This is a genomic window from Kribbella sancticallisti (assembly GCF_039530625.1).
Taxonomy (GTDB): domain Bacteria; phylum Actinomycetota; class Actinomycetes; order Propionibacteriales; family Kribbellaceae; genus Kribbella; species Kribbella sancticallisti.
The window spans coordinates 69126-182448 of the sequence record NZ_BAAAOS010000019.1 but is presented as its reverse complement, the minus strand read 5'-3'; the positions used below and the strand labels follow the sequence as shown (position 1 = coordinate 182448).

The following is a 113323-nucleotide window of genomic DNA, read 5'->3' as shown; positions in this document are numbered from 1 at the left end:
CGGCGGGTCGGCGACGACCAGGTCGAACGGCCCGGCCGAATTGTCGCCTGAGGCAACCTTCTCGGCCGGCCTGACCAGCAGCGTCGCTCCAGGCAGCCCCACGGCCTTGATGTTCGCGGCGATCACGTCGGCGGCCTTGCGGTCGGCCTCGACGAGCACGACCCGCTTGGCGCCCCGGGACAACGCCTCCAGCCCGATCGCGCCCGACCCGGAGTACAGGTCGAGCACGGACAGGCCGTCGAAGCCGCCGAACTCCGCCTCCAGCGACGAGAACATCGCCTCCCGGACCCGATCGGCGGTCGGCCTGGTCCCACTCCCTGCCGGTACGACGATCCGCCGCCCGCCCGCCACTCCCCCGATGATCCTGGTCACGGGGCCTCCCGCGCCGCAGGCGCGGCATCGAACACAGTCACGGGGCCTCCCGTTCTGGACTGAGGAGCGCAGCGACGAGGGAAGAACGGGAGCTACAGCCCCGTGACCCCCGCGCCGGAGGCGCGGCATCGAACACAGTCATGTCTTCTCCAGGTAGTCGGTCGCCTCGGACTCCAGCGCGCTGCGGACGAAGGAGCGGAGTACGGGGTAGTCCGTCAGTTCCGGGTCCACCGAGATCAGCGAGTTCGCCACGTGCCGGGCGGTCAGGATGATCTCCTCGTCGCGGAGCACGCTGAGCAGCTTCAGGCTGGTCCGGCGGCCCGACTGCGCGACGCCCAGGACGTCGCCCTCGCGGCGGTTCTCCAGGTCGATCCGGGACAGCTCGAAGCCGTCCGTGGTGGACGCCACGGCATCCAGCCTGCCGCGGGAGGCGGAGGCCGGCCAACTGTCGGTGACGAGCAGGCAGAGGCCGGGCACCTTGCCCCGGCCGACCCGGCCCCGCAACTGGTGCAACTGGGAGATGCCGAACCGGTCGGCGTCCATCACCACCATCGTCGAGGCGTTCGGCACGTCCACGCCGACCTCGATCACCGTGGTCGCGATCAGTACGTCGATCTCGCCGGCCGCGAACCGGGACATCACCGAGTCCTTCTCGTCGGCCGGCAGCCGCCCGTGCAGGATCTCCACCCGCAGGTCGCCCAGCACCTGCTCGAGCACCTCCGCGACCTGGATCACCGAGATCGCCGGGCGCGGCTTGCCCTTGGCCCCGGCCTCGTCCTCGGCACCCGCGGCGAATTCGCCCTCCTCGTCGGCGGCGTTCTTCACCTCGTCACCGATCCGCGGGCACACGACGTACGCCTGGTGGCCCTTCTGCACCTCCTCGCGGACCCGCTCCCAGGCCCGCTCCAGCCAGGCGGGGCGTTCCTTGGCCGGGACCACCGAACTCTTGATCGGCGAGCGTCCGGCCGGCAGTTCGGTCAGCGTGGACACGGCGAGATCGCCGAAGACGGTCATCGCGACGGTCCGCGGGATCGGTGTCGCCGTCATCACCAGCACGTGCGGGGTCGCGTCTCCCGACTTCTGGCTGAGCGCGGCCCGCTGCTCGACGCCGAACCGGTGCTGCTCGTCAACGACCACCAGGCTGAGATCGGCGAACTGCACCTTGTCCTCGAGCAACGCGTGAGTGCCGACCACGATGCCCGCCGAGCCACTCGCCGCGTCCAACATCGCCGTACGCCGGGACGCCGCGTTCAGGGATCCCGTCAGCAGGCCCACCCGGGTGGCGCGTTCGGCGCCGCCGAGCATGCCCTGCTCCGCGAGCTCGCCGAGCATTTTCGTCAGGGTCTTGTGGTGCTGCGTGGCGAGCACCTCGGTCGGGGCGAGCAGAACCGCCTGGCCGCCCGCGTCGACCACCGACAGCATCGCCCTCAGCGCGACCACGGTCTTGCCCGAGCCGACCTCGCCCTGCAGTAGGCGGTGCATCGGATGCGGCCGGGCCAGGTCCGCGAAGATCTCCTCGCCGACTTCGGCCTGCCCCTCGGTCAGCTTGAACGGCAGCCTGGCGTCGAAGTCGTCCAGCAGACCACCTTCGGCCCGCGGTCGCGGTACGGCCTTGAGCGCGTCCGTGACGGCCCGGCGCTGGGCCAGAATCGTCTGCATCACCAGAGCTTCCTCGAACCGGAACCGCTTCTGCGCGACCTCCCAGTCCTTCTCGGTCTCCGGCAGATGCACCTTCTGCAAGGCCTCGCGCAGCCCGATCAGCTTCTCCTTCTTCCGGATCAGCTCGGGGATCGGGTCGTCCAGCTCGTCGAGGTTGTCCAGGACGATCTTGATGCTGCGCTCGATCGTCGCGGTCGGCAGCTTCGCGCTGGCCGGGTAGAGCGGCCGGAACGGCTTGGCCCGGCGCTCGATCTCCTCCTCGCTCAGGTCCTCCTCGTCCAGGATCTCGGTGCCGGGGCCCTTGAGCTGCATGATGTCGCGGAACATCGTCACCTCGCCCCAGAACAGCGCCGCCGTCCCGGCGGTCAGCTTGTTCGCCAGCCAGGGTTGGTTGAAGAAGGCGAGCTCGAGGTCGTTGCGGCCGTCGGTGACGACCACCTTGGTGATCGTCTTGTGCCGGCGGTACTTGTTCACCTCGTCCGGCCGGATCTCCTGCTTGGAGTCCAGCGAGCGCACAGTGACCTTCTTGACCCGCCCGCTGACCGTCGCCTGGTCGCCGACCTCCAACTCGTCGAAGGGAGTCAGCTCGCCCTTCTTCAGGTAGCGCCGCGGATAGTGCCGCAGCAGCTCGCCGACGGTCTCGATGCCGAGCACGTCGGAGAAGGTCTTGGCCGTCTTCGCGCCGACGAAGTCGCGAAGCTTGCGGTCCATGTCTGTCTTCATTCCACCCCGATCAGCAACGGGTACCTGCCTTGTCCTCCGTCGTACACCACGACGTCGACATCCCGGCGGTTCCGCCGCACGTGCCGCACCAGCGCGTCGACCAGACCGGGGTCCGCGTCCCGGCCCGTCACCACCGTCATCAGCTCGCCGCCACCGCCCAGCAGGCGGTCCACGACGCCGGTCGCGGCGGTCTCCAGGTCGTCGGTGATGAGGACGAAATCACCATCCACCACGCCGAGCGCGTCGCCGATCCGGCAGGTGCCGGCCATCGTCCAGGCGTCCTTCACCGCGATCGTCACGGCACCGTGCCGGGTCTGCCCGGCCGCCGCGGACAGCTGCACCACGGCGTCGTCGAAGCTGCGGTCCGGGTCGTGCACCGCGATCGCCGCGAGACCTTGGACCTGGGCCCTGGTCGGAATCACCGCCACCCGTACGCCGCTCTGCCGGGCCGCGGTGGCGGCCGCCTCGGCCACGGCGATCGAATCCTTGTCGTTCGGCAGCAGCACGATCTCGGGTGCACCCGATCGCTCGATCGCCTTCAGGAGCTCGCCGGTCGAGCACCGCCTGCCGGGTCCGCCTCTGACCACCACGGCACCGGCTTCAGTGAACAGCTGGGCCAGTCCGTCGCCGGCCGCGACCGCGATCACGGCCCGGCTCACCACCGGCTCGTGGTGCGCCAGGTCGGCGAAGTGCGTCACCCGGATCCGGTGCGGGCGGCCGATCCCGATTCCCAGCTCGACCGCGGCGCCCACGTCGTCGGTGTGCACGTGGACGTTCCACAACTCGTCCCCGCCGACCACCACCACCGAGTCGCCGAGCCCCGCGAGCTGCTGCCGGAACTCGCCGATCTTCTCGTCCGGCGCGTCCAGCAGATACATCACCTCGTACGCCGGTCCGTCCGGGTCCAGGTCGTTGCCCCGGTCCGCCACGTCGAGCCCCGGGCGCGGCACGACCGGCATCCGCGGGGGCACGCCGGTGGTCGCGGCCGGACCTCGCCCGGACAGCACCGACTCCATCGCTCCGAGGATCACCACCAGGCCCGCGCCTCCCGCGTCGACGACTCCCGCTCGGCGGAGCTGCTCCAACTGCTGGGTCGTCTTGGTCAGGGCCACTCGCGCTGCACCTACGGCCGCCAGACAGACCTCAGGCAGGCTCTTCCCTGCGTTGGCCGCCTCCATCGCCGCGTTGGCGGCTTCCCGGGCGACGGTCAGCATCGTCCCCTCAACCGGCTGCGCCACAGCCCCATAGGCCGCATCGGCCGCGAACACCAACGCATCGGCGAACGCCGCCGCCTCACTCATCCGAGGATCAGCCAGGATGGGCCGCCCAGCATCCGCCCCGGGCTGCAGGGTACGCCGTGCGTCACCTACAGCAGGGGCCCCTGCGACACCTGCAACATCCGCTGTTCTTCGTCTTCCGGCCGCAGCGGATGCAGCGTCTCCGGCCGCATGGCCGCCCCGGCCCGCCCCCTCAGGAAGGTTCTCGGCCAGGCGCAGGCCGCAGGCTCGGACTAGTTGGGAGGTGATGACGCCGGAGTTGCCGCGGGCGCCGAGCAGGGCACCTCGGCCGAACGCCTGAACCGCCTCGGCGAAGGTCAGCTCCCCCTCGGGCAGCGCGTCACACGCCGCCTCCCAGGTCAGGTAGAGGTTGGTGCCGGTATCACCGTCGGGGACCGGGTACACGTTGAGCTCGTCGATCTCCACCCGAGCCCGGCCGAGCTCCGACAGCGCAGTACGGGCCCAGCTCCGTAGTACGGCTGTCGTCAGCACCTCTCCACGCACGTCCACGCCCGGAAGGCTAACCGCTCCCCACCCGATCCGAGTCGAGTGAGGCAGAGACCAGGCCGATCACCGCGCCGAGCGCGAGGACCACACCGAGGGCGACGTAGCCGTATCCAAGGCTCGCCAGGGTGGCGACACCCGCGACCAGCAGCGGCCCACCGGCGTCCCCGAGCTCCCGCCCCACCTCGGCGGCTCCCATGGTCTGACCAAGCCGCGCCTGCGGGGTGGACGCGGCCAGGGCCGCGAAACCGAGCGGAGTGATCAGCCCTGTCCCGACCCCGATCAGCACCGCCGCTGCCAGCACTCCCACCAGACCTGACAGCGCTGCGCAAGCCAGACCCATCGCGGCCAGTGCCAGGCCGACGGAGAGTCCGGTCTTCGTCGTGAGCCGACCAGCGTCCAGTGCCCGGCCCGCCCGGGGCTGGACCAAAGCAGCAGTCGCGGCCAGCACGGACACAGCTGCACCGGTAGCTATAGGCCCCAGGCCCGCCGCAGCGCCCGTCACCGGCAGGAAGCCCACCCCCACTGACAGAGCCGCAGTAGCGCTTGCCAACGCCGCCGTCGGCCGCAGGAAGACAGGGTCCGCAAGCCGTCGCCCCAGATCCAACAGCGTCTGCCGAGCCCGCGGCAACGGCGGCACAGCCGGTACTGCGAACAGCGCCCAGCCGGCCACCACCAGCCCCATCACAGTCATCACCACGAACAACAGCCTCAGCCCACCCGCCCACACCAGTGCGCCGCCTAGTAGCGGCCCCAGCGTGTAGCCGATGCTCTTGTAGAACCCGTAGCTCCCGAAAGCGCGACCGTGTCTCGCGGCCGGGTTGAGCCTTGCTACCAGCGCTGAGGCGGCAGGTGAGAACGCAGACGCAGCCGCGCCTTGTCCGAGTCGAGCCGCCCACAACCACCCTGAGCTGTCCGCTACCGCGTAGAGCCCGGACGCCACGGCGAATCCGACCAGTCCGAACAGCAGCACCGGCCGGGCTCCGACCCGATCCGCGAGGGCGCCGAACACCGGCTTGAGAATCACCTCGGCACCGTCGTAGAGGGCTAGTAGGAGGCCGAGGGTCAGCAGCGAACGCACCGCGTCCTCGGAGAACCCACCGAGATTGGCCGCCACCGAGTGCGCCCCGAACGCGGTCGTGAATCCGGCCGCGTACAGCGGACCCATCTGCCTGCTCACCCACACATCCTCTCGCCAGGTCGCCCGGCACTTACTATGGGTCGTGCTTCCTTTGCTCTTCTCTGTGGCGACCGACAGCTACGACGCGGCGCTCCGGGAGATCCGGGAGGAGTTCGGGCCGAAGGTCCGGCTCGAGCGGGTCAGCGGGGATCTCGGGCGGATCGTCGAGAACGGGCCGTCCATCGAGGAGTTGGCCGACGCCTGCGATCGCGGGCGGATCATGTTCGTCCGGCATCTGACCGTCGAGATCGCGAGCTTCCCGGTCGACGAGGTGCCGCCCGCGCATGAGTTGGCCAAGTTGGTACTGGCCGAGCTGCCGCGGCATCCGAAGGTCCTCGCGGTGCAGACCTGGACGGACGGAGCCGGCACCGGCGGCTCGTACTACCACTTGCTGGAAGAAGCGCTCGGCGCCCGCGGGATCGAGCTCGCCCGGGCCGGCCAGGATCTCGTGGTCTCCTGCTTCGTGTCGAGGAAGGCCGTCGTCCTGGGCGTGAACCGGCTCGAGCACAGTCTGTCCGACTGGCCGGGTGGGCGGATGCGGCTGGCGCGCTCCGACGACCGGGTCTCGCGGTCGGAGTTCAAGCTCGAAGAGGCGATCCAGACGTTCGGCCTGCGGCTGCCCGAGGGTGGCAAGGCGCTCGACCTCGGCGCCAGCCCAGGCGGTTGGACGCGGATCCTGCGGCAGTACGGCCAGGAGGTCTGGTCGGTGGATCCCGGCGAGCTGGACCGGCGAGTGACCGCGGATCGCCGGGTCCACCACGTCGGTACGACGGCCGGCGAGTTCTTCCGGCGCAACCAGATCCGCTTCGACGTGGTCGTGAACGACATGCGGATGGACCAGGTCCTCAGCGCCCGGGTGATGCTCGACGCGGTTCCACACCTGCGCCGTGGCGCCCTCGCGATCGTCACTCTGAAGGGCGGCGGCCGCAATCCCCTGGACTCGGCCCGCCGTGGGATGGACGTCCTGCGCAAGGAGTACGACGTACTCCACGCCCGTCAACTCCACCACAACCGCAAAGAACTGACGGTCATCGCCAAGGCCCGCTGACCGCAGCAACCGCCCACGGCTGACCGCGGCGGCGGTCGCGGCTGACAGCGGCGGCGGTCGCGCCGACCACGACCGCGAGCCCGGAGCCGACACGCCTACCCGCCTACCCCGCCGCGCCGAATCGGTTGCCCCCGCCGGAGTTCAGCTCACGGCTGCCCGGCGGTGAGGAGTTCGGTCAGCAGTCGTCGAAGCTCGGCATGCCCGTCGGCACCGAGGATCCGGTCGATCCGCTCCTCGATCCCCTCGATGGTCGCGATGCCTGCGGCGATGCACTCGTGGCCGCGGGGCGTCAGCATGATCAGCTTCGCCCGCCGGTCACTCGGATCCGGTTGCCGCTCGACGTACCCCAGTTCTTCCAACTCGTCGACGAGCTCCCCCATCGCCTGCGGTGACATGTTCGCGCCGCGGGCCAGCACGCTGAGGCGGCTCCCCTGAGGACTGATCTGGGCGAACACCGCGGAGTGGGAAGGCTTCTGCGGGTAGCCCGCGCCGACTACCCCGTCGACGATCTGGAACCCGAGCAGGCTGTACGCACGCCCGAGCATCGCGATCGTGTTGGCCGCTTGGTCGGGCGGCTCTTGCGCTGTCACCATTTCATCAAGTATACCTGATTATCAGGGTCACCTGAGCAACTCCGAGCGCCAATCGACAGGAGGCGCGCCATGAAGAGCAGCAGCACCGGAGGTCCGAGGACCGCGCCGCCGGACTCGTCTCCGCCCCGCACCGAGGAGATGGCGGTGATCCACCGTATCTTCCGCCGCGGCTTCCCGATGGTCGCCGACCTGGTACGGCGAACCCCGCCGGGCGACACCGCGCGTGCCGACGTGATCGCCGCGCATCTCGACTTCCTCCTGAACGGCCTTCACCACCATCACAGCGGGGAGGACGAGCACATCTGGCCCCGGCTCCTCGAGCGCGCCGCGCCGCAGGCTGAACTGATCGGCCGGATGGAGAAGCAGCACGAGGTACTGGCCGAGCGGTCGGCGAGGGTACGCACTGCCCTGGCTGCCTGGCGAGAGACACCGGCGGGCGGCGAGGGGTTGGCGACGGCGCTGGACGAGTTCACCGACGCCCTCCTCGAGCACCTCGACGACGAGGAGGCCAACGTCGTCCCCCTGATCCGCGCACACATCACTGCCGACGAGTGGCGGCGGCTCGGTCAGGAGACGTTCGAGAAGTTCACCAATCCCGAGAAACTGATCGCCACCGGCACGCTCGAGGATGTCGCGACCCCCGAGGAGGCGGAGTGGTTCACCGGCGACCTGCCACTCCCGATCAGGGTGATGTGGCGGCTGCACGGCCGGCGTCACTACGCCCGCTACGTCGCCCGTCTTCGCGGAACTGCGGGACGCCCCTAGCACTACGGCAGCGCTCGACCTGGGAACACCAGTAGGCGCCCGGGATAACCCGGGCGCCTGAGTGGCCCTACACGGAGGTCGGCCTACGGGAGGCCGGAAGTTCTAGCCGACGACGCGCTGAACCTTGCCCGCCTTGATGCAGGACGTGCAGACCTTCAGCTTCGTGGGCGTGCCCTTGATGATCGCGCGGATCGGCTGAATGTTGGGGTTGAACCGCCGCGGCGTACGAGCCTTGACCCGGCGGATCATCGCGCCCTTGCCGAGCCGGGCGACGCTGTTGCCGAACATCGGCTTCTTGTCACAAATATCGCACTTCTTAGACATGATTCTCCGTGTATAGGGTCGAGACACCGACAGACCATGTTACACAGCGGTCTGAGCGTCTACCAATTCGGTCCCAGCCTGGGGTTCAGCCGAGATCAGCCGCTGTTAGCCACGCCACATCCTCGGCCGACAACGACACCGCGAGCCCCGGCAAAGAGGTCCGGGTCTCGCTGATCTGCCGCGGCCCGATCAGGGGGAAGACCGGGTACGACTGGTGCAGCAACCACGCGAGCGCGATCGCCGTCGGCTCCACACCATACTTGCTCGCCAACTCCCGGGCCCGGCCCAACCGCTCGAAGTTGCCGTCGGAGTAGAAGCAGCGCACCAACTCGTCGTCCGACCGGTCCTCCGGCTGCGCCCGCCCGGTGAAGAACCCGCGTGCCTGGCTCGACCACGGGAACAGCGCGACCTGCCGGTCCCGCAGCCACGCCTGCGACTCGTCGTCGCTGACATGGCGGCAGCCGGCCCACGGTACGTCGTACGCGCGCGCCAGGCTGAGGTGGTTGCTCAGCAACGTGAACGGCTGCTTCCCGTTCGCCGCGGCGTAGGCGTTCGCCTCGTCGAAACGCGCGGTGGACCAGTTGGACCCGCCGTACGCCTTGATCCGGCCGGCCCGGAAGTGCTCGTCCAGGACGTCGACGAACTCCCCGACCGGGATCTCCTCGTTGTCCCGGTGCATCAGGTAGAGGTCGACGTGGTCGGTCTGCAACCGCCGCAGCGACTCCCCCAACTGCCGGGTGATCGACTCCGGGTCGCAGTGCGGCGTGTGCGCACCCTTGCCGATGACAACCACCTCGTCCCGGTTGCCGCGGGACCTGATCCACTGGCCGAGCAACTTCTCGCCGCGGCCGCCGCCGTAGATGTACGCCGTGTCGAACGTCGTCCCGCCGCGCTCGACGAAGTCGTCGAACATCGTGGCGGCGTGGGTCAGCGTCTCCTGGTTGTCCACGCCCATCACGAGCCGCGACACCTGCTTGTCGAGTCCGGCCACCTCCCCGTACGTCATCGGGGCGTCGTCGCGGCGGATCAGCGGTCGCCCGGTCGCCGTCGGAATGACGGCGTCCTCGCGCTCGCTCGCGTACTGCTGGCCGATCAGCTTGCGCCACTCGTCCTGGACCGCCAGGTTGCCCATGGTGTCGGCCCACGACATCTCCGGAGCCTGCCGCTGCTCGATCGCCGCCGCGACGGCGTCCGCCTCGGCCGCGTAGATGAAGGCAGGTTCCGCGGAGATGTCCCGCGGCTCCTCCCCCACCTTGTGCACGGTGACGTGGGTCGGCTTGCCGTCGCCGCCGAACCACGGGTCCTCGACGACCAGGTAGCCCTCGCTGCCGAGGACGCGGACCCGGTTCTCGTCGCCGAGCCGGACTCCCGTGCTGACCTGCGCGGTCATCCCGGAGTCGAAGAAGAGCGTCGCCACGGACCACTCGTCCGCACCGGTCTCCCCCACCTGACCGACCGCGGTCACCGCCGCCGGATCGGCGTACGGCGCTCCGATGGCCGCGCCGGCGATCAGCCGCGCCATCGAGACCGGGTAGCCGCCGACGTCGAGGATGCCGCCGCCGGCCAGTTCGTCGGCGAAGATCCGGCTCTCGGCGCGGAAGGCGGCCTGGAAGGCGAAGGACGCCTGGATCTGGTGCACCGTGCCGATCGCGCCGTCCTGGATCAACTGGGCGATCAGCTTGGTCTGCGGCAGGCAGCGGTACATGTACGCCTCCATCAGGAAGACGTCGTTGCGTACCGCGGCCTCGATCATCGCCGCGGCCCAGGCCCGGTTGATCGCGAGCGGCTTCTCGCACAGCACGTGCTTGCCGGCCTCGGCGGTCTTGATCGCCCACTCGGGATGCAGCGGGTGGGGGGTGGCGATGTAGACCGCGTCGACCGTGTCGTCGTCCAGGAGTTCCTGGTACGACCCGTGCCGGTTCGGGATGCTGTAACGGTCGGCGAACTCTCCCGCCGAGTCCGTACTGCGACTGCCGACCGCGGCCAGTTCGCCGGTGGTCGACGACGGGAGCTGGCCGGCGAACCGGGAGGCGATGTTGCCGGTCCCCAGGATTCCCCAGCGGAGCTTGGTGTTGGGCACAGAGGTTCCCCTCGGAAGTGTGTGGGCAGGGTCAGAACTTCATCGCGCCGGCGGCGATGTCGGCGATGAAGTGGCGGCCACCGATGATGAAGACACCGATCAAGGGGATCACGCTCATCAGTGCTCCCGCCATCACCATGCTGTAGTCGGTGCCGTAGCCACCGTTCAGCTGCTGCAGGGCGACCTGCAGGGTGAGCTTGTTCGGATCCGTCATCACGATCAACGGCCACAGGTGGTCGTTCCAGACGTTGATGAAGGTGAAGCTGGGCCCGGCTCCTTGGTGGTCACCGCGGTCGTCCTGCGAATCGTCGCGCTGACGGCCATCTCGGATCGCCCCCACCCGGGTGAGTTCGCGGTCGACCTGGCGCTGCGCGTCCCGCCAGGCCTGCTCGGAGGTCTTGCCATGAACCGCCTCACCTACACCTTCGCGTCGCCACTGGGAGGGGCACTTTCGATGTTCGTTTGCGCGAGAACTTGTCGGGAAATGTTCAGGCCCGTCAAGGGAAGCGCATACCAACTGAACCGGTCAAGGGGTTAAGCCGCGGCTGCCCCGGCCAGTCTCGAACAGTGGACGGCTGACAGGATGGCGGGCATGCCGCTGACGATCGAGGCCGTCCTGTTCGATGCCGATGGAGTGATCCAGCGGCCGACCGTGGACTGGCGCGCCGCCTTGTCCAGCTTCGTCCCCGCCGGGTCGGCGGACGAGTTCGTGCTCGACCTGATGAAGTCGGAGCGGCCCTCGCTGGTCGGCAAGGGCGACTTCGAGGAGGCCGTGGTCGAGGTCCTGGCGCGGTGGGGATCTTCGGCGCAGGCCGCATCGGTGCTCGACCTGTGGCGCCGGTTCGAGGCGGTGCCGACCGTGGTCGAGTGGATCCAGGAGTTGCGGGCTCGCGGCGTCGGGTGTCACCTGGCGACCAACCAGCAGGCCTACCGGCGCGCGATCATGCACGACGAGCGGCACTACGGCGACTGGTTCGACCAGACCTTCTACTCCTGCGACCTCGGCCTGGCCAAACCCGATCCGGCGTACTTCCGGGCCATCCTCACCGCGATCGACCGGCCGGCCTCGTCGGTGCTGTTCATCGACGACAACGCGGCCAATGTCGACAGTGCCCGGAGCGTCGGCCTGCACGCCGAGATCTACGACCTGGTCGACGGGACCGACGCTCTCCGTGCTCTGCTCGAGCGCTACGGCCTGGCTGTCTCAGCCTGATCTGAATCTGAGCCGGGGCGACGGACGAGCAACAGGACGAGGAGAAGCGGAAGGGGAATCAGGAAGGCGGTCCGCAACTCCACCACGCCGGCCAGCGCGGCCAGAGCGGCCGGTGCGAGCAAGATCGCCACTCCTGACGCACAGGCGCTGAGCGATGCGAGATGCGCTGGGCTGACGCCGGGGATGGAGATCAGGTCGGCGAGCACGATCGGATAGAACGTCGCCACGCCCAGCCCTGCGAGTGCCAGCCCGACGGTGACCACAGCCGGCCCGTCGAACAATGTCACGCACACCGTCCCCAGCCCGGCCAGCACCGCACCAGGCATCAACGGCGAGACTCCGCGCACCCGCACCGGCCCGATCATCCGCCCGACAGCCATGCCGATCGGGAAGGCACTCGCCAGCAACGCGGCGGTCCCTGTCGGCAGTCCAGTGGCCACCATCCGCGCCACTGCCCAGATCACGAAACAAAACTCCACCGCCATGGCGAGCACCACCCGCGACCACCCACCGAAGACACCCACCCACACCCCGCCACGAGGCTGAGGATGATGTGGCTCGCGCCTTGAGGCGGGGCGCCGGCCAGCGCTCGACACTGCCGAAGCCGGCGCCGCATCAGCCGATCCACCCATCCTCGCCGCGTCCAGCGGTCTCTGCGCTTCCTGCGCTTGCAGCTCCCGCGAAGAGCGGAGGAGCGGGATGAGGAGGACGAGGGGAACCGCGGCGAGGAGCATGGCCAGGCGGCCGGTCGGGCCGAGCGAGTCGAGAGTGCCGATGATCAGTGGGGCGAAAATCCCGACGGTGCTGGAGACAGCGTTGACCCGGGCGATCCGGAGAGCGGCTCGCGGACCGGACAGCAGGAGCGGGACGACCAGGATCATCAACGCACCACCCAGACCGACGAACAGACCACCCGCCAGCGCGACAACGAGGTTCTGCGCGACGGCGAGGAGCACCGCACCAGCCGCGCAGACGATCGCGCCGGCGCGGAGTACGGGGGTTTTCGCGTCGGTGCGCAGGAGCAGCGGACCGATCCCGGCGACGATCAGCAGCCCCACCGCGAACGCCGACGGCAGCACGGCAAGCTGATCCGTCGACTCGCCCAGATCCCTGGCCAGCAACGCGACACAGGCACCCAGCCCCGCGATCGCGAAGCCCAAACCCGCCAACGACAAGGCGCCCAGCAAGTCGGCCGATACCCCGCGCCGCGGCTGCGTCAGTACGTCGACCGCGCCATCGGCTTCACTCATCCCGGCGGCCGAGGCGCAAAGTCCAGCAGCGCCGACAACTCATGGAGGTCCCGCAGACGGATGTCCCCATCCAAGCCCTTCAAAGCGGCAGTCAACGCACCGGCGGCCCGACCCGCCTCGAGCCCGACCTCGGCATCCTCCACCACCAGGCAGTACTGCGGGTCGACAGCGAGCAACTCGGCAGCGCGAAGGTAGCCCTCGGGGTCGGGCTTGCCGCGGCTGATGTCCTCGATCGTCACCAGCAGCGGCGGGTCGATCGCCGCGGCACCCAGCCGCACCTTCGCCAGCCGCTGGTCGGCGCTCGTGACGACCGCCCACGGAAGCCCGCGGCGCGAGATCGTGGCGAGCACCTCAGCAGCTCCCGGCGCAGCCAGTACGCCGTCCAGGTCGTCGTACTGGAGCTCCAACTGGCGAGCTGCGGCCGCCAGGCGAGCCGACTCCTCCAGTCCGGGCATCATCCGGTCGACGGTCGATTCCGCGGGCGCGCCGTGGGCCTGCGAGAGCACCTCGGCGGCGTCCACGCCGTACTCGCCGGCCCAGGTCGTCCAAGCACGCTCGACCGACTCGTCCGACGTGACCAGCGTGCCGTCCATGTCGAACAACACGGCCCGGAGATGCTGTAGATCCATCGATCCTCCATTAAACTCGTTCTCCGAGCATAAACCCGAGAGGTGCTATGACGGCAAGAGGCGACGTGAGACCGACGGCGCGACGCGGCCAGTGGCAGACGGCTGCGGACGTACTGGGACAGGTGGCCCGGCAGCCCGGCGTCACCCGTGCCGCGGTGGCTCGCGAACTGCGGTTGAGCACCAGTTCGGCTACCGAGGTCACTGCGCGGCTGAGGGACCTGCACCTTCTCACCGAGACACCTGCGCCGAGCCGGGGACGCGGGAGACCGACCACTGTGCTCCAGCCGCATCCACGCGGCCCGGTAGTGCTGGCGATGGACCTGCGGCAGGGGAACTGGCGGAGCGCGGTGGTGACGCTGGACGGCGTACTGCATGAGCAGCAGTCCGTCCGCCACCGCAGCCGCCGGCCCGAGTCGGTGCTGGCGAACCTGCATGCTGCCGTCGAGACCACCCGCAACCAGTACGGCGACCGCCTGCGCGCCGTGACTCTGGCAGTGGCCGGGACAGTGCGGGACGACCACCTGATGCAGGCGCCGACGCTCGGGTGGGGTCAGGTCGACCTGACCGCAGTGACGGCGGGTACCGGCCTCCCCCTCCTCGCCGGGAACGACGCCACGCTCAGCGGCGTCGCCGAGGCGCGTACTGGAGCAGCCGCCGGGGCAGGCACCGCGCTGCATCTCATCGTCGAGGTAGGAGTCGGCGGGACCCTCATCCTCGACGGCATCCCGGCCAGTGGAGCCACTGGGGCCGGAGGAGAGTACGGGCATATGCCCTTCGGCGACCGCAGCCGCTCCTGCCCGTGCGGCGCCAGCGGCTGCTGGGACCTCGAGATCGACGGCCGAGCCCTCGCCCAACACCTCCGCGAGCCTGAACCGGACGACCCGTACGCCTATGCCGAGTCAGTGCTCCAACGCCTCAACGAGAAGCGAGTCGCGCGAGCGGTCAGCCGGGTGACAGCAGCACTCGCCTCAGGCATCGCCGGCCTCGTCAACGCCCACGACCCCGACGTCGTCACTCTCGGCGGCCTGGCCGTCCCCCTCCGAGCCGCCGCACCGGTCACCTTCACCGACGCCTACACCGCCGGCTTGATGACGTTCCACCGCGCTTCCCCACCGCCGGTCCTGGACGCCACTCACCAAGAAGACGGCGCCCTCCGCGGCGCCGCAGCCCTCGGCCTCGACCACATCACCACGGACACCGCTCTCGCGGCCTGGTCAGAAACCCACCCCTGAGCCAGCCTCAGACCAGGGCAGGAGTGGTTTCGGGGGTGGAGCCTCGGAGGCGGGCGGCGTCTTGGCTTGGGGAGGCGCCGAACTGGCGGCGGTACTCGCGGCTGAACTGGGATGGACTGTCGTAACCCACGCGACTGCCGACTCCGGTGATGTCCTTGGGGTGAGTGGCGAGCAGGAGCCGGGCCTCCTGCAGGCGGATCTGCTTCTGGAACTGGACCGGGCTCATCGCCGTGACCGCCTGGAAGTTGCGGTAGAAGGCGGACGCGCTCATGCCCGCCTGCTGCGCCACCTCCTCGACGCGAAAGGACTGCGCGTAGTGGTCGCGGATCCAGCGGACCGCGCCGGCGACGTGGGTCAGGCTGCTGTCGGGTAGACCGAGGTGGCGGACGACGGCGCCCTGCTCGCCGGTGATCAGCCGCCAGAGGATCTCCCGCTTGATCAGCGGGGCGAGGACCGCCCGATCGCGGGGCTGGTCGAGCAGACGCAGCAGCCTGATCACCGCGTCGAGAAGGTCGTCCGACGCCTCACTGACCGCCATGCCGGACGGCGTGCCCGTGGTAGGCGCTAGGTCTCCGGGCGAGGCCTGGAGGAGTACCTCGGCGACGGCGGCCGGTTGGAGGGTCAGGCCGAAGCCGAGTGCCGGCTGCTCGGGGCCGGCCTCGGTGTAGTGGCCGGTGATCGGCAGGTCGACCGAGGCGATCAGGTATTGACCGGCGCGGTACTCGTACACGCGGTCGCCGAGCGCGATGCGCTTCGCGCCCTGGGCGATGAGCGCCATCACGGTGCCCGACATGGACGACGACGGCGGCAACGGGTGCTCGACCTTCGAGATCAGCACGTCGTCGATGGCCGTTGTCAGGTCGGGCCGTGCGTGCTTGGCGAGCAGCGTCCGGAGTTCGTCAATCCGCATGAGGTGACTGAACCATAGATCGATCCTCCAATCATCGAGAGGATCGGGCAAGAAGTTCGGACCATGATCATCCACCACGGTTTTCAAGCCGCCATGACCGCTCAGCGGGGCGAACTCGGCCGATCAGCGTTCGGTGTCGACGGGCGAGTCGGCTGAGGGCTCGGGATCGGTCGAGGTGGAGTCGGTGGTCTCCTCGACCGGGTCCGGCTTGGGGGCGGGGATGATCGGGGGCTCCAGCACCGCGAGAATCTTGATGATGTCGTGGCGGTGGTGCTGGATCTCGTGGGCGGTGTGGCGGATCAGCCAGCCGAGGCTGCGCGGGGCTCGTACGGGGTAGTTGTAGAGGCCGAGCTTGCCCAGCTCGTGCGGTTGCAGCACGCGGGCCGCGGCGCCGAACTCGCGGGCGAAGCGCATCAGCGCGGCCGCGACCTCCATCGGGTCCTGATCCTCGTACTTCGCTTCCTTCACCCGCCCGGTCCGGTCCATCGGGGCATAGACGGGACGGTCCTCGGCCAGGCACTGCGCGATCCGGAACCGCTGCACCTCGAGCACGTCGCGGACGTGGCAGGCGTACTCGATCGCCGACCACACCTCCGGCTCGGGCCGGATCCGCACCACGTCCGAGTCCGGACCGGCGGCCGCCTTCGTCAGCGCCATGCTGCACTCGGCCGACTGCCGGACGAGCGTCGTCACCGTTCCCTGCAGATCACCTGTGTCGTAGTCGAAGCCGCACTCGTCACACTGTCCGTCCACCGGTGGGCGGCTCTTGTTCACCTGTTACTCCTGTTTCGAACGACCGGGGTGGCCGGGGTGGGAGATGTCTCGAAACTGCCACGCGTGGTCCACCGGTCCGATCCCCCCGCCGAGCGCGAACCCGGCGGCCACCGCCCCGCTGATGTAGTCCTTGGCGGCACCGACCGCAGCCGGTACGTCGTACCCGCGCGCCAGGTACGACGCGATCGCGCTGGCGAGCGTGCACCCGGTGCCGTGCGTGTGCCGGTTGTCCACCCGGGGAGAGCTGAACTCCTCCCGCACACCCGGACCGTGCAGTACGTCCACGGACAGCGGACCCTCGTCGTGCCCGCCCTTCACCAGTACCCACGAAGCACCGGCGTCGAGCAGGATCTTCGCCGCCAGTTCGCGATCGTCGACGCCGCGCAACTCGACGCCGGCGACCGGTCCGAGCTCGGTCAGGTTCGGGGTCAGCACAGTCGCCAGCGGCACGATCTCGGACCGGACGGCGTCCATCGCGTCCGCGCCCAGCAGCTTGTCGCCGTGCTTCGACACCGCGACCGGATCGATCACCACCGGCACGTCGGCCGGCAGCGTCCGCAGCAGCGACGCCACCACCCGGACCATCGACGCGGAGGCCAGCATGCCGGTCTTCACCGCGTCGACCCCGATGTCGTCCACGACACTGCGGAACTGCGCGACGACCTGCTCCTCGGGCAGCTCCCAGGCGCCTTGCACGCCGAGGCTGTTCTGGGCGGTGATCGCGGTCAGCACGCTCATCCCATGCACACCGTTGGCCAGCATCGACTTCAGGTCGGCCTGGATCCCGGCCCCACCGCCCGAGTCGGACCCGGCGACGGTGAGAACCCTGGGCGGCGCGGCGTTCATGACAGCTCCTGGAGGCGGTTCGTCGACATGTCAGCTCTTGAAGTGGGCGTGGCCGGTGCTGCCGGTGTAGAGGTGACCGTCCACCGTGACGGTACCCGGCGGGCGTTCTTCGTTGCCCTCAGCAACCGTGCCGATGACGGTCCACCCCTCCGGTACGTCGGCCGGCTCGAACGTGCCGACCAGGGCATGGTCCTCGCCACCGCCCAGCACGAAGCCCAGCGCGTCCGCGCCGGTCGCCGCCGCAACCGCCTGCAGCGGCTCCGCGACCGTCAACGCGGCCGACCGGATGTCGATCAGCACCTTGCTCGCGACCGCGATGTGGGTGAGGTCCGCGACCAGGCCGTCGCTGACGTCGCACATCGACGAGGCACCGGCGAGCGCCGCGCGCGGCCCTTCGGCGTACGGCGGTGCCGGGCGGCGGTGGGCTTCCACGACCGAGCGGGGCGAGCGGAAACCCCGGTTGAGCACGGTGAACCCGGCCTCGGCCCAGCCCAGCCGGCCGACCACGGCCACCTCGTCGCCGGGGCGCGCCCCGGAGCGCAGTACGGGAGGGCGGCCGTCGAGGGAGCCGAAGGCGGTCACCGAGACGACGATCTTGTCCGACTGGACGGTGTCGCCGCCGACGATGCTGACGCCGAGCAGTTCGCACTCGTCGGCGAGCCCCTGGTGCAACTCCACCGCCCACGCGCTCGGCAGTTCGGGCGGCGCGCCGAACCCGACGACCAGCGAGGTCGGCCGGGCGCCCATCGCGACGATGTCGGCCAGGTTCTGCGCGGCGGCCTTGCGGCCCACGTCGTAGGCCGAGGACCAGTCCTGGCGGAAGTGGCGGCCCTCCACCAGCAGGTCGGTCGTGATCACCATCCGGCCGTCCGGCACCGCCACCACGGCCGCATCGTCGCCCGGTCCGACCAGGACGTCCTCACCTTGGGGAAGGCTCTTGGTGACGGCTTGGATCAAGCCGAACTCACCGGTGCTTCCCAACGTCTCTGTCACGTCAGCTGACCTCCCATATCGCTCCGGCGAGTCTAGGCGGTACGGTGACCGGGCAACGAAGAGTACGCCGGGCCGCTTCGCAGTACCGTGGCCGATGCCAGCTGAGGACGACTGAGTGGAGAACGACGTGGTGGTCCAGGCCTACATCCTGATCCAGACCGAGGTCGGCAAGGCAGCCGACGTCGCCCAGCAGATCGCCGAGGTCCAGGGCGTCACCCTGGCCGAAGACGTGACCGGTCCGTACGACGTGATCGTGCGCGCCGAGGCTCGCAACGTCGACGAGCTCGGCAAGCTGGTCGTGGCGAAGGTGCAGAACGTGCCCGGCATCACCCGCACGCTGACGTGCCCCGTCGTCCACATCTGAGTCCGGTCATCGCCCGCAGGCGCCGGCGCGCCCGTCGACGGGCCGCCCTGGCCGTCGCTCTGTCCACCGTCGGCGCGATCGCGCCGGCCGGCTGCAGTCCGGGGCCGGCGCCGGTCGCAGTACCGTCGCCTGCTGCCGAGGTCGCCGACGCTTGCGCACCGATGGTGAAGGCGTTGCCGAAGAAGGTGCTGGACGCCGAACGTCGCGAGACCGAGCCGCCGAGCCCGCTGACCGCGGCGTACGGCGATCCGCCGGTCGAGGTGACCTGCGGGGTCGCGCCGCCCGCGGGGATGGCCGAGGCCCAGTCGCAGTGCTTCGAGGTGAACGGCGTCGGCTGGTTCGCCAAGGAGGTCGGCAACGGCGTCATCTTCACCACGATCGGCCGCAAGGTCTACCTGGAGATCGCCGTCCCGGTGAAGTACAAGCCGGAGGCGAACGCCCTCACCGACGTCTCCGACGCCGTCAAGGCCCACAACACCCTGATCACCCCCTGTACCTGAAGAGTGCGTGTCCGGTTCCTGTTGGGTGCATCGACGTAGCTGGTGAGAAGCACCAGAGTGGTGCCACGGACGACGGGAGATTTCGATGAAGTACATGATTTTGACGTATGCCTCGCAGCAGGACTACGACGGCATGGGCGGCAAGGACACGGGCAAGCCGGCCTGGACCGAGGAGGACTTCGCCGCGATGGGCGCGTTCATGGAGAAGTTCAACAACGACCTGATCGAGTCGGGCGAAATGGTCGAGACGCGGGCACTCGCCGCGCCGGTGCTGACCCGCCGGCTCGGGTCGAAGGACGGCTCGTCGGTGGTCACCGACGGCCCGTACGCCGAGACGCAGGAAGTGCTCGCCGGGTACTGGATCGTCGAGTGCGAGAGCTTCGACCGCGCCACCGAGATCGCCGCCCGGCTGGGCGACACTCCCGCCCCGGAGTTCGTCCGAGCCACGGCGTACGCCGACATCCGGCCGATCGTGGAGACCCGGGACGACCTGGTCGACTGATGCCCAGGCCGCACCTGAGCCAACCGGCACCTGAGCCAACTGACACCAGAGGCGAACTGATGTCCGGTTTCCTGTCCGAGGCGAACTGATGTCCGGGCCCGCGCTCGAGGAGATGCTGCGTGAACTGGCGCCGCAGGTTCTCGGTGCGCTGGTCCGGCGGTACGGGCACTTCGACACCGCGGAGGATGCCGTCCAGGAGGCTCTGCTGGCGGCATCGCAGCAGTGGCCGACTGGCGGACGTCCGGACAATCCGCGTGCCTGGCTGATCAAGATCGCGTCCCGCCGGCTGACCGACCTGCTGCGCAACGAGCAGGCCCGGCAGCGCCGCGAGGACACGGTCGCCCAGTGGGTGCTGCCCGAGGACTGGCTAGCAACCCCAGCAGACAAGGTCGAGCCCGCCGCGGACGACACCTTGATCCTGCTGTTCCTCTGCTGCCACCCCTCGCTCTCGGCCGCGTCGCAGATCGCGCTCACCCTGCGAGCGGTCGGCGGCCTGACCACCGCCGAGATCGCCCGCGCCTTCCTCGTGCCCGAGGCAACGATGACCCGGCGGATCACCCGGGCGAAGCAGAGCGTGAAGGATGCCGGCGCCAGGTTCTCGATGCCACCGGACGCGGACGAGCGGCTGGACGCAGTACTGAAGGTCATTTACCTGATCTTCAACGAGGGCTACGCCAGTACGACGGGTCCGAACCTGCAGCGGGTCGAGTTGGCGGCCGAGGGGATCCGGCTGGCCCGGATGGTGCACAGGTTGCTCCCCGACGACAGCGAGGTCGCCGGGTTGCTCGCGCTGATGTTGCTCACGGACGCGCGTCGCCCGGCGCGAACCGGGCCGAACGGCGAACTGGTCCCGATGGCCGAACAGGATCGGTCGTTGTGGATCCGCGCGCTGATCGACGAAGGCGTCGAGTTGATCACCGAGGCGTTACCCGCGGACCGGTCGGGCCGTATCAACTGCAGGCGGCGATCGCCGCGGTGCACGACGAGGCGGGATCTGCCGAAGAGACGGACTGGCCGCAGATCGTGGCGCTGTACGAAGTACTGCTGCAACTGACGGACAACCCGATGGTCGCGTTGAACCACGTCGTCGCCGTGGCGATGGCTCGGGGTGCGGCCGAGGGATTGGCGCTGCTGGGGAAGATCGAGGGCGACGATCGGATCGCCAAGGACCACCGGTTGTCGGCGGTGCGGGCGCACCTGCTGGAGATGTCGGGCGATCTGGCCGGCGCGCGGTCGGCGTACGAGCAGGCGGCGAGCCGGACCACGAGCCTGCCGCAGCAGCGCTACCTCAACAGCAAGGCGGCAAAGCTCAACCCCGGATCGACGATCCGGGGTTGAGGCACGAGAACTGGTGAGCGCCGGCCGTGCCGTGGTTGAGGCACGAGAACTGGTGAGCCGGCCGGGGTTGCCAACTGCGGGAACGGTTCAGCGGAGGCCGGTGTTGCGGGTCATGGCGAGGGTCAGGAGTCGGTCGACCAGGGCCGGGTAGTCGACGCCCGAGGCTGCCCACAGGCGGGGGAACATGCTCGTCGGGGTGAAGCCGGGCATGGTGTTGATCTCGTTGATGATGACGTTGTGGTCCTCGTCGAGGAAGAAGTCGACCCGCGCCAGCCCTTCGCCCTCGATCGCGTCGAAGGCGGTCAGCGCCTTCGCCCGGACCTCAGCCACGACGTCGTCCGGCAGATCGGCCGGCACCGACAGCGCGGTGTACTCCTCGCCCTCCGGCAGGTACTTCGTCTCGAAGTCGTAGAAGTCGTGCCCGCCGCCGGAGATCGCGATCTCGCCGCAGACACTGACCTCGGCCGGACCACCGTTGAGACCGCCGAGCACGCCGACCTCGATCTCGCGCGGGTTCTTCGCCGACGCCTCGACGATCACCTTCGGGTCGTGCGCGCGGGCCTCGGCGACCGCGTCGTCCAGTTCGTCGAGGCTGTTCACCTTACTGATGCCGAGGCTGGAACCACCCCGGGCGGGCTTCACGAACACCGGGTAGCCGAGCCGGTCGACCGCCTCACGGCAGGCCTGCGGGTCGCGAGTCCAGTCGCGGTCGCGGATCACGACGTACGGAGTGACCTCGAGTCCGGCCGCCGCGAAGACGACCTTCATGTAGTGCTTGTCCATGCCGACGGCGCTGGCCAGGACGCCGGAGCCGACGTACCGGATGTCCGACATCTCCAGCAGGCCCTGCAGCGTGCCGTCCTCACCCCACGGGCCGTGCAGCAGCGGGAAGACCACGTCCACCTCGCCCAGCGTGGCCGGCACCTCACCCGGTTCGGTGACGACGAGTTCACGGTCCGCGCCGAACAGCACCGGCAGCGCCGTCACGTCCACCTCCGGCAACTTGCCGTCGGTGATCGACAACCGCTCCGGGTCCCCGCTCTCCAGCACCCAGTGGCCGCTGGTGGTGATGCCGACGGGCACGACCTCGTACTTGTCCCGATCGATCACCTGCAGCACGTTGGCCGCGGTGACGCAGGAGATGGCGTGCTCGCTCGACCGGCCGCCGAAAACCACGGCGACGCGGGGCTTGCTTTTTTCTTCCCTCGAGTACTCACTCACCGGCTCGACGATAGCGGTCCGGTGATCCGGTTGTGACCAGGGTTTAGTTAAGAGCTCTTCAGATCTCTGTCAGTGACGCCCGCTCCCGGCGCGTCTCCCGCGGCATGTTCCAGCCCAGCACGGCCGTCACCCGACCCCCGGACCGGTACTGCGCGACGAACCGCCGCGCCGCCGGGCTCCCCTGCGTGATCACCAGCCGCGCGTCGGGTGGAATCACGCCGTAGACCTGGATCTTCGCGTCGTACTGGTCCGTCCAGAAGTACGGGATCGAATCGAACGGTTCCTTGCTCGCCGCGAGCAGGTCGCGCGCTGTCCAGACCGCCTGCTCGGTCGCGTTGGTCCGGTGTTCCAGCCTGAGTGACAAGCCGAATCGCCTGCTGGTCCACCGTGCGACATCACCCACCGCGCGGACCTCTTCCGGCGCTTCGTCACACAGGACGCCGTCGCCCAACGGCAATCCAGACCCCTCCAGCCAGGCAGTAGCCGGCTTGGAGCCAACGGCAACAAGCACTACGTCTGCCTTGAGCTGCGACCCGTCTGCCAGCTCTACAGCCCCCGCATGCACCGCTCTGACGGCGGTACCACCCACCATCCGTACTCCGTTGGCTGCGTGCAGGTCGGCGACCATCCACCCGACCTCCGCACCCAACTGCCTGGCCATAGGCGCCTGAGCCACATCCACGAGGGTCACGTCACACCCGAGTTGCCGTGCGGCAGCAGCAGTCTCCGACCCAAGGAACCCAGCTCCGATTACGACAACCGCCGATGCCTGCAGCAACGACTCCCGAAGAGCCACAGCATCGTCGAGAGTCCTCAGGACGTGTACACGCTCCTGCTGGAACGGCTGGATCGGCTGCACCCCAGTAGCGATCACAAGCCGGTCGTAGCCGACCTCCTCCCCCGTGGCCAGGTAGACCTGCCGCGCGTCAAGATCCAGCCGATCCGCGCGGGCGTCGAGCTTGAGGTCGATGCCCTGCTCCGCGTACGCAGTACTGGCTCCGAAACGGGTGCGGTCCGGCGGCCAGGTGCCCAGCAGGCCTTGCTTCGACAGCGGCGGCCGGTCGTACGGAAGGTGCGGCTCGTCGCCGATCACCGTGAGGGCGCCGGCAAAGCCCTCACGGCGCAGCGTCTGCGCAATCGTCGACCCGGCGGCCGAAGCCCCGACGATGACAATGTGCTCTTCCCGCCCCACCGCCTTCCGTCCTTTCCTTGGCATTTGGTTGGTCATTCGCTCAGGTGGATGGCCCGGGCTGGGCAGAGCAGCGCCGCCTCGCGGGTGGCGTCGTACTGGTCGGCCGGCGGAGGCTGCAGCAGTATGGCGACGCCGTCCTCGTCCCGCTGGTCGAAGACGTCCGGCGCCGCGAGCACGCACTGTCCGGCGGCCACACAGCCTTCCTGGTCGATCGTCACGTCCATCGTCGACTCCCTTCGCTCAGCGATCCCAGGTGACGGGCAGCGCCGTCACGCCGTACACGAGGGTGTTGTCCTTGAACTTGATCTCCTCGAACGGCACCGCCAGCCGGAGCGTCGGTATCCGCCGGTAGAGCCGGGTGTAGACCTCCTGCAGCTCGACCCGGGCCAGTTGTTGCCCGAGGCATTGATGCGGGCCGAAGCCGAAGGCGAGGTGGGCCGAGGCCTTCCGGGACAGGTCGACCTGGTCGGCATTCGGGAATACGGACTCGTCCCGGTTGCCGGACGACAGCGCGGCGATCAGGTACTCGCCGGCCTTGATCGTCTCGTCGCCGAGCGGGAGATCGTCCAGCACGTGGCGGAACAGGCCGAACTGCACGACGGACAGGTAGCGCAGCAGTTCCTCGGCGGCGGCCGGGGCCAGCGCGGGGTCGTTGCGAAGGGCGTTCAGTTGATCGGGGTTGCGGAGCAGGACGAGGGTGCTGAGGGCGATCATGTTCGCGGTGGTCTCGTGGCCGGCGATCAGCAGCGTGATACCGATCGACACCAACTCCGGGACGGTCAGCGGGTTGCCCTGGTCCTCGGCCCGGGTGATCAGCCGGGAGAGCAGGTCGTCCTCCCGCTGCTCGAGCTTGGCCAGCACCAGCCCGGCCATGTACTGCTGCAACTCCTCGCTGACCCGCGTCACCTCGTCCTCGGGCCGGTCGACCGAGACCAGGATCGCGCTGCGGCGCTGGAACTGGTCGCGGTCGGCGTACGGGACGCCGAGAAGTTCGCAGATCACCAGGGACGGGATCGGCAGTGCGAACGCCTGGACCAGGTCGACCGGTCCCTCGCTGGCGAGCATCGCGTCGAGATGATCCTCGACCAGTTGCTGGATTCGCGGGCGCAGCGCCTGAACCCGCTTGACGGTGAACTCGCTCGTCAGCAGCCTGCGCAGGTGGGCGTGCCGTTCGCCGTCGTTCTGCAGGATCGAGCCGGACTCGACCTCGCGCTCCAGATCCGCCTCCGGTACGACGTGCGCCGACGGCGCGGACCGCGAGCTCAGGCGGGTGTCGGCCAGCACCGAGCGGACGTCGTCGTACCGGCTGAGGACCCACGCGTCGACTCCGGCCGGAGTGGACACCTTGATCGGCCCGGAAGTCTCGCGGAGAGCGGTGTAGCCGGCTGCCGGCTCGAACGGGCAACCGCTCGGCCGGCCGGCGGGAAACTCAGTCATCGGCAAGATCCTCGCTTCGATGGTTTGAGCAGGGGAAGAATTTGGTAGTAACTACCATATGACTGCTGGCGCCAGTTGAGTTCGACTCTCGGCGCGTCGAGCGGCGTGTACGCTGCCCGGACGCAGGACCAGTCGGGGTAGTGGCATTGGGGTAATGGCATGGGGCTTCGCGAGCTGAAGCGGGAACGGACCCGCCGGCTGATCTCGGACAAGGCGTTCGAACTGTTCACCGACCACGGCTTCGGCCGGACCACGGTCGAGCAGATCGCCGCGGCCGCCGAGGTCGGGCCGAGCACGCTCTACCGGTACTTCCCGACCAAGGAGACGCTGGTTCTGGAGTTCGTCGAGGACAGTCTGTTCGGCGCTCTCGACTGGTTCCGGGCGCAGCCGGCCGACGCCGATCTGCCGGATGCTTTGCAGGCGCTGATCGAGCGCGTGCTCGACGAGATGGACAGCAACCCGGACCGGGTCCGGACTGTCTACGACCTGGCCGGGCAGACGCCGTCACTGAGCGCGCACCTGGCCGACGTGATCTGGCGCTGGCGCAACGAACTGACCATCGAACTGACCGCCCGCCTGGCCGGCGACTCGGTCGAGTTCACCGCCGCGCTGGCGGCCGGGACGACGATGAACATCATCGAGATCGTGGTCCAGACCTGGGTCGACAACCCCGACGGCACCCAGGTCAAGCAACTGGCCCAAGAAGCCATGGGCCTCCTCCGCGGCGGCGGGATCCCCCTCCCCACCTCCCAATAGTTCGAGCGTTGGGAGAATGCAGGCATGACCCCTGACCTGGATCCCTCCACCGTCGTCGTGCATGCCGGTCGGCCTGAGCGTGTGCCAGACGCGCCGCTGGGTGAGTCGCCTGTCTTCAGCTCGACCTACATCGCCGGCGGAGACCGGGGCTACGGGCGCTTCGACAACGACGCCTGGGCCGCGCTGGAGACGACCCTCGGCGCCCTCGAAGGCGGACGTGGTCTGACCTTCGCCTCCGGAATGGCCGCCGCAGCCGCGGTATGCGATCTCATCCCGGTCGGTGGCCGAGTGGTCGCGCCACAGCACGCGTACAGCGGAGTACTGGCTCTTCTCGATCAGCAGGCCGCCACCGGCCGGCTGACCGTCGACCGAGTCGACATCGCCGACACTGCGACAGTTTCAGTAGCGGTCGCCGGCGCGGACATGCTCTGGATCGAGTCCCCCACCAACCCCGCCATGGAGGTCGCCGACCTCCCTGCCCTCGCCGCAGCTGGTCGCGCAGCCGGCGCCTTGGTGATCGTCGACAACACCTTCGCGACACCGTTGCTGCAACAACCTCTGAAACTGGGCGCGGACATCGTCATGCACTCCGCGACGAAGTTCATCGCCGGCCACTCCGACGTCGTGCTCGGTGCGATCATCACCGCCTCCGACGAACTGTGGAGAACCCTGGAGCAGCGCCGCCGCAGCCTCGGCGCGATCCCCGGCCCGATGGAGGCCTGGCTCGCCCTCCGAGGCCTGCGAACCCTCGCCCTGCGGTTGGAGCGAGCCCAGTCCAACGCCGCCTTCCTGGCCCAGCGCCTGCTCGAGCACCCGCGGGTGAGCCTCGTCCGCTACCCCGGCCTGCCGGACGACCCAGGCCACGCGCGGGCGGCCGCGCAGATGTCCGGCTTCGGCGCGATCCTCGCCTTCGAGCTCGGCGGCGACGGCCCCGGCGCTCAACGCGTCTGCGAGAGCACCTCGCTCTGGGTCCACGCGACCAGCCTCGGGGGCGTCGAGTCGATGCTCGAACGCCGCCGCCGCTGGCCCATCGAAGTACCGACGATCCCCGAGGATCTGATTCGCCTCTCGGTCGGCATCGAGCACCCCGACGACCTCTGGGCCGACCTCGAGCAGGCCCTCAAAGCCTGATCGACTAGTCCTTGGCCGCGGCGAGCGGGCGGAGTACAGGCGCTGCGATGACCGTCAGGACGCAGAGGACAACTGGCAGGGCGAAGGCGACGTTGAGGGGCATCCAGTGGGTTAGGCCGCCGATCAAGGCCGGGCCTGCGAGGAGGCCGACGTAGCCGAGGCCGACGACCTTGGCCATCAGAGCGCCGGAAGCGCGGGTGTCGAGGTTGCCGGCCGCGGTGAAAAGTTGTGGGACTCCACCGGACAGACCCAGCCCGAACAGAGCCCAGCCGATCAAGGCCACTGGCACCCACGGCACGGCGATGACCGTGGTCAGGCCGATGGCGGCGAGCGCGGCGCCGTACCGGACAATCGCCATCGGACCGATCAGCGCGGCGACCCGGTCGGTGGCGAACCGCCCGATGGTCATGGCGACGGCGAACGCGCCGTACGCGTAGGCCGCAGTACTGGCTGAGGTGCCGAGGACGTCCCGGAACTGGAGTGCGGCCCAGTCGTTGGCGACACCTTCGGCGAGCATCAGGCCGAAGGCCAGACCGCCGAGTTGCCAGACGAGTTTGCGCGGCGGCGCGATGCGTTCCGGCTGGTCCGCAGCGGGTTCCGGCTGGGGCGGCGGCTCGATCAGGTAGCGGCCCGCTGCCAGCGAGACAACGATGCAGACCACCCCGGACGTGCTCAGCGAGACAGCTGTCGGTACGTCGGCCTTCAGCGCGGCCGCACCGATCAGAGCCGCGAAAGCGCCGCCGATCGACCACATCGCGTGGAAGGCGGCCATGATCGGTCGCGGGTAGGCGCGTTCGACGACCACCGCCTGCGAGTTCATCGCCACGTCGATCGCGCCGTTGCCGAAGCCGACGGCGAGCAGCGCCAGCCCGAGCGTCCACCAACTGCCGGCCAGCCCCGGGCCGAACAGGGACAGGCCGAGCAGTACGCCGGCGGCGGGCACCAGCCGGCGCTGGCCGACCCGATCGGCGAGCGGGCCGGCCACCTGCATGCCGATGAAGGCCGCGCCGCCGAGCACCAGGAGCAGGAGGCCGAGCGTGCTGTGCGTGATGCCGGTCGCGCGTTCGACGTTCGGGATGTGGACGACCCACATGCCGACGGCGAAGCCGTTCAGGCCGAAGTAGGTCCAGGTGGCCACCCGGGCCGCGCGGGGCGGCGCAGCGGTGACGGTGTCGATGCTCAAGAGAGCCCTTCCACGGTTTGGTCTGCGACATGCGCCAGTACTCCGCGCTGCGCGAGCACGGCGCGGGCCTCTTCCGGTGCGGTGGAGTCGGTGATGATCAGGTCGGGTCGATCGGCCGGGCAGATGTAGGCCAGCGCGGCGCGATCCCACTTGGCGCCGTCGGCCAGCACCATCGAGCGGGCGGCGACCGCCATCGCCTGCTGCTTCACCTCGGCATCGCCCAGGTCGAACGCGGTCAGGCCGGACTCGATGCTGAAGGCGCACGGGCTGAGCACGGCCACGTCGAACCGCAGCGCCCTGAGCGAGGCCAGCGTGAGCGGTCCGACCATCGCCAACTCCCCCGGCCTCGGCTCACCACCCGGCATCAGCAGCCGGACGCGTGGCGCGTCGATGAGTTCCTGGGCGACGTGCAGCGACAACGGCATCACCGTGACGGCGCGATCGCGAAGCAGTTTGGCGACCTCCAGGGCCGTCGTGCCGCTGTCCAGCACGATCGTCTCGCCGTCGCGGAGTTGCTCGACGGCCGCCTTCGCGATGGCCTGTTTCGGCCCCAGATCGGCGATGACCCGGGCCGCGAAGGGCGGCTCGATTCCGGTCCGCATCGCCGGTACCGCGCCGCCGTGGACGCGCTTGAGCACGCCCTGCGCCGCCAGGTAGTCGAGGTCTCGGCGCACGGTCATGTCCGAGGCGCCGGTCGCCGCCACCAGTTCCGCCACTCCGACCCGCGTCGAGCCCTTGAGCCGCTCGACGATCACCCGCTGCCGTTCCGTACTCTTCACTGAGAAAAGTTAACAGCTGGATGATCGTTCAAACAAAACTGATGTTCGAATGGTGGACTTCCGCTGTGCGGTTCCGGAGAGGGTGGGACGTGGTCGACGAAGTCCGGCGGGCTCGGTACGCCGTGGGCGCGGTCTTCTGTGTGCACGGCGCGGTGACCGGATCGTTCGCTACCCGGGTGCCGTGGATCCAGGACCACGCGTCGGTGAGCCCGGGGCAACTCGGGCTGGCACTGGCGTTCCCCGCCCTCGGCGCCTCACTGGCGATGCCGTTGGCGGCCAGGATCAGCCACCAGTTCGGCAGTCGCGCCACGCTCCGCGGCCTGATCGCGCTGTGGACGCTGGCGCTGATCCTGCCGTCGTTCGCGCCGAACCTGGTGGCGCTGTGCGCCGCGCTGTTCGTTTACGGCGCCACCGCTGGGATGGCCGACGTGGCCATGAACGCGATCGGCGTCGAGGTCGAGCGGCGGCTGAAGAAGTCGATCATGTCCGGGCTGCACGGCATGTGGAGTGTCGGCACGCTGATCGGGTCCGGCCTCGGCACGGTCGCCGCGCACCTCGAGATCAGTGCGCAGGCGCACCACCTCACCGTCGCGGTCGTGCTCACCGTGATCGGGATCTCGGTCTGTCACTACGTGCTCAACCTCCGGCCGACCGAGGATGAGGAGGCGCCGCCACGCTTCGCCCTGCCGCCGAAGTCCGCCTGGCTGATCGGCGCGGTCGGCTTCTGCGCGGTCTTCGCGGAGGGCGCGAGCCTGGACTGGTCCGCCGTCTACCTGGAGGACGTCCTGACCACCTCGGCCGGAGTCGCCGCGGCCGCGACGACCGGCTTCGCGCTGACGATGGCCGTCGCCCGGATCGCCGGTGACGCGGTGGTCGACCGCTGGGGAGCCGTTCGTACGGTGCGGGTCAGCGGGATCATCGCCACCTTCGGCGGCCTCCTCGTCGTACTGGCGCAGCATCCGCTGGTCGCCATGGCCGGCTTCGGGTTGCTGGGCCTGGGCATCGCGGTCGTCGTCCCCTTGGCTTTCGCCGCCGCCGGCCACACCGGGCCCAACCCCAGCCAGGCCATCGCCGGCGTCGCCACCGTCACCTACACCTCGGGCCTGGTCGCTCCGTCGGTGATCGGTGGCATCGCCCAGGCCTCGAGCCTCACCCTCTCGTTCATCGTCGTCACCGTGCTGGCCTCCGGCCTGGCCGTCTTCGCCGGCGTACTCCGTCCGCAGGTGCGCGCGACTCCTGAACGCTGAGCAGCCCTGCGATCTGGGTAGCAGCCGGGGTGCCGCTGGTCGGCACCCCCGGCTACGGCTTGCCGGCGTGCGGGCTGGGGCCTCGGGCGGTCAGCACCTGGCCGGTGCGGTCCTCGGTGGAGAAGTTCTCGAAGCCATGCCACTCGGCGGCGAGGATGAACAGCGTGTCGCCCTCGGGACCACCCAGCATGCAGGCGAAGCCGCCGCGATCGAGGTCGACCGTCTGCAGTACCTCGCCGCCTTCCCGCACCCGGACGCAGCGCTGAGCCGGCACATCGGCGTACCAGACGGCTCCTTCGGCATCGAGGCAGATGCCGTCGGGATGTCCGTCGCCGAGATCGGCCCAGACCCGGCGGTTCGCCAGGCTGCCGTCGGGTTCGAGGTCGAACGCGGTCAGCCGGCAGCCGAAGGACTCCGCGACGATCAGCGTGGTCCCGTCCGCGGTCACCGCCATCCCGTTCCCGAACTCGATGCCGTCGGCAACTTGCCGGGGCGGGCCGTCCGGTGGGACGACCAGGACCACTCCTGGTTCGCTGAAGTCGGAGGAGCCGCCGTTGACGTACACGTAGCCCCGTCCGTCCACCACGATCTCGTTGGCGATCTCGGCCAGGTCGGCGGTCGCCACCAGTTCTCCGTCGGCCGCCTGCCGCCACAACTTCCCGCCGGCGACCACCAGCAGCGTCCCGTCGGGCAACCAGTCGATCGAGAACGGCAGTGTCTGCGCCGGCACTCTCGCCATCACCTCGCGCTCGCCGTCGAGCCCGACCGCGAGCACCTCGCCGGTCCCCCAGTTCGCCAGCCACAACCTGCCGTCGTGCCACCGCGGCGACTCCGCGATGGCCAGACCATCCACCAGCACCTTCGACATCGTCGTACTCCCTCAGCCAGGCGACTCTTTACCCGTAGTACGAAGTCAGCCCGCGGGTTTCGACATCAGCCGCGGCGGGCGGTCACCACGACGTAGTCGTTGGAGAACCTGAAGCCGTCCCGGTCTTCGTTCAGCTCCATGGTCGCCGCGAGCAGCCGGGCGTCCAGTTCGGCCTCCAGGTCGGCGCCGTTCGGAAGTGACGCCAGGGCCTTCGCCGCGCTCACCGCCATCGGGTGCTCCGACGAGGTCGCCAGGTAGTCAGCCGGCGACTTCCCGGTGAACGTGAGCTCCCGCCGCTCGACCTCGACATCGAACCCGTACGGCGCGAACGCGGCCCGCAGCTGATCCCGGTCATGCCAGCCGAGCGCCTTCCGCTCCGGCTGCTCGCCGGCGGGCTGTCCCATCGCCTCGGCCATGAACTGCCCGGCGATCTTGTTGATCACCACCAGCGGTCCCTCCGGGGGCCACGCGGTGAACCTGATCGCCCCGTCCGGCGCCGTCACCCGCACCATCTCGGCGATGGCCGCCTCGGCATCCGGCGCGAAGATCGTCGCGAACACGGAGAAGACCACGTCCGCTGAGTGGTCCGGCAGCGGGATGCTCGCCGCGTTGCCCACCACGAAGTCGACGTCGAGCCCTGCCTTCGCCGCCCGGCCTCGCGCGACCTCCAGCAGCCGGGCTGCCGGGTCGACGCCCGTCACCACCGCGCCCCGACTCGCCGCGAGCAACGCGGCATTCCCGGTCCCACAGCCGACATCGACGACCGTCTTCCTAGCCAGCGGCTCGGCCATCCCCACGACGATCTCCGACACCGGCAACAACATCTCCCCGGTCGCCTCGTACCGGCCCACACCCCAGTCGATCTCCACGCCCACTCCTCCCACTGAACCCCGGTCGACGCCAAGTGAACCACCCTCCGGCGCCTGCCTTCCTGCAGCGGAACGCTTGCGGTTGACACTGTGTGAAGCCGGAGGGTGAAAGCGACATGGTGAACATCGGAGAATTTCCCCGGCCCTGCGGCGTTTCGACCAACTCGGCGGCGTTTCGACCAGGATGCTGCGGCACTACGACACGCTCGGCCTCCTCACGCCCGAGCCTGAGCTGGAGTCCTACTCCCTCTCGGCCACCGAAGTAGCGTCGATCGTCCACCACGGCCCGATGAACACCATCTCCACCGCCTACCAAGCACTAGCCCACTGGGCAGAGTCCACCGGGTGCTCCCCGGAGTCCCCACGCTGGCGTGAGCACTACCTGGAAGCGGCCGGCGACGACGAGTCCAACTGGATCGTCGAACTGCAACTAGTGTCCTGAGTCGGAAGGTCGTGCTTCGACGCCTGGGCGCCGGAGATATGCACGAACGACCGACTCAGGAAACTAAAACTCGGCTGACGTCACCGGACTACTTGTCGGTGGCGAACGCCGCGTCGAAGGCTGCTTCGGGCTTGTCGAAGGCGAGTTTGCGGATGACGTCCACCGCCTCGGCGGCGCCGACCTTGCGCTCCATACCGGCGTCTTCCCACTCGACCGAGATCGGCCCGTCGTAGCCGATCGAGTTCAGCACCCGGAAGCAGTCCTCCCAGTTCACGTCTCCGTGGCCGGTCGAGTAGAAGTCCCAGCCGCGGCGCGGATCACCCCAGGGCAGGTGCGAGCCGAGCCGGCCGTTGCGGCCGCCGCCGGTCCGCATCCGGGTGTCCTTGCAGTCGACGTGGTAGATCCGGTCCTTGAAGTCCCAGAGGAACGCGGCCGGGTCGATGTCCTGCCAGACCATGTGGCTCGGGTCCCAGTTCAACCCGAACGCCTCCCGGTGCCCGATCGCCTCGAGGGTGAGCACGGTGGTCCAGTAGTCGTACGCGATCTCCGACGGGTGCACCTCGTGCGCGAACCGCACGCCGACCTCGTCGAACACGTCGAGGATCGGGTTCCAACGGTCCGCGAAGTCCTTGTACCCTGCCTCGATCCGCTCGGCCGGCACCGGCGGGAACATCGCGACGTACTGCCAGATCGACGACCCGGTGAAGCCGATGACGGTGTTCACACCGAGCTTGGCCGCGGCCCGCGCGGTGTTCTTCATGTCCTCGGCGGCCCGCTGCCGGACGCCCTCGGGATCGCCGTCGCCCCACACCCGGGACGGCAGGATCGCCTCGTGCCGGAAGTCGATCGGGTCGTCGCAGATCGCCTGCCCGACCAGGTGGTTGGAGATCGCGAAGACCTTCAGGCCGTGCCGTTCGAGGATCTCGTGCCGGCCCGCGATGTAGTTCTCGTCGTCGATGGCCTGCTGGACGTCGAAGTGATCACCCGAGCAGGCGATCTCGACGCCGTCGTAGCCCCAGGACGAGGCGAGGCTGCAGACCTCCTCGAACGGCAGGTCGGCCCACTGGCCGGTGAACAGGGTGATCGGGCGTGGCATGTGCTGGCTCCTCGGGGGTTTCAGTTCTCGACAGTGGTCCAGGCGCCGTCCGCGGCAGCAGACCGCAGTACGGCGTCAACGAGACGGGCGGAACGGGCACCGGCGGCGAAGTCGGGCAGACCGTCCGGGTGGTCGCCGTCCAGCACGGCCGCGTAGGTATCGGCGACGAACGAGTCGAAGGCGTCCTGGTAGCCCTGGGCGTGGCCGGCGGGCAACCGGTTCACCCGGGCGGCCGGTGGGCTCAAGGTGTCCGGATCGCGGGTGAGCAACTGGCTCGCCGCGCGCCGCCCGACCCACAACCGGTCCGGGTCCTCCTGGTCGAACCCGAAGCTCGACTCGGTCCCGGAGACCTCCAGGTACAGGCGGTTCTTGCGGCCGGCGGCGACCTGGCTCACGACCACCGTGCCGACGACGCCGCTCGCAGTACGGAACTGGGCGGTCGCAAGATCTTCAGTCCGTACTGCGACCCCGCCGCGGGTGGCGCGGATGGTGCGGGTCTGGGCACTCACGTCGGCGATCTGGTCGCCGGTGACGAACTCGGTCAGGTCGCACCAGTGCGAGCCGATGTCGGCGAACGTCCGCGACGGGCCGCCGGACTCGTCGTCGACGCGCCAGTTCTGGTCGTTCTCCCCCGCGAGCCAGTCCTGCAGGTAACTGCCGTGCAGGCTGGTGATCTGCCCGGCCTCGCCCTCGGCGATCCGGGTCCGCAACTCGCGCACCATCGGGTGGTAGCGGTAGACGAACGGAACGGTAGCGACCAGTCCCGCCTCCGTCGCCGCCGCGAGCAACCCGGTCGCGTCCTTCGCGGACGTCGCGAGCGGCTTCTCGCAGATGACGTGCTTGCCGGCTTCGAGGGCCCGCAGCGTCACCGGCAGGTGCGTGTTGTTCGGAGTACAGACGTGGATGACGTCGAGGTCCGCGGCGAGCAGGTCGTCGAGGGTCGCGAAGCCCTGCTCGGCGCCGGTCGCCTCGGCCGCGGCGGCCGCGCGCTCGGGGCTGGAACCGATCGCGCCCACCACCTGCGCCCCCGCGACCAGGGCGGACCTGCCGTGCACGCGGCCCATGAAGCCGCCGCCGACGATGCCGATCCTGAGCTTTCGCGTTCTGGTGGACATGACCGCGACGCTATGTGAGACTTTTGATTCCTGTCAAGCAAAAGACCGGCGACGAACGGCGGAAGTCCTGATGGCAGAAGATCTCGGTACCACGGCCGCCGGCGCGGCCCCCGTACTGCGGCTGCTCCTGGACGGGCAACCGCGCACCCGCAACGAACTGATGGACCTCACCGGCCTGGCCCGGTCCACCGTCACCGGCCGGCTGGAAACCCTGCTGGCGCTGGAGTTCGTGGTCCCGCACGGCGAGGCGGCCTCCACCGGCGGACGGCCGCCCGCACGCTTCCGCTTCAACCCCGCCGCCCGACTGGTGCTGGCGGCCGACGTCGGCGCGACCCACCTGACCGTCGCGCTCGCTGACCTCACCGGCGAGATCGTCGACTCCGTCACCGTCCCGCAGAACATTGCCGACGGCCCCGAAGTCGTGCTGACCGCCCTCGCCGAGCACGCCCGGGCGCTGCTCCGCCGGACCGGCAGCACGATGGACAGACTGGCCGGCACCGGTATCGGCCTGCCCGGCCCGGTCGAGCACCTCACCGGCCGGCCGAACCACCCACCGATCATGCCCGGCTGGGACTCGTACGACGTCGTCAGCCGGATCGCCGCCGAGTTCCCCGGACCGGTGCTGGTCGACAACGACGTCAACATCATGGCGCTCGGCGAGCACGCCACGCAGTACGCCGATGTCGAGCACCTGCTCTTCGTCAAGGTCGCCACCGGCATCGGCGCCGGCGTGATCAGCGGCGGCCGGCTCCATCGTGGCGCGCAGGGCGCGGCCGGCGACATCGGCCACATCCAGGCCCCCGGCCACACCGAACTCTGCCGCTGCGGCAACACCGGCTGCCTCGAGGCGGTCGCCTCGGCTTCGGCGATCGCCGCCCACCTTCGGCAAGCCGGCCTCGAACCGAAGAGCAGTCTCGACGTGGTCGAGTTGGTGCGGGCCGGCAACACGGCGGCGACTCAGGCCGTCCGCCAGGCAGGCCGCGAGATCGGCACCGTGCTCGCGGCCTGCGTCAGCTTGCTGAACCCGTCGGTGATCGTGATCGGCGGATCACTCTCGCAGGCAGGCGACAGTCTGCTGGCCGGGATCCGCGAAGCGATCTATGCCAGATCCTTGCCCTTGGCCACCACCGAGCTACGGGTGGTGCCGTCCCAGACAGGCCAGCAGGCCGCCATCCGGGGCGCGGCAGCGATGGTGCTGCAGCACGCCCTGGGTTTGTGAGTCACCCCAGGAACGCGGCGGCGGTAGCCACGAAGCGAGTGGGGTCGTCGATCCAGGGATAGTGTCCCGCGCCCGGCTGGACCACGAACGTGGCATCGGGGAACAGCGCCGCGAAGTCGGCCACCGACCGAGGAGGACTGTTCAGGTCGAACTCCCCCACCAGCAGCAGGACCGGAGCCTTGCAGTCCGCAAGCGCCGTCCGCGTGGCCTCCGGGGTGAAGGCGCCCTCGGACCCAAAGAGAGCGACAGCTTCCGGATTGCTCGGCCGACTGGCCGCCTGGTGCTTCTGCGCCGCCTCGTCCCACCGACCCCAGAAGAAGGGATCGATGGCGTTCCAATCGGTGCCCGTGCCCTCGGTGATCGCCTCCAGAGCAGCGAACGCCGCCGGGAACCACGGCTCGTTCCGCCGAAGGTGCGCGAGTTCTCGTCGCATCTCCCCGGTGATCTCGATACCGACAGCCCGACTCCCCGGGCCGATCAAGGCGAGCTTGCCGACGTACTCCGGAAACCGGGCCACGTACTGCGTCGCGAGGTTCGCGCCGCCGGAGTGAGCCAGCAGGTCCATCCGGGCCAGCCCGAGGTGTTCGCGGAACGCCTCGACATCGTCGACCAGGCGATCGCAGCGATAGGAAGCGGTGTCCTCGGGAACCGCGGAACCGCCCGTACCGCGTAGATCCAAGGCGATCAGCCGGCGATGGGCCGAGAGCCCGCCGAGACCGCCGAGGTACCGAGAGTCGGCAGGACCTCCGGCGATGCAGATCAGCGGGTCGCCGCTCCCTTCGACGCGATAGGCGAGTTGGGTTCCGTCGGGCGCGGAGAAGATAGGCATGCAGGGATCCTGACATTTATAACCGGGTTATACAACCTGGTTATATCCGTCCCTCCCGTGTATAACCGAGCCTGTGGCGACTCTGACCGAAGAGCAGGCCGAGCGGATGCTCGCCGAGATGAACGAGGTCATCCGCGCCGGTGAGGAGATGCGGAAGCTCCGGGCCGAACTGATCACGGTGTTCGCGGGCTTCGGCTGGGGCCAGGACAGGATCGCCCGGATCACCGACGTCAGCCAGCCCGCCGTGTCCAAGCAACTGGCGAAGCGGCGGACGGACGACCCGCCGGCCCCGATGGATCTCGAACTCGATCAGCGAGACACCCCGTGGCTCGAGGGTCGCCTGTGGGGTCTTGCGGAGGAGATCTCGGAGCGCTTCCTCGAGAGCGCTCGCTGCACCCCCTTCGTCACAGCGATCGCGAGGGGCAAGAAGCGATTCACCCCCCGGACCGTCGACGAGTTGCGTCGACTGGTCGAAGAGGACCTGCGGCTGCACCGGACCCAGTTGCCCGGCACCTGCCGGGCAGCGTACGACCAGATCAGCCGCGGTCTCGACCTTGCGACGAAAGCCGGCAAAGCCACCAAGCCGGTCGGCTCGGCCTCCGTACGCCGCGCCCTTGCCCGCCAACTCCAGCGCGATCAACTCCAGCGCGATCAGCTCAAGGGCGATCAGCTCAAGGGCGACAGCTGACCGGCTAGCCCCAGCGCTCGGACTTGGCTGAGCGGGAGACGAGGCTGAAGAGCATGTCCTTCGGGGTCATCTCTCCGGCGACCACCTTCGTGACGTGCTCCGCGATCGGCATCTCGACGTCGTGGTGGTGGGCGAGTTCCGAGATCGACGCGCAGGACTTCACGCCTTCGGCGACCTGACGGGTGGCTCCGGCGATCTCCGCCACCGTCATTCCCTGGCCGAGCTTCTCCCCGAACGTCCGGTTGCGGGACAGCGGCGACGAGCAGGTCGCGACCAGGTCGCCGAGTCCGGCCAGGCCCGAGAACGTGTGCTCGTCGGCGCCCAGCGCAGTACCGAGGCGGGCGGTCTCGACCAGGCCGCGGGTGATGACGGAGGCCCGCGCGTTGTCGCCGAAGCCCAGGCCCACGGCCATGCCGACGGCGAGAGCGATCACGTTCTTGGTGGCGCCGCCGAGCTCGCAGCCGATCACGTCGGTGTTCGTGTACGGACGGAAGGTCGGCGAGTGGCAGAGCTTCTGCAGCCGGGCGGCGGTGCCCTCGTCGGCGCAGGCGACGACGGCCGCGGCGGGCTGGCCCTCGGCGATCTCGCGCGCCAGGTTCGGACCCGAGACGACCGCGATCCGCTCCGGCCCGGCGCCGGTGATCTCGGCGATCACCTCGCTCATCCGCTTTGTCGTGCCGACCTCGACACCCTTCATCAAGCTCACCAGCGGTACTGCGGACGGCAGCGCCTCGGCCCAGTCCTTCAGGTTGTCCCGCAGCGACTGACTCGGCACGGCCAGCACGATCGCCTCGGCACCCTCGGCCGCGGCGTACGGGTCATGGGTTGCGGTGATAGCGTCCGGGAGGCGCAGGCCGGGCAGGTAGTCCGGGTTCTCGTGCCGCGTGTTGATCGCTTCGCACAGCGATTCACGGCGGCCCCAGACGGACACCTGGTTGCCGGCCTGGGCCAGGACAGTGGCGAACGCGGTCCCCCAGGAACCGGCGCCGAACACCGCAACTTTGGTCATCGAGTCTCCTCATCCTCACGGTTGTTCTCCACAGCCCGCTCCTTGCGCAGGTCGAACAACTCCTTCGGCGGAGTCTCCCCACGCAGTACGCCGAGCTCGTCGGCGACCCGGTGCATGATCACCTCGGTTGCCTCGTGCAACAGCTCGTTGGTGATCGGCCGGCCCTCGAACGCGCTCAGGTCGACCGGTTCGCCGGCGATCACCCGCATCGTCTTGCGCGGCAGCAACCGGATCTTCAGGCCGCCGTACGACGCGAAAACCTCCTGCGCGCCCCAGTTCGCGATCGGGATCACCGGGCAGCCGGTCATCAACGCGATCCGGGCGGCTCCGGTCTTGCCCGTCATCGGCCAGCCGTCCGGGTCACGGGTGATGGTGCCCTCGGGATAGACGCCGACGCACTCGCCCTGCTCCACCGCGGCGACGGCGGCGCGGAACGCGTCCGCGGCCTCGGCCGAGTCGCGGTACACCGGGATCTGTCCGGCGCTGGTGATGATCCGGCCGGCGATCGGGAGCTTGAACAGCGACGCCTTGCCGAGCAGCCGCGGGATCCGGCGGCACTCCCAGACGTACAGGCCGAGCACGAACGGGTCGAAGTGCGAGATGTGGTTCGTGACGAACACCATCCCGCCGGTCCGCGGCACGTTCTGCTGGCCGCAGAAGTCCTGCTTGGTCCAGATCAGCAGGAACGGTTTGACGATGGCGACCACCAGGCCGAACCAGAAACCCCGCCGTGGCCGGGGCCCCCGGGTGGTGCTTCGGCCGCTCACTGCTGCCTCCTGGTCGTCGTCACTGCCATCGGTCATGGAAGAATCTTGCCTGATGGCAGACCTACAGGTCGCTCCCTGGACCCTGGTGATCCCGGTGAAGCGCACGGCGATCGCGAAGAGCCGGCTCGCTGCCGCCTACCCGCAGCACCGTCCCGAGCTCGCGCGTGCCTTCGCAGTCGACACTACTGCGGCGGCACTGGAGTCTCCCCTGGTTCGGGCTGTCTTGGTAGTCACCGACGATCCGGTGGTCTCCGCGGACGTCGCGGCCCTCGGCGCCCGGGTGATTCCAGACCTGCTGGAGGCGGGGCTCAACGGCGCGCTCGAGCACGGTGCGGCCATCGCGGCGAGGGAGTTCCCCGAGGCAGGCATTGTTGCTCTCTCGGCCGACCTGCCGGCGTTGCGTCCTGCCGAGCTCACTGCGGCGCTGGCCGTCTGCACAGCCGCCCGCAGCTTCGTGATCGACCAGCCAGGGACCGGTACGACGATGCTCGCCGCCGCGGCCGGTGTTGCCCTGGATCCGCGGTTCGGGGTCGGTTCCGCACTAGCCCACCAGGCATCCGGCGCTGTGCCGATCGAGCTGATGGCGATCGAGTCGCTGCGGCGCGACGTCGACACCGCGGCGGACCTGGCGCACGCAGTACAGCTTGGTGTGGGTCCGCGGACGGCTGACGTGATGTCGTTGGTGCTCGGCGCCGCAACGGGTTCCGAAGGCCTGGCCTGCTGACGATCGGCTAACGTGACGCCATGCAAGCCACGGTGAGCCGCTACGACGAAGAAACCCGTTCCGGCGCGGTGCTGACGGACCGCGGCGTCGAACTGCCCTTCACCGCCGAAGCCCTGACCCGTACTCCGGTGCGCCTGCTCCGCCTCGGTCAGCGGGTCCGTCTCGACACCACCGGCTCCGGCGCCACGCTCGCGATCACCGGCATCCACTTCATCACCCTGCCCTGACGCCGCCCTCACCCCGCGCTGTCCTCACCCCGCGCTGCGCTGGCAGCGCGAAGGCCTGGCAGCGCGAAGGCCGGGCAGCGCGAAGACCCGGCAGCGCGAAGGCCGGGCACGGCGAAGGCCGGTCGCCCCTGGAGTGGGGTGACCGGCCTTCGCTGGTGTTACTGGTGCCGCAATGCCGAAGGTCAGCGAGCTGCGCGCTTCGCCGGAGCCTTCTTGGCGGGGGCCTTCTTGGCCGGCGCCTTCTTGGCAACGGTCTTGGCCGGAGCCTTCTTGGCAACGGTCTTCTTCGCCGCCGCCTTGGCCGGGGCCTTCTTGGCCGGAGCCTTCTTGGCAACGGTCTTCGTCGCCGCTGCCTTGGCCGGAGCCTTCTTGGCGGTGGTCTTGGTCGCGGCGGCCTTGGCCGGCGCGGCCTTCTTGGCCGGAGCGGCTGCCTTGGTGGCGGCGGCCGGCTTCGGAGCAACCAGCTTCGGCAGCTTCTTCGCACCGGAGACAACGGCCTTCAGCTCCGCACCGGCACGGAACTTCGGAACCACGGTCTTCTTGGCGCGCTTGGTCTCGCCGGTCCGCGGGTTGCGGACCATGCGGGCACCGCGCTCGATGGCCTCGAAGGCACCGAACCCGGTGATGGCGACCTTGCCGCCCTTCTTGGTCAGCTCGCGCTGGACGGTGTCGATCACCGACTCCAGGGCGTGCTGGGCCGAACGGCGATTTCCGTCGAAGTGCACTGCGAGCGCTTCGACCAACTGGCTCTTGTTCACTGTCTTCCCTCCGTGAACGATGGCGTCGAGCACAGCGCTCGATCTTCCGTGAACGTTATGGACTGTTCGGCGTGTTCACAAACACCAACGCGGCAATTCGGCCTTGTTTCAGGCAATTTGGGCCTCCAAGGGCCGAGAATCGCCCCCGAACCGGTCCCCGAATCCCTTCAGAGCAACGAACCGGCGACCAACGGTGACCCCGGCCACAGTCGGTCGAGGGCCTCGTCAGTGCCCTTTGCCACGCAGCGATCGGACTCCGGACCGGGCCGTGTCGAGCCCCCGGGTCACCGCGCTGTCGCCCTTACGTGCCTTCAGGGACTGGCTCACCTTGCCCAGCAGCCACTCCAGCAGGGGCACCGCGATCGCCAGCGCCGCCCACATGATCAGCCGCCGCCGCAGGAACAACCACATGCTGTTCGCCTCCTTGATCGATTGGCCTCGAAGACCAGTGCCCGTGGGGCAAACCCGGCTCAGAGCCAGCCGCGGCGTTTGAAGACCAGGTGCAGACCGACGCAGACCATCGCCATCATCCCGATCGCGAACGGGTAGCCGTACTTCCAGTGCTGTTCGGGCATCACGTCGAAGTTCATCCCGTAGACGGTGCCGATCAGCGTCGGGGCGAACAGGATCGCCGCCCACGCGGAGATCCGCTTCACCTCTTCGTTCTGGTCGTTGCTGGCGACGGTGAGGCTCTTCATCTCCTCGTTCTGCTGCTGGGCGACCAGCGTCGCGTTCACCGTCAGGATGTCCCGGAGCAGTTCGCGGAAGGCGTCCACCCGCTCGACGACCTGGGTGACGTGGTCGGCCACGTCGCGCAGGGAACGCTGCAGTTCCTCGTCAACGCCGTACTTGTCGAAGCCCGCGCGGAGCGCGTCGAGCATGCCGACCAGCGGCCGGGTCGCGCGCTGGAACTCGATCACCTCGCGGGACAGTTCGTAGATGCGCCGCGACACCTTCGGGTCGCCACGGAACACCTCGGTCTCGATCTCGTCGATGTCGTTCTCGAGGCCGGCGACCACCGGCGCGTACCCGTCGACGACCTTGTCCATGATCGCGTAGAGAACCGCCTCGGTCCCCCGGCGCAACAACTCGGGATCGCGTTCGACCCGGCGCCGTACGGCGGCCAGGTTCGGCGCCTCGGCATGCCGGACCGTCACCACGAAGTCCGGGCCGACGAACACGTGCACCTCGCCGAACTCGACCTCCTCGGTCGCGTCCCGGTAGCGCGCCGCCTTCAGGACGACGAACAGGGTGTCGCCGTAGCGCTCCAGCTTCGGCCGCTGGTGGGCCTGGATCGCGTCCTCGATCGCCAGTTCGTGCAGGTCGAACTCCTGCGCCAGCGAGGTCAGTTCACGCCGGTCCGGCCGGTACAGGCCGATCCAGGCAAGGCTTTTCGGGGACTCGTGCAGCACCTGGTAGGTCTCGGCCAGCGACTCCGGTGAGGCGACCCGGGCGCCGTCGCAGTAGATCGCGCTGTCGACGACGCTGTGGCCGTTGGGCTTCGGGCCGACCGGTGTGGCCGGCTTCTGCTCGATCGGGGCAGGGGCGGCCGGACCACCGGCGTACCGGCGGGCGGCGGCGCGAAGCGAAGGGGTGCGGCTGAAGGCACGGAGCGTGCGGATGCGCAGGTCGGACATGAGTCCTCCAGGTGCGAGGTGTGGGGAGAAAGCGGGCAGCATCTGCCCGGCCCCCGCGACTCAGACGTCGCGCCCTGCGCCGCAGACCACCCCACGCGACCGCGTCGGGATGACCTGACCTGGAAGAGGATTCAGCGCCTCAAGGCCGAGCGAGATCGGTATGTCTGGAGGGTTCGCTGCTCATGGCGCCCCACCTCCAAGATCTCGTAAGCCTTGTGCTGACAACTTCAGAAGGATAACACCAGAGTTATCGCCCTGATGTGCGAAGTGTTACCCGCGGAAAAACAGCTGTGGCCGGAAGGGACGCTTCCGGCCACAGCTGCTGGAGTTGGAGCCGCTACGCCTTGGCCGGCAAGGTGGCGGGCTTGAAGGACGGCCGGGTCGCTTCGTAGGCAGCGATGTCGTCGGCGTGCGACAAGGTGATGCCGACGTCGTCGAGGCCGTTCAGCAACCGGTAGCGGGTGTAGTCGTCGATCTCGAACGGCGCGGAGACGTCGCCGGCCGAGATCGTCTTGTTCTCCAGGTCGACCGTCACCTTGGTGCCGGGGTCGTTCTCGACCGTGGTCCAGAGTTGCTCGACCACGTCCTGCTCGACCAGCGCGGCCAGCAGGCCGGCCTTGCCGGAGTTGCCGCGGAAGATGTCGCCGAACCGGGAGCACACGACCACCCGGAACCCGTAGTCCAGCAGGGCCCAGACCGCGTGCTCACGCGACGAGCCGGTACCGAAGTCCGGTCCGGCCACGAGCACCGAGACACCGTCGTACTCGGGCTGGTTCAGCACGAAGGCGGGGTCGTTGCGCCAGGCGGCGAACAGGCCGTCCTCGAAGCCGGTGCGGGTGACCCGCTTCAGGTAGACCGCCGGGATGATCTGGTCGGTGTCGACGTTGCTGCGCCGCAGCGGGGCCGCGGTGCCGATGTGCTGGGTGAAGGCTTCCATGATTCCTTTGTCCTCAGGCGTTCGCAGGTACGGCGACCGGCGGCAGATCGGCCGGTGCGGCGAGGGTTCCGGTGACGGCGGTGGCGGCGGCGACCAGCGGCGAGACCAGGTGCGTCCGGCCACCCTTGCCCTGGCGTCCTTCGAAGTTCCGGTTGGAGGTCGAGGCGCTCCGCTCACCCGGAGCCAACTGGTCCGGGTTCATGCCCAGGCACATCGAGCAGCCCGCTCCACGCCACTCGGCGCCGGCGTCCTTGAAGATCACGTCCAGGCCCTCGGCCTCGGCCTGCAGCAGCACCCGGCCGGAGCCCGGCACGACGAGCATCCGGGTGCCATCGGCAACCTTCCGCCCGGCCAGTACGCCGGCGGCCGCGCGCAGGTCCTCGATCCGGCCGTTGGTGCAGGAGCCGAGGAACACCGTGTCGACCCGGACCTCGCGCATCGGCGTACCGGCGGTGAGGCCCATGTAGGTCAGCGCCCGCTCGGCGGCGACCTTGTCGTTCTCGTTGTCGAAGTCGTCCGGCGACGGCACGGTGGCCGACAGCGGCACGCCCTGGCCCGGGTTCGTTCCCCAGGTGACGAACGGGGCGACGTCCTCGGCCCGCAGTACGACCTCGCGGTCGAAGGTGGCGTCCTCGTCGGTCGCCAGGCTCTTCCAGTACTCGACCGCCGCTTCCCAGTCGACGCCCTGCGGCGCGTGCGGCTTGTCCTTCAGGTAGGCGAAGGTGGTCTCGTCCGGCGCGATCAGGCCGGCCTTCGCGCCCCACTCGATCGACATGTTGCAGATCGTCATCCGGGCTTCCATCGACAGTGCGCGGATCGCCTCGCCGCGGTACTCCACGATGTAGCCCTGGCCGCCGCCGGTACCGACCTGCGCGATCAGCGAGAGCACCAGGTCCTTGGCCGAGACGCCGTCCGGCAGTACGCCGTCGACGGTGACCGCCATCGTCTTCGGGCGGGCCTGCATCAGGGTCTGGGTGGCGAGCACGTGCTCGACCTCGCTGGTCCCGATGCCGAACGCGATCGCGCCGAAGGCACCGTGGGTGGAGGTGTGGCTGTCACCGCAGACCACGGTCATGCCCGGCTGGGTCAGCCCCAACTGCGGGCCGATCACGTGCACGACACCCTGGTCCGGGTCACCCAGGGTGTGGATCCGGATGCCGAACTCCTCGGCGTTCTTGCGCAGCGTGTCCACCTGCGTGCGCGACACCAGGTCGGCGATCGGCTTGCCCACGTCCAGGGTCGGGACGTTGTGGTCCTCGGTGGCGATGGTCAGGTCCGGACGGCGCACCTGCCGGCCGGCCAGCCGGAGGCCGTCGAAGGCCTGCGGACTGGTGACTTCGTGCACCAGGTGGAGGTCGATGTAGAGGAGGTCGGGCTCTCCGTCGGCATGGCGCACGACGTGCGCATCCCAGACCTTTTCCGACAACGTCCTACCCATCAGACTTCTCCTCCTTGAGACTCAACCCGCTCCACCACCCCAGTCAGGGCCTGTGGTGTGCTTCACCTTTGCCAACAGTGCGCCGGATTCGGCTCGATCTGCGACTTGCGTTCCACGATTCGAGACGGCAATATCGTCTCATGGACAACTCTAGCGGAGTCGGCGTTCTCGACAAAGCAGCTCTCGTTCTGTCCGCACTCGAGTCCGGGCCGGCGACCCTGGCCGGGCTGGTGGCGGCGACGGGACTGGCCCGCCCGACGGCGCACCGGCTGGCCGTCGCGCTCGAGCACCATCGGCTGGTGGGTCGGGACATGCAAGGACGGTTCGTGCTCGGACCGCGACTCAGCGAGTTGGCCTCGGCGGCCGGCGAGGACCGGCTGCTGGCGACCGCTGGACCGGTGCTGGCGCGGCTGCGTGACATCACGGGTGAGTCCGCTCAGCTGTTCCGGCGCCAGGGCGAGTACCGCGTCTGCGTCGCGGCCGCCGAGCGTCCGTCGGGTCTGCGGGACACGGTTCCGGTCGGCAGCCAGCTGACCATGGCTGCCGGGTCGGCCGCTCAAATACTGCTTGCCTGGGAGGACCCGGAGCGGATGCACCGCGGCCTCCACAACGCCACCTTCAACGCGGCTGCCCTGGCCGGCGTACGCCGCCGCGGCTGGGCGCACTCCGTCGGCGAACGTGAGCAGGGTGTCGCCTCGGTGTCGGCGCCGGTCCGCTCCCCCTCCGGCAAGGTGATCGCCGCGGTGTCCGTCTCGGGCCCGATCGAACGCCTCTCCCGTCAGCCCGGCCGCATGCACGCCCCCGCCGTCATGGCCGCCGCCGAACGCCTCTCCGAAGCCCTCCGCCGAGCCTCCGAGTAGCCGCCAGTTGTCCCACAAGCCCGAGCTGTCCTGAAGCCCGCCGCACCCCGCGGCGGGCTTCTTCTTTTCCTGCGAGCTTGCTCGCGTGCTCATCCGGGCAGGCGGGTCGGCGATGCGCAGACCTTCACCGGAGAACCAAAAAGTCTGGAAACCAGAAGCGCCTCTCACCTGGTGGTGAGAGGCGCTTTCTCTGGTAGCCCCGACGGGATTCGAACCCGCGCTACCGCCTTGAGAGGGCGGCGTGCTAGGCCGCTACACAACGGGGCCAGAGGTTGTTGCTCGATCCTTGCGGGCCGGGCAACGAGGATGAACTGTACCGACTTTCATCGGTGCGGTCCAATCGCTCGCTGGGGTACTAGGACTCGAACCTAGACTAACTGAACCAGAATCAGACGGGCTGCCAATTACCCCATACCCCAAGGCATTTCTCTGCGATTGTGAGTTCGTTTCCTCCCTCACAACCTGGCCCGCTGAGCCTACCCGAGCACCCCCTCAGATTCCAAAACGAGGGTCCTCGGCGGCGTTGTCACTCCCGTCACACCAGCCTCTTGCCTGGCATCGGAGCGGCGACCAGAGGAAGGTCGCAGGTGGTCGCCAGTCGCTGCTTGCGAGCCATCAGTACGGCGATCGCTCCGAAGGCCACGAACTTCACCACATCGACCGCCACGAGCGACCAGGGCGCGTCCGTGGCACCGAGGCTGTCGCCCACGCTGTCGGTCAGCGCGGCATAGACGAACGTGATCACGTTGTTGGCCGCGTGCGCCGCGATGGAGGCCTCCAGACCGCCTGTCAGGACGACGAGCATCCCCGCCACCATGCCGAACGCGAACCGGTCCAGGAAGAGCGCCGGGCTCTCCCACGGCCAGACCCCGTGCGCCATCGTGAAGAGCACGGTGGTGACGAGCACCGCCACCAGCGAACTGCGCACCAACGCACCGACGGCCTGCAACAGGTACCCGCGGAAGAAGTACTCCTCCCCCGCGGCCTGGAACGTCGATGTCAGCAACGTGATGGCGATCACCGCCGCCGCGTCGTTGGCGATCCCGCCGCCGTCACCCAGGAGGTCGACCCCGGCGACCTTGATGACGCCCAGCATCACCAACTCGAGCAGCACCGCGGCGCCGGCGAACAACGCGAGCGGACGCCAGCGCAGCTTGCCGATCACCGATGAAAGCAACCCAGGCGCCTGCCTGTTCAGCTTCCTGGCGACCAGGATGCTGAGCGGGATCAGCACCACCAGCGACAGGTTCGTGGCCAGCAGCCCGAGCCACGAGACCGTGCCCTCCGGATCCGCCCGGATCGCCTGCTGGGTGCCCAGGATCAGCAGGCTGGCCATGAACCAGCCGGCCAGGATGGTGAACGCGCCGAGCACCGGCGTCCACCTGGCCGTCACCGGGTTCCGCAGCAACCGGTGGTACGGCTGCGGACCGGTGTCGCGCGGGTCGATCGCAGTACCGGACGACATCGGGGTCAGTCCGTCGGCAGCGTGGCGCGGGCCTGCTCCAGCCGGTGCAGCGAGCGCTCCCGGCCGAGCAGTTCCAGCGACTCGAACAGCGGCGGCGAGATCCGGCGGCCGGAGATCGCCACCCGGACCGGGCCGAACGCGTTCTTCGGCTTCAGCCCGAGGCCTTCGATCAGCGAGGTCCGCAGTGCCTGCTCGATCGCCTCGGTGGTCCAGTCACCCAGCCCCGACAGCGCCTTCGAGGTCGCCTCCAGTACTGCGCCGGCATCGCCGGTCAGCACCTTCGCGGCCGCGTCCGGGTCGATCGTGAACGCCTCGTCCGGCACGAACAGGAAGCCGAGCATGTCGGGCGCCTCGGACAGCGTGTTCATCCGCTCCTGGACCAGCGGCACCGCGGCGGCCAGTACGGCGCGCTGCTCGTCCGACGGCTCGGCCGGCAGCACGCCGGTCTTCGCCAGGTACGGCACCACCCGGTTCGCGAAATCCGCGGGGTCGAGCAGCCGCATGTGCGACGCGTTGATCGCCTCGCACTTCTTCGGGTCGAAACGGGCCGCGTTCGCGTTCACCTTGCGGATGTCGAACGCCTTGATCATCTCGTCCATGGTGAACACGTCGCGGTCGTCCGCGATCGACCAGCCGAGCAGCGCCAGGTAGTTCAGCAGGCCCTCGGGCAGGAAGCCGCGCTCCATGTACTCGCCGAGGCCGGAGCCCGGATCGCGCTTGGACAGCTTCTTGTTGCCCTCGCCCATCACGAACGGCAGGTGCCCGAACATCGGCGTCCGGCCGGGGCCCACACCGATTTCGGCCAGCGCCTCGTACAGGGCGATCTGGCGAGGCGTCGACGACAGCAGGTCCTCACCGCGGAGTACGTGGGTGATCTGCATCAGCGCGTCGTCGACGGGGTTCACCAGCGGGTAGAGCGGGTGGCCGTTGGCGCGGACGAGCACGTAGTCGCCGAGGTTCTCCGGCAGGAAGGTGATCTCGCCGCGGACCAGGTCGTCGAAGGTGATCGGCCGGTCGGGCATCCGCAGCCGGACGACCGGGCGCCGGCCTTCGTCGATGTACGCCTGCACCTGCTCGGGGGTGAGCGAACGGCAGTGGCCGTCGTACCCGCTGTGCTGCCCGGCGCTCCGAGCGGCCTCACGGCGCTGCTCGAGTTCCTCCTGGGAGCAGTAGCAGTGGTACGCCTTGCCGGCGGCGAGCAGCTTCGCCACGACGTCGGCGTAGATGTCCATCCGCTCGGACTGCAGGTACGGCCCGTACTCGCCGCCTACCTCCGGGCCCTCGTCCCAGGTCAGGCCGAGCCAGCGCAGCGAGTCCAGCGTGTACTGCAGTGCCTCGGGGGTGTTGCGGGCGGTGTCGGTGTCCTCGATCCGCAGTACCAGCTTGCCGCCGTAGTGCCGGGCGAAGGCCCAGTTGAACAACGCGCTGCGGATGTTGCCGACCGTCAGCAGCCCGGTCGGCGACGGGGGGAAGCGGACCCGTACCTGGTTCGGTTCCAGGCCCCCGAGAACACTGCCGTCGTCGGCGGAGGAAGCAGCGGCAGCCCTGTCAGTCACGCACGATCACCTTGTTCGTCAGAGTTCCGAGTCCTTCGATGCTGATCGCGACCTCGTCACCGGGCAGCATCGGGCCGACACCCGCGGGGGTACCGGTGAGCACCACGTCGCCGGGCAGCAACGTGGTGAAGGAGGTGATGTAGGCCAGCACCTCCGGGATGTCGAAGATGAACTGCGAGGTCCGCCCGTCCTGCTTCGGCTCGCCGTTCAACGTGGTGGTGACCCGGACGTCGGACACGTCCAGCTCGGTGCTGATCCACGGGCCGAGCGGACAGAACGTGTCGTAGCCCTTGGCCCGGGCCCACTGCCCGTCGCTCTTCTGCAGGTCGCGGGCCGTCACGTCGTTGGCCACGGTGTAACCGAAGATGACCTCGTTCACCCGCTCCTTGGGCAGGTCGCGGCAGATCCGGCCGATCACGATCGCCAGCTCGCCCTCGAACTGCAGGTCGTTGGTCTGCTCGGGGTAGACGATGCCGTCCCGCGGGCCGATCACCGAGGTGTTCGGCTTCAGGAAGATCATCGGCTCCTTCGGCACCTCGTTGCCCAGCTCCGCGGCGTGCGCGGCGTAGTTGCGCCCGACGCAGACCACCTTGCTGCGCGGGATCACCGGGGCCAGCAGCCGGACGTCAGCCAGTTGCAGCTGCTCCCCGGTGAACTGGACCGGGCGGTAGAGCGGGTCCGAGTCGAGCACGGCGACGGTCCCGACGAGCCCCTCGGGGTCGTCGGTCTCGACGACGCCGTACTTGGGTTCGTCGTCCACGGAGAATCTGGCGATACGCACTTGCGGCCTTTGCTCAAGTCAGGGGATGAACGGCCCCGAGCCTACCGCCGTGCCGGGGTGAGACAGTTACATGGTGACGACTGACATCCGCCTGGCCCGGCCCGCGGAGTACGACCAGGTGGGCGAGCTGACCGCCGAGGCCTATGACAACGACGGCTTCATCCCCGCGGGTTCCGACTACGGACTCACGCTGCGCAACGCCGCCGACCGGGCCGCCAAGGCCGAGCTCTGGGTCGCCGCCGACGCTACCGGGCTGCTCGGCACCGTCACGTTCTGTGTCCCCGGCTCGGTCTACGGCGAACTCGGCCGCGACGGCGAAGGCGAGTTCCGGATGCTCGGCGTCGCCGCCAGGGCCCGTGGGCTGGGCATCGGTACTGCGCTGTCGCGGCACTGCGTCGACCGCAGCCGCGAACTGGGTTTCCACCGGGTGGTCCTGTCGAGCGCGACCTACATGGCCCCCGCCCACCGCATCTACGAACGCCTCGGCTTCACCCGCCTCCCCGAACGCGACTGGTCCCCCCGCCCCGGCGTAGACCTGTACGCCTTCGCCCTGGACCTGTGAACGTCACTCTCGAGCCTGCCGAGTGGGAGCCGCTCCAGACCGCCCACGTTGAGCGGGTCGACAACTTGCTGGCGGATCATCTGGAGCGCCGGCGGCGCCGGGAGAAGCATCCGGTGGAGGACTTCCTCTTCACCTACTACCCGACCCGCCCGAAGCAGCTGCGCGTCTGGCATCCCGGCCCCGGAATCCGCCTGCTCGGCGGGGCGCAGTACGAGGGGAAGCGCGGTTACCTGTACTCCGACGGCGCCGCGCAGCTGGACCCGGCCGAGATCTCGCGCCGCTCCGACTCCATCACCTGGATCAGGCAGTTGCTAGCGGCAACCACAACCCGCCAGCCCCAGTTCGGCTGTTTCGGCCTGCACGAGTGGGCGATGGTCTACCAGACCGACGACATCCGCCACGACTGGCCCCTTCGCCTGGGCTCCACCGGCACCGACCAGGTCGTCGAGTCCCACAAGATCGCCTGCTCCCACTTCGACGCCTTCCGCTTCTTCACCACCCCCGCGCGCCCACTCAACGTCCTGCAGCCCACCCGAGAGTCCCAACCCGCGCTGGAACAAGGCGGCTGCCTCCACGCCAACATGGACCTCTACAAATGGGCCTCCAAGCTGATGCCCTTCACCCCCAGCACCCTGGTCCTGGACTGCTTCGAACTGGCCCGCGACATCCGCACCCTCGACATGCGCGCCTCCCCGTACGACTTCCAATCCCTCGGCTACGACCCGATCCCCATCGAAACCCCCGCCGGCAAAGCGCAGTACGCCGCCACCCAACGCACCTTCGCCGACCGAGCCCGCCCGCTCCGCCTCCAACTCATCGAACTCTGCGACCAACTCTTGTTCAAGGTTGCTGGATAAGCTTGAATAAGTAGATGGCGCGGGTCGAGTTACACCGGTGGCCGGGACAGCCTGACGGGTTCACCCGGGCTGAGCGGCTGGGCGGGTCGTACGAGTTGTACTTCCCGGATCCCTTGGCGGGCCGGGAGTTCGACCTGAGCGATGAGGTGCTGGCCGCGTTGGAGGATGCGGCCGGGGACCTTGCGCGACTGGATGCTACGGCCGCGGTGCTGACCAACAGCGAGGCGCTGGCTCGGTTGTTGCTGCGGGCCGAGGCCGTAGGGTCGTCCCAGATCGAGGGCCTGGTCGTCGGGGCTCGGCGGTTGCTGAAGGCTGAGGCGTTGCGGGACAGCGCGCGGAATCACGACGTGACGGCCGAGGAGGTTCTCGGGGCCGTCGACGCGCTGGTGTGGGTGACCGAGTCCGTGCGGATCGGGGACAAACTCGAGGTCGAGCATCTGCTGGAAGCGCATCGGCGGTTGATGGCGCACTCGCCGAATCCGGAGTTCAGCGGCGAGGTGCGGTACCTGCAGAACTGGATCGGTGGCCGCTCCCCCGCCGAGGCGTACTACGTGCCGCCGCCGGCGCAACTGGTCCCCGAACTGCTCGAGGACCTGATGACCTTCGTCCGGGAATCACCCCTGCCGGTACTGGCGAAGACCGGGATCGCGCACGCCCAGTTCGAGACGATCCACCCGTTTGCCGACGGCAACGGCCGGACCGGTCGGGCGCTGATCCACCTGATCCTGCGGGCCGAGGGACTCGTCGAGCGCAGCGTCCCGCCGGTGTCGCTGTCACTCGCCACGCACGCTACGCAGTACGTCGAAGCGCTGACCGCGTTCCGGCACACCGGCAAGGCGACCAACCAGCGGGCGCGGGTGGCCGCCAACGAGTGGCTGCTGATGTTCGCGACGGCGTGCAGCCATGCCACCGCCGAGGCGGCTCGCTTCGAGCGGACCGCGGCGGGACTCAAGACCGCGTGGCGGGAGCGGGCCAAACCCGTCCGGACCGGCTCCGCCGTCGACCTGCTGATCGAGACCCTCCCGGCAGCGCCCGTACTGACGCTCGCCGCCGCGGCCGGGCTGATCGGCAGGTCGCAGCAGGCCGCCAACCAGGCACTCGCCCGACTGACCGCCGCGGGCGTGCTTCGCGAGGTCACGGACGGCCGCCGCAACCGCGTCTACGAGGCGCCGGAACTGATCGACGCCTTCACCCTGCTGGAACGCCGCTTCGCCAGCCCGGCGGCGGACACCCGGATCGAACCACCTAGCAGACCAGTCCCTTCGACGCCATCACCGACACACCAGCGCAGTTGACTTCCTCCTCCCTCGCGTTGAACAATTCGAACATATGTTCGAGGCGCGATCAAACGGGGAGTGTGAGGAACTGTGATGCCGGAGCCGTTCGACTGGGACATCCTGCAGCGGCCGTCAGCGATGGCGATGGTGCGAGGACAGCTCGGCTTCAGCTGGATGGTGCTGTCCGGGCGATTGGCGGCGCTGACCGACGAGGAGTACTTCTGGCGCCCGAGCAGTGAGGCGCTGACGGTGGTCCGGCGGCAGTACGCGGGGCGGTTCAGGTCATTGGGGTCGGGTGAGTGGGTCGCGCAGTGGCCGGATGAGCCGGATCATCGCGGGCCGCGGACGATCGCGTGGCTGATCGCGCATCTGACCGAGACCTTCTTCGAGCGTTGGGAGTGGACCTTCGGTGAAAGCCGGCAGGGGCGGGCTGACATCACCCTGCACGGCAACGCCCGGGATGCGGTCGCGTGGCTGGCGCACTGGGTCGAGGCCTGGCAGCAGTCGATCGCCGGGCTCGACGAGCAAGAGGTGATGACGGTCGGCCTGAGCCAGGCGACCGAACTCGACGCGGCCGAGCCGTTCGGTCATGTCATCCTGCGCCTCAACCGCGAACTCATCCACCACGGCTCCGAGATCATGACGCTGCAGGACCTGCACGCCTTGGCCGCCTGAGCAGGCGACCTCTTCCAGCCGACTCGCACCACCCGATCACCGACCACCCGCACCACCGATCACCGACCACCCGTGGCCGGCTCGGACCCCGATCGCCTGGCCGCCGGGGCGCGCGCTCCATCCACCGCTCAGGAGAGCGCCCCGGTGGTCAGGTCTGCCCGTAGACACAAGATGTGCGACACGCGGCGCGTCTTGCCACAAGATGTGGTGGTCGGCGGCTTAGGCTCGTCCTACTGGTGGTCAGGGGAATCCGGTGGAAATCCGGGGCTGCCCCGCAGCGGTCAGCGGGGAAACGTGCTCCGTGAGCCCGAATACCTGCCATCAGTGCGTGTGCCGCCGGCGCACGCTGTCCGAGGCCTCGAGGGCGGGCCGCAGGGCGAGACAGGAGCACATCAGCAAGACCGCGGGCGCCGGCCCAGGTCAGGCCGGAAGCGCGCAGGTCTCTGGTTCGTGCTGCCGTCTTGTCGTGCGCCGCTCATGGTCCCGGTCGTCAAGAGACTCGCGTGGAGAGAGCGCTTGTGACCATCGTTTCGCCCACCCAACCGACAACAGCCCACCCGACATCACCCCTACCGACATCCGCCCAGCCGAGGAAGGCAGCCGAGACGAAGGCTCCCCACCCGGTCCAGCTCACCGTCCGCGCCGCCGACGGCGGCAGCGTGCCGTTGGACCTGGAGCGCTTGCGCGTGATCGTCGGCGAGGCGGCCGCCGGGCTCGAGTCGGTCGACTCCGAGCTGATCCTGACCGAGGCCCTCGGCTCCTGCTACGACGGCATCACCCAGCCCGAGGTCGAGCTCGCGCTGGTGATGGCCGCCCGCGCGAACGTCGAGACCGAACCGGAGTACAGCTTCGCCGCCAGCAGGTTGCTGCTGGACCAGATCCGCCGCGAGACCCTCGGCCGCGTACACGGCGAGCCCCGTCAGGCGATCCAGGCCGACATGACCACGGCGTACGTCGACTACTTCCCGCGCTACCTCGAGGTCGGCATCGAGGCCGGACTGCTCGACCCGGAGTTGGCCACCTTCGACCTGGCCAAGCTGGCCCGAGCGATCAAGCCCGAACGGGACCTGAACTTCAACTTCCTCGGCCTGCAAACCCTGTACGACCGCTATCTGCTGCACATCGACAAGGTCCGCTTCGAGCTCCCCCAGGCGTTCTTCCTCCGCGTCGCGATGGGAATCGCACTCAAGGAGGACAACCGCGAGGACCGGGCAATCGAGTTCTACGAGCTGCTCAGCTCGTTCCGCTTCATGTCGTCGACGCCGACGCTGTTCAACGCCGGCACGACCAGGCCCCAGCTGTCGTCCTGCTTCCTGACCACCGTCGAGGACGACCTCGCCGGCATCTTCACCGGCATCCGCAACAACGCGCTGCTGGCGAAGTACTCCGGGGGCCTGGGCAACGACTGGACCCCGGTCCGCGGCATCGGCGCCAAGATCCGTGGCACCAACGGCGAGTCCCAGGGCGTCGTCCCGTTCCTCAAGATCGCCAACGACACCGCCGTGGCGGTCAATCAGTGTTTTGCTCCGGAGACTCTCGTGTACACCGCGACCGGCGCGACGGCGATCCGCGGGATCACCGTGGGCGACCTGGTGCTCGGTGCGAGTGGTCGCTACCGCGAGGTCACGAAGACGTTCACGTACGACCAGCACGACCCGATGGTGGAGGTCGACGTCAAGCATTCGATCGAGCCGCTCACGGTCACCGCCGGTCATCCGCTCTACGCGATTCAAGGCGTACCGATGGAGCAGAGCAACGAGCGCACCCTCGAGTGGCTCGCGAAGAAGAAGGTCCAGGCGGCTTGGGTCGAGGCCGGGATGCTCAGCAAGGGTGACTACATCGGGCAGGTTGTCCCGAAAGAGGTCGTTCCGGTTCACGGTCTCACGGAGGAGGATGCCCGCCTCTACGGCATCCTTCTTGGTGACGGTCACCTGTCGAAGAACGGCAGCCAGTGGGGGGTGTCGGGCAACCCACAGCGCGACACTCACCTGTCGTTCGTGCGCGACTACCTCGCCGCTCGTGAGATTCACTTCTGGGAGACCAGTCGCGGTGATACCTACGCTCAGGTCCACTGGGCGGCTGGACGGGGCGCCAGAAGGGACCCGCGAACAGGACGTATCGTCGGTCCCGGCGAGGCGACCCTTCCGTTTGCCGGCGATGAGCTCTACGACGAACAACACCTGAAGCACATCGCCCGCCGGTTCGCTCATCTCCCTCCCGCCCAGACACGAGAGCTCATCCGCGGTCTCCTGGAAACCGATGGTGGGGTGTCACGTGGCAAGGAGATCTACTTCACGACCACCTCACGAAGACTCGCCGCCGGCTTGTGTTACCAGCTGCTCCGGCTCGGAATTCCCACCGCGGGGCAATACCGCGTCCGGGAAGGTCACCACGTCGGTCTGCGCTCCGACGGATCTCAAATCACCTTCTCGAAGCCCGTGCACGTGTTCGATCTCCGCATTCCCGCCGTGCCGGGAATCGCCGACCTCGTGGGCGCCGCCCCCATTCGGAAGTTCAACTGGATCGCACACGAAGGCATGGTCTTTTCGCGCGTGCGTCAGGTCCGCGTTACCCCGACGGCGCCAGTCGTGCACGACCTCGAAGTCGAGGTCGACGAGTCGTACATGACCAGCGCCGGCTTGGCTCACAACGGTGGAAAACGGAAGGGCGCGGTCTGCGCGTACCTGGAGACCTGGCACATCGATCTCGAGGAGTTCCTCGATCTGCGGAAGAACACCGGGGACGAGCGCCGCCGCACGCACGACATGAACACCGCGAACTGGGTACCGGACCTGTTCCTGCAGCGGGTCGAGGCCGACGGCGACTGGACGCTGTTCTCCCCCGACGAGGTCCCCGACCTCCACGATCTGTACGGCGCCGCGTTCGCCACGGCGTACGAGAACTACGAACGGGCCGCCGACCGCGGTGAGATCCGGGTGTTCCGCCGGGTCAAGGCGGTCGATCTCTGGCGCCGGATGCTGACCGTGCTCTTCGAGACCGGGCACCCCTGGATCACCTTCAAGGACGCGTGCAACCTGCGGTCGCCGCAGCAGCACGACGGCGTCGTCCACTCGTCCAACCTGTGCACCGAGATCACCCTGAACACCACCGTCGACGAGACCGCGGTCTGCAACCTCGGTTCGGTCAACCTGGTGGCCCACCTCACCGACACCGGCCTCGACGCGGACCTCCTCGAAAGCACCGTAATGACGGCCGTCCGGATGCTCGACAACGTGATCGACGTGAACTTCTACACCACGCCGGAATCGGAGCGCGCGAACCAGCGGCACCGCCCGGTTGGCCTCGGCCTGATGGGCTTTGCCGACGCGCTCCTCGCACTGCGGATCCCGTACGGCTCCGACGCCGCCGTCGATTTCGCCGACAGCTCGATGGAGCAGATCAGCTACCACGCGATCGCGGCGTCGAGCGACCTGGCGGCCGAGCGCGGCCGCTACCGGACGTACGACGGATCGCTGTGGAGCCAGGGAATCCTCCCGATCGACTCGGTCGAGCTGCTCCGCCAAGCGCGCGACGGCGACCTCACCGTTGACACCGGCAGCCGGCTCGACTGGGACGCGCTCCGCGCCAAGGTACGACGCGACGGGATGCGGAACTCCAACGTGCTCGCGATCGCGCCGACCGCGACGATCTCCAACATCTGCGGCGTGAGCCAGTCGATCGAGCCGATCTACCGCAACCTGTTCGTGAAGTCGAACATGTCCGGCGAGTTCACCGTCGCCAACCCGTACCTCGTCGCCGACCTCAAGGCCCGCGGACTCTGGGACCAGGCGATGGTGTCGGACCTGAAGTACCACGACGGGATCCTGTCCCAGCTCGAGCGGATTCCGGCCGACCTGCGGGACCTGTATGCGACCGCCTTCGAGCTGGACCCCAGCTGGCTGGTCAAGGCGGCGTCACGCCGGCAGAAGTGGCTCGACCAGTCGCAGTCGCTCAACCTCTACATGTCCGCGCCGTCCGGCAAGGCGCTCGACGAGCTCTACCGGTCGGCGTGGCGTCATGGCCTCAAGACGACTTATTACCTGCGTTCCCAGTCAGCCACTCACGTCGAGAAGTCCACTCTGCAGGGCACGGACGGCCGCCTGAACGCGGTACCGGTGGCACTACCCGAACCCACCGGCGCTGCCTGCTCGATCGAAGACCCGGATTGCGAGGCCTGTCAGTGACGACCACCGGACTGGGCGAGATCGCCCTCGGCGCCGGCCGCGTCGAGGTCGCCGACAAGGCGATGATCAACGCCCGCGCGGACGTGAACCAACTACTGCCGCTGAAGTACCAGTGGGCCTGGGACAAATACCTTGCCGGCTGCAACAACCACTGGATGCCCACCGAGGTCTCCATGCAGGCGGACATCGCGCTCTGGAAGAGCAAGGACGGCCTGACCGACGACGAGCGGCTGATGCTGAAGCGCAACCTCGGCTTCTTCGCCACCGCGGAGTCCCTGGTCGCGAACAACATCGTCCTCGCGGTCTACCGCCAACTCACCAACCCCGAGTGCCGGCAGTACCTGCTGCGCCAGGCGTTCGAGGAGGCCGTGCACACGCACACCTTCCAGTACATCTGTACTTCGCTCGGCCTCGACGAGGGCGAACTGTTCAACATGTACCGCGAGGTGCCGTCGATCTCCGACAAGGACGCCTGGGCCCTGAAGTACACCCAGCACCTGGAGGACCCGGACTTCCGCACCGGTACGCCAGAGGCCGACACCGACTTCCTCCGCGACCTGATCGCGTTCTACGTGGTCTTCGAGGGGATGTGGTTCTACACCGGCTTCGCGCAGATCCTGTCGCTCGGGCGGCGGAACAAGATGGTCGGGATCGCCGAGCAGTACCAGTACATCCTGCGCGACGAGTCGATCCACCTGAACTTCGGCATCGACTGCATCAACCAGATCAAGCTGGAGAATCCGCACCTGTGGACAGCCGCGTTCCAGGCCGAGGTGCGGCAGATGCTCACCGAGGCGTGTGAGCTCGAGGTCGCCTACGGCCGCGCGACGATGCCGAACGGCATGCTCGGCCTGACCGCTGACCTGTGCGAGCAGTACATGCACTTCGTCACCGACCGCCGCGCCGAGCAGATCGGGATCCAGCCGATCTTCGGCGAGACCCGCAACCCGTTCGGCTGGATGTCGGAGGTGATGGACCTGAAGAAGGAGAAGAACTTCTTCGAGACCCGGGTGATCGAGTACCAGACCGGCGGCGGCCTGAGCTGGGACTGACCTCCGGCCGGAAACTTGTTGGCGCGGCCAATGATTCTTGTTATCGTTGGCCGCACCAACAAATCTGCCCGCATGAGGAGCCTCCCCGTGATCGAGCCGTTCACCATCGACATCCCGCAGACCGACCTGGACGACCTCGCCGCGCGCCTCGAACGCACCCGGTGGCCCGACGAACTACCCGGCGTCGGCTGGGACTACGGCATTCCGCTCGCCCGGGTGAAAGAACTCGTGGAGCACTGGCGTACGGCGTACGACTGGCGCAAGCACGAAGCCCGGCTGAACGAACTACCGCAGTACTCGACCGAGATCGACGGGCAGAACATCCACTTCGTCCACGTCCGCTCGGCCAAGCCCGACGCGCTGCCGCTGATCCTCACGCATGGATGGCCCGGGGCGTTCCTGGAGTTCGTCGAGGTGATCAAGCCGCTGTCGGAGAATTTCCACCTGGTGATTCCATCGATCCCGGGCTTCGGATTCTCCGGACCGACCACCGAACGAGGGTGGGACGTGCATCGGGTCGGCCGCGCGTGGGCTGTGCTGATGGAGCGGCTCGGCTACCACCGGTACGGCGCCCACGGCGGCGATTTCGGTTCGGGAATCTCGCGTGCGCTGGCGATCGCCGCGCCGGAGCAGGTGGTCGGCGTCCACCTCACCTACCTGCCGGGTCCGCCGCCGCCAGGTGTCACGTTCGACCTTGACGAGGAGGACACCCGGAGGCTGAACCGGATCAAGGTGCTGATCGCCAACCGGCCGGCGTACCAGGCTCTGCAGGCGAGCCGACCGCAGACGATCTCGTACGCGCTGACCGACTCACCCGTCGGGCAACTGGCCTGGATCGCGGAGAAGTACACCGAGTGGACCGACCCGGACTCGACGATCGGGATCGACGAACTGCTGACCAACGTCTCGCTCTACTGGCTCACCGGTACGGCGGGCTCATCGGCGCGGCTGACCAAGGAAACCGCCGGCATCGCTCCCCCGCTGTGCGCGGCACCGATCGGCGTCGCCGTCCTCCCGCACGACATCACCTTGGCCGTCCGTGCCCACGTCGAGCACCTCTTCGACGTCGTGCGCTGGACCGAGTTCGACCGCGGCGGTCACTTCGCCGCGCTCGAGGTGCCCGACCTGCTTGCCGCCGACATCGCCGGCTTCTTCGCGGAGCTTCAGAGCCGGGCGTCCACCGCGGCCGGCGAGTAGACCTCGTCGACCACCAGGCGGCCGACGCCTTGGAGGGCGGCGCGATCCGCGAGGCGGCCCATCACCACGTCGAGGTGGCGGGTCGCCCGCGGCAGCGTCGTCTGGTAGAGCACCTCGTGCACGCCGGTGACGAAGTGGTTGTCCGCCAGGTCGCCGGCGATCATCAGCACGCCCGGATTCAGCACGCTGACCACGGTCGCCAGCACCTCACCCACGCGGCGCCCGGCCTCCCGCGCCAACCGCAACGCATCGGGCTGACCCGCCGCGATCAGCTCACGCACGTCGGCACCCGATCGAGCCGTCACCCCGAGCTCCGACAGAGCGCCCGCGACAGCGCCCCCGGAAGCGACCGCGGCCAGGCAACCGAGCGAGCCGCACTGACACTTCGCGTCGCCCGCGTCGCGAATCCGGATGTGGCCGATGTCCCCGGCTCCGCCATCGATCCCGCGGAACACCGATCCGTCGATCACCACACCGGCGCCGATCCCGGTGGAGACCTTGACCAGCACGAAGGCCGGGCAGTCCGGATAGCCCGCGGCCTGCTCCCCCAGCGCCATCGCGTTCGCATCGTTGTCGACCAGCACCGGTACGTCGAAGCGCCGGGCGAGGTGATCCCTGATCGGATACTCGTCCCACCCCGGCATGATCGGCGGGCGGATCACCAGCCCGGTGTCGAACTCGACCGGTCCCGGCACCGAGAGCCCGATCCCAGCCAGTTGGTCCATCGACCGCCCTGTCGAGGACAGCAAGGCGGTGAACCACTCCGCGATCGTGTCGAGCACGACGGCCGGACCGTCCGCGATCACCAACTCGCCGGACTTCTCCGCGAGCACCTCGCCGGCCAGGTCGAGCACGGCCGCGCGGGCGTGCCGGGTGTCCAGGTCGGCCGACAACACCACCGCGTGGCGCGCGTCGAACCGCAGTACGGTCGGGGGCCGGCCGCCGGTCGAGGCGGTGGAGCCTGCCTCGACCAGCCAGCCGTTCCGCAACAAGGGCTCCAGGCGTAGGCCGAGAGTCGAGCGGGACAGGCCGGTCAACTGCTGCAACTCGCCCCGGGTGCCGGCACGGCCGGTCCGGACGAGGTGCAGCAGTTGCCCTGCCGACGTCGTCCCGTCAGCCCTTGTCTGCCCCACTCGTCAACCCTTCCGTCAACATCCGTTCGGCCGCGTAGAACATCAGTACCACCGGCAGCGTCAGAACCACGGATCCTGCCATCAGTACGGTCTTCGGCACCTCGACCCCGTTCGCCAACTGCTGCAACCCGAGCGACACCGTCCAGTGCGACGGCTCCGCGGCCAGGAACAGCAGCGCGAACAGGAACTCGTTCCACGCGATCATGAAAACGTACAACCCGGTCGCCATCACCGACGGAGCAGCCAGCGGCAGCACGATCCGCCGGACGATCTGCAGCCTCGACAGGCCGTCCAGTGCGGCGGCCTCCTCGACGCTGACCGGCACGGTGGTGAAGTAGCTGCGCAGCATGTAGATCGCGACCGGCACCGTCTGCGCGATGTAGACGATGACGAGCCCGATCAGACTGCCCTGCAGCCCGGCCTTGGCGAACATCACGAACAGCGGTACAGCGAGCAGCGTCGCCGGGAACAGGTAGACCCCGAGGAAGAGCGCGCTGACCTTGCGCTGCCCGGTGAACCGCAACCGGCTGACCGCGTACGCGCCCGGGATCGCCACCAGCAAGGTGAGGAGGACGGCACCGATCGACACCAGCGCCGAGTTCCGCAACATCAGCACGAACCCCTGGCCGCCGTCCTCCACCGACGTCAGCACCGATCGGTAGGAGTTTACCGTGAACTCGCTCGCCGAGACCCAGATCCGACCGGGATCCAGCAGCAGGTTGTCGATCGGCTTCACCGACAGCAACACCATGTAGTAGAAGGGGAAGAGCGTCGCCACCACCAGCGCGGCGATCACCACCCAGCGCATGATGCCGAAGAACCTGATCTGGAACGCGTCCCTACTCATGACTGCTCCTCCTGCACCCGACGGCCGAAGAACTTGAAGTAGAGGCCGAGCAGCACGATCAGCACGACCGCCAGTACCACGGCCTGCGCGGAGGCGAGCCCGACGTCGAACCGCGCCGTCAGGAACCGATAGACCCGTACTGCGACCACGTCGGTCCCGGCGCCTCCACCCGTCAGCAGGTAGACGTCGTCGAACTTGTTGAACGTCATGATGAAGCGCAACACCGACAGCAGCGCGATCACCGGCAGCAACTGCGGCATCAGAATGAACCGGAACCGCTGCCAGGGCGTCGTCCCGTCGACCACCGCGGCCTCTTCCAGCACGGCCGGAACCGCCTGCATCCTGGCCAGCAGGAACAGGAACGCGAACGGGAAGTACCGCCACGTCTCGAACACGATCACGGTGAACAGCGCCATCGGCACCGGCACGCCCCACACGTCGTACGACCGCTGGGTCAGGAAGGCGATCGGCCGGTCCCAGCCGAACACGTTCATTCCCCAGTGGTTCACCACCCCGAGGTCGGGGCTGAGCAGGACCTGCCAGACGAACGCGACGGCCACCACCGGAGCGACGTACGGGAGCAGCATCGCGCCGCGGACCAGGAAGCGGCCGGGGAAGGGCTTGCGCAGCGCGAGCGCTGCGACCAAGCCGACCAGGATCGAGCCGAGGGTCGACCCGATCGTGTAGACCACGGTGGTCCACAGCGAGGACCAGAAGCCCGGTGAGCTGAAGACCCGTTCGAGGTTGTCCAGCGTCCAGTTGCCGAACAGGCCCTGGCTCTGGATGTCGACCAGCCGGACGTTCTGGAAGGCGAGCACGATCGTCCAGAGGATCGGCAGCACCACCACGACCAGCACGATCACCAGGGTCGGCGAGACCAGCACCAGGCCGGCCCGGTTCTCCTGGCCGCGCAGGGTGCTCTTCCGCGGCGCCGGGCGCGCGGGTTCCGGCTCGGTCGCCGGAGGTCGTTGCGTCACAGTTGTCATGTCCGCCTCACCCGAGGGAATCCTGGATCGAGGTGACGTCGGCGTCGGCCTGGTCGGCGGCCTCGTCTGCGTCCACCTGTCCACTGGCCAGTGCACTGATTGCCTTCGGCACCGGGAGCTCGCCGAGCGTGGCGCCCACCAGCGCGCCCTGCCCTTCGGTGATGCCCCAGCGCTGCATCTTCCCGAGCCCGTCGCGCAGTTCGTCGATCACCGGCGCGGAGTAGATGGACGCGAGCGGCTTGCGGGTGTCGACGCCGATGTCGGCCTTGTCCCAGGCCAGATCGAACTTGTCCGGATCCGCCGCGGTGCCCGGCCGGACCGGGAACTTGCCCTCGGCGGCCATCCCGAACCACTCCTCGTAGCCCTGGTCCATCAGGTACTCGACGAACTGCCGGGACGGGGCGGTCTTCGCGGTCTTCGTCACCGCCCAGCTGCCCACCTCGCCGAACTGCGCCGGTGCCTTGCCGTCCGGGCCCTGCACCGCCGTGACCACGCCGGTGTTGCGAGCCAGCCAGCCCTTGTCCTTCGCGCACTGCTCACAGCTCGGCAGCGCGTCCTCGCGCAGGCCGGCCAGTTCGTCGAGCAGGAACGAGGACCAGACGACCATCGCGGACTTGCCCGCGAAGTACGTCGCCCGGGTGGAGTCGACGGTCTGCGTGCCGGCCGCGGAGTACTTCGTGGCGAGGTCGCCGTAGAACCTGAAGGTGTCCTTGCAGGCCGGGCTGTCGAGCGCGACCTTGCCGTCCGGACCGACCAGCGCACAGCCGTTCGCGAGCGCCAGGTGCTCGAAGCTCTGCTGGGTGAACGGATCCGCCGGATCCGTCGCCAGCGAGATGCCCTCGACGCCACCGGTGTTGAGGGTCTGCGCCGCCTTCTCGATCGCCTCGTACGTCGTCGGCGCGGGCAACCCGGCCGCGGCGAACAGGTCCTTGCGGTAGAAGAGCAGCTGCGTCCAGCCGTCCGACGGTACTGCGAGCTGCTGGTCGCCGTTGCGGGTCAGCTCGAGGGCGCGGGGGTTGAACGTCTTCTCCCCGAGCGCGTCGACCACCTGCTTGGCCGCTTCGGGGTTGAGCAGGCCGTTGCTCGACATCTGCTGGACAGCGGCGAGCGGCATCGCGCCGATCACGTCGGGCAGTTTGCCGGCGGCGGCCGCGGCCATCACCAGCTGCGGCAGCTGGGGTTCGTCGACGCCGACCAGCTTCACCTCGATGCCGGTGTCGGCGGTGAACTTCTTCAGGATCGCTCGGGTGGTCTCCAACCGGCCGGAGACGTTCTCGAGCGACCAGACGGTGATGCTGCGTTGGTTACCGGCTTCGGATTCGTTGCCGCAGGACACCAGCAGTCCGGCGGTCAGCAGGAGCGCGCTCACGAGGGAGAGCACCCTGACCAAACGTGACATGCATCCTCCTCAGGGGACTGACATCACGCATAACATCAGGACTATTGTATTTTGACAAGACCTAAGTCTCAGCTCTGGAGGTTTCCGTGGCACGCGTCGTCCAGTTCACCGCCCCGCGTCAGGCGGAGGTGGTGGAGTTCAAGCCCGAGGCGCTGCCGCCGGGGCACGTCCGCGTGCGGACCGCCTACTCGGGCATCTCGGCCGGCACCGAATTGACCGCGTACCGCGGTACGAACCCGTACCTCACCCGAACCTGGGACCCGGACGCGCGCATCTTCCGCGACGCCGAGGCGGGGGTGGCCTTTCCCGTCGTCGGCTGGGGCTACTCCGAGACCGGTTCGGTGATCGAGGTCGGCGAGGGCGTTTCCGGGCTCGCGGTCAGCGACGAGGTCTGGGGTATCTGGGGTCATCGGAGCGAGGCCGTCGTACCGGCCGAGAAGCTGATCGGCCACCAACTGCCGGAGGGCGTCTCGCTGTCGTCCGCCGCGTTCGCCCGGGTCGGCGCCATCGCCTTCAACGCGATCCTGTCCGCCCGGATCAACCTCGGCGAACTCGTCGCCGTCTTCGGCCAGGGCGTGATCGGCCTCCTCGCCACTCGCCTCGCCACCCTCAGTGGCGCCCGGGTCGTCACCGTCGACGCCGTCGAGTCCCGCCGCACCGAGTCCCTCCGCTTCGGTGCCATCGAATCCTTCGCCCCCGGTACCGCCGCCGAGGCGATCCGTGGTCTGGGTGGCGCCGACACGGCCATCGAGTTGTCCGGCGTGTACGCCGCCCTCCACGAAGCGATTCGGTCGGTGGGAGTGGGCGGCCGGGTGGTTGCCTCGGGCTTCTATCAGGGTGAGGGCAACGGGCTTCGGCTCGGCGAGGAGTTCCACCACAACCGGATCGAGTTGATCTCCTCGCAGATCGGCGGTGTGCCGCTGGAACTGGCCGGCCGCTGGTCCGTCGACCGGCTCCAGAAGACTTTCCTCGACCTCGTCGGCAAGGGCGCCGTCGACGTCGAACCCCTGATCAGTCACCGCGTCCCGATCGAGGACGCGGCCGACGCCTACACCCTGCTCGACACGCGTCCCGGCGACGCCCTGCAAGTACTGCTGGAGTTCTGATGCCCGCTGAGGTTTCGATGAAGGTCGCCTGCCAGGAGCAACTGTTGCCCGGGGCCACATTGCAGGAGAAGTGGGAGTTCGCCGTCGCGGCCGGCTACCAGGCGATCGAGTTGCGCGGCAGGGGCGACCTGTCCTTCCGCGACCGGCTGCCCGAGCTGCGCAAGGCCCAGGCGGACGGGGTGGTGATGCCGACCGTGTGCGTGGACATGCTGCACTTCTTCGGGGCGTTCGACCCGGACCTGCGGGCGGACGCGCTGACGCAGCTGAAGTCCCAGCTGTCGGTGATCGCCGAGCTCGGCGGACTCGGCGCGCAGACGCCGGCGTCGTACGGGATGTTCTCCCGGCGGCTGCCTCCGTTCGAGCCGCCGCGCGACGAGGCGGGTGACCGCGAAGTACTGCTGGACGGGCTGCGGCAGCTCGGTGAGCACGCGGCGACCGAGGGGGTCGAGCTGTTCCTGGAACCGCTGAACCGGTACGAGGACCACATGGTCAACCGGCTGGAGCAGGCGGTCGAGCTGATCCAGGAGGTCGGGCTGGACTCGGTCCGGATCGGCATCGACAGCTACCACATGAACATCGAGGAAGCCGATCCGTCCGCCGCGATCGTTGCCGCGGCGCCCTATATCGGGCACGTCCAGCTGAGCGACTCGAACCGGCTGCAGCCGGGCGCGGGGCATCTCGACTGGGCCGCCTTCCTCGGCGCGCTGGATGCCGTCGGCTACGACCGGTACCTCGCCGTCGAGTGCCGGCTGAGCGGAGATCCGGCCGAGGCCGTTCGCTCGATCCCCGCTGTGGTTCGGCGGTACGTGTGATCGGGCCGCAAGCTTCCAAGGTGCTGCTGGGCAACTGGACAGGGCACTCGACCGTCCCGTCGCACTCGCTGTATCCGCATCAGTGGAGCTGGGACTCCGCGTTCATCGCGATCGGGTTGCGGCATCTGTCCGCGCGGCGGGCGCAGGTGGAACTGGAGTCGCTGCTCGGCTCGCAATGGGCCGATGGGCGGATCCCGCACATCAGCTTCTCTCCGTCCGTCGCCCGGGACGCGTACTTCCCCGGCCCGGACTTCTGGCAGGCCACCACCCGCGGCGGCGTCGAGACCTCGGGCATCGTGCAGCCCCCGGTGCACGCGCTCGCCGTCTGGCTCACCCATCAGGCCGACGAGCAAGAGTCCGTACGCCGGAACTTCCTCGCCCGGGTCTACCCGAAGCTGGTCGCCTGGCACGCCTATCTCCGCAACCACCGGGACCTCGGCGGTCACGGCCTGGTCGCGATCGTGCACCCGTGGGAGTCGGGCATGGACAACAGCCCCGCCTGGGACGACGCCCTCGCCCGGGTCGAGCCGGCTCCGCTCGACTCGTTCACGCGGCGCGACACCGACCACGCCAGCGACGACGACCGCCCCACCGACCTGGACTACGGCCGCTACGTCCAACTGGCCGCCACCTACCGCGACCACCGCTACGACGACGCCACTACCCCGTTCGCCTTCGCCCTGGAGGACCCCTGTTTCAACGCTCTCCTGATCGCCTCAGAGCACGCACTCGCCTCCATCGCGTCAGCACTGTCCCTCGACCCGAGCCCTCACCTGTCGGCAGCTGAAGCCCTGTCGAAGTCTCTCAGCACCCTGTTCACCGACGGTATCTTCCGCGCCCGCGACTTGAAGACCAGCGAACTGGTGGCGGCCGACACCATCTCTGGGTTGGTGCCGTTGCTGGTTCCGGGGTTGGCGGAGGCGGCTGAGTTGCTGGAGACGGCGCGAGGGCCGCGGTTCCGGCTCGGCGAGGTCCGGATGGTGCCCAGCTATGACCTCACCGGGCCTGCCTTCGAACCTGGCAGGTACTGGCGCGGGCCGAGTTGGTTCAACACCGCCTGGTTGATCCACCGCGGCCTCTCCGCGCTGAATCAGGACGCACTGGCGGGCGGTCTCCGCTCGGACGTTCTGGAACTCGCGGCCGGCACCGACTTCGCGGAGTACGTGGATCCGTTCACCGGCGAGGCGCGAGGGGCACGGGACTTCAGCTGGACGGCTGCGCTGGCACTGGACCTCGAACGAACCTGAGGCGGTTTGGCAGGCGGCTATCGGGTACCGCACATCGGTAAGCCGCTTTGAGGAGGCACCCATGGCCACCAACACCGTGGACGAGGATGTCGTCGACCTGCTGCTCCGGCAGCACGGCGAGATCCGATCCCTGTTCGTCACGCTCGAGGTCGCTACCGGGAACTTACGGCGTGACACGTTCCGCGACCTCGTCCGGCTGCTCGCGATCCACGAGACCGCCGAGGAAGAGGTGGTGCATCCGGCGGCCCGGAGCGCCGCGGGCGGTCACGAGGTGGTGGAGGCTCGGCTCGCCGAGGAGCGCTCAGCCAAGGAGATCCTGGCCGAGCTCGACAAGCTCGGCCCCGACGACGAGGGTTTCACGGCCCGGCTGAGCCAGCTCCGCGACGAGGTGGAGGCGCACGCCAGGCACGAGGAGCAGGAGGAGTTCCCGCGGCTGCGCGAGCAGTACGACGACCGCAAGCTGCGCACGATGGCCAAGGCGGTCCGGGCGGCCGAAGCGATCGCTCCGACCCACCCGCATCCGGGCGTCGAGGGCACCGCGGAGAACCTGCTGCTAGGACCACCGACCGCGATCATGGACCGCGCCCGCGACCTGATCCGCGACGTGCTGAAGAAGTGACTCAGCTGTAGCTGACGTCCAGGACGCCGACGATCTTGTCGAGGCGGGCGGCGACGCGGCCGGCGTCGAAGCCGGCGCCCTCGACGACGACCCGCAGCGTGCACGTCTCGAGGCACAGCGCCAACTCGCGTACGTCGTACGGGTTCAGCTGTACTGCGATCCGCGCGAGCAGGCCTCGGGTCTCGACCACCTCCGCGGTGAAGGTGGTGAGCACCCGCTCCGGTACGGCGTACGCGGGCTCGGCGTCCTCTGTCCGGGTGGCGACGATCGTCATCGCACGACCTCCTTGTGGCGAAGCAGGCCGTAGGTGACGCCGTCGACCAGCGCCTCCCAGGAAGCCTCGACGATGTTGTGACCGACGCCGACCGTCACCCAGGAACCCTCACCGTCGGCCGTCTCGATCAGGACTCTGATCACCGCGTCCGTGCCGTGGCCCTGGTCGAGGATCCGGACCTTGTAGTCGCGCAGGTCGAACTTCTGCACGACCGGATACGCCCGCTCGATCGCGGTCCGCAGCGCGTGGTCGAGCGCGTTCACCGGACCGTTCCCCTCGCCCGTGACGATCTCGCGATCCCCGCCCGCGACCAGTTTCACCGTCGCCTCGGAGACGGCTTCACCGTCGGCCCGGGACTCGGTGATCACCCGCCACGACTCGACGTCGAAGAAGCTCGCCCGGGCACCGCCGGCCTCCTCGGTCAGCAGCAGTTCGAACGACGCGTCCGCGGCCTCGAACGTGTAGCCGCGCGCCTCCATCTCCTTCACCCGGTCCGTCACCCGGCTGACCAGTTCCCGGTCGTTGCCGAGGTCGAAGCCGAGTTCGCGGCCCTTCAACTCGATGCTCGCCCGGCCGGCCATCTCGGAGACCAGCATCCGCATGTCGTTGCCCACCAGCGCCGGATCCGTGTGCTGGTAGAGATCGGGGTCCACCTTGATGGCACTGGCGTGCAGACCCGCCTTGTGCGCGAAGGCCGATACCCCGACGTACGGCTGGCGGGGCGAGGGCGGCACGTTCGTCACTTCGGCGATCGCATGCGCGATCCGGTAGGACTCAGCCAGCCGGCCGGGCGGAAGCAGGTCCATCCCGCGCTTGAGTTCGAGGTTCGCCACCACCGCGAGGAGATCCGCGTTGCCGGTGCGTTCGCCGTACCCGTTGATGGTGCCCTGGACGTGCGTGCAGCCGGCCTCGACGGCGGCGATCGAGTTGGCGACCGCGCACCCGCCGTCGTTGTGGGCGTGGATGCCGAGCCGGGCGCCGGTGTTCTCCAGGACGTCGCGGACGATGTCCTGCAACTCGCGGGGCAGCGTGCCGCCGTTCGTGTCGCAGAGCGCGACCACGTCAGCGCCGGCCTCGGCGGCCACCCGTACCACCTCCAGCGCGTACGCCCGGTTGGCGCGGTAGCCGTCGAAGAAGTGCTCGGTGTCGAGGAAGACCCGCTGCCCGTGCTCGCGCAGGTGCCGGACAGTGTCGGCGACCATCCTCAGGTTCTCGTCGAGCGTCGTCCGCAGCGCCCGCTCGACGTGCGCGTCGTGGCTCTTGGCAACCAAGGTGACGACGGCGGCACCGGACTCGCGCAGCGCCGCGACCTGCTGGTCGGCGGCGGCCGCGGTGTCGGGCTTGCAGGTCGCGCCGAAGGCCGCGAAGGTCGCGTGCCGCAAGTGCAACTCGGTCCGGGCCCGCTCGAAGAACTCCGTGTCCTTGGGCACCGCACCCGGCCAGCCGCCCTCGATGAAGCCGACCCCCAGGTCGTCCAGGTGCTGCGCGATGGCGATCTTGTCGGCCACCGACAGCGCCAGCCCCTCCTGCTGCGCGCCGTCGCGCAGGGTCGTGTCGTAGACATGGAACTCGTCGGATGTGCTCACGGGTTCGCCTTCCGGTGGGGGCAGGGCTGTGCTGGTCTGGGGCAAACAAAAAACCTCCCGCAAGGTGCGAGAGGTCTGCGCGCTCAGGTGGTGCTTGCTGAGCGCGCCTAGCTAATGATGCCCTGGTAGTTCTTCATGACAATTGGCAGTTTGCCACACGAGTTCCACGGAGTGGCGGATTGTCTCGAAACGCGAACATCCAGTACGCCGACCAGTACTGCGGCGCCCGCGCGAGTCCAGATATCGAAGGGTTCAGGCGGTGAGCGACCAGCCCGGGTCGTCCCACGCGGTGTAGAAGTCCTCCCGGCTCAGCGGCCGCAGACCCCACTCGTCCCGGTCCAGCGCCTGGTCCGTGAGGCTGCCCTCGTCGTCCTCCACCCGCTGCCACCAGTACCGCGCGATGCTGCCGTCCTCGGCGACCTGCAGCTGCCGGACGACGACCCACTCACGCTCGTGCCAGACCGCCTCGAACAGCCAGTCGGTGCCGTTCTCGTCCGCGCGGGCCCCGTAGGTCCGGGCCGCGGTGCCGCGGTCGAGGTCCCTGATCAGCTCCACCGTCAGCCGGACGGCCTGCCGCGTCTCGGCCGGCCAGTCGCGCCGGTCCGCGAGTTCCGCGTAGTAGGCCTCGACATCGTCCGGAAAGCTGCTCATTGCCTGCCCTCGGGTTGGAAACGGGTGACTCGACCCTATCCAACCCGAGGACTGAGCAGCGTTACCGACAGCTGAGAAGATGCTGTGAACCAGCGGTGTCAGCAGACCTTCGTCATCCAGTTGTGCGGGTCCTTGGTGCGGCCGTACTGGACGTCCAGCAGGGCTGAGCGGACCGCGCCGGTGACCGGGCCACCGTTGCCGTCGGCCACCTGGACCTCGCCGCCGTTCCACTTCAGCGAGGCGACCGGGGTGATCACCGCGGCCGTGCCGCAGGCGAAGACCTCGCGGATCCGCCCCGACGCGGCACCCTCGCGCCACTCGTCGATCGAGATCTTCCGCTCGGTGACGGTGTAGCCGAGGTCGGTGACGAGCTTGAGGATCGAGTCGCGGGTGATGCCCTCGAGGATCGTGCCGGACAGTTCGGGCGTGGCGACGGAGTTGTCGTCGAGGACGAAGTACAGGTTCATCCCGCCGAGTTCCTCGATCCACTTCTTCTCGACCGCGTCGAGGAAGGCGACCTGGTCACAGCCCTGCTCGATGGCCTCGGCCTGGGCGAGCAGCGACGAGGCGTAGTTGCCACCCGTCTTGGCCGCGCCGGTGCCACCGGGGGCCGCCCGGGTGTACTCCTCGCTCAGCCAGATCCGGACCGGCTTGACGCCGTTGGCGAAGTACGAGCCGGCCGGCGACGCGATCGCGCAGTACGTCACCTGCGCGGACGGGCGGACGCCGAGGAACGGGTCGGAGCCGAACATGAAGGGCCGCAGGTACAGCGAGGTCTCGCCACCGGCGGGGACCCAGGCCCTGTCGACCTCGACCAGTTTGCGCAGCGAGTCCAGGAAGGCCGCCTCCGGCAGTTCCGGCAGGGCGAGCCGGTGGGCGGACTTGGCGAACCGGGCCGCGTTGGCCTCCGGCCGGAACAGGTGGATCGAGTCGTCGGGGTGGCGGTAGGCCTTCATCCCCTCGAAGATGGTCTGGGCGTAGTGGAACACCGAGGTCGCGGGAGAAAGCTCCAGCGGACCGAAGGCGGTGATCCTCGCGTCGTGCCAGCCGTTCTCGCGGGTCCACGTGGCGATCGCCATGTGGTCGGAGAAGTTCTGCCCGAATCCCGGGTTCGCCAGGGTCTGGGCGCGCTGGTCGTCGCTGGCCGGTTGGGTGTTTGGCTCAACGGTGAACTCTAGATCGGCGCTCATAGCGGCACCGTACCTCTAGCCGAAGTGGTCATGCGAGCCTCTCCCAGCTCATTCCACACCGTCAGCCTGCAGCGCGCTTGGCGATCGCGTCACCGATCTCCGCCGTGGTCCGGGCGGCGCCGGTGCGCTCCTCGATGTCGGCCGTCACGGCGGCCTCGATCGCGGCCGCCGCCTCGGTCAGGCCGAGGTGGTCGCACAGCAGCGCGGTGGACAGGATCGCTGCCGTCGGGTCCGCCTTCTGCTGGCCGGCGATGTCCGGCGCGGAGCCGTGCACCGGCTCGAACATGCTCGGCGCGGTCTTGTCCGGGTTGATGTTGCCGCTCGCGGCCAGGCCGATGCCGCCGCTGATCGCGGCGGCCAGGTCGGTGATGATGTCGCCGAACAGGTTGTCGGTGACGATCACGTCGAACCGGGCCGGGTCGGTGACCAGGAAGATCGTCGCCGCGTCCACGTGCAGGTAGTCCACGGTGATCTCGGGGAACTCGGTCGCGACGGCGTCGACGGTCCGCTTCCACAGGTGACCGGCGTGCACCAGCACGTTGTTCTTGTGGACCAGCGTCAGCTTCTTGCGCGGCCGTGCCTGCGCCCGGGCGAACGCGTCGCGGACGACCCGCTCGACGCCGTACGCGGTGTTGACCGAGACCTCGGTGGCGATCTCGGCCGGCGTACCGACCCGGAGCGCGCCGCCGTTGCCGACGTACGGGCCCTCGGTGCCCTCGCGGACGACGACGAAGTCGACCTCGCCCGGGTTCGCCAGCGGCGAGCCGACCGACGGGTAGATCTTCGACGGCCGCAGGTTCACGTAGTGGTCGAGGGCGAACCGGAGCTTCAGCAGCAGGCCGCGCTCGAGCACGCCGGACGGCACGGTCGGGTCGCCGACGGCGCCGAGCAGGATCGCGTCGTGCCGGCGGATCTCCTCGAGTTCGGCGTCCGGCAGCGTCTCGCCGGTCGCGTGCCAGCGCTTGGCGCCGAGGTCGTACTCGGTCCGCTGGAAGGTGACGCCGTAGTTCGCGCTGACCGCGTCGAGGACCTTGAGGGCCTCCACGGTGACCTCGGGTCCGATCCCGTCGCCACCGACGACGGCCAGCGTGAAGGTCTGTTGCGTGCTCACTTCTTGGGTTCTCCCCCGTTGTCGCGGCGGTTCATGGCCTCTTGCACTGGCTGGGTCTCGGCCTGGCGTGGGGCGGGGCGGCGACGGCGGGCGGCCTTGCGCTCGCGTCCGTCGACGACCTTCCAGTTGGCCGGATACATCTCGTACATGCTGCTCTCCCGTTCGGACTCGCTGTCAAAACGGCCGACGATGGCGCTACCGGGCGGGAGGTACGCCGGAACCCGCGCCGGGGGGTCGGCCTTAGCGAACCCCGGCGCGGCAGCGAATAAGGCGTACCGCGAACTGCATGATGGGGACGAAGATACTCTGACGTCCGACTAATTCGCCACAATGCGGGCAGCCTGTCCCGCAATATGAGATCCCAGTGACAAGGCTGGCCCGATGCTGTGCAAGTCTCAACCGGTGAGCGCTCCCCCAGAACTTCCGCCGCTGGTTTCAGCGGCCCTCAGCCTGTCCGGCCGGCGTGGATTCGTCAGTGCGACCCGCAACGAGACCGGTCGGCTGCTCGCCACCTTGGCGGCCTCACGCACCGGGACGCTCGGCGAGGTCGGCACCGGCTGCGGGGTCGGTTCGGCCTGGCTGCGGCACGGCGCGACCGAGGGCACCAAGATCGTCACCGCCGAGAGTGACCCGCAGTTGGCCCAGGTGGTCGCGGAACTGTTCGCCGACGACGGCCGGATCGAGGTGCTGGCGGCGGACTGGACCGCGCTGATCGAGCGGGGCCCGTTCTCGCTGCTGTTCGTGGACGCCCGCGAGGCCAAGCTCTCCGCCCGCGACGTGGTCGCCGAGGCCGTCGAGCCAGGCGGCTTCGTCGTCCTGGACGACTTCACCCCGTCGATGGGCTGGCCCCCGATGTACGAAGGCCGCGTCGACACGCTGCGCCAGGACTGGCTCCAGGACAAGCGCTTCACCACCGTCGAGGTGATGGTCGCCCCCGACGCCGCAGTACTCCTCGCTACCAGGCGCTGAGTACTCCAACGCCGTGAACAAAGGTGGGCCCAGGCTCTCCCGGTGGGAGAACCTGGGCCCTGGCCGGCCGCCATGCGCCTGCGGGCGGCAGGCCGGTCCTTGGCGACCAGTCTGCCCTTACCCCCGGGTCACTTGCGGGCCCGGGGGTGTCGTCGGTCAGACCTCGAGGTCGACGGTGCGGGCGGTGTCGGCCTGCACCGCGGTGGCGATGTCGTCGAGGATCGCGGGGGTGATGGTGGAGTCCACGCTCAGCGCGACCAGCGCCTTGCCGCCCTTGCGGTCGCGGCTGACCTGCATGCCGGCGATGTTGATGTCGGACTCGCCCAGGATCCGGCCGACCTGGCCGACGATGCCCGGCCGGTCCTCGTAGCTCAGGAACGCCAGGTGCTCGGACAGCTCGACCTCCAGGTCGAAGCCGTCGATCTCGACCAGCCGCTCGGACTGCTTCACGCCGACCAGCGTGCCGGACACCGACACCTGGCCGCCGTCGGCGAGGGTGCCGCGCAGGGTGATCAGGTTGCGGTGCTCCGGGCTGTCGTGGTCGGTGATGAGCCGGACCTCGAGGCCACGCTCGGCCGCCAGCAGCGGAGCGTTCACGTAGGACACGTTGTCCTCGACGACGTCCGCGAAGACACCCTTCAGCGCGGCCAGCTCGAGCACCTTCACGTCGTACTGCGTGATCTCGCCGCGGACCTCGACGTCGAGCTGCTGGGCGACGCCACCGGCCAGGGCGGTGAAGATCCGGCCGAGCTTCTCGGTCAGCGCGATGCCGGGCCGGACGTCCTCGGCGATCACGCCGCCCTGGACGTTGACCGCGTCGGGGACGAGCTCACCGGACAGCGCGAGCCGGACGGACTTGGCGACCGCGATCCCGGCCTTCTCCTGCGCTTCCTCGGTGGAGGCGCCCAGGTGCGGGGTGGCGACGACGTTCTCGAACTCGAACAGCGGGGAGTCGGTGCACGGCTCCGTGGCGAACACGTCCAGGCCGGCGCCGGCGACGCGGCCCTCCTTCAGCGCGGAGTACAGCGCTGCCTCGTCGACGATGCCGCCGCGGGCCGCGTTCACGATGATGACCTCGGGCTTCACCTTGTGCAGCTGCTCGTCGCCGATCAGGCCGATCGTCTCCGGCGTCTTCGGCAGGTGCACGGAGATGAAGTCGCTGGCCGCGAGCAGCTCGTCCAGGGAGGCGAGCCGGACCCCCATCTGGGCGGCGCGGCCGGCCTGCACGTACGGGTCGTAGGCGATCACGTTCATGCCGAAGGCGGCCAGCCGCTGCGCGACCAGGACGCCGATCTTGCCCAGCCCGACGATGCCGACGGTCTTCTCGTACAGCTCGACGCCGGAGAACTTGCTGCGCTTCCACTCGCCGTTCTTCAGCGAGAGGTCGGCGGCCGGGACCCGGCGGGACGCGGCCAGCAGCAGCGCGACGGCGAGCTCGGCGGCGCTGACGATGTTGGAGGTCGGCGCGTTGACGACCATCACGCCGGCCTGGGTAGCGGCCTTCACGTCGACGTTGTCCAGGCCGACACCGGCGCGGGCGACGACCTTCAGCCTCTTGGCGGCTGCCAGCGCCTCGGCGTCCACCTTTGTGGCCGACCGGATCAGGATGGCGTCGACGTCGGCGATGGCCGGGATCAGCTCGGCGCGGTCGGCGCCGTTGGCGTGCCGGATCTCGAAGTCGGGGCCGAGCGCCTCGACGGTGGCCGGGGAGAGTTCTTCGGCGATCAGGACGACAGGTCGGGCTGCGACAGTCATGGAGACATCTCCTGCAGAAGCGGTAGGGGCTCGAAGATTCAGAGCACCGCGCTGTGCCCGCTGGATACGATGCTACCTGGTCGGGGTTCGCCGTGTCCGTCGGGTCAGCATCCGGTACGGCTCAGTCGGTGTCGCAGCTCTGCGCCTGGGTGACCGAGGTGGCTTGGTCGAGCAGCAGCTTGCCGTTCACCCGGAGCAGCCGGTAGCGGTTGTCCAGCCGGTTGCAGCTCTTCCCCAGCGCGCCGTTGCTGTTCGGCGAGAACAGCACGGTGAAGGTCATCCTGGCGTTGACGTAGTTGCCGGACTGGCTGACCTCGACGATCCTGGCGCCGAACCCGAAGAACGTCTGGTGACTCGCCCGGTCCCTGGCCTCGCTGAGGTGCTTGGCGAGCCGGGGGGTGTAGAACTCGCGGACCGCACCGAAGTCGTGCTTGTTCATCGTGGTCAGGTAGTTCCCGAGCACGCTCTGCGCCTCACCGGCCAGCGGCGTGTTCGCGACCAGCAACTCCGGCGTGATCGGGACCTGCGGGCCACGCGAGCGCTCACAGGTCCCGCCCGGTTCCGCAGTGACCGCGGGCGCGTCCGGTACGACGTACTGGCGCAGCCGGCTGAGCGGGACCACCTTCGCGGTGGGGACGGTGTCGCCGGTGATGAGCCCGAGCACGCGGCCCGACTTGTCCAGCACGGGTGATCCCAGCTTGGTCTGGTTGAGCACCGACGGCAGCGGTTTCGGTTCCTTCGCCGTACCGAGCGGCTGGATGGTCTGCGAGCCGTTCTGGATGAAGCCGAGGACGGCCCGCTCGGCGCGCTCGGCCGGTTCGTCGAGAGCCAGTTCGGCGCCGGACCCGTCCAGCCGGCCGACCATCCGGAGCAGGGCCACTCCGTCGGAGCTGCTGCCGAGCGAGTTGGCCCGGCGTACCCGGCCGTCGGCGGTGACGAAGGCGATCGACATCGGCTGCTTGATCGCCGCGGCGTTGGTCAGGATGAGGCCACCCTCGAGCAGTACTCCGGTCGCCAGGCCGGTGCCCTCGCAGGTGGTCGCCAGCACCCGGACGACGCTTGGGCCGGACTTCGCCAGTACATCCTCGGTGTCCAGGCGCAGGCTGTCCTCCCGGACCAGCCAGCCGGCCCCGGCGCCGAGCACCAGGACGAACACCATCAGCGGTACGAGGAACCGCAGGCGGAACCGCGGCGGCATCGGCTGACCACCCGACTGGTACCCCGGCCCGCCGCTCCACCCCCCGCCCGACCCATACCCCTGGCCGCCATACCCCGGGTCGCCGCCCTGCCCGTACCCCCGGTCGCTGCCTGCGGCGCCGCCGCGGGGGTCGCCGCCGTACGGCGGGGCAGATCCTGCCTCCGGCCGGCCGAGCGGACGACCCGGCGGCGGCTCGATTGACGTCGGCGGCTGAGCGCCCGCCGGCGGGACGCGGCGAGGCGGCCGCGGCAGCTCACGCCTGCCGTCCTCCGCCATCCCCGACCTCCCTGATCACCCGCCCAGATCCCGCGCGTCACTGATTGTGTCAAAGATCCGGCCGACACCTGGGCAAATAGCGGACGTCCGGGCCGCCGACGGCGACCCGGACGTCCGGAGTACTGCTCGGATACCGCTCGTCAGCGAGCCGCGCTGCCCTCGACGTAGTCGTCGTCGTGCGACTTGACCCAGGCCATCAGACCGCGGAGTTCCTTGCCGACCGCCTCGATCGGGTGCTCCTCGCTCTGCTTGCGGAACTCGGCGAACTCCGGCGCGCCGGCGTCCTGGTCGGCGATGAAGCGAGCCGCGAAGGTGCCGTCGGTGATGTCGTTCAGGACGTCCTTCATCCGCGCCTTCACCGACGCGTCGATGATCCGCGGGCCGGACACGTAGTCGCCGTACTCGGCGGTGTCGGAGACCGACCAGCGCTGCTTGGCGATGCCGCCTTCGTAGATCAGGTCGACGATCAGCTTGAGCTCGTGCAGGCACTCGAAGTACGCGACCTCGGGCTGGTAGCCGGCCTCGGTCAGCGTCTCGAAGCCGGCCTGGATCAGCGCGGAGACACCACCGCAGAGGACGGCCTGCTCACCGAACAGGTCGGTCTCGGTCTCCTCGGTGAAGGTGGTCTTGATGCCGCCGGCGCGGAGGCCGCCGATACCCTTGGCGTAGGACAGCGCGAGGTCCCAGGCCTTGCCGGTCGGGTCCTGCTCGACGGCGACGAGCACCGGCACGCCGCGGCCTTCGCTGAACTCACGACGGACCAGGTGTCCCGGGCCCTTCGGCGCGACCATGAACACGTCGACGCCGGCCGGGGGCTTGATGTAACCGAACCGGATGTTGAAGCCGTGGCCGAAGACGAGCGCGTCGCCGTCCACCAGGTTCGGCTCGATGGCCTCCTTGTACAGCGACCGCTGGGCCGGGTCCGGTGCGAGCACGACGATCACGTCGGCCTCCTCGCACGCCTCGAACGGGGTCAGCACCCGCAGGCCCTGGGCCTCGGCCTTGGCGCGGCTCTTCGAGCCCTCCGGCAGGCCGACCCGGACGTCGACACCGGAGTCGCGCAGCGACAGCGCGTGGGCGTGGCCCTGGCTGCCGAAGCCGAGCACGGCCACGTTGCGGCCCTGGATCACCGACAGGTCGGCGTTGTCGTCGTAGAACATTTCAGCTGCCACTTGGAGCTCGTCTCCTTGATTTCTTGAGAGGGGGTCGACTGACGGTCTGTACGTCGGTGCCGGCCGCGGGAATTCCGCCCCCGGCCCGTGGTGGGCCGGGGTGGTTGCCTCAGCCCTGGCGGGCCGGGGCGGGGCGGTGACCCGGCGGCGGCGCCGGCACCGGGTGGGACGGTGGGGTGGACCCGTTCGCGGCGGCCTGGTTCGCCGGGCTCGGCTGACCCGCCGGGCTCGGCTGACCCGCCGGGCTGGACTGACCCGCCGGACTGGGCTGACCGGCCGGGCGGGCCTGCAGGGCCGGCGCCCCGGACGCCACGTGCGGCGGCGGGACCGGGACCGGGCGCAGGGTGCGGTCGGAGATGGAGCGGCTGCCCCGGCCGATCGCGACCATGCCGGACTGGACCAACTCACGGACGCCGAAGGGTTCCAGCACCCGGAGCATGGCTTCGAGCTTCTCGGGGTTACCGGTGGCCTCGATGGTGATCGCGTCCGGAGTGACGTCCACCACCTTCGCGCGGAACAGCTGGACGGTCTCCAGCACCTGTCCCCTGCTCAGGGTGTCCGCCTTGACCTTCACCAGCAGCAGTTCGCGCTGCACGGTCGCGGTCGGCTCGAGCTCGACGATCTTGATCACGTTCACCAGCTTGTTCAGCTGCTTGGTGATCTGCTCCAGCGGCTGCTCGTCCACGCTGACCGCGATGGTCATCCGGGACACCTCGGGGTGCTCGGTCGGCCCGACCGCCAGCGAGTCGATGTTGAACCCGCGCCGCGAGATCAGCGCCGCCACCCGGGCCAGTACCCCGTGCTTGTTCTCCACCAGGATCGAAAGCGTGTGCTTGCTCATCTCTACAGCTCCTCCGAGTCCCAGTTCGGGGCCATGTCGCGGGCGATCTGGATGTCGTCGTTGCTGGTGCCGGCCGCGACCATCGGCCAGACCATCGCGTCGCGGTGCACGACGAAGTCGACCACCACCGGCGCGTCGGTGACCGCCATCGCCTTCTCGATCGTGGCGTCGACGGACTCCTTGTCCGAGCAGCGCAGACCGACCCCGCCCATCGCCTCGGCCAGCTTGGCGAAGTCCGGGATCCGCGCGGAGTGCAGGTCGGTGTTGGAGTAGCGCTTGTCGTAGAACAGCGTCTGCCACTGCCGGACCATGCCCAGCGACTGGTTGTTGATCACCGCGACCTTGATCGGGATGCCCTCCAGCGCACAGGTGACGAGCTCCTGGTTGGTCATCTGGAAGCAGCCGTCGCCGTCGATCGCCCACACCGTCTTGTCCGGCCGGGCCACCTTGGCGCCCATCGCGGCGGGCACGGAGTACCCCATCGTGCCGAGGCCGCCGGAGTTCAGCCAGTGCAGCGGCTTCTCGAACGGCAGGTAGTGCGCGGCCCACATCTGGTGCTGGCCGACGCCGCTGGTGTAGATCGCGTCCGGGCCGGCGATCTGCCCGATCCGCTGGATCACGTACTGCGGGGACAGGCTGCCGTCCTCCGGCTCGTCGTACCCGACCGGGTACTTCGCCCGCACCGACTCCAGCAGGCCCCGCCAGGCGGAGTAGTCCGGGGTCCGGCCGCTGCTCGCGATCTCGCTGTTCAGCGCCGCGATCAGGTCGACGATGACCTCCTTGCAGTCACCCACGATCGGCACGTCGGCGGCGCGGTTCTTGCCGATCTCGGCCGGGTCGATGTCCGCGTGGATCACCTTCGCCTCGGGGGCGAACGAGTCGAGCTTGCCGGTCACCCGGTCGTCGAACCGCGCACCCAGACAGATCAGGAGATCAGACCTTTGCAGCGCGCCGACGGCCGACACCGAGCCGTGCATGCCGGGCATGCCGAAGTGCAGCTCGTGGGTGTCGGGCAACGCGCCCCGCGCCATCAGGGTGGTGACCACCGGGATGCCGAGCTGCTCGGCGAGCTGCTTGAGCTCGACGTTCGCCTTGGCCCGGATGACGCCGCCGCCGACGTACAGGACGGGCTTGTCGGACGCGGCGATCAGCCGGGCCGCCTCGCGCACCTGCTTGGGGTGCGGGCGGGTCACCGGGCGGTAGCCGGGCAGCGAGAGCTCGGTCGGCCAGCGGAAGTCGACCTTCGCCTGCATCGCGTCCTTGGTGACATCGACCAGCACCGGGCCGGGCCGGCCGGTGCTCGCGATGTGGAAGGCCTCCGCGATCGTGCCGGCGATCTCGTTCGGGTCGTTGACCAGGAAGTTGTGCTTGGTGATCGGCATCGTGATGCCGCGGATGTCGGCCTCCTGGAAGGCGTCCGTGCCGATCGCGGCGCTCGCGACCTGCCCGGTGATCGCCACCAGCGGCACCGAGTCCATGTACGCGTCGGCGATCGGCGTCACCAGGTTGGTCGCGCCCGGCCCGGAGGTCGCCATGCAGACGCCGGTCTTGCCGGTCGCCGAGGCGTAACCCTGGGCCGCGTGCCCGGCGCCCTGCTCGTGACGTACCAGGATGTGGCGGATCTGGGTCGAGTCGAGCATCGGGTCGTACGCCGGGAGGATCGCCCCGCCCGGGATGCCGAAGACGGTGTCCACTCCGGCATGTTCCAGTGCGCGGATCAGAGCCTGTGCCCCGGTCAGCTGCTCACTCATGAGTGCCTTCCCTTGTCAGTCACGGTGGTTCTTTTCTTGGCCGTTCGGCGATCGATCGTCCTCGGCCCTGGGGCCCGAGGGCCGGCTCCCGGATCACGGAAACCTGCCCTGACAACAGAAAACCCCCTCCGCCGGGTGGGCTGAAGGGGGCGCGCTCGACTCAGGGTCGCGTCAGTCGGCGCGCCGCACAAGTACGAGGAGAATCGATCGCATGCAGTCACCATTGCCGACTCTCCTCGATCCGGTCAAGCCTGGCGGACTTCCGTCCCACCAGCTGAGATGCTCGTCTTACTTTTGAACAGTCTAAGTCGTCAGATGCACACCGCGCCCTCGGAGGCGGAACCGACGAGACGGCGGTACTTCCCGAGCACGCCCTTGGTGATCGCCGGGGTTCTGGGGGTCCAGCCCTCGCGGCGCCGTTCGAGTTCCTCCGGCTCCACGTGCAGTTCGAGGGTCCGGTTCTTCACGTCCAGGGTGATGCGATCCCCGTCGCGGACGAACGCGATCGGGCCGCCGTCCACCGCTTCCGGGGCGACATGGCCGACGCACAGTCCCGTAGTACCGCCGGAGAAGCGGCCGTCGGTCAGCAGCAGGACGTCCTTGCCCAGGCCGGCGCCCTTGATCGCGCCGGTGACAGCGAGCATCTCGCGCATCCCCGGCCCGCCCTTCGGGCCCTCGTAGCGGATCACGACCACGTCGCCGGCCTTCATCGAGCCGTCCTCGACCGCGTCCATCGCGCCGCGCTCGCCGTCGAACACCCGGGCGGTCCCCTCGAACACGTCCGAGTCGAAGCCCGCGCTCTTCACGACCGCACCTTCCGGCGCCAGCGTGCCCTTGAGGATGGTGATGCCGCCGGTGCCGTGGATCGGCCGGTCCAGCGCGCGGATGATCGTGCCGTCCACGTCGGGCGGGGCGATGTCGGCGAGGTTCTCGGCCAGCGTCTTGCCCGTCACGGTCAGGCAGTCGCCGTGCAGCAGTCCGGCGTCGAGCAGGGCCCGCATCACCACCGGGATGCCGCCGACCCGGTCGACGTCCGTCATCACGTAGCGCCCGAACGGCTTGAGATCGCCCAGGTGCGGGACCTTGTCGCCGATCCGGTTGAAGTCGTCGAGGGCGAGGTCGACCTCCGCCTCCCGCGCGATCGCGAGCAGGTGCAGTACCGCGTTCGTCGAGCCGCCGAGCGCCATCACCACGGCGATCGCGTTCTCGAACGCCTCCTTGGTCAGGATCTGGCGGGCCGTGATCCCCTTGGCCAGCAGGTTCACCACCGCTTCGCCGGACTTGCGGGCGAACCCGTCCCGGCGGCGATCCACGGCCGGCGGTGCCGCCGAGCCCGGGAGCGACATACCGAGCGCTTCGGCGGCTGAGGCCATCGTGTTCGCGGTGTACATGCCGCCGCAGGCGCCTTCGCCCGGGCAGATCGCGCGCTCGACCGCGTCGACCTCCTCGCGGCTGATCAGCCCGCGGGCGCAGGCGCCGACGGCCTCGAACGCGTCGATGATCGTGACGTCTTTGTCGCCGAGGCGGCCCGGCATGATCGACCCGGCGTACAGGAAGACCGAGGCGAGGTCGAGGCGGGCGGCGGCCATCAGCATGCCCGGCAGCGACTTGTCACAGCCGGCCAGCAGCACCGAGCCGTCCAGCCGCTCGGCCTCCATCACGGTCTCGACCGAGTCGGCGATGATCTCGCGGCTCACCAGCGAGTAGTGCATGCCGACGTGACCCATCGAGATCCCGTCGGACACGCTGATCGTGCCGAACTCGAGCGGATAACCACTGGCCGCGTGCACGCCGTCCTTGACCGCCTTCGCGAGCCGGTCCAGGGACAGGTTGCACGGGGTGATCTCGTTCCAGCTGGACGCTACGCCGATCTGCGGCTTGGCCCAGTCGTCGTCGCCCATCCCGACCGCCCGCAGCATGCCCCGCGAGGCGGTCGCCTCCAGCCCATCGGTGACGGTCCGGCTCCGCGGCTTGATATCCGGCTCAGCATCCATAGAACTCACTGTAGGAGCGCGAAGCCGACAAGACTGCCGACCCCCTACCGAGTACTGTTCCGCGACTCTCCCCGAAGGCCGGGCAATGGCTCAGTCGAGGACGATCATCGACGCCGACGGTCCGGTGAGCCGGTACTGGCCCGAGGCGACTGCCTGTCTGACCGCGGCGGCTGACTGGTCGGCATCCAGTTGGCTGCTGTCGATCGTGTGCTTCTCGAAGTCTCCGAGGTCGGCGAACGCGCCGTGGAGGCCGGTGATGGCGGTGACGTCCTTCAGTTCGTCACCCACCCGCTGCTTGGCTCGGTCGAGGGTCGTCGCCAGATCGGGACGCAGTACGACGTACGACAGGGTCAGCTGGTCCCGCTCCGCGGCGGCCCGGAAGGGCGGCAGGAACCAGGGGCCGATGATCCCGTCGACCACCACGTCGTAGCCGCCGCGCGCGAAGGCGACGACGGCCGAGACGATCGCCTCGATGACGACCTCGTTCTGGCGTTGGGATTCCGGCAGGTAGGGCAGCACGAAGCCGGTGCGGATCGCGCGGTAGAACTGGTCGGTCGTCACGTGCACCGTCGGCCTCGCCGCGTCGCCCGCGACCAGTTCGGCCACGGTCGTCTTGCCCGCTCCAGGTGGTCCGGTCAGGAGAACTACTTCGCCGCTCATGCCGACCGACGCTAGCCACGGAACTCCACCAGAAACAGTCTTTTGTTTTCGGGCTCCGTCAGCCGCCCGCGACGCTGGGCAGGATCAGGAGTTCGTCGCCGTCGGTCAGTTTGGTGTCGAGGCCGTCGAGATCGCGGACGTTGTCGCTGGCCAGGAACACGTTGACGTGACGCCGGAGAGCACCCTGGTCATCGGTCAGGCGGCGCCGCAGCGCCGGATGCGCCGCCTCCAAAGCGGCGAACACGGCGCCCACCGTCGCTTCGCCCGGCTCCACCTCCAACCGCTCGGCGCCGCCCGCGAACGGGCGCAGTACGGTCGGCAGTTTCACTCCTACCAACATCTCCGCATCACCTCAGACGACCGCGGCGCGGACAGTCAGTACGTCGGGCAGGTGGCGGGCCACCTCGGTCCAGGTGTCGCCGGAATCCGCGCTCGCGTAGACGCAACCGTCGCGCGTGCCGACGTACACGCCGGCTGGCTCGCTCTGATCCACGCACAGCGCGTCCCGGAGTACAGGCGCGTACGACGGGACGTCGGGCAGGCCGTTCGACAGCGGTTCCCAGGTGGATCCGGCGTCTCGCGACCGGTAGACGCGGCACTTCGCGTCGGTGGGGATCCGGTTCCCGTCGGCGATCAGCGGGAAGACGTAGACCGTCTCGGGCTCGTGCGGGTGCACGACGATCGGGAACCCGAAGTCCGACGGCAGCCCGTCCGCGATCGACTTCCAGATCGTGCCGCCGTCGTCGGAGCGGTAGACGCCGTGGTGGTTCTGCGCGAACATCCGCTCCGGCACGTCCGGGTGGGCGGCGAGCTTGTGCACGCACTGGCCGAACTCGGGCCAGGGGTCGGGCATGAAGTACGCCTTGATGCCCTGGTTCGCCGGCTCCCAGGACTTGCCGCCGTCCGCGGTCCGGTAGACCCCGCCGGTGGACATGGCGACGCTGATCTTCTGCGGATCGGTGGGGTGCGGCAGGACGGTGTGGATCGCCTGGCCGCCGAAGCCCTCGCCCCACTCCTTGCGGTGCGGGTGGTCCCACAGCCCGCGGACCAGCTCGAACCTGACTCCTCCGTCGGTCGACTTCCACAACGACGAGGGCTGCGCACCGGCGTACACGACGCCCGGCTCGCCGGCCGCCGCGGGCTGGATCTGCCAGACCCGCTCGAGCGACGTCTCGGTGTCCTTGGGGAACCCGATCGATCCCTCCGGTGGCTCGTCCCAGGTCTCGCCGAGGTCGTCGGAGTGGAAGACCGCCGGGCCCCAGTGCTCGCTGGTCCCGCCCGCGAACAGCCGCGGCCGGTCGCCGCGGGTGTCGACGCCGACGGAGTAGACGCCCTGCATCTCGAACTTCGGCCCGTCGAGCGTCCACTTCTGGCGCTCGGCGTCGCTCCGGCCGATCCAGAGCCCCTTCTTGGTCCCGATCAGCAGTACGGCCTCGGACATCGTCGTCCCCTCCTTGTGGTTATCGCGGCGGCCCCGCCACCACGTTGATCAGCGGTTCACCCTTGGCATAGCGCTCCAGTTGGGCCCGCACCAGCCGGGCCACCCGCGGCGCGAACGCCGTCGAGGCACCGCCGCGATGCGGGTTGATCAGTACGTTCGGAGCGGACCACAGCGGATGGCCGGCGGGCAACGGCTCGGGGTCCGTCACGTCCAGCGCGGCACTGATCCGCTCGGTGCTCAGCTCGGCGAGCAACGCGTCCGTGTCCACGACGACACCGCGCGCGACGTTCACCAGCAGCGCGCCGTCCTTCAGTTGCGCGAGGAACTTCGCGTCGACCATCCCCCGGGTCTCGTCAGTCGCCGGAGTCAGCAGCACGACGACGTCGGCGCGCGGCAGCAGGTCCGGCAGCGCCGAGATCGGGTGGACGCCTTCCCGCGCCCGCCTCGCGACTCGGATGATGTCGCACTCGAACCCGTCCAGCCGCCGCTCGAGCGCCTCCCCGATCGAGCCGTAGCCGAGGATCAGTACGGTCCGGTCGGCGAGCGAGTCGTCCAGCTCGGCGTACGACGTGGGCCACTCGCCGCGCTCCTGGTTGGTCACGGCGCGCGGCAGCCGCCGGTACGTCGACAGGATCAGGCCGACCGCGAGCTCCGCGGTGGACGCATCGTGGACGCCCCGGGCATTGCACAACGTGACTCCGTCGCGCAGATGCGGCAGCAGGTTCTCGAACCCGGCCGTCTGGGTCTGCACGACCTTGAGTGCCGGCATCCGCGCGATGACCTCGACCACCTCGGACGAGCCCATGTAACTGGGCACGTAGAACTCGACCTCGTCCAGGGACGCCGGCAGGTCACCGCCCGCGTAGTACTCCGCGTCGACGCGCGCCGGGAGTCCGCCGAGGAAGCTGTCCGGGTCCTCCCACGGCAGCACCGCCTTCACCACATCAGCCATGACCCGCAACTTACTCGCACCTCCTGACAGTTTTCGAGCCGCTCACCGGGTACGTCGGAGCCGTGGCCGGCGCCTCGACATCGCTATGGAGAATGTTTTCGGGCGCTGTAGCACCACTGGACCGGGTGGTCCTAAAGCCCGCTCGAGGTCGGGCGAAAATCCGTGCCGCCGGGCGTTTCTCGGAGTATTTTGGATCGGTGCCCTCGACATCGGTTCTGGCCTCGACTCTCGAGCACGATCAAGCGGTAGGTCGGTTGCGAGAGTCCTATCAGCGCATTCCATCGGGGGCCCCGGTTCGGCTCGCGAAACGCAGTTCCAATCTCTTCCGGCCGCGGACCGCGGTGGAGACCCCCGGGCTGGACGTCTCCGGGTTGACCGGGGTGATCAGCGTCGACCCCGCCGGGCGGACGGCCGACGTCCAGGGCATGTGTACCTACGAGGACCTGGTCGCCGCGACTCTCCCCCACGGGGTGGTGCCGATGGTCGTGCCGCAACTACGCACGATCACCCTCGGCGGCGCGGTCACCGGCCTGGGCATCGAGTCGTCCTCGTTCCGGGCCGGGCTGCCGCACGAGTCGGTGCTCGAGATGGACATCCTCACCGGCGCCGGTGAGATCGTCACCGCCCGGCCCACCGGCGAGCACGCGGACTTGTTCCGGACCTTCCCGAACTCCTACGGCTCACTCGGCTACGCCACCCGGCTGCGGATCGAGCTGGACAAGATCTCCCCGTACGTCGCGCTGCGGCACGTGCGGCTGGAGCTCGACGAGTTCGGTCCCGCGATCGAGTCGATCGTTGCTGACGGCACCTACGGGGACGAGCCGGTGCACTTCGTCGACGGGGTCGCGTTCAGCCCGGACGAGGCGTATCTGACGTTGGGGCGGAACAGCGACGCCGCAGTACCGACGAGTGATTACACCGGCCGGCAGATCTTCTACAAGTCGATCCAGCAGCGGTCCACGGACTTCCTCACCGCCGAGGCGTATCTGTGGCGCTGGGACACCGACTGGTTCTGGTGCTCGGCCGCCTTCGGCGCGCAGAACCCTTATGTACGGCGGATCTGGCCGCGGCGATTCCGGCGCAGCGACGTCTACCACAAGCTGATCGGCCTGGAGAACCGCCATCAAGTTGCCGCCCGCATCAATCGCCGGCGCGGCAATCCCGACCGCGAGCGGGTGGTCCAGGATGTGGAGATCCCGGCTGCGCGGCTCGCCGGCTTCCTTCGCTGGTTCGACGCCGAAGTGGGGATGCGGCCGGTCTGGCTCTGCCCGCTGCGGTTGCGTGGCTCGTCGTCCTGGCCGCTGTATCCGCTGAAGCCGGGCGAGACCTACGTCAACGTCGGCTTCTGGGGAACCGTCCCGATCGCCCCCGGCACCGCCGACGGTGACATGAACCGCCGGATCGAGGCCGCCGTCGCCGACTTCGACGGCCACAAATCGCTGTACTCCGACGCTTACTACGACCGAGACACCTTCGACCGGCTCTACAACGTCCCGGCCCTGACAGAGGTGAAAGAACGCTACGACCCCGACGCCCGGCTCACCGGGCTCTACGAGAAAGCGGTGACGCGGCGATGACGGCAACCCTCTCGACGCAGGTTTCGATCGCGGAGGCGCTCACTGCGGTGGCGCCCGAGGGACTTCCCTTCCGGTTCACCGCGTACGACGGCAGCGCGGCCGGTCCCGAGGACTCCCCCATCCACATGCACCTCGCGACCGAGCGCGGGCTGTCCTACGTGCTGACGGCTCCGGGCGACCTGGGAATGGTCCGGGCGTACGTGCAGGGGGATCTGGAGATCAAGGGCATCCACCCGGGCGACCCGTACGGCCTGATGAAGATGATGCTCAACCACCTTCACTTCCAGCGCCCGACGCCGTCCGAGGCCCTGCGCATCGTCCGCGGCCTCGGCTGGAGCCACCTGAAGCCGCCGCCTCCCCCGCCCCAGGAGCACCTGCCTCGGTGGCGTCGTACTTTTGAAGGCCCGCGGCATTCCCGGGGCCGCGACCGGGCCGCGATCCACCACCACTACGACGTGTCGAACACCTTCTACGAGTACATCCTCGGCCCGTCGATGACGTACACGTGCGCGGTCTATCCCTCCGTGAATGCGACGCTGGAAGAAGCTCAAGCCGAGAAGTACGACCTCGTCGCCCGCAAGCTGGATCTGAAGCCCGGCCAGCGCCTGCTGGATGTCGGCTGCGGCTGGGGCGGCATGGTCCGCCACGCGGCCCGCGAGTACGGCGTGAAGGCTCTCGGCGTCACCCTGTCGGCCGCGCAAGCCGAGTGGGCCCAGGCCGCCATCAAACGCGATGGCCTGGAGGATCTGGCCGAGGTCCGGTTCTCCGACTACCGCGACGTCTCCGAACGCGACTTCGACGCCATCAGTTCCATCGGCTTGACCGAACACATCGGCGTCCGCAACTACCCGTCGTACTTCGGCTTCCTGCTCGACCACCTACGCCCCGGCGGCCGCCTGCTCAACCACACCATCACCCGCCCCGACAACCGCTACCGCAGTACGGGCGCTTTCATCGACCGCTACATCTTCCCCGACGGCGAACTCATCGGCTCCGGCCGCATCATCGCCGAAGCCCAGGACGCCGGCTTCGAGGTCCGCCACGAAGAAAACCTCCGCGAACACTACGCCCTGACCCTCGCCGCCTGGTCCGAAAACCTGGTAACCCACTGGGACAAGGCCGTAGCCGAAGTCGGCTACGCCACCGCCAAGGTCTGGGGCCTCTACCTGGCCGCGTGCCGAGTAGGTTTCGAACGCAACAACACCCAACTCCACCAAGTCCTCGCCGTAAAGCTAGACGCCACCGCCAACGCCCACTTCCCCCTCCGCCCCACCTGGGGCAGCTAATCGAGCTCGAAGCGCAAGGCTTCGGCGGCTCGGGTGGGGACGGGGTCGTTCCAGAGGTCTGTGTAGGTCTGGGTGGTGGAGAGGGAGCGGGGTTCCAACTTGTCTACGTAGACGGTCCCGCTCAGGTGGTCGGTTTCGTGTTGGAAGATTCTGGATGGCCAGCCGGTGAGGGGGCGGTGGTGGGGGTGGCCGGTGGGGTCGGTGTAGGTGGCGGTGATGGCTAAGGGGCGGTTCACGACGGCGGTGTAGCCGGGCATGCTGAGGCAGCCCTCGTAGAAGCCGCGAAGCTGGTGGCCGGCGGGCTGGCGGATGCCATCAGCGGTAAGGCCGTAGTGCCAGCCAGCAGCGTGCGCCTGGTGATGCCCACAAGTCCTCCCGCGGCCGATCCTCTCGTGCAGGCATTGTCCACTTCGCGAACCGGAGAGGGTTCGGCGGTGTACGGAGGGTGGCTGCATAACGCTTGGGTGGGGTACAGCGTTGGATGGGGCGATAGCTTGGGGTCAGGCGGTTGGGCTAGGGAGACGGAGTGTTCATGGCTGAGGCACGTGGGCTGAGGAGCGTTCGGTTGCGGCAGGCCCGTACTTCGGCCGCCGTCGTCGTGGTGCTCGCGTTGGCGGCCGGGTGCTCGGACGGGGGTGGGGATGCCGAGCCGTCGGTGTCCAGTTCCTCGCCCAGTCAGCAGCCGTCGACGCCGGCGCCGAGCACGTCGGGTACTCCGAGCACTCCGGCGACGAGCGCGACGCCGTCGGGGCCGGTGAAGCTGACTGTTGCCGGGACCGTGGCCACGGGGATCGAGGTGCCGTGGGGGTTGGCGTTCCTGCCGGACAAGTCGGCGCTGGTGGCCGAGCGGGACTCCGGGGACATCAAGCGGGTCCAAGGCAACCAAGTCAGCGACGTTGGCACCGTGCCGGGAGTGGATCCGTCATCCGAAGGTGGGCTCTTGGGACTCGCCGTGGATCCGCAGTACCCGCGGCGGCCGTACGTGTACGCCTACTACTCCAGCAGCGACGACAACCGGATCGCCAGGCTGACCTTCAGCGGCAATCGGATCAGCAACCCCAGCGTCATTCTGGACGGAATCCCACAGGCCGCGATCCACAATGGCGGGCGGTTGAGATTCGGTCCGGACGGCTTCCTGTACGCCGGTACGGGTGACGGCGGCGATCGGCCGACCTCCCAGGACGACGACTCGCTCGGCGGCAAGATTCTGCGGATCACCACCGACGGCAAGGCGGCACCGGGGAACCCGGGCAACAAACCGTGGTTCTCCAAGGGCCACCGCAACGTACAGGGTCTCGCCTTCGACGGGACCCAGTTGTACTCCGCCGAGTTCGGGCAGAACACGTGGGACGAGTTGAACTCGATCACCGCTGGGGCGAACTACGGCTGGCCCGGCGCGGAGGGGATCAGCAGGCTCGACGGGATGGTGGATCCGCTCGCGCAGTGGCGCACGAACGAGGCGTCGCCGTCCGGCATAGCGTTTGCCCAGGGCCACATCTTCATGGCGAGCCTGCGGGGTGAGCGGCTGTGGGCGATCCCGGTTGCCGGGGGCAAGCGGACGGGTGAACCGGTCGCCTTCTTCACCGGGCAGTACGGCCGGCTGCGGACGGTCGAGGTGGCTCCGGACGGCTCGCTGTGGCTGACCACGTCGAACACCGACGGCCGCGGCGACGCGCAGAACGACGACGACCGCATCCTCCGCGTCACCATCACCCGCTGAGACAGCCGGCATCACCACAACCAGGAACGAAACCGCTGGGCCCGGCACCAGCAGACGAGGCGGCCGGGCCCAGCGGCGTACTAGATTCCCAGCTTCTTGTTCACCAGTTCGCGGACCTTGGCGGCGTCGGCCTGGCCGCGCATGTCCTTCATCACGGCGCCGATGAGGGCACCGGCCGCGGCGGGCTTGCCGGACTGGACCTTCTCGACCACGTCCGGGTTCGCCGCGATCGCGCGGTCGACCGCCTCGCCCAGCGCGGAGTCGTCAGAGACGAGCGCCAGCCCACGCGCCGCGATGATCTCGGCAGCAGTGCCCTCGCCCTTGACCAGACCGTCGAACACCTGACGCGCCAGCTTGTCGTTCAGCGCACCGGAGTCGACCAGCTTCTGCACCTCGGCGATCTCGGCCGGGCCGACCCCAAGGCCATCCAGATCCTTGCCAGCCTCGTTCGCAGCGCGAGCCAGCTCACCCAGCCACCACTTCTTGGCAGCGGCAGGAGCCACCCCGAGCGCGACGGTCTGCTCGATCAGCGTCTGCGCGCCACCGTTCACGACGTCGCGCATCTCGAGATCGGTGAAACCCCACTCGGTCTGCAACCGCGCCCGGCGAATCGGCGGTGCCTCGGGCAGGGTCTTGCGCAGTTCCTCGACCCACTCGCGGGCCGGCGCCACCGGGACCAGGTCCGGCTCCGGGAAGTACCGGTAGTCGTCGGCGTCGGACTTCTCCCGGCCGGCCGTGGTGATGCCCGTGTCCTCGTGCCAGTGCCGGGTCTCCTGCAGGATCTTGCCGCCGGCAACCAGGATGGCCGCCTGCCGGGTGATTTCGTAGGTGATCGCACGCTCGACCGAACGGAACGAGTTCACGTTCTTCGTCTCGGTCCGCGTCCCCAGAGCGGCAGTCCCGTGCGGCTTCAGCGACACGTTGGCGTCGCAGCGCAGCGACCCCTGATCCATCCGCACGTCCGAAACGTCCAGCGCCAGCAGCAGATCCCGCAGCATGCTCACGTACGCGCGTGCCACCGCGGCCGCCTTCGCCGGCGGCACCTCGATCGTCTTGGTGACGATCTCGATCAGCGGGATGCCGGCCCGGTTGTAGTCGACCAGCGAGTGCGAGGCGCCGTGGATCCGCCCGGTCGCGCCACCCACGTGGGTGGACTTGCCGGTGTCCTCCTCCATGTGGGCGCGCTCGATCTCGATCCGGTAGGTCTCGCCGTCGACGACGACCTCGGTCCACCCGTTGAAGGCGATCGGCTCGTCGTACTGCGAAGTCTGGAAGTTCTTCGGCATGTCCGGGTAGAAGTAGTTCTTCCGGGCGAACCGGCACCACTCGGCGATCTCGCAGTTCAGCGCGAGGCCGATCTTGATCGCGGACTCGACCGCGCGGGCGTTCACCACCGGCAGCGCGCCGGGCAGGCCGAGGCAGACCGGGCAGGTCTGGGTGTTCGGCGGCGCGCCGAACTCGGTCGGGCAGCCGCAGAACATCTTCGACCGGGTGTTCAGCTCGACGTGGACCTCCAGGCCCATCACCGGGTCGAACTTCTCCAGCGCCTCGTCGATGGACAGCACATCGGCAACAACAGTCATCGGGTGACCTCCAACTCCGGAGCCTGCGACATCAGCACGCCACCCCACTGTTCGGCGTAGGCCGACTCGAGCGCGGCACCGACCAGGTAGCACAGGTCGTCGCGCATCACCGGGGCCATCACATGGAAGCCGACCGGCATTCCGTCCTCGTCGGCCAGACCGATCGGGAACGACCCGGCGGCGTTGCCCGCCAGGTTCGAGGGGATCGTGCACAGGTCGTTCTTGTACATCGCGATCGGGTCGTCGATCCGGTCGCCGATCGCGAACGCGGTCGTCGGCGTCGCGGGCGAGACCAGGACGTCGACCTGCTCGTAGGCGCGCTCGAAGTCGCGGGCGATCAGCGTCCGGACCTTCTGCGCCTGCCCGTAGTAGGCGTCGTAGTACCCGCTGGACAACGCGTGCGTGCCGAGCATGATCCGGCGCTTGACCTCGTCGCCGAAACCGGCCGCGCGGGTCAGGCTCATCACCTTCTCCGCGTCGTTGAGGTCGTCGTCGCCGACCCGCAGACCGAACCGCATCGCGTCGAACTTGGCCAGGTTGGACGAGGCCTCGCTCGGCAGGATCAGGTAGTACGCCGGCAACGCGTACTTGAAGTGCGGGCAGGACACCTCGACCACCTCGGCGCCGAGCTTGGTGAGCAGCTCGACCGCCTCGTGGAAGCGCGCCTCGACGCCCGGCTGGTAACCCTCGCCGCCGAGTTCCTTGACGACGCCGATCCGCAGGCCGGTCACGTCACCGCGACGAGCCGCCTCGACGACGGCGGGAACCGGCTGGTTGATGGAGGTGGAGTCCATCGGGTCGTACCCGGCGATCGCCTCGTGCAGCAGCGCCGCGTCGAGCGTGGTCCGCGCGCACGGGCCGGGGGTGTCCAGGCTGGAGGCCAGGGCGATCAACCCGTACCGCGACGTGCCGCCGTACGTGGGCTTGACGCCGACCGTGCCGGTGAAGGCGGCCGGCTGGCGGATCGAGCCGCCGGTGTCGGTACCGATCGCCAGCGGCGCCTGGTACGCCGAGACCGCGGCCGAGGAACCGCCACCGGAACCACCGGGGATCCGGTTCAGGTCCCACGGGTTGTGGGTGGTCCCGTACGCCGAGTTCTCGGTCGACGAGCCCATCGCGAACTCGTCCATGTTCGTCTTGCCGAGGATCACGATGCCGGCCGCCTTCAGCCGCTTCACCACGGTCGAGTCGTACGGCGGCTTCCAGCCCTCGAGGATCTTCGAGCCGGCGGTGGTCGGGATGCCGTCCTGGGTCAGCACGTCCTTCAGCGCCAGCGGTACGCCGGCCAGCGGGCCGAGCTCCTCGCCCTGGGCGCGGCGTGCGTCCACGTCGGCCGCCTGCGCCAGCGCGCCCTCGGTGTCGACATGCAGGAACGCGTGTACCGCGTCGTCCACCGCGCCGATCCGGTCCAGGTGAGCCTGGGTGATCTCAACAGAGCTGGTCTCGCCCGAGCTCATCAGCTCGGACAACTCGACAGCGGTCTTACGAGTCAGATCATTCATCACGCCTCCTCGCTCAGAATCCGCGGCACCCGGAAACGCTGCTCCTCCGCGGCCGGCGCACCGGACAGCGCCTGCTCCGGCGTGAGGCACGGCACGTTCTCGTCCTCGCGCATCACGTTGGTGAGCGGGAGAGCGTGCGACGTCGGCGGGATGTCCTCGGCGGCCACTTCACTGACCTGCGCGACCAGGCCGATGATCTGGTCGAGCTGCGGAGCGAGGTGGTCGAGCTCGGCTTCGGTGAGCTCGATCCGCGCCAGTCGCGCCAGATGCGCGACTTCTTCGCGGGTAATCGATGGCATGAAGGATTCCAATGGTCTACAGCGAGTTGCTGGCTGGGTGCGGCTGGGAGGCCTCGCACCTACGGACCACGCCATCCTAGTGGTCCGCCGTGACGCCTGTGTTTCCTGTCGCCGGTGCAGCGCGAGCCAGGAAAATGTTCGCCAGGTGAGAGCCCCGGGCGTGTCACTTTGTTCCGCTCTGTAACATTGGCCGCGACAGGGCGTAACTTGCGTGGTATTCGGCTGGGAGATGATCGTTCGGTGTTCCTGCTGCGATTGATCATCCCGGACCGACCCGGTTCGCTGGGCACCGTGGCGACGGCCCTCGGTGAGGTGAGCGCCGACATCCACGCGATCGAGATCGTGGAGCACCGACGCGAGAACGGCACCGCCGTCGACGACATCGTGGTCGACCTGCCGCCGGGTGTGCTGCCCGACCGGCTCGTCTCGGCCTGCAACGGCGTACCGGACGTCGAAGTGATCTGGTTCTCCCGGTACGGCGCCGGCGGTGGGCTGCACATGGACCTCGAAGCCGTCGAGCAGATGACGTCGGCACCCGCCGAAGCGGTCGACATCCTGGTCGAGCAGGCGCCCTCGGTGCTGCACGCCGACTGGGCGGCCTTGCTGGACGGCACCGGCAGCGAGATCAAGGTGGCGCTGGAGACGAGCGCGACGCCGGAGTTCGGTCAACTGGTCGAGCAGTGGCTGCCGCTGGAGAAGGCCACCACTCTGGCCGCGCCGGACCACAAGGGCCTGGCCGAGTCCGTACTGGTCGCCGCTCCGCTGGAGTCGGACCGCCGGGTGCTGGTGATCGGCCGCCGCGGTGGACCCGAGTTCCTCGGCTCCGAGGTGGCCCGGCTGAGCTATCTGGCCAACCTCGCAGTCACCATCCGCGCCACCGCCTGACCCCAGGCCAACGCGCGGCCGAGGCCGCGAACACCAGAACGCAGCAGCGGGCCCTCCCCGATTCGGGGAGGGCCCGCTGTCGTTCAAGGGCTCAGTTCAGTTCGATGTAGGCGAGCACCCACATGCCGACGATCACCAGCAGGACGACCACGCCGACCAGCGCCACGATCACGATCGCCTGCGCGTTGCTGCCGCTGCGCTCCGGGAGGTCGAACTGGGTCGGCCCCCACGGGCCGCCCCCGTCCACCCGGTGGGCGGACTCCGGCGGTGGCTTGACCACCGCCCGGGTCTCCCGCTTCTCCGGATCGAACTTCATCTCAGCCTCAGAACCCGGCCGACGGCCGACTCACACGTAGAACGACTCGTAGCGCACCGAGATCGTCTGCGACGAGTAGTCGTCGTCATTGTTCGTGGTGATCTCGACCCGCCACCCGGACACATAAGAAGCGTACGACTTGCCGTCGTTGTGCGAGTCGACGTACGCCTTCACAGCCGCCACGTCCGGGCCCTTCAGGGCGCCGAACCCGTCGCCGACCGCGACCGGCAGGGCTGCCTTGACGTCGTCGGTGTCACCCGAGACGCGGATGTCGAAGACCCGGAGGCCGCCGCCCGAGCTGCCGTAGCCGTAGATGGTCTGCGAGCCGTACTTGCCGACCGTCTTGCGGCAGGAGGTGCTGCAGTTGTACTGCTTCGGCTTCAGCGCCGCCTGCAACTGGGCCTCGGTGGTCTCGAACTGCTTGCGCGGCAGCTCGTACGAGTCCGAACCGGACTTGCCGCCCCGCAACTGCAGGTTGTCACCGTTGTTGCTGAGCTGGAACTCGCCCCAGCTGCTGCCGACCTTCTGGGATTTCTGGCCGGTCTTCACCGCGGCCTGGACCTTGGCCACCTCGCTACCGCCGAAGGTGTCGTTGCCGATCGCCTGCAGCGCCGCGTCGAAGGTGACGCCGGCGTTGTTGACGTTGTCGCGGTCCTGGGACTTCATCAGTACGCCGGTGATGGTGCCGTCGGGCTGGAACTGGTAGATGACCTCGGCCGAGGTGGCGCCGTCGTACTTGAAGCAACCGCGGTGGGCGCCCTGGGCGCCGTTGAACAGGTCGCTGCACTGGTACCCGGCGCTCTGCAGCTTGTCGGTCGCACCCTTCGCCTGGCCGGTCGCGTTGCCGAGGGAACCCGCGGGCGGGTTGTTCGTCGGCTCACCCGAGGGCTCGCCGGACGGCTGACCCGTCGGCTCGGTCCCGGGAGTCGACGGCTGGCCGCTCGGCTCCGAGGTGGTCGGGTTGGCGGTCGGCTCGTCGTCGCCGCCGAGCGCACGCACGCCGAGGAAGACCAGCAGGCCGATCAGCACCAGGCCGATCACGCCGCCGCCGATCACCATCGGGAGCTTGTCCTTGGGGATGCCGCCCTTGTTCGGGCCGCCCGGACCGCCGGGCTGCCAAGGCTGCTGGCCGCCCTGCTGCGTGTGCCAACCGCCCTGACCCTGCTGGCCTTGCTGGCCCCAGGGCTGCTGCTGGTAGCCACCCGGCTGCGGGGCCTGCTGACCCCAACCGCCCTGACCGGGCTGTTGCGGCTGACCTGGCTGCGGTTGCCCGGGCTGACCCCAGCCACCGCCACCTTGCTGCGGCGGCTGTCCCTGACCTGGCTGCGGCTGAACAGGCGGCTGCCCCGGCTGCTGGCCGCCGGGGCGCTGACCCCAACCACCGCCGCCCTGACCCGGCTGCTGTCCCCAGCCGCCTTGTCCTGGCTGGCCTCCGGGCTGTCCCCCTTGCCCGCCCGGCTGTCCCCCCGGCTGCCCAGGACCCCACGGTCCTTGTGGCGGCGTAGTCATATGCGCTCCTTAGAAACCCACGTGTAGAAGGTGCAAACTAACAGTCGGACGGATCAGGAGCCGCGCCGGATCCCACCGTGCGCAACTATCCTTCGTCGGGCTCCGGTGTGGTCGCCACCGCGGCCGCCGCTTCGGGGCCTTCGTCGAGCAGGATCCGGAAACCGGTCCCGTCCAGAATCCTGACACCCAGCTGAACGGCCTTGTCGTACTTGGATCCCGGCGAATCGCCCACCACCACGAACGAGGTCTTCTTCGACACCGAACTGGCCGCCTTGCCACCGCGGGACACGATCGCCTCGGTCGCCTCGTCGCGGCTGAACCCCTCGACGGTGCCGGTCACCACGATCGACAACCCGGTCAGCGTCTGCTCGACGGCCGGTCCGGTGCGCTCCTGCCGCAACTGGACGCCGGCGGCCTTCCACTTGTCCACGATCGCCTGGTGCCAGTCGACCTGGAACCACTCGATCACCGCGTGCGCGATGGTCGGGCCGACGCCCTCGATCTGGGCCAGTTCCTCCTCCGAGGCGGCCCGGATCGCGTCGATGTCGTCGTACGCCGCCGCGAGCGCGGCCGCCGCGGTCGGGCCGACGTGCCGGATCGAGAGCGCGACCAGCCCGCGGGTCAACGGCTGCGTCTTGGCCTGCTCGAGATTCGCGATCAGCTTCTGCGAGTTCGCCGACAGCGCGCCGGCCTTGGTGGTGAAGAAGGCACTCCGGGCCAGGTCTTCCTCGGTCAGCGCGAACAGGTCGCCCTCGTCGGCGATCAGTTCGCTGCTGATCAGCGCGTCCGCGGCCTTGAAGCCGAGCACCTCGATGTCGAACGCGGACCGGCCGGCCAGGTGGAAGATCCGCTCGCGCACCTGGGCCGGGCAGGACTGGGAGTTGGGGCAGCGGATGTCCACGTCCCCTTCCTTCATCGGCCGCAGTTCCGTTCCACAGGAAGGACACTCGGTCGGCATCCGGAACGGGTAGGCGTCGTCGGGGCGTAGCTCCATCACCGGGCCGAGGATCTCGGGGATCACATCGCCCGCTTTGCGCAGGACGACGGTGTCGCCGATCCAGACGCCCTTGCGCTCGACCTCCTGGCTGTTGTGCAAGGTGGCGAACTCGACCGTCGAGCCGGCCACCCGGACCGGTTCCATCACGCCGTACGGGGTGACGCGGCCGGTGCGGCCGACGTTGACCTCGATGTTCAGCAGCTTGGTGGTGACCTCTTCCGGCGGGTACTTGTACGCGATCGCCCAGCGCGGAGCACTCGAGGTCGAGCCCAGGGCGCGCTGCAGATCGACCTCGTCGACCTTGACCACGACACCGTCGATCTCGTGGTCCACGGAGTGCCGGTTCTCGCCGTAGTACTCGATGAACTTGTTGACGTCGGCCAGGGTCTCGACCCGGCGGGCGCGGTCGCTGACCGGCAGACCCCAGGCCTTCAGCTGCTCGTACGCCTCCGAGAGGCGGCCGATGTGCCACCCCTCGACCTTGCCGAGACCGTGCACGACGAAGCGCAGCGGGCGGGTCGCGGTGACCCGGGGGTCCTTCTGCCGCAGCGAACCGGCGGCGCTGTTGCGCGGGTTGGAGAACGGGTCCTTGCCCGCCTCGACCAGCTGCGCGTTCAGCTCGGTGAAGTCCTCGACCCGGAAGTAGACCTCGCCGCGGACCTCCAGGAAGGTGGGCAGGTCGTCGCCGTTCAGTTCGTTCGGGATCACGTCGATGGTGCGGACGTTCAGCGTGACGTCCTCACCGGTCCGGCCGTCGCCGCGGGTGGCGCCGCTGACCAGCCGGCCGTTCTCGTAGACCAGGTCGAGCGCCAGGCCGTCGACCTTGAGCTCGCACAGGAAACCGCTGTCGTTGATCTGCTTGACCGTGACCTCGCGCTCCAGCCGCTTCGCCCAGGCGTCCATCTGCTCGGCCGAGAACGCGTTGCCCAGGCTCTCCATCCGCGTCGGGTGCTGGACCGGGGTGAACAGCGTCGAGATCGGTACGCCGACCTTCTGCGTCGGCGAGTCCGGCGTCTGCAGCTCGGAGTACTGCTCCTCGAGGCCCTGCAACTCGTGCATCAACGCGTCGAAGTCGGCGTCGGAGATGGTCGAGGTGGCCATGTAGTAGCGGAACCGGTGCTCCTCGATCTCCCGGCTCAGCTCCGCGTGCCTGGCCTTCACCTCGGGCGGCGCGGCAGGCTGATCGGCGGCTGTCGTGTCGGGAATCTCCGTACTCATGAAGGAGAACTTACCGCCGACGACCGACGAAATTAGGCTTCTGCGGCCTCTGCCACGACATCGGCTGTACGGCGCAACAGCTCCAGGCGGGCGCGGGCGTCGTCCGGTGACGGGGAGCCCGCGAGTCCGCACGCTGGGGTGATGACGACCTGCTTGAGCAGCTCGTGGGACAGCCCGATCTCGTGCCAGCGGCGGAGCAGAGTCTCGGCCGCCTTCTCGGGATGCGGGACTGCGCCGGTGGTCGGTACTACGCCCGCATACAGGGTGATGTCGTCCTCCACCGCCAGCGCGATCTGCTCCCAAGCCTGCTCCGTGAGCAAAGCCAGGTCTACAGCGACTCCCTGGGCTCCGGCCTTGCGGAACACCTCGATGGGAGGCCGCGCCGCGCAGCAGTGCACCACGGTGATCGCAGGAGCTACTGCTTCCAGAGCCGGAGTCAGGAGCTCTACGGCTCCCGGCCCGTCGACAGAGCGATGCTTGCCCCAGCCACTGGCCGTCGGAACAGCCCCAGCCAGTACTGCGGGCAGCGCCGGCTCATCCAGTTGTACGACGAGCTCAGCCCCGGGGACTCGTCGCCGTACCTCGGCCACGTGTTCCTGAAGCCCATAAGCAAGCGCCTCCGCCAGGTCTCGCCTAGCTCCGTGGTCGGCGAGCACCTTGTCGCCGCGAGGTAGCTCCACCGTCGCCGCGAGCGTCCACGGTCCGGTGACCTGCAGCTTCAGCGGACCGGTATAGCCGTCGGCAAGCTCTTCGAGAACGTCCAGGTCCTGCAGGAGCCGAGACCGGGCTCTGCGCTGGTCCAAGCTCGCCCGCGGGTCGTTGCCGCCGGTAAGCCGCCAGCCCGCCGGCTGAAGGTCCATCGCCAACTGCGTGACCAGACCCGCGGCACGGCTCACCATGTCGCTGTATTGCCGAGCAGGAAGCTCCGGGAGAAACGGGATGCTGACAGCGTCCAGGACCACCTTCAGCCACTCGTGCAGATCCTCCCCAGGCAGCGAACCCATCGCGGTTGTCGCTGCCGGACCGAAAGGACTACTCACATCAGACTTTCTGGGTAGCGCGCTGGACGGTGTCGATGGTGGCCGAGCCGATGACGCGGGTGCCGTCGTACAGGACTACCGCCTGGCCGGGCGCCACCGCGTCCGCGGGCTCGTCGAACTCGACCAGGACCTGGCCGTCGTCCAGGCGCGCGGTGACGGCGATCTCCTCGCCGTGGGCGCGCAGCTGGGCCTTGGCCTGGATGGTGCCGGTCGGGACCGGGCCGCACCAGCGCGGCTTCGAGGCGGTCAACCGCTCGACCGCGAGCTCCGCGCGCGAGCCGACGGTGACGGTGCGGTCCACCGGGGAGATGTCGAGGACGAAGCGCGGCTTGCCGTCGGCGGCCGGAGTACCGATCTTCAGGCCCTTGCGCTGGCCGACGGTGAAACCGTGGGTGCCCTGGTGCTCGCCCAGCTTGTTGCCCTGGGCGTCGACGATGTCGCCCGGCGCCTCCCCCAGCTGCTTGCCGAGGAAGCCCGCGGTGTTGCCGTCGGCAATGAAGCAGATGTCGTGGCTGTCCGGCTTGGCCGCCACCGCCAGACCGCGGCGCTCGGCCTCGGCCCGGATCTCGGTCTTGTTCGTGTCACCGAGCGGGAAGAACGCGTGCGCGAGCTGCTGCTGGGTGAGCACGCCGAGCACGTAGGACTGGTCCTTCGCCGGGTCCACCGCACGGTGCAGCTCGCGCCCCGCCGGAGTCTCCACGATCTGCGCGTAGTGCCCGGTCGCGACGGCGTCGAAGTCGAGCGCCAGCGCCCGCTCGAGGACCGCGCTGAACTTGACCTTCTCGTTGCACCGCAGGCACGGGTTCGGCGTCCGGCCGGCCGCGTACTCCGCGACGAAGTCCTCCACCACGTCCGCGTGGAACCGCTCGGCCAGGTCCCAGACGTAGAACGGGATGCCGATCACGTCCGCGGCTCGCCGGGCGTCCCGGGAGTCCTCGATCGTGCAACAGCCGCGAGCACCGCTGCGGTACGACTGCGGGTTACGGCTCAGGGCGAGGTGTACGCCGACCACGTCGTGCCCGGCCTCGGCCATCCGCGCCGCCGCGACGGCGGAGTCCACCCCGCCGGACATGGCTGCGAGTACCCGCATCAGTTGTTCCTTCCCACGTTCTGCAATCCGGCGGACATCGCCCGCTCGACCACTGGACCGATGTGGTCCAGTACGGCGTCCACGTCGGCTTGCGTGGACGTGTGCCCCAGGGTGAACCGGAGCGAGCCGCGCGCCCGCTGGTCGTCGTACCCCATCGCCAGCAGTACGTGGCTCGGCTCGGCCACGCCGGCGTTGCACGCGGACCCGGTGGAGACCTCGATCCCCCGCGCGTCCAGCAGCAGGAGCAGCGAGTCTCCCTCGCAGTCCTTGAACGACAAGTGTGCGTTACCGGGCAAACGCCGTACCGGGTCCCCCGACAGCTTGGCGCCCTCGATCGTGCCGACGATGCCGTCGACCAGCCGGTCGCGCAGGCCGATCAGCCGCTGGGCCTCGTCAATCTGCCGCTTGACCGCGTGCTCCACCGCGACCGCGAACCCGGCGGTGGCCGGCGCGTCCAGGGTGCCCGACCGTACGTCGCGCTCCTGCCCGCCGCCGTGCAGGATCGGCACCAGCTTGGTCTCCTTGCGGACCACCAGCGCGCCGATCCCGTACGGGCCGCCGACCTTGTGGCCGGAGATCGTCATCGCGTCCACGCCCAGGGCGGCGAAGTCCACCGGCACCTGACCGACCGCCTGGACCGCGTCGGTGTGCATCGGGATCTCGTGGGCCTGGGCCAGCGCGGCGATCTCCTGGATCGGCTGGAGCGTGCCGACCTCGTTGTTCGCCATCATCAACGTGACGAAGGACACGGACTCAGGGTCCTGCTCGATCGCTCGTTGTACTTCCTCGGGGCGTACCCGGCCCAGTTCGTCGACCGGGAGCCACTCGAGCTCCGCCCCTTCGTGCTGGGCGAGCCAGACGGCAGGATCCAGTACTGCGTGGTGCTCGACCCCGCTGAGCAGGATCCGGCGCCGGCGCGGGTCCTCCGTCAGCCGGGCCCACCAGAGGCCCTTCAGGGCGAGGTTGTCCGCCTCGGTGCCGCCGGAGGTGAACACGACCTCGCTCGGCTGTGCGTTGAGCGCCGCGGCGATGGTCTCGCGCGACTCCTCGACGGTACGCCGGGCGGCCCGGCCGGACCCGTGCAGTGACGAGGCGTTGCCGGTCCGCCCGAGGTGAGAGGTCATCGCCTCGATCGCCGCGGGCAGCATCGGTGTCGTCGCGGCGTGGTCGAGGTAGACCGTGCGACGGCCAGAAGAGGTCATAACACCCTCAAGAGTATGTCCGCGGCCGTTGTTCCCGCGCAGGGGTTCCCACCGGCGCGTGGCTGCGGCCCGGGGCGCTTCCCGCGTGTGGGGCCCCGGGCCAACGCCCTTCCCCGCGTGTGGTCACCGGGCCAGGGGCGCCTCGGTGGTGAGCCAGGCGAGCTTGTGCGGGTTGCTGACGGCGTAGACGCGGCTGATCCGGCCGTCCTCGACGACCAGGCTGATCGCCGTGTTGAACTCGCCGCCGGGATCGACCCGGATCGCGGGCGCCCCGTTGAGCCAGGCCACGGTCAGCTCGAGGCCGGGCGCGAACTTGTGCATGGTCGTGAGCAGGTTGGCCACCTTGCGCGCTCCTTGGACCGGCACCTTGACCGCCGTGACCACGCCGCCTCCGTCGGCGACCAGGACGACGTCGGGCGCCAGGACGTCGAGCAGACTCTGCAGCTCGCCGGTCCGGACCGCCGCGAGGAAGCGCTCGACCACCACCTGCTGCTCGGCCCGGCCCACCTGCGTCCGTGGCCGGCGGGCGGCGACGTGATCGCGAGCCCGGCGCGCTATCTGGCGGACCGTCGCCTGGGTCTTGCCGACCGCCTCCGCGATCTCCTCGTACGGCGTATCGAACACCTCGCGCAGTACGAACACGGCCCGCTCGGTCGGCCCGAGTGTCTCCAGCACGGTCAGCAGCGCGATCGAGACGCTCTCGGCGAACTCGATGTCCTCGGCCACGTCCGGGCTGGTCAGCAGCGGCTCGGGCAGCCACTCGCCGACGTAGTCCTCGCGGCGGCGGGACAGAGTGCGCAACCGGTTGAGCGCCTGCCGGGTGGTGATCCGGACCAGGTAGGCCCGTGGGTCGCGTACCTCTGCCTGATCCGCGCTCGCCCACCGCAGCCAGGTCTCCTGCACCACGTCCTCGGCGTCGGCGGCCGAGCCGAGCATCTCGTACGCGACGGTGAAGAGCAGACTGCGGTGCCGAACGAACGGATCGTCGATCATGCCGGGAGACCGATCATGCTGTGGAGACCGATCATGCCGGCGAGCCGACGTCCGCCGACGGGGAGGCGACGTCCGCCGACGGGGTGGCGAGCGGTCGCAGGCCGCATGCCGCGGAGAACTCCTGCGAGCGGATGCCGAGGGCGATGTTGCCCCGCGCGCTGGCGTTCATGAAGCCGATCCTGGCGGTCAACTCCAGCAGTGCCGGCGCCCCGAGTTCCTTCAGCAACGCGGCGGACTGTTCGTCGGTGACGGTCAGCGGGGTCTGGCACATCGCCTCGGCGTACTCCATCACCTGCCGCTCCAAGTCCGTGAACGCATCGGACTCACGCCAGCGCGGCACCTCCCGGGCCTTGTCCTCGTCGAGCCCTTCGTTGTGCGCCATGAAGTAGCCGAGGTCCAGGCAGAAGCTGCAGCCGATCACGCTGGCCGCGGACATGGTCGCCAGCGACGCCAGGTTCGGCTCCAGCTGGTTCCACTTCTTGACCTTCTGGCCCAATCCCATCATGTCCTTGAAGACCGTCGGGTTGTTCCACATCACGCCGGCCGACTCCGGTACCTGGCCGAGCATCCGGCGGCTCATGATCTTGACCAGTCGTCCGTACAGGCCGGTGATCTCGACCTCGGGGATCCGGGTGGTGCTGGCCATGTCTCCTCCTGGGTGTGGCTTGAGTTGGCCTTGAATTGGCATGGAGACACCGGCCAACCGGTGGGCGTGACACCCAGGAGCGGATTCAGTGGGCCATCGTGACGCAAGTCACTGGCCGGCGTCAGCCGCGGATCTGCTCCAGCCAGGCGTGGTCCGGGTGGAGGTGATGGATCATCTCGGCGAGCCACGTCCGTTTGGCCGCCGACAGAAGTGGCAGCACGGCGGCGAGGTCGCCGCGGTCCCTCGGGCGGTCGAGCGCCGCCTTGTGGGCGAGCGTCATCTCCGGCGTCATGTAGCGGAGGCCGTCGTCGGCGATCCAGGTGACCTCGTCCAGGGCGTAGTCGAGGGTGCGGTCGCGGCGGAAGATCCAGCGGCCGTCGCGGTCGGGGTTGAGGGCGAGGTCGTACTCCCACGGAGCCAGCGCGTGGGCTCGCAGCCAGGCCTGCTCGGCATCGTCAGGGAGGTCCGGGCGCTGGTCGGTCAGCGGGAAGATCCGGCCGCTCGCAACCGACCAGAAGTCGTACCGGCCTTTCACGCAGTCCCGGAACAGCTCGACGTCCTTGCGCCAGAAGGAGATGTCGAGGTCCTCGTGCGGTCTCGGCATCCGGGTGAAGGCGTCGATCGACCAACCGCCGACGATCCACCAGTCGCCGCCGAAGCCCGCGAGCAGTTCCCTCGCCTCTTCGCGGCTCGCGGGTTTCACCGGTCCGTAGAGCCGCTGGAAGGCGAGCTCCTCGGGGTCGAGCCCGTCTTCGTACCAGTGCCGCTGCTCCCCTGTCTGCATCCCTCGATGGTCACACCGGTGACAGCAGCGCGGCCAGCAGGTATTCGCTTCGTCCGGATGGACGGATTCGGCTTCCGCAGTTGTCGTCGCGGACGAATACGGGCCGCTCGAGCGGTTCTACCGTCGGGGAATGGCGACCCTGAGCGAGATCGAGACGTGGCTTCACGACCGGCTGCCGGCGCTGCTGGCCGAGTACGAGGTCCCTGGTGCGGCAGTGGGGGTGTCCTTCGGTGGCGAGGTGATCGACCACGCCGCCGGCGTCCTGAGCAAGGCGACCGGTGTCGAGGCGACCGCCGACTCCGTGTTCCAGATCGGGTCGATCACGAAGGTGTGGACGACGACGCTGGTGATGCAGCTCGTGGACGAGGGCAAGGTCGAGCTGGACGCGCCGCTGCGCGACTACCTGACCGAGTTCGTCCTGGCGGACGACGCCGCGGCCGCCGAGATCACCGTCCGGCAGTTGCTGAGCCACACCTCGGGCTTCGAGGGCGACATCTTCAACGAGACGGGCAAGGGTGACGATGCCGTCGAGAAGTACCTGGCGACCTTGGCCGAAGTCACCCAGCTTTTCCCGCCGGGCGAGATGTTCTCCTACAACAACGCGGCGTTCACCGTGCTCGGCCGGTTGATCGAGGTACTGCGGGACAAGCCGTTCGACGCCTGCCTGCGGGAGTACCTCTTCACCCCGCTCGGGCTGAAGCACGCGGCCACCGACCCGTACGAGGCGATCCTGCATCGCGCCGCGGTCGGGCACATCCGGCCGACGCCCGAGGCGGAGCCTGTTCCCGCGCCGGTCTGGGCCCTCAACCGCTCGATGGCCGCGGCGGGCGCCATGCTCGCGATGCAGCCGCGGGATCTGCTCGCCTTCGCCCAGCTGCACCTGGACTCCGGGAAGGCAGCTGACGGCACCCAGGTACTGAGCGCAGCGAGCGTCGAGGCGATGCAGGAGCCGCAGGTGAAGGTTCCTGCGCTCGGCCTGATGGGTGACTCGTGGGGGCTGGGCTGGGAGCTGTTCGACTGGGCCGGCACCAAGGTGATCGGGCATGACGGCGGGACCATCGGTCAGGGCGCGTTCCTGCGCGTCGTTCCCGAGCACGGGCTCGCGGTCACGCTGCTGACCAACGGCGGAGACCTGATCGACCTGTACCGAACCGTCGTCGGGCACGTGGTGAAGGAGCTCGCCGGCCTGGAGTTGCCGGCCTTGCCGACGCCGCCGGCCGCACCGGTGCAGGTCGAGGTCGACCGGTTCCTCGGGACCTACAGCTGTGAGGTCGCGGACGTGACCATCCGGCAGGACGAGGACGGGAAGGTCTGGCTCGACCAGACGCCGAAGGGAATCTTCGCCGAGCTGGGCGCGAAGCCCGAGCCGGTCGAACTGGTGGGCCGGGACGAGCAGAGCCTGATCGCGCTGAAGCCTGAGAACGGGTTCCACTCGCCGCACGTCTTCCTGGGCGACGACGGCACCGGCCGGGCCCTCTACATCCACAGCGGCCGCGCGATGCGCCGCGCCCCCGCCTGACCGGCCCGGCATTCGCCCCTGCCTGACCGATCCGGCATTCGCCCCCGTCCCTGCCTGACCGGTCCGGCGATGCGCCGGGCCCCGCCTGACCACCCGCCGGGCTCCGCCTGACCACCCATCTGCTTCATCCGGCCACAGACCCCCTGAACTTTTTTCCCCGGAGGCACCATGAGATCCGCATTCACCGTCGCAGTGGCCGGCGCGCTGGTCGCCGGGCTGGCGTTGTCCGCCTGCAGTTCGGGTTCGGAGACCACCAGTGCCGGGGGTGGCAAGCCGGTGGAGGGCCAGACGCTGACCATGGCGCTCGGGGCCGACCCGGGCAACCTGGATCCACAGTTCACCTCGCTGTCGGTCACCCACCAGGTCAACTGGTTCCTGTACGACGCCCTGGTGAACCTCGACCCGAGCGGGAAGATGGTGGCCGGCCTGGCGGAGAAGTGGGAGGGCACGACCACCAGCGCGAAGTACACGCTGCGCAAGGGGATCACCTGTGCCGACGGCAGTCCGCTGACCCCGAGCATGGTGGCCGAGAACATCACCTTCGTCGGCAATCCTGCCAACAAGTCCACCAGGATGGGCGTCTACGTCCCGCCGGGCGCCAAGGCGACCGCCGACGACGCGGCCGGAACCGTCACGGTGACAGCGGCCGCTCCGGACGCGTTCCTGGTCCGCAACGTCGGCGGCCTGCACATCGTGTGCGGCAAGGGGATGAAGGATCGCAACCTGCTCAAGCAGGGCTCGGACGGCACTGGCATGTTCACCGTGGCCGAGGCCGTCCCGGGCGACCACTACACGCTGAACCGTCGCAAGGAGTACGCCTGGGGTCCGGGCGACTTCAAGGCTGACCAGGCCGGCCTGCCGGACAAGGTGGTGCTCAAGGTCGTCGCCAACGAGACCACCTCGGCGAACCTGCTGCTGTCCGGTCAGGTCAACGTGGTTCCCATCGCGGGTCCTGAGAAGCAGCGTCTGGAAGCACAGAAGCTCTTCCAGCGCAGTGCCAGTACTCCGCTGGGTGAGCTGTGGTTCAACCAGAAGGCCTCGCTGCCGACCGCCGACCCCGCAGTACGCCGGGCGCTGACGCAAGGACTCGACCTGGCTCAGCTCGGCAAGGTGATCACCAGCGGAACCGGTACTCCGACTACCAGCCTGGTTGCCGCAGGCATGGGTCCGTGCTCCGAGGACACCGTGACCGGCAACCTGCCTGGGCACGACCAGGAGGCTGCCAAGGCTGCACTGGACGCGGCCGGGTGGAAGGCAGGTGCGGGTGGGATCCGGGAGAAGGGCGGGGCCAAGCTCTCGCTCGTCTTCTACTACCCGACGAGCCTCGGCCCGACGCTGCAGTCCGGCGCCGAGCTTCTGCAGAAGGCGTGGACCGAGCTCGGAGTTGAGGTCTCGCTGAAGGCGGTGTCCACTGCGGAGATCAGCACTGTGGTCCTCGCAGGGCAAGGCACCTGGCATGCCGGGCTAATCCCGCTCACGGTGTCGCTGCCCAGCCAACTCGTGAGCTTCCTGTCCGGTACGACGCCGCCCGACGGCAGCAACTTCTCCAGCATCAAGAACCCCGGGTACGACGCTGCTGTGGCCAAGGCCTCGTCCATCGCCGGGACGGACGGGTGCGGGGACTGGGCGGCGGCCGAGCGGGCGCTGTTCGAGCAGGTGAACGTGGTTCCGTTCGTGAACTCGACCGTGCCGATCTTCGGCAAGGGCGCGACCTTCGAACTGAGCCAGGGCAGCGTCATCCCGGGATCGATCCGGATGCTCGGTTGAGCACCCCGAGCACGTCCCGTCGGCCGGCGGAGCGGGTGAACCCATGACCACGACCCACGGCACGACCCACGGCACCACGATGCCCGGCGCCACGCCGCCTGGACCCGGCAGCACCGGCGGGTGGCGGGCCCCAGGCGCCTTGGCCGCCATGACCACCCACCCCTGGGTGCGGTTCGCCGTCAGGCGGCTTGGGCGGCTGGTTGTGTCGGTGCTGGCTCTGGTCACCGCTGCCTTCCTGATGATCCACCTGATCCCCGGCGACCCGGTCCGCTCAGCCCTCGGACCATCTGCCACCAAGAGCCTGATCGACGCACGCCGCGAGTCCCTAGGCCTCGACGACCCGCTCTGGCTGCAGTACCTGCAATTCCTGCAGCACCTGTTCACCGGCAACCTCGGTACGTCGATCACCACCGGCCTCCCCGTCTCCGACGTGATCCGTGACCGCCTCCCGGCCACGGTCCAACTGGCAGTCGGCGCCTTCCTGGTAGCCGTGCTGATCGCACTACCGGTCGGCCTCGTGCTGGGGGTCCTCACCCGGGCAGGTCGCAGGCCGAGGACAGAGTTGGGCTTCACCTCGACCACCGTGATCCTGGCCGCGATCCCCGAGTTCCTGCTCGCGGTCGGCCTGGTCTACGTCTTCTCGATGAAGCTCGGCTGGCTCCCGGTCGCCGGCCGGAGCAACGCCGCGTCGTACGTGCTGCCGGTCATCTCCCTGGCGATCGGACCCGCCGCGATCCTTGCCCGGATCTGCAGGGTGGAACTGCTCGCAGTACTGCAGACGGACTACCTGCGGACAGCTCGAGCCAAGCGACTACCGGCTCCCGCCATCTACCTGAGGCACGCACTACCCAACGCAGTAACGGCCACCATCACCCTGGGCGGTCTACTGCTCGGTGGAATGGTCGCAGGCACCGTGCTGGTCGAGAACGTCTTCGGCTGGCCTGGACTCGGCAGCACGATCGTCTCCTCCATCCTGGCCAAGGACTATCCACTAGTGCAGGGCGTAGTACTCGTGTACGGCGTCGGCGTCCTCCTGGTGAACCTGGTCGTCGACATCACCCTGGCCCTGCTGGATCCCCGTTCGACCATCCGGGAGAGCTGATGCGGACCAAGGCGACAAGGGCCCGCTGGCTCGCAGTACTGCGTACGCCGGTCGGCGCCGGCGCGGGGATACTCCTGCTCGGCGTACTCCTCCTGGCTCTGCTGGCTCCCATCCTCTGGTCCGACCAGGCGAGCGCGATCGACACCGAGCACCTGCTGGAAGGTTCCTCCGCGAGCCACTGGCTGGGCACGGACAACCTCGGCCGCGACATCTTCTACCGGGTCCTCGTAGCCTCGCGTACTTCGATCCTGCTGGCCCTCATGGCGACCGCGATCGCAGTACTGACGGGGCTTGCTCTCGGCACAGCGCCACTGCTTCTGGGCCGACGGGCCGGGCGACTCGTCACTGCCGTCGTGAACGTCGCCGTGGCGTTCCCTGGCCTGCTGCTCGCCCTCTTCTTCGCAGTGGTCTTCGGAGTCGGCGCGAAGGGCGCGGTGCTGGCCATCGGCTTCGCCGGAGCGCCGTCCTTCGCGCGACTGACCCAGACGCTGGCGGCCGGAGTAGCGGAACGGGACTTCGTCGCGGCCGCCCGGATCGCCGGAGTGGGCCGCTTCCGGATCCTGCTGCGGCACGTCCTCCCGAACGTCGCCGAACCGCTGGTGGTGAACGCGACGATCGGCGCGGGTGGCGCCCTGCTCGCCTTCTCCGGGTTGTCCTTCCTCGGCCTCGGCGTGCAGCCACCGGCGTACGACTGGGGGCGGTTGATGGGCGAGAGCCTCAACGGCATCTACGTGCATCCGGCCGCGGCGCTCGCGCCGGGCGTGGCCGTGGTCATCGCCGGGCTGGCGTTCAATCTGTTCGGCGAGGCGGTGGCGAAGGGCTTCGGAGTCACGGCCGTCATCGGACCGCGCTACCGCGGCCGGACGGCGGAAACCGTCCCCGCGGCGCCTGAAACGCCGAGGAAGTCCTGGTCGTGAGGGACCTGCGGGTCACCTTCCCCGGGCCGATCACGCCGGTCCGCGGGATCAGCTTCACCATCAGCAAGGGCGAGATCGTCGGCGTGGTCGGCGAGTCCGGTTCCGGCAAGAGCCTCACCGCGCTCGCCGTCGCCCAGTTGATCGAGCCGCCCGGCCAGGTGGAGGCCACCTCGCTGTCCTTCCTCGGTGCTCCGCTGCTCGGGCGACCGGCGGTTCGCAGTACTGCGGACGCGCGGCGACGGTCGCTGGGCACGTCGTTCGCGATGGTGTTCCAGGACCCGATGACCTCGTTCAACCCGACGAAGAGGATCGGGGTGCAACTCGCCGAAGGAGCCCGGGAGCACCAAGGGCTGAGTCGGCGTCAGGCGATGGCCCGGGCTATCGACCGGCTCCGCGCGGTCCGCGTCCCGGCGGCCGAGCGGCGGGCGGGGCAGTACCCGCACGAGTTCTCCGGCGGGATGCGGCAGCGGGCGATGATCGGGATGGGCCTGATGGGCGCGCCCGCGCTGATCGTCGCGGACGAGCCGACCACGGCCCTCGACGTCACCGTGCAGCGGCAGGTGTTGCGCCTGCTCGAGACGATCCGGCGGACCGACGACGTCGCAGTACTGCTGATCAGTCACGACATCACCGTTGTCGCGCAGGTGTGCGACCGGGTGATGGTGATGTACGCCGGACGCATCGTCGAGGTTCTTCCGGCGGCTGACCTCGCCACCGGGGCCAGCCATCCGTACACGCGGGCGCTGCTGGCCGCAGTACCGGATCTGGACACGGACCTGGACGAACCGCTGGCGGTGATTCCGGGTCGGCCAGTGGACCCGGCCCACTTGCCGGCCGGGTGTGCCTTCGCCGCGCGGTGCGAGTTCGCGCAGGATCGGTGCCGGGAAAGCGATCCCGACCTGGTCGGCCATGGTCCGGCTCATCAGGTGGCCTGTTGGAACCCTCAGGGAGACTCGGCTTGGCAGGCTGCGGGCAGACGGCACTTGGGCATCGAGTCGATCCGGACGGGACAACGATGAGCGAACTGCGCTTCGACCAGGTGACCGTCCGCTTCGGCACGGGCCGCAACGTCCTGACCGCCGTCGACGACGTCGAGTTGACCGTTCCGTCGGGCCAGGTCGTCGGTCTGGTGGGTGAATCCGGGTCCGGCAAGTCGACCCTGGCTCGGGCTGCGGTCGGCCTGACCGAGCAGGCCTCCGGGCAGATCCTGCTGGACGGCGTACCGCTGCGGCATAGCGCCGGGCAGCGCCGGCCGCTGCAGATGGTGTTCCAGGATCCGTACTCGTCCCTCGATCCACGGATGACCGTCGGCGACTCGATCGCCGAGGCCGTACCGCGGTCCGCCGGTGGTGCCAAGCATCGCCGGCAGGAGGTCGCACGGCTGCTCGGACTGGTCGGCCTCGATGCCGACCGCGCGGCGGCCTATCCCGGCGCGTTGTCGGGCGGCCAGCGGCAGCGGGTCGCGATCGCCCGGGCACTGGCCGGTCAGCCGGACGTCATCATCGCCGACGAGATCACCTCGGCGCTCGACGTGTCGATCCAGGGCACCGTACTGAACCTCGTCCGCGAACTGCAGCGCGAGTTGCACCTGTCGATGTTGTTCATCTCGCACAACCTCGCCGTCGTCCGGTACGTGAGCGACTTCATCGCGGTCATGTACCTGGGTCGCATCGTCGAGGTCGGGCCGGCCCGGGACGTCCTGACCGACCCGCAACACCCGTACACCAAGGAACTTCTCGCAGCGGCTCCCCAGCGCGGGACCACCTCCCTGTCCGAGCCGGATCCGGCTCTGCAGGCGGTCGCCGACGCCGAGCCCGCCGACCCGCACCACCCGCCGGCCGGCTGCCGGTTCCACCCCCGCTGTCCGATCGGCCCGCTGGTACTTCCCGGCCGCGAGGACTGCCTGACCATCGACCCCACCACCGAGGCGAGCCGTCGCCGTCACCGCACTGCCTGCCACCACGCGGCCGGTGCACTCCAGACGGTCGACCTCAGCCAGTGATCCACCACCCGCTGGTTCCGCAACCAAGGAGGACTTCACCGTGACCCGACGCTTGCGCATCGACGATCTGACCGAGCTCGCAGTACCGGAGCAGCCCGCGCTCTCGCCGGACGGCAGCCAGATCGCCTACGTACTGCGGATCAGCGACCTCGACGCCGACCGCTCCGTACGGAACCTGTGGCGGGTGTCCGCGTCCGGTGGAGAGCCTCAGCAGCTCACGCGCGCCGAGGCCGACGTGTCACCGGTCTGGTCTCCGGACGGAACCCAACTGGCCTTCCTCCGCGCCAAGGACGGCCCAGCCCAGCTCTGGTTGTTGCCAGCCGCAGGTGGTGAGCCCGAGCAGCTCACGACTCTGCCGCTCGGGGCTGGAGCGCCGCAGTGGAGCCCGGACGGCACGCGGATCGCCTTCAGTGCACCGGTTGACATCGCTGCCGCCGAAGGCGAGGACGATGAGGCCCGCAGCCGTCGGGCGAGCACGCCTGTCGTCACAGAGCGGCTGGACTACCAGGCCGATGGCGCAGGCCTACTCCGTACGATCCGCAAGCACGTGCATTTGCTGGATGTCGCGACCAAGAAGTGCCGTCAGGCCACTGAGGGCGACTGGCACGCAGGTGACCCGTCCTGGTCGTCGGACGGGACCAAGGTCGCCTTCGGAGCCGCCCCTTCCGCTGATGGCGACCTGAGGCCCACCGCACCGGCGTACGTGCTGGATGCGACCGACGCGAAGGCTCAGCCCGAGGTGGTCGGGCTCGCGGATGGCCTGGCGGGGCCGATCCTCTGGACCTCGGACGGCGAGAGCCTGCTCATCGTCGGCAACCCCGACGGCCCGGTCGGACACGCAGGGCTGCTGCGGCTCTCGCTCGGCAGCGGCGAGATCATCAACCTGGCGGCTCCCCTCGATCGCAACGTGATGCCCGGTGGACCGGCCTACCCGGGTGCGCTGCCAGTGCTGATCGAGGACGGCCGGACGGTCCTGTTCTGTGTCCGCGACCGCGGCTGCTCACACCTGTACTCCGTACCGGTGGCCGGCGGCACGCCCCGACGAGTGCTCGGCGAGCCGGGTCAGAACGTCTCGGGCTTGTCTGTCGCCTCCGGTGTCGCGGCCGTCGTGCTGACCACCCAGACGTCATACGGCGAGATCGTCACGGTCGACCTGGAGAGCGGCACCGCGACCCCGCGGACGACGTACGGCGAGACGCTGGCCGACGTCGAGCACTTCGCCCGGGAGGAGCGGGACTTCACGATCTCCGACGGCACTGTGGTGTCCGGCTGGCTCATCCGCGACCCGGAGGCCACCCAGCCCCAGCCGTTGCTGCTGGACATCCACGGCGGCCCGCACAACGCCTGGAACGCCGTGGCCGACGAGGTCCACCTCTACCACCAGGAACTCGCGTCCCGCGGCTGGAGCGTGCTGCTGCTGAACCCGCGCGGCAGTGACGGCTACGGCGAGGAGTTCTACAACGCGGCCCTCGGCGCCTGGGGTACGGCAGATGCGAAGGACTTCCTCGAGCCGCTGGACGAACTGGTTGCCGAAGGCATCGCAGACCCGAAGCGGCTGGCCGTCGCCGGGTACAGCTACGGCGGCTTCATGACCTGCTACCTGACCAGCCGGGACGACAGGTTCGCGGCAGCCGTCACCGGTGGAGTCGTCAGCGACCTGATCAGCATGGCGGGCACGTCGGACAGCGGGCACTTCCTCAGCGTGTACGAGCTCAACGGCCCCGGCGACTTCACCCCGATGTCACCGCTGAGCCAGGTCGACCAGATGAAGACACCGACGCTGGTAGTGCACGGCGACGCTGACGTTCGCTGCCCGATCGGTCAGGCCCAGCAGTGGCACACCGCCTTGCGTGAGCAGGGTGTGCCGACGCAACTGGTCCTCTACCCGGACGCCAGTCACTTGTTCATCGTCGAAGGCCGGCCGTCCCACCGACTCGACTTCAACCACCGCATCCTGGACTGGGTCGAGCAGTACGCCGGTGACGCCGCCGGACCACGCCGTGCCCGGATCGACGCGGCGCACTGGCAGCGCAGGCTCACCACCCTCGCCGCCAAGCACCGGGTTCCGGGAGCCACTCTGGGGATCCTGCGATTGCGGTCGGGCGCCGACGACGAACTGGTCGAGGCGGCGACCGGAGTACTCAACAAGGAGACCGGTGTAGCGACGACCACGGACTCCCTGTTCCAGATCGGCTCCATGTCGAAGGTCTGGACTGCGACGCTCGCCCTCCAACTGGTCGACGAGGGCCTGCTCGACCTGGACGCGCCGATCAGCCAGGTGCTGCCCG

Annotated in this window: 107 protein-coding genes, 2 tRNA genes, 2 pseudogenes and 1 riboswitch (2 of these 112 only partly in view); of the genes and pseudogenes, 41 read left to right on the top strand and 70 right to left on the bottom strand. The window is 69.0% G+C overall.

Annotated elements, in window-relative coordinates; all coding sequences use genetic code 11:
* The 4 genes from rsmD to ABD255_RS15175 all read right to left on the bottom strand — a co-directional run.
* Positions 1–372 carry the 5' portion of a 16S rRNA (guanine(966)-N(2))-methyltransferase RsmD gene (gene rsmD, locus ABD255_RS15190; RefSeq protein WP_344214190.1) on the bottom strand. 192 nt of this gene lie to the left of the window's left edge, so the window shows 372 of its 564 coding nt (coding positions 1–372); its start codon is at positions 370–372; its stop codon lies off the left edge, out of view.
* Positions 373–510: 138 nt separating this feature from the next.
* The gene (recG, locus tag ABD255_RS15185) at positions 511–2754 is read right to left on the bottom strand and encodes an ATP-dependent DNA helicase RecG (protein WP_425554420.1); all 2244 of its coding nucleotides are present in this window, start codon (positions 2752–2754) and stop codon (positions 511–513) included.
* Positions 2751–4541 (bottom strand): DAK2 domain-containing protein, encoded by a 1791-nt coding sequence (locus ABD255_RS15180; RefSeq protein WP_344214186.1) that lies wholly within the window; start codon positions 4539–4541, stop codon positions 2751–2753. The genes recG and ABD255_RS15180 overlap by 4 nt, the downstream gene beginning before the upstream one ends.
* A 10-nt stretch (positions 4542–4551) precedes the next feature.
* Positions 4552–5715, bottom strand: a complete 1164-nt coding sequence (locus ABD255_RS15175; RefSeq protein ID WP_344214183.1) for an MFS transporter — start codon at positions 5713–5715, stop codon at positions 4552–4554.
* 64 nt (positions 5716–5779) lie between these two features.
* On the opposite strand from ABD255_RS15175, the gene ABD255_RS15170 reads away from it, so the two are divergent.
* Positions 5780–6763: an SAM-dependent methyltransferase gene (locus ABD255_RS15170; RefSeq protein ID WP_344214181.1), complete on the top strand. Its 984-nt coding sequence runs from the start codon at positions 5780–5782 to the stop codon at positions 6761–6763.
* A 146-nt stretch (positions 6764–6909) separates the two neighbouring features.
* Here the strand turns inward: ABD255_RS15170 and ABD255_RS15165 are convergent, their stop codons facing one another.
* Positions 6910–7356: a MarR family winged helix-turn-helix transcriptional regulator gene (locus tag ABD255_RS15165; RefSeq protein ID WP_344214179.1), complete on the bottom strand. Its 447-nt coding sequence runs from the start codon at positions 7354–7356 to the stop codon at positions 6910–6912.
* 69 nt (positions 7357–7425) lie between these two features.
* Here ABD255_RS15165 and ABD255_RS15160 point away from each other — a divergent pair, with 69 nt between their 5' ends.
* Positions 7426–8121 carry a hemerythrin domain-containing protein gene (locus ABD255_RS15160; protein ID WP_344214177.1) on the top strand — a complete coding sequence of 232 codons (696 nt, stop codon included), beginning with the start codon at positions 7426–7428 and terminating at the stop codon, positions 8119–8121.
* A 102-nt stretch (positions 8122–8223) separates the two neighbouring features.
* On the opposite strand, the gene rpmB is transcribed toward ABD255_RS15160, so the two are convergent.
* The 3 genes and pseudogenes from rpmB to ABD255_RS15145 all read right to left on the bottom strand — a co-directional run.
* Complete coding sequence (gene rpmB, locus ABD255_RS15155; protein ID WP_344214175.1) at positions 8224–8445, bottom strand: 50S ribosomal protein L28; 222 nt, start codon at positions 8443–8445, stop codon at positions 8224–8226.
* Between the two features lie 85 nt (positions 8446–8530).
* On the bottom strand, positions 8531–10525 hold the full coding sequence (locus tag ABD255_RS15150; protein WP_344214173.1) for an aldo/keto reductase: 1995 nt from the start codon (positions 10523–10525) through the stop codon (positions 8531–8533).
* 31 nt (positions 10526–10556) lie between these two features.
* Positions 10557–10787 (bottom strand): annotated as a pseudogene (locus ABD255_RS15145) (carbohydrate ABC transporter permease); the annotation flags it as partial.
* Between the two features lie 330 nt (positions 10788–11117).
* On the opposite strand from ABD255_RS15145, the gene ABD255_RS15140 reads away from it, so the two are divergent.
* A complete protein-coding gene (locus ABD255_RS15140; RefSeq protein WP_344214171.1) occupies positions 11118–11738 on the top strand; it encodes an HAD family hydrolase in 621 nt (206 codons plus the stop codon).
* On the opposite strand, the gene ABD255_RS15135 is transcribed toward ABD255_RS15140, so the two are convergent.
* Both ABD255_RS15135 and ABD255_RS15130 read right to left on the bottom strand, forming a co-directional pair.
* Complete coding sequence (locus ABD255_RS15135; RefSeq protein WP_344214169.1) at positions 11714–12988, bottom strand: MFS transporter; 1275 nt, start codon at positions 12986–12988, stop codon at positions 11714–11716. The genes ABD255_RS15140 and ABD255_RS15135 overlap by 25 nt on opposite strands.
* Positions 12985–13617, bottom strand: coding sequence for an HAD-IA family hydrolase (locus ABD255_RS15130; RefSeq protein WP_344214167.1), 633 nt, complete (start codon positions 13615–13617; stop codon positions 12985–12987). The genes ABD255_RS15135 and ABD255_RS15130 overlap by 4 nt, the downstream gene beginning before the upstream one ends.
* A gap of 65 nt (positions 13618–13682) precedes the next feature.
* Between ABD255_RS15130 and ABD255_RS15125 the strand changes: the two genes are divergently transcribed.
* Positions 13683–14849, top strand: coding sequence for an ROK family transcriptional regulator (locus ABD255_RS15125; RefSeq protein ID WP_344214165.1), 1167 nt, complete (start codon positions 13683–13685; stop codon positions 14847–14849).
* Positions 14850–14856: 7 nt separating this feature from the next.
* Here ABD255_RS15125 and ABD255_RS15120 read toward each other — a convergent pair whose 3' ends face one another.
* The 4 genes from ABD255_RS15120 to ABD255_RS15105 form a co-directional block, all read right to left on the bottom strand.
* Entirely contained in the window at positions 14857–15759 is a 903-nt protein-coding gene (locus tag ABD255_RS15120) for an AraC family transcriptional regulator (RefSeq protein WP_344214162.1), read from the bottom strand.
* 123 nt (positions 15760–15882) lie between these two features.
* Positions 15883–16533 (bottom strand): DinB family protein, encoded by a 651-nt coding sequence (locus tag ABD255_RS15115; protein ID WP_344214160.1) that lies wholly within the window; start codon positions 16531–16533, stop codon positions 15883–15885.
* Positions 16534–16536: 3 nt separating this feature from the next.
* On the bottom strand, positions 16537–17379 hold the full coding sequence (thiD, locus tag ABD255_RS15110; protein ID WP_344214158.1) for a bifunctional hydroxymethylpyrimidine kinase/phosphomethylpyrimidine kinase: 843 nt from the start codon (positions 17377–17379) through the stop codon (positions 16537–16539).
* A gap of 30 nt (positions 17380–17409) precedes the next feature.
* Positions 17410–18372 (bottom strand): thiamine-phosphate kinase, encoded by a 963-nt coding sequence (locus tag ABD255_RS15105; protein WP_344214156.1) that lies wholly within the window; start codon positions 18370–18372, stop codon positions 17410–17412.
* Between the two features lie 127 nt (positions 18373–18499).
* Between ABD255_RS15105 and ABD255_RS15100 the strand changes: the two genes are divergently transcribed.
* The 4 genes and pseudogenes from ABD255_RS15100 (at position 18500) to ABD255_RS15085 (ending at position 21076) form a co-directional block, all read left to right on the top strand.
* The gene (locus ABD255_RS15100) at positions 18500–18736 is read left to right on the top strand and encodes an Lrp/AsnC family transcriptional regulator (RefSeq protein WP_246486833.1); all 237 of its coding nucleotides are present in this window, start codon (positions 18500–18502) and stop codon (positions 18734–18736) included.
* Positions 18715–19236, top strand: a complete 522-nt coding sequence (locus ABD255_RS15095; protein WP_344214154.1) for a DUF3515 domain-containing protein — start codon at positions 18715–18717, stop codon at positions 19234–19236. The genes ABD255_RS15100 and ABD255_RS15095 overlap by 22 nt, the downstream gene beginning before the upstream one ends.
* 85 nt (positions 19237–19321) lie before the next feature.
* Positions 19322–19738 carry a YciI family protein gene (locus ABD255_RS15090; protein WP_344214152.1) on the top strand — a complete coding sequence of 139 codons (417 nt, stop codon included), beginning with the start codon at positions 19322–19324 and terminating at the stop codon, positions 19736–19738.
* An 88-nt stretch (positions 19739–19826) separates the two neighbouring features.
* Positions 19827–21076 (top strand): annotated as a pseudogene (locus ABD255_RS15085) (RNA polymerase sigma factor).
* 87 nt (positions 21077–21163) lie between these two features.
* On the opposite strand, the gene ABD255_RS15080 reads toward ABD255_RS15085, so the two are convergent.
* The 4 genes from ABD255_RS15080 to ABD255_RS15065 are packed head-to-tail and all read right to left on the bottom strand — an operon-like array spanning position 21164 to position 24926.
* Positions 21164–22297, bottom strand: a complete 1134-nt coding sequence (locus ABD255_RS15080; protein ID WP_344214150.1) for a D-alanine--D-alanine ligase family protein — start codon at positions 22295–22297, stop codon at positions 21164–21166.
* A gap of 58 nt (positions 22298–22355) precedes the next feature.
* Positions 22356–23489, bottom strand: coding sequence for an NAD(P)/FAD-dependent oxidoreductase (locus tag ABD255_RS15075; RefSeq protein WP_344214148.1), 1134 nt, complete (start codon positions 23487–23489; stop codon positions 22356–22358).
* A 32-nt stretch (positions 23490–23521) separates the two neighbouring features.
* A complete protein-coding gene (locus ABD255_RS15070) occupies positions 23522–23713 on the bottom strand; it encodes a ferredoxin (protein ID WP_344214146.1) in 192 nt (63 codons plus the stop codon).
* Positions 23714–23729: 16 nt separating this feature from the next.
* Complete coding sequence (locus ABD255_RS15065; protein WP_344214144.1) at positions 23730–24926, bottom strand: cytochrome P450; 1197 nt, start codon at positions 24924–24926, stop codon at positions 23730–23732.
* A 159-nt stretch (positions 24927–25085) separates the two neighbouring features.
* Here ABD255_RS15065 and ABD255_RS15060 point away from each other — a divergent pair, with 159 nt between their 5' ends.
* Both ABD255_RS15060 and ABD255_RS15055 read left to right on the top strand, forming a co-directional pair.
* Positions 25086–25682: a TetR/AcrR family transcriptional regulator gene (locus ABD255_RS15060; RefSeq protein WP_344214142.1), complete on the top strand. Its 597-nt coding sequence runs from the start codon at positions 25086–25088 to the stop codon at positions 25680–25682.
* 24 nt (positions 25683–25706) lie between these two features.
* Positions 25707–26813, top strand: coding sequence for a trans-sulfuration enzyme family protein (locus tag ABD255_RS15055; protein ID WP_344214140.1), 1107 nt, complete (start codon positions 25707–25709; stop codon positions 26811–26813).
* A gap of 4 nt (positions 26814–26817) precedes the next feature.
* Here the strand turns inward: ABD255_RS15055 and ABD255_RS15050 are convergent, their stop codons facing one another.
* Positions 26818–27996 (bottom strand): MFS transporter, encoded by a 1179-nt coding sequence (locus ABD255_RS15050; RefSeq protein ID WP_344214138.1) that lies wholly within the window; start codon positions 27994–27996, stop codon positions 26818–26820.
* Positions 27993–28775, bottom strand: coding sequence for a DeoR/GlpR family DNA-binding transcription regulator (locus ABD255_RS15045; RefSeq protein WP_344214136.1), 783 nt, complete (start codon positions 28773–28775; stop codon positions 27993–27995). Before ABD255_RS15045 ends, ABD255_RS15050 begins: the two co-directional genes overlap by 4 nt.
* Positions 28776–28840: 65 nt before the next feature.
* Here ABD255_RS15045 and ABD255_RS15040 point away from each other — a divergent pair, with 65 nt between their 5' ends.
* Positions 28841–30022: an MFS transporter gene (locus ABD255_RS15040; RefSeq protein ID WP_344214134.1), complete on the top strand. Its 1182-nt coding sequence runs from the start codon at positions 28841–28843 to the stop codon at positions 30020–30022.
* A gap of 52 nt (positions 30023–30074) precedes the next feature.
* On the opposite strand, the gene ABD255_RS15035 is transcribed toward ABD255_RS15040, so the two are convergent.
* Positions 30075–30890, bottom strand: a complete 816-nt coding sequence (locus ABD255_RS15035) for an SMP-30/gluconolactonase/LRE family protein (protein ID WP_344214132.1) — start codon at positions 30888–30890, stop codon at positions 30075–30077.
* Positions 30891–30955: 65 nt separating this feature from the next.
* Positions 30956–31759, bottom strand: coding sequence for a class I SAM-dependent methyltransferase (locus ABD255_RS15030; RefSeq protein WP_344214130.1), 804 nt, complete (start codon positions 31757–31759; stop codon positions 30956–30958).
* 184 nt (positions 31760–31943) lie between these two features.
* Here ABD255_RS15030 and ABD255_RS15025 point away from each other — a divergent pair, with 184 nt between their 5' ends.
* Complete coding sequence (locus tag ABD255_RS15025) at positions 31944–32201, top strand: GyrI-like domain-containing protein (protein ID WP_344214128.1); 258 nt, start codon at positions 31944–31946, stop codon at positions 32199–32201.
* A gap of 88 nt (positions 32202–32289) precedes the next feature.
* Here ABD255_RS15025 and ABD255_RS15020 read toward each other — a convergent pair whose 3' ends face one another.
* Positions 32290–33297 (bottom strand): sugar phosphate isomerase/epimerase family protein, encoded by a 1008-nt coding sequence (locus ABD255_RS15020; RefSeq protein WP_344214126.1) that lies wholly within the window; start codon positions 33295–33297, stop codon positions 32290–32292.
* 20 nt (positions 33298–33317) lie between these two features.
* Positions 33318–34412, bottom strand: a complete 1095-nt coding sequence (locus tag ABD255_RS15015; protein WP_344214124.1) for a Gfo/Idh/MocA family protein — start codon at positions 34410–34412, stop codon at positions 33318–33320.
* A 70-nt stretch (positions 34413–34482) separates the two neighbouring features.
* On the opposite strand from ABD255_RS15015, the gene ABD255_RS15010 reads away from it, so the two are divergent.
* Entirely contained in the window at positions 34483–35631 is a 1149-nt protein-coding gene (locus ABD255_RS15010; protein ID WP_344214122.1) for an ROK family protein, read from the top strand.
* A gap of 1 nt (position 35632) precedes the next feature.
* Here ABD255_RS15010 and ABD255_RS15005 read toward each other — a convergent pair whose 3' ends face one another.
* Positions 35633–36460: an alpha/beta fold hydrolase gene (locus tag ABD255_RS15005; protein WP_344214120.1), complete on the bottom strand. Its 828-nt coding sequence runs from the start codon at positions 36458–36460 to the stop codon at positions 35633–35635.
* 73 nt (positions 36461–36533) lie between these two features.
* On the opposite strand from ABD255_RS15005, the gene ABD255_RS15000 reads away from it, so the two are divergent.
* The gene (locus tag ABD255_RS15000; protein WP_344214118.1) at positions 36534–37148 is read left to right on the top strand and encodes a hypothetical protein; all 615 of its coding nucleotides are present in this window, start codon (positions 36534–36536) and stop codon (positions 37146–37148) included.
* A gap of 4 nt (positions 37149–37152) precedes the next feature.
* Here the strand turns inward: ABD255_RS15000 and ABD255_RS14995 are convergent, their stop codons facing one another.
* Complete coding sequence (locus tag ABD255_RS14995; RefSeq protein WP_344214116.1) at positions 37153–38157, bottom strand: NAD(P)H-dependent glycerol-3-phosphate dehydrogenase; 1005 nt, start codon at positions 38155–38157, stop codon at positions 37153–37155.
* A complete protein-coding gene (locus tag ABD255_RS14990) occupies positions 38154–38960 on the bottom strand; it encodes a lysophospholipid acyltransferase family protein (RefSeq protein WP_344214114.1) in 807 nt (268 codons plus the stop codon). The genes ABD255_RS14995 and ABD255_RS14990 overlap by 4 nt, the downstream gene beginning before the upstream one ends.
* A 16-nt stretch (positions 38961–38976) precedes the next feature.
* Here ABD255_RS14990 and cofC point away from each other — a divergent pair, with 16 nt between their 5' ends.
* Complete coding sequence (cofC, locus tag ABD255_RS14985; RefSeq protein WP_344214112.1) at positions 38977–39648, top strand: 2-phospho-L-lactate guanylyltransferase; 672 nt, start codon at positions 38977–38979, stop codon at positions 39646–39648.
* A gap of 20 nt (positions 39649–39668) precedes the next feature.
* The gene (locus ABD255_RS14980; RefSeq protein WP_344214110.1) at positions 39669–39875 is read left to right on the top strand and encodes a hypothetical protein; all 207 of its coding nucleotides are present in this window, start codon (positions 39669–39671) and stop codon (positions 39873–39875) included.
* 182 nt (positions 39876–40057) lie between these two features.
* Here ABD255_RS14980 and ABD255_RS14975 read toward each other — a convergent pair whose 3' ends face one another.
* The 5 genes from ABD255_RS14975 to leuC form a co-directional block, all read right to left on the bottom strand.
* A complete protein-coding gene (locus ABD255_RS14975) occupies positions 40058–40633 on the bottom strand; it encodes an HU family DNA-binding protein (RefSeq protein WP_344214108.1) in 576 nt (191 codons plus the stop codon).
* A 225-nt stretch (positions 40634–40858) separates the two neighbouring features.
* Positions 40859–41044, bottom strand: a complete 186-nt coding sequence (locus tag ABD255_RS14970; RefSeq protein ID WP_344214105.1) for a hypothetical protein — start codon at positions 41042–41044, stop codon at positions 40859–40861.
* 59 nt (positions 41045–41103) lie between these two features.
* Positions 41104–42270, bottom strand: coding sequence for a magnesium/cobalt transporter CorA (corA, locus tag ABD255_RS14965; RefSeq protein ID WP_344214103.1), 1167 nt, complete (start codon positions 42268–42270; stop codon positions 41104–41106).
* Positions 42271–42607: 337 nt separating this feature from the next.
* A complete protein-coding gene (gene leuD / locus ABD255_RS14960; RefSeq protein ID WP_344214101.1) occupies positions 42608–43207 on the bottom strand; it encodes a 3-isopropylmalate dehydratase small subunit in 600 nt (199 codons plus the stop codon).
* 13 nt (positions 43208–43220) lie between these two features.
* A complete protein-coding gene (leuC, locus tag ABD255_RS14955; protein WP_344214099.1) occupies positions 43221–44645 on the bottom strand; it encodes a 3-isopropylmalate dehydratase large subunit in 1425 nt (474 codons plus the stop codon).
* 140 nt (positions 44646–44785) lie between these two features.
* On the opposite strand from leuC, the gene ABD255_RS14950 reads away from it, so the two are divergent.
* On the top strand, positions 44786–45505 hold the full coding sequence (locus ABD255_RS14950; RefSeq protein ID WP_012922430.1) for an IclR family transcriptional regulator: 720 nt from the start codon (positions 44786–44788) through the stop codon (positions 45503–45505).
* A gap of 191 nt (positions 45506–45696) precedes the next feature.
* On the opposite strand, the gene ABD255_RS14945 is transcribed toward ABD255_RS14950, so the two are convergent.
* From ABD255_RS14945 to ABD255_RS14925, 5 genes are all read right to left on the bottom strand, one after another.
* Positions 45697–45772 (bottom strand) — tRNA-Glu (locus tag ABD255_RS14945).
* A gap of 80 nt (positions 45773–45852) precedes the next feature.
* Positions 45853–45924: transfer RNA gene (locus ABD255_RS14940), tRNA-Gln, on the bottom strand.
* A gap of 116 nt (positions 45925–46040) precedes the next feature.
* On the bottom strand, positions 46041–46970 hold the full coding sequence (locus ABD255_RS14935) for a CPBP family intramembrane glutamic endopeptidase (protein ID WP_344214097.1): 930 nt from the start codon (positions 46968–46970) through the stop codon (positions 46041–46043).
* 5 nt (positions 46971–46975) lie between these two features.
* Positions 46976–48526, bottom strand: a complete 1551-nt coding sequence (gene gltX, locus ABD255_RS14930; protein WP_344214095.1) for a glutamate--tRNA ligase — start codon at positions 48524–48526, stop codon at positions 46976–46978.
* Positions 48519–49307: a fumarylacetoacetate hydrolase family protein gene (locus tag ABD255_RS14925; RefSeq protein ID WP_344214094.1), complete on the bottom strand. Its 789-nt coding sequence runs from the start codon at positions 49305–49307 to the stop codon at positions 48519–48521. Before ABD255_RS14925 ends, gltX begins: the two co-directional genes overlap by 8 nt.
* A gap of 70 nt (positions 49308–49377) precedes the next feature.
* On the opposite strand from ABD255_RS14925, the gene ABD255_RS14920 reads away from it, so the two are divergent.
* From ABD255_RS14920 to ABD255_RS14890, 7 genes are all read left to right on the top strand, one after another.
* Positions 49378–49869 (top strand): GNAT family N-acetyltransferase, encoded by a 492-nt coding sequence (locus ABD255_RS14920; protein ID WP_344214093.1) that lies wholly within the window; start codon positions 49378–49380, stop codon positions 49867–49869.
* On the top strand, positions 49866–50726 hold the full coding sequence (locus tag ABD255_RS14915) for a 3-methyladenine DNA glycosylase (protein WP_344214091.1): 861 nt from the start codon (positions 49866–49868) through the stop codon (positions 50724–50726). The genes ABD255_RS14920 and ABD255_RS14915 overlap by 4 nt, the downstream gene beginning before the upstream one ends.
* Before the next feature lie 14 nt (positions 50727–50740).
* Positions 50741–52021: a Fic family protein gene (locus ABD255_RS14910; protein ID WP_344214089.1), complete on the top strand. Its 1281-nt coding sequence runs from the start codon at positions 50741–50743 to the stop codon at positions 52019–52021.
* A gap of 75 nt (positions 52022–52096) precedes the next feature.
* Positions 52097–52678 carry a DinB family protein gene (locus tag ABD255_RS14905; RefSeq protein WP_344214087.1) on the top strand — a complete coding sequence of 194 codons (582 nt, stop codon included), beginning with the start codon at positions 52097–52099 and terminating at the stop codon, positions 52676–52678.
* A gap of 220 nt (positions 52679–52898) precedes the next feature.
* Positions 52899–53015, top strand: a riboswitch (cobalamin riboswitch).
* 181 nt (positions 53016–53196) lie between these two features.
* Positions 53197–56862 carry a ribonucleoside-diphosphate reductase subunit alpha gene (locus ABD255_RS14900; protein ID WP_344214085.1) on the top strand — a complete coding sequence of 1222 codons (3666 nt, stop codon included), beginning with the start codon at positions 53197–53199 and terminating at the stop codon, positions 56860–56862.
* On the top strand, positions 56859–57914 hold the full coding sequence (locus tag ABD255_RS14895) for a ribonucleotide-diphosphate reductase subunit beta (RefSeq protein WP_344214084.1): 1056 nt from the start codon (positions 56859–56861) through the stop codon (positions 57912–57914). The genes ABD255_RS14900 and ABD255_RS14895 overlap by 4 nt, the downstream gene beginning before the upstream one ends.
* A 72-nt stretch (positions 57915–57986) precedes the next feature.
* The gene (locus tag ABD255_RS14890) at positions 57987–59111 is read left to right on the top strand and encodes an epoxide hydrolase family protein (protein ID WP_344214083.1); all 1125 of its coding nucleotides are present in this window, start codon (positions 57987–57989) and stop codon (positions 59109–59111) included.
* Here ABD255_RS14890 and ABD255_RS14885 read toward each other — a convergent pair.
* The 4 genes from ABD255_RS14885 to ABD255_RS14870 are packed head-to-tail and all read right to left on the bottom strand — an operon-like array spanning position 59078 to position 63476.
* On the bottom strand, positions 59078–60244 hold the full coding sequence (locus ABD255_RS14885) for an ROK family protein (RefSeq protein WP_344214081.1): 1167 nt from the start codon (positions 60242–60244) through the stop codon (positions 59078–59080). The two genes, ABD255_RS14890 and ABD255_RS14885, sit on opposite strands and share 34 nt — an antisense overlap.
* The gene (locus ABD255_RS14880; protein ID WP_344214079.1) at positions 60225–61091 is read right to left on the bottom strand and encodes a carbohydrate ABC transporter permease; all 867 of its coding nucleotides are present in this window, start codon (positions 61089–61091) and stop codon (positions 60225–60227) included. Before ABD255_RS14880 ends, ABD255_RS14885 begins: the two co-directional genes overlap by 20 nt.
* Complete coding sequence (locus ABD255_RS14875; RefSeq protein WP_344214077.1) at positions 61088–62077, bottom strand: carbohydrate ABC transporter permease; 990 nt, start codon at positions 62075–62077, stop codon at positions 61088–61090. The genes ABD255_RS14880 and ABD255_RS14875 overlap by 4 nt, the downstream gene beginning before the upstream one ends.
* Before the next feature lie 7 nt (positions 62078–62084).
* A complete protein-coding gene (locus ABD255_RS14870) occupies positions 62085–63476 on the bottom strand; it encodes an ABC transporter substrate-binding protein (protein ID WP_344214075.1) in 1392 nt (463 codons plus the stop codon).
* An 86-nt stretch (positions 63477–63562) separates the two neighbouring features.
* Here ABD255_RS14870 and ABD255_RS14865 point away from each other — a divergent pair, with 86 nt between their 5' ends.
* From ABD255_RS14865 to ABD255_RS14850, 4 genes are all read left to right on the top strand, one after another.
* Positions 63563–64582: a zinc-dependent alcohol dehydrogenase gene (locus tag ABD255_RS14865; RefSeq protein ID WP_344214073.1), complete on the top strand. Its 1020-nt coding sequence runs from the start codon at positions 63563–63565 to the stop codon at positions 64580–64582.
* Positions 64582–65394 carry a sugar phosphate isomerase/epimerase family protein gene (locus ABD255_RS14860; RefSeq protein WP_344214071.1) on the top strand — a complete coding sequence of 271 codons (813 nt, stop codon included), beginning with the start codon at positions 64582–64584 and terminating at the stop codon, positions 65392–65394. Before ABD255_RS14865 ends, ABD255_RS14860 begins: the two co-directional genes overlap by 1 nt.
* A 20-nt stretch (positions 65395–65414) precedes the next feature.
* Positions 65415–66641, top strand: coding sequence for an MGH1-like glycoside hydrolase domain-containing protein (locus ABD255_RS14855; protein WP_344214069.1), 1227 nt, complete (start codon positions 65415–65417; stop codon positions 66639–66641).
* 61 nt (positions 66642–66702) lie between these two features.
* On the top strand, positions 66703–67260 hold the full coding sequence (locus tag ABD255_RS14850; RefSeq protein ID WP_344214067.1) for a hemerythrin domain-containing protein: 558 nt from the start codon (positions 66703–66705) through the stop codon (positions 67258–67260).
* A gap of 1 nt (position 67261) precedes the next feature.
* On the opposite strand, the gene ABD255_RS14845 is transcribed toward ABD255_RS14850, so the two are convergent.
* From ABD255_RS14845 to ABD255_RS14820, 6 genes are all read right to left on the bottom strand, one after another.
* Positions 67262–67534, bottom strand: coding sequence for a hypothetical protein (locus ABD255_RS14845; protein ID WP_344214066.1), 273 nt, complete (start codon positions 67532–67534; stop codon positions 67262–67264).
* Positions 67531–69120, bottom strand: coding sequence for a citramalate synthase (gene cimA / locus ABD255_RS14840; RefSeq protein ID WP_344214065.1), 1590 nt, complete (start codon positions 69118–69120; stop codon positions 67531–67533). Before cimA ends, ABD255_RS14845 begins: the two co-directional genes overlap by 4 nt.
* Positions 69121–69372: 252 nt before the next feature.
* Complete coding sequence (locus ABD255_RS14835; RefSeq protein ID WP_344214064.1) at positions 69373–69771, bottom strand: hypothetical protein; 399 nt, start codon at positions 69769–69771, stop codon at positions 69373–69375.
* A gap of 98 nt (positions 69772–69869) precedes the next feature.
* Positions 69870–70961, bottom strand: a complete 1092-nt coding sequence (locus ABD255_RS14830) for a branched-chain amino acid aminotransferase (RefSeq protein ID WP_344214062.1) — start codon at positions 70959–70961, stop codon at positions 69870–69872.
* A gap of 61 nt (positions 70962–71022) precedes the next feature.
* On the bottom strand, positions 71023–72072 hold the full coding sequence (locus tag ABD255_RS14825; RefSeq protein ID WP_344214060.1) for a 3-isopropylmalate dehydrogenase: 1050 nt from the start codon (positions 72070–72072) through the stop codon (positions 71023–71025).
* Positions 72069–72221 (bottom strand): hypothetical protein, encoded by a 153-nt coding sequence (locus ABD255_RS14820; RefSeq protein WP_344214058.1) that lies wholly within the window; start codon positions 72219–72221, stop codon positions 72069–72071. Before ABD255_RS14820 ends, ABD255_RS14825 begins: the two co-directional genes overlap by 4 nt.
* Positions 72222–72474: 253 nt before the next feature.
* Here ABD255_RS14820 and ABD255_RS14815 point away from each other — a divergent pair, with 253 nt between their 5' ends.
* On the top strand, positions 72475–73041 hold the full coding sequence (locus tag ABD255_RS14815; RefSeq protein ID WP_344214056.1) for an O-methyltransferase: 567 nt from the start codon (positions 72475–72477) through the stop codon (positions 73039–73041).
* A 156-nt stretch (positions 73042–73197) separates the two neighbouring features.
* Here the strand turns inward: ABD255_RS14815 and serA are convergent, their stop codons facing one another.
* The 10 genes from serA to ABD255_RS14765 all read right to left on the bottom strand — a co-directional run bounded on the left by serA (position 73198) and on the right by ABD255_RS14765 (position 85081).
* A complete protein-coding gene (gene serA, locus ABD255_RS14810) occupies positions 73198–74796 on the bottom strand; it encodes a phosphoglycerate dehydrogenase (protein ID WP_344214054.1) in 1599 nt (532 codons plus the stop codon).
* 121 nt (positions 74797–74917) lie between these two features.
* A complete protein-coding gene (locus ABD255_RS14805; RefSeq protein ID WP_344214052.1) occupies positions 74918–76270 on the bottom strand; it encodes a S1 family peptidase in 1353 nt (450 codons plus the stop codon).
* Positions 76271–76410: 140 nt separating this feature from the next.
* The gene (ilvC, locus tag ABD255_RS14800; RefSeq protein WP_344214724.1) at positions 76411–77430 is read right to left on the bottom strand and encodes a ketol-acid reductoisomerase; all 1020 of its coding nucleotides are present in this window, start codon (positions 77428–77430) and stop codon (positions 76411–76413) included.
* Between the two features lie 121 nt (positions 77431–77551).
* The gene (gene ilvN / locus ABD255_RS14795; protein WP_425554417.1) at positions 77552–78283 is read right to left on the bottom strand and encodes an acetolactate synthase small subunit; all 732 of its coding nucleotides are present in this window, start codon (positions 78281–78283) and stop codon (positions 77552–77554) included.
* 2 nt (positions 78284–78285) lie between these two features.
* A complete protein-coding gene (locus tag ABD255_RS14790; RefSeq protein WP_344214050.1) occupies positions 78286–80034 on the bottom strand; it encodes an acetolactate synthase large subunit in 1749 nt (582 codons plus the stop codon).
* A 311-nt stretch (positions 80035–80345) separates the two neighbouring features.
* Positions 80346–82028, bottom strand: a complete 1683-nt coding sequence (ilvD, locus tag ABD255_RS14785; protein ID WP_344214048.1) for a dihydroxy-acid dehydratase — start codon at positions 82026–82028, stop codon at positions 80346–80348.
* 90 nt (positions 82029–82118) lie between these two features.
* A complete protein-coding gene (locus tag ABD255_RS14780) occupies positions 82119–82688 on the bottom strand; it encodes an AAA family ATPase (RefSeq protein WP_344214046.1) in 570 nt (189 codons plus the stop codon).
* 58 nt (positions 82689–82746) lie between these two features.
* On the bottom strand, positions 82747–83028 hold the full coding sequence (locus ABD255_RS14775; RefSeq protein ID WP_344214044.1) for a ubiquitin-like small modifier protein 1: 282 nt from the start codon (positions 83026–83028) through the stop codon (positions 82747–82749).
* A gap of 12 nt (positions 83029–83040) precedes the next feature.
* Positions 83041–84129 (bottom strand): WD40/YVTN/BNR-like repeat-containing protein, encoded by a 1089-nt coding sequence (locus tag ABD255_RS14770; RefSeq protein WP_344214042.1) that lies wholly within the window; start codon positions 84127–84129, stop codon positions 83041–83043.
* Positions 84130–84148: 19 nt separating this feature from the next.
* Positions 84149–85081: a 2-hydroxyacid dehydrogenase gene (locus tag ABD255_RS14765; protein ID WP_344214039.1), complete on the bottom strand. Its 933-nt coding sequence runs from the start codon at positions 85079–85081 to the stop codon at positions 84149–84151.
* A 215-nt stretch (positions 85082–85296) separates the two neighbouring features.
* Between ABD255_RS14765 and ABD255_RS14760 the strand changes: the two genes are divergently transcribed.
* Complete coding sequence (locus ABD255_RS14760) at positions 85297–86658, top strand: FAD-binding protein (protein WP_425554430.1); 1362 nt, start codon at positions 85297–85299, stop codon at positions 86656–86658.
* Positions 86655–87944: a class I SAM-dependent methyltransferase gene (locus tag ABD255_RS14755; protein WP_344214035.1), complete on the top strand. Its 1290-nt coding sequence runs from the start codon at positions 86655–86657 to the stop codon at positions 87942–87944. Before ABD255_RS14760 ends, ABD255_RS14755 begins: the two co-directional genes overlap by 4 nt.
* Here ABD255_RS14755 and ABD255_RS14750 read toward each other — a convergent pair.
* Positions 87941–88399 (bottom strand): peptide deformylase, encoded by a 459-nt coding sequence (locus tag ABD255_RS14750; RefSeq protein ID WP_344214033.1) that lies wholly within the window; start codon positions 88397–88399, stop codon positions 87941–87943. The two genes, ABD255_RS14755 and ABD255_RS14750, sit on opposite strands and share 4 nt — an antisense overlap.
* 77 nt (positions 88400–88476) lie before the next feature.
* On the opposite strand from ABD255_RS14750, the gene ABD255_RS14745 reads away from it, so the two are divergent.
* Positions 88477–89664, top strand: coding sequence for a PQQ-dependent sugar dehydrogenase (locus ABD255_RS14745; RefSeq protein ID WP_344214031.1), 1188 nt, complete (start codon positions 88477–88479; stop codon positions 89662–89664).
* An 80-nt stretch (positions 89665–89744) separates the two neighbouring features.
* On the opposite strand, the gene gatB is transcribed toward ABD255_RS14745, so the two are convergent.
* The 3 genes from gatB to gatC are packed head-to-tail and all read right to left on the bottom strand — an operon-like array spanning position 89745 to position 93048.
* Positions 89745–91247 carry an Asp-tRNA(Asn)/Glu-tRNA(Gln) amidotransferase subunit GatB gene (gatB, locus tag ABD255_RS14740; protein WP_344214029.1) on the bottom strand — a complete coding sequence of 501 codons (1503 nt, stop codon included), beginning with the start codon at positions 91245–91247 and terminating at the stop codon, positions 89745–89747.
* On the bottom strand, positions 91244–92749 hold the full coding sequence (gene gatA, locus ABD255_RS14735; RefSeq protein ID WP_344214027.1) for an Asp-tRNA(Asn)/Glu-tRNA(Gln) amidotransferase subunit GatA: 1506 nt from the start codon (positions 92747–92749) through the stop codon (positions 91244–91246). The genes gatB and gatA overlap by 4 nt, the downstream gene beginning before the upstream one ends.
* The gene (gene gatC, locus ABD255_RS14730; protein WP_344214025.1) at positions 92749–93048 is read right to left on the bottom strand and encodes an Asp-tRNA(Asn)/Glu-tRNA(Gln) amidotransferase subunit GatC; all 300 of its coding nucleotides are present in this window, start codon (positions 93046–93048) and stop codon (positions 92749–92751) included. Before gatC ends, gatA begins: the two co-directional genes overlap by 1 nt.
* 240 nt (positions 93049–93288) lie before the next feature.
* Here gatC and ABD255_RS14725 point away from each other — a divergent pair, with 240 nt between their 5' ends.
* Complete coding sequence (locus ABD255_RS14725) at positions 93289–93933, top strand: amino acid-binding protein (protein WP_344214023.1); 645 nt, start codon at positions 93289–93291, stop codon at positions 93931–93933.
* A gap of 91 nt (positions 93934–94024) precedes the next feature.
* Here ABD255_RS14725 and ABD255_RS14720 read toward each other — a convergent pair whose 3' ends face one another.
* Both ABD255_RS14720 and ABD255_RS14715 read right to left on the bottom strand, forming a co-directional pair.
* Entirely contained in the window at positions 94025–94249 is a 225-nt protein-coding gene (locus ABD255_RS14720; RefSeq protein WP_344214021.1) for a hypothetical protein, read from the bottom strand.
* A gap of 30 nt (positions 94250–94279) precedes the next feature.
* Entirely contained in the window at positions 94280–95308 is a 1029-nt protein-coding gene (locus ABD255_RS14715; protein ID WP_344214019.1) for a PT domain-containing protein, read from the bottom strand.
* Positions 95309–95392: 84 nt separating this feature from the next.
* On the opposite strand from ABD255_RS14715, the gene ABD255_RS14710 reads away from it, so the two are divergent.
* Positions 95393–95785, top strand: a complete 393-nt coding sequence (locus tag ABD255_RS14710) for a hypothetical protein (RefSeq protein ID WP_344214017.1) — start codon at positions 95393–95395, stop codon at positions 95783–95785.
* 58 nt (positions 95786–95843) lie between these two features.
* Here ABD255_RS14710 and ligA read toward each other — a convergent pair whose 3' ends face one another.
* From ligA to ABD255_RS14675, 7 genes are all read right to left on the bottom strand, one after another.
* Positions 95844–97973 (bottom strand): NAD-dependent DNA ligase LigA, encoded by a 2130-nt coding sequence (gene ligA, locus ABD255_RS14705; protein WP_344214015.1) that lies wholly within the window; start codon positions 97971–97973, stop codon positions 95844–95846.
* Positions 97974–98005: 32 nt separating this feature from the next.
* Complete coding sequence (locus tag ABD255_RS14700; RefSeq protein ID WP_344214013.1) at positions 98006–98977, bottom strand: uroporphyrinogen decarboxylase/cobalamine-independent methonine synthase family protein; 972 nt, start codon at positions 98975–98977, stop codon at positions 98006–98008.
* 37 nt (positions 98978–99014) lie between these two features.
* The gene (gene mnmA, locus ABD255_RS14695; RefSeq protein WP_344214010.1) at positions 99015–100103 is read right to left on the bottom strand and encodes a tRNA 2-thiouridine(34) synthase MnmA; all 1089 of its coding nucleotides are present in this window, start codon (positions 100101–100103) and stop codon (positions 99015–99017) included.
* Positions 100103–101305: a cysteine desulfurase family protein gene (locus tag ABD255_RS14690; RefSeq protein ID WP_344214008.1), complete on the bottom strand. Its 1203-nt coding sequence runs from the start codon at positions 101303–101305 to the stop codon at positions 100103–100105. Before ABD255_RS14690 ends, mnmA begins: the two co-directional genes overlap by 1 nt.
* 123 nt (positions 101306–101428) lie before the next feature.
* Positions 101429–102298 (bottom strand): RNA polymerase sigma-70 factor, encoded by an 870-nt coding sequence (locus tag ABD255_RS14685; RefSeq protein ID WP_344214006.1) that lies wholly within the window; start codon positions 102296–102298, stop codon positions 101429–101431.
* 31 nt (positions 102299–102329) lie between these two features.
* Positions 102330–102944 (bottom strand): carboxymuconolactone decarboxylase family protein, encoded by a 615-nt coding sequence (locus tag ABD255_RS14680; RefSeq protein WP_344214004.1) that lies wholly within the window; start codon positions 102942–102944, stop codon positions 102330–102332.
* 121 nt (positions 102945–103065) lie between these two features.
* On the bottom strand, positions 103066–103728 hold the full coding sequence (locus ABD255_RS14675; protein WP_344214002.1) for a nucleotidyltransferase domain-containing protein: 663 nt from the start codon (positions 103726–103728) through the stop codon (positions 103066–103068).
* Between the two features lie 130 nt (positions 103729–103858).
* Between ABD255_RS14675 and ABD255_RS14670 the strand changes: the two genes are divergently transcribed.
* The 7 genes from ABD255_RS14670 to ABD255_RS14640 all read left to right on the top strand — a co-directional run.
* A complete protein-coding gene (locus ABD255_RS14670) occupies positions 103859–105247 on the top strand; it encodes a serine hydrolase domain-containing protein (RefSeq protein ID WP_344214000.1) in 1389 nt (462 codons plus the stop codon).
* Positions 105248–105415: 168 nt separating this feature from the next.
* Positions 105416–107014: an ABC transporter substrate-binding protein gene (locus tag ABD255_RS14665; RefSeq protein ID WP_344213998.1), complete on the top strand. Its 1599-nt coding sequence runs from the start codon at positions 105416–105418 to the stop codon at positions 107012–107014.
* Positions 107015–107057: 43 nt separating this feature from the next.
* Positions 107058–108116, top strand: a complete 1059-nt coding sequence (locus tag ABD255_RS14660; protein WP_344213996.1) for an ABC transporter permease — start codon at positions 107058–107060, stop codon at positions 108114–108116.
* Entirely contained in the window at positions 108116–109033 is a 918-nt protein-coding gene (locus ABD255_RS14655) for an ABC transporter permease (protein WP_344213994.1), read from the top strand. Before ABD255_RS14660 ends, ABD255_RS14655 begins: the two co-directional genes overlap by 1 nt.
* Positions 109030–110052 (top strand): ABC transporter ATP-binding protein, encoded by a 1023-nt coding sequence (locus ABD255_RS14650; protein ID WP_344213992.1) that lies wholly within the window; start codon positions 109030–109032, stop codon positions 110050–110052. The genes ABD255_RS14655 and ABD255_RS14650 overlap by 4 nt, the downstream gene beginning before the upstream one ends.
* The gene (locus ABD255_RS14645; RefSeq protein WP_344213990.1) at positions 110049–111035 is read left to right on the top strand and encodes an ABC transporter ATP-binding protein; all 987 of its coding nucleotides are present in this window, start codon (positions 110049–110051) and stop codon (positions 111033–111035) included. Before ABD255_RS14650 ends, ABD255_RS14645 begins: the two co-directional genes overlap by 4 nt.
* A 40-nt stretch (positions 111036–111075) precedes the next feature.
* Positions 111076–113323 carry the 5' portion of a serine hydrolase gene (locus tag ABD255_RS14640; protein WP_344213988.1) on the top strand. Its footprint extends 1103 nt past the window's final position, so only the first 2248 of its 3351 coding nucleotides appear in the window; it begins with the start codon at positions 111076–111078; its stop codon lies beyond the right edge, outside the window.

Coding starts and splice junctions, on each gene's coding strand:
- ABD255_RS14820 (WP_344214058.1), bottom strand. CDS start 72,221: ATGTACGAGATGTATCCGGCCAACTGGAAGGTCGTCGACGGACGCGAG.
- ilvC (WP_344214724.1), bottom strand. CDS start 77,430: ATGTTCTACGACGACAACGCCGACCTGTCGGTGATCCAGGGCCGCAAC.
- corA (WP_344214103.1), bottom strand. CDS start 42,270: ATGTCCGACCTGCGCATCCGCACGCTCCGTGCCTTCAGCCGCACCCCT.
- ABD255_RS14745 (WP_344214031.1), top strand. CDS start 88,477: ATGGCTGAGGCACGTGGGCTGAGGAGCGTTCGGTTGCGGCAGGCCCGT.
- ABD255_RS15020 (WP_344214126.1), bottom strand. CDS start 33,297: ATGCCACGCCCGATCACCCTGTTCACCGGCCAGTGGGCCGACCTGCCG.
- ABD255_RS15055 (WP_344214140.1), top strand. CDS start 25,707: ATGACCCCTGACCTGGATCCCTCCACCGTCGTCGTGCATGCCGGTCGG.
- ABD255_RS14805 (WP_344214052.1), bottom strand. CDS start 76,270: ATGGCGGAGGACGGCAGGCGTGAGCTGCCGCGGCCGCCTCGCCGCGTC.
- gatA (WP_344214027.1), bottom strand. CDS start 92,749: ATGAATGATCTGACTCGTAAGACCGCTGTCGAGTTGTCCGAGCTGATG.
- ABD255_RS14780 (WP_344214046.1), bottom strand. CDS start 82,688: ATGAGCGGCGAAGTAGTTCTCCTGACCGGACCACCTGGAGCGGGCAAG.
- ABD255_RS14880 (WP_344214079.1), bottom strand. CDS start 61,091: ATGAGTAGGGACGCGTTCCAGATCAGGTTCTTCGGCATCATGCGCTGG.
- cofC (WP_344214112.1), top strand. CDS start 38,977: ATGGCAGACCTACAGGTCGCTCCCTGGACCCTGGTGATCCCGGTGAAG.
- ABD255_RS14670 (WP_344214000.1), top strand. CDS start 103,859: ATGGCGACCCTGAGCGAGATCGAGACGTGGCTTCACGACCGGCTGCCG.
- ilvD (WP_344214048.1), bottom strand. CDS start 82,028: ATGGATGCTGAGCCGGATATCAAGCCGCGGAGCCGGACCGTCACCGAT.
- ABD255_RS14680 (WP_344214004.1), bottom strand. CDS start 102,944: ATGGCCAGCACCACCCGGATCCCCGAGGTCGAGATCACCGGCCTGTAC.
- ABD255_RS14990 (WP_344214114.1), bottom strand. CDS start 38,960: ATGACCGATGGCAGTGACGACGACCAGGAGGCAGCAGTGAGCGGCCGA.
- ABD255_RS15140 (WP_344214171.1), top strand. CDS start 11,118: ATGCCGCTGACGATCGAGGCCGTCCTGTTCGATGCCGATGGAGTGATC.
- ABD255_RS15070 (WP_344214146.1), bottom strand. CDS start 23,713: ATGGACGTGACGATCGACCAGGAAGGCTGTGTGGCCGCCGGACAGTGC.
- ABD255_RS15090 (WP_344214152.1), top strand. CDS start 19,322: ATGAAGTACATGATTTTGACGTATGCCTCGCAGCAGGACTACGACGGC.
- ABD255_RS14950 (WP_012922430.1), top strand. CDS start 44,786: ATGGACAACTCTAGCGGAGTCGGCGTTCTCGACAAAGCAGCTCTCGTT.
- rpmB (WP_344214175.1), bottom strand. CDS start 8,445: ATGTCTAAGAAGTGCGATATTTGTGACAAGAAGCCGATGTTCGGCAAC.
- ABD255_RS15005 (WP_344214120.1), bottom strand. CDS start 36,460: ATGCCTATCTTCTCCGCGCCCGACGGAACCCAACTCGCCTATCGCGTC.
- ABD255_RS14755 (WP_344214035.1), top strand. CDS start 86,655: ATGACGGCAACCCTCTCGACGCAGGTTTCGATCGCGGAGGCGCTCACT.
- ABD255_RS14850 (WP_344214067.1), top strand. CDS start 66,703: ATGGCCACCAACACCGTGGACGAGGATGTCGTCGACCTGCTGCTCCGG.
- ligA (WP_344214015.1), bottom strand. CDS start 97,973: ATGAGTACGGAGATTCCCGACACGACAGCCGCCGATCAGCCTGCCGCG.
- ABD255_RS15160 (WP_344214177.1), top strand. CDS start 7,426: ATGAAGAGCAGCAGCACCGGAGGTCCGAGGACCGCGCCGCCGGACTCG.
- ABD255_RS14750 (WP_344214033.1), bottom strand. CDS start 88,399: ATGCAGCCACCCTCCGTACACCGCCGAACCCTCTCCGGTTCGCGAAGT.
- ABD255_RS14675 (WP_344214002.1), bottom strand. CDS start 103,728: ATGCAGACAGGGGAGCAGCGGCACTGGTACGAAGACGGGCTCGACCCC.
- ABD255_RS14835 (WP_344214064.1), bottom strand. CDS start 69,771: ATGAGCAGCTTTCCGGACGATGTCGAGGCCTACTACGCGGAACTCGCG.
- ABD255_RS14720 (WP_344214021.1), bottom strand. CDS start 94,249: ATGAAGTTCGATCCGGAGAAGCGGGAGACCCGGGCGGTGGTCAAGCCA.
- ilvN (WP_425554417.1), bottom strand. CDS start 78,283: ATGAGCAAGCACACGCTTTCGATCCTGGTGGAGAACAAGCACGGGGTA.
- ABD255_RS15120 (WP_344214162.1), bottom strand. CDS start 15,759: ATGCGGATTGACGAACTCCGGACGCTGCTCGCCAAGCACGCACGGCCC.
- ABD255_RS14875 (WP_344214077.1), bottom strand. CDS start 62,077: ATGACAACTGTGACGCAACGACCTCCGGCGACCGAGCCGGAACCCGCG.
- ABD255_RS14660 (WP_344213996.1), top strand. CDS start 107,058: ATGACCACGACCCACGGCACGACCCACGGCACCACGATGCCCGGCGCC.
- ABD255_RS14775 (WP_344214044.1), bottom strand. CDS start 83,028: ATGTTGGTAGGAGTGAAACTGCCGACCGTACTGCGCCCGTTCGCGGGC.
- ABD255_RS14690 (WP_344214008.1), bottom strand. CDS start 101,305: ATGACCTCTTCTGGCCGTCGCACGGTCTACCTCGACCACGCCGCGACG.
- ABD255_RS14770 (WP_344214042.1), bottom strand. CDS start 84,129: ATGTCCGAGGCCGTACTGCTGATCGGGACCAAGAAGGGGCTCTGGATC.
- ABD255_RS14935 (WP_344214097.1), bottom strand. CDS start 46,970: ATGTCGTCCGGTACTGCGATCGACCCGCGCGACACCGGTCCGCAGCCG.
- ABD255_RS14645 (WP_344213990.1), top strand. CDS start 110,049: ATGAGCGAACTGCGCTTCGACCAGGTGACCGTCCGCTTCGGCACGGGC.
- ABD255_RS15015 (WP_344214124.1), bottom strand. CDS start 34,412: ATGTCCACCAGAACGCGAAAGCTCAGGATCGGCATCGTCGGCGGCGGC.
- ABD255_RS15025 (WP_344214128.1), top strand. CDS start 31,944: ATGCTGCGGCACTACGACACGCTCGGCCTCCTCACGCCCGAGCCTGAG.
- ABD255_RS14715 (WP_344214019.1), bottom strand. CDS start 95,308: ATGGTGATCGGCGGCGGCGTGATCGGCCTGGTGCTGATCGGCCTGCTG.
- ABD255_RS14685 (WP_344214006.1), bottom strand. CDS start 102,298: ATGATCGACGATCCGTTCGTTCGGCACCGCAGTCTGCTCTTCACCGTC.
- ABD255_RS15010 (WP_344214122.1), top strand. CDS start 34,483: ATGGCAGAAGATCTCGGTACCACGGCCGCCGGCGCGGCCCCCGTACTG.
- ABD255_RS14910 (WP_344214089.1), top strand. CDS start 50,741: ATGGCGCGGGTCGAGTTACACCGGTGGCCGGGACAGCCTGACGGGTTC.
- ABD255_RS14995 (WP_344214116.1), bottom strand. CDS start 38,157: ATGACCAAAGTTGCGGTGTTCGGCGCCGGTTCCTGGGGGACCGCGTTC.
- ABD255_RS14700 (WP_344214013.1), bottom strand. CDS start 98,977: ATGGGTTCGCTGCCTGGGGAGGATCTGCACGAGTGGCTGAAGGTGGTC.
- ABD255_RS14890 (WP_344214083.1), top strand. CDS start 57,987: ATGAGGAGCCTCCCCGTGATCGAGCCGTTCACCATCGACATCCCGCAG.
- thiD (WP_344214158.1), bottom strand. CDS start 17,379: ATGAACGCCGCGCCGCCCAGGGTTCTCACCGTCGCCGGGTCCGACTCG.
- ABD255_RS14860 (WP_344214071.1), top strand. CDS start 64,582: ATGCCCGCTGAGGTTTCGATGAAGGTCGCCTGCCAGGAGCAACTGTTG.
- ABD255_RS15135 (WP_344214169.1), bottom strand. CDS start 12,988: ATGAGTGAAGCCGATGGCGCGGTCGACGTACTGACGCAGCCGCGGCGC.
- ABD255_RS14790 (WP_344214050.1), bottom strand. CDS start 80,034: ATGAGTGAGCAGCTGACCGGGGCACAGGCTCTGATCCGCGCACTGGAA.
- ABD255_RS15065 (WP_344214144.1), bottom strand. CDS start 24,926: ATGACTGAGTTTCCCGCCGGCCGGCCGAGCGGTTGCCCGTTCGAGCCG.
- ABD255_RS14665 (WP_344213998.1), top strand. CDS start 105,416: ATGAGATCCGCATTCACCGTCGCAGTGGCCGGCGCGCTGGTCGCCGGG.
- ABD255_RS14870 (WP_344214075.1), bottom strand. CDS start 63,476: ATGTCACGTTTGGTCAGGGTGCTCTCCCTCGTGAGCGCGCTCCTGCTG.
- leuD (WP_344214101.1), bottom strand. CDS start 43,207: ATGGAAGCCTTCACCCAGCACATCGGCACCGCGGCCCCGCTGCGGCGC.
- recG (WP_425554420.1), bottom strand. CDS start 2,754: ATGAAGACAGACATGGACCGCAAGCTTCGCGACTTCGTCGGCGCGAAG.
- gatB (WP_344214029.1), bottom strand. CDS start 91,247: ATGACTGTTGTTGCCGATGTGCTGTCCATCGACGAGGCGCTGGAGAAG.
- ABD255_RS15060 (WP_344214142.1), top strand. CDS start 25,086: ATGGGGCTTCGCGAGCTGAAGCGGGAACGGACCCGCCGGCTGATCTCG.
- gatC (WP_344214025.1), bottom strand. CDS start 93,048: ATGCCATCGATTACCCGCGAAGAAGTCGCGCATCTGGCGCGACTGGCG.
- ABD255_RS14980 (WP_344214110.1), top strand. CDS start 39,669: ATGCAAGCCACGGTGAGCCGCTACGACGAAGAAACCCGTTCCGGCGCG.
- ABD255_RS14845 (WP_344214066.1), bottom strand. CDS start 67,534: ATGACGATCGTCGCCACCCGGACAGAGGACGCCGAGCCCGCGTACGCC.
- ABD255_RS15035 (WP_344214132.1), bottom strand. CDS start 30,890: ATGTCGAAGGTGCTGGTGGATGGTCTGGCCATCGCGGAGTCGCCGCGG.
- mnmA (WP_344214010.1), bottom strand. CDS start 100,103: ATGCGGGTACTCGCAGCCATGTCCGGCGGGGTGGACTCCGCCGTCGCG.
- ABD255_RS14905 (WP_344214087.1), top strand. CDS start 52,097: ATGCCGGAGCCGTTCGACTGGGACATCCTGCAGCGGCCGTCAGCGATG.
- ABD255_RS14970 (WP_344214105.1), bottom strand. CDS start 41,044: ATGTGGTTGTTCCTGCGGCGGCGGCTGATCATGTGGGCGGCGCTGGCG.
- ABD255_RS15130 (WP_344214167.1), bottom strand. CDS start 13,617: ATGGATCTACAGCATCTCCGGGCCGTGTTGTTCGACATGGACGGCACG.
- leuC (WP_344214099.1), bottom strand. CDS start 44,645: ATGGGTAGGACGTTGTCGGAAAAGGTCTGGGATGCGCACGTCGTGCGC.
- ABD255_RS14655 (WP_344213994.1), top strand. CDS start 108,116: ATGCGGACCAAGGCGACAAGGGCCCGCTGGCTCGCAGTACTGCGTACG.
- ABD255_RS14765 (WP_344214039.1), bottom strand. CDS start 85,081: ATGGCTGATGTGGTGAAGGCGGTGCTGCCGTGGGAGGACCCGGACAGC.
- serA (WP_344214054.1), bottom strand. CDS start 74,796: ATGACTGTCGCAGCCCGACCTGTCGTCCTGATCGCCGAAGAACTCTCC.
- ABD255_RS15165 (WP_344214179.1), bottom strand. CDS start 7,356: ATGGTGACAGCGCAAGAGCCGCCCGACCAAGCGGCCAACACGATCGCG.
- ABD255_RS14920 (WP_344214093.1), top strand. CDS start 49,378: ATGGTGACGACTGACATCCGCCTGGCCCGGCCCGCGGAGTACGACCAG.
- ABD255_RS14830 (WP_344214062.1), bottom strand. CDS start 70,961: ATGAGCGCCGATCTAGAGTTCACCGTTGAGCCAAACACCCAACCGGCC.